Here is a 115,343-nt window from a genome sequence, read left to right as displayed (position 1 = left end):
GATGGCATTGCCGGGGTTTACCTCGATAGACGTGGACGCATCCGGCACGGCCAAAGTGTCCCAGTTTCCTGCGTCGAACCAGTCGTCGTTCCCCGAAGCTCCGGTCCAGGCGGTCTGCGCCAATACTGGGTGTGCGGTGCCAGCCATTAGGCAACCAAGCAACACAGCGCTTGAAAGCAACAAATTATGCCGTCTGGCGGCTGGATTGACCGCGGGTCGCACAAGCCTCGATGAGGACGAGAACGGTGTGCCAGCCTCCCAGACCGGCGATGGATGAAAAGCAACTCCGCGAGTTGGGGCAACTAGGGTTAGCTTTGGGCTTCTTCTCGATCCCGGCAATTTGCGCATCGTCCTTGTCCGTATAAGAAGGCTAAAAAGGACGCAAAACTAAACCTCGCTTAAAGAGAGCATTTTGTGGTTAATTATCAGTGAATAGAAGGTGCTGTTGCAGCAGCCTAACCGCTGGCTGCGTTCCGGTATCGAACGGTCACTTTGACCCAAAACACGGCCTCGGGAGTGTACGTGCAAAAGCCCGATCACCGAAAAAGGGCGTTCTCTACTTTTTTGCCAATCGGAGACGACATCATTTGAGTGCCCGAGGCACCTCGCTGGCTAAGCGCGTCTTCAGCCTAGATCGAATGCGGCGGAGCCTTGAACCAACCGGAAAGAGGATTTACTGCTCCATTGAGGCCAGTTTTGCGGTGGGGAACACCCGGAAACTATCAATGCAGCATTGAACGGGCCGACGGGCGTCGGGGTAAAAATAGGCTCGGGTCGAGTGACCTTGAGCCGAGCAAAAGCCTTAACCGAGATCGGTTTCCGCTCTTGATGGGATGCGAACTTGCGGCCCGCTGCTACAAAACGCGATCGAACTCAAGATTCTCGTAGCGGATCCAATGGCCGACTAAGCGCTTCTGCGATAGCTGACCTTGCCGCCACAAATCGTGAGCGGAGGAGCCACCTCTTGCAGAACATCCGCCTGCATCTCCTCGATATCGTGAAACAGCACGACGATATCGGCGAGATAGCCGCATTTCAGGCGGCCCTTGCGGTGTTCCATAAATTGGGCATAGGGCCCCTTCGACCGTATAGGCCGCGATCGCCCATCAGCGTGCAATCCTGGGCGGGATAGCCCTGAGCGAAAGGCTTGCGGCGGATAGCGGCCTGGATGCCGAGGATCGGTGAGACGGGCCAGTCGGGGCGAACGGAATGTGGGCGCCGGCTTCGCGCAAGGTACGTGAGGCCCAGGCATACGCTCCGCCTGCCTTGCCAAATTGGTTGGCTCCGCCGCAGCCTTTGCAGCGCGATAGGCGTTCAGGAGCGCAGTCTTTGCATCCGCCGCTACCGCGCGGCGGTCGGAGAATTCATTGTTTCTGGCGTTCTTCAAGCGTTTGTCCTTGGATGGTGTTGCGACAGAGGTCAGCGGATTTTTGTTCGTCTGGCGAGCAGGGAGGCGGTTGCTGTCGCGCGGTCGTGCACTTCTTTTGCCAGCCGTGCTTCGCGAAGCCGCAGGGTCCTTTCCTCGCGGGAGCGGACGATAGAATCGAGTTCATCGACAGCGCTGTTGCGGGCAAAGAACTGCGATTGCGCGTTGCCGAAGGCAATCTCCGCCTGCTGACGAGATTTGCTGTGTGTCTGTGACATGGGGGTTCCGGTTCAGACCGCCAGATGCGGCGGCAACAAAAAAGGCCAGGCAGTTTGCCTGACCTTGGTGGGTATCATGCTCTCGACAGTGCCAGTACATCCGTGGTCAACGGAAAGCAGATACCCGGTTGGGGTTAGGCAGCCTGCAGATTGCAAGCCGACATCTTGCCCGACTTGTTGTCGCGTTCCATTTCGAAGCCGATCTTCTGGCCTTCGATGAGTTCGCGCATGCCGGCGCGCTCGACGGCAGAAATGTGGACGAACGCATCGGCGCCGCCATTGTCAGGCTGGATGAAGCCGAAGCCCTTGGTGGAATTGAACCATTTAACTGTGCCAGTGGTCATCATGAACCCTTTCAAGCATAGAGTGAGTAACTGCGGAGCAGATGCCACGCAGACGAAAACCGACTATTTTTGAAAGAGAAGTTCGCTTAGAACGCGGTGCCAATCGCGCGGTAGACAAGCTCGGCAAGCAAAAGATCGATAACGTATCTATACGGGTTCTAGGGTCACTCGTCAACGCTTAGTTTTCGAATCCTCTCGATGCACTTACAGGGTGTATTTTTCTGTGCGGTTGCGACCGCTCTCTGAGCTGTTGCGTGCCACGGGAGTTTGTGAGCACACATCGTCACCATCACCACCAACACAGCGTGGGCGACTGACCATCCATTACAACAGTCGCGACCAAAAAGGTGCCGGATGCATTGCTGCATCACGGCCCGACCCGTTGGTTACAGCAGGAAGTCGCCTGCCCTCAGCGTGAGAGCAGCATCGATGTGCAGTACGAAATCAGCTTTTCCGTCACCATTGATATCACCATAGACGTAGGTGTCAGCCTTTGCCTTTTCATAGCGGAGTTCGCCGGCGGTGTTTGAGAATTCGCCCGTGCCGATGAAGGTGAAGGCTTGATCTCCTGCCTTTTTCAGGCTCGCATCGATCGCAGTGACGTCGATCAAATCCTTCTCCTTCTGTGAGAAATCGAAGATCGTGTCCGTTGCCGTTTTCGATGTTCCGAGTTCCTTCGCCGACCGGAAGAGGAAGCGGTCGCTGCCCGCGCCGCCGTAGAGGTCGTCGAAACCTGCACCACCGATGAGCCAGTCATTTCCCGCGCCGCCAGAAAGCACGTCGTCGCCGGCATCACCATCGATGATGTTGGCCTTGGCATCGCCAATGAGACGATCGGCATAGGAGGAGCCGGCGAGGTTCTCGATGGACGAATAGGTGTCACCTTTGGCGTCGCCGGTGTTGACGGAGGATTTCAACAGGTTTGCCACGACCCACGCCTTCGCGCCGGCATAAGATGCCGTGTCGCTTCCGGTGCCACCGATGAGACGATCTGCACCGATGCCACCGATCAACACATCGTCTCCGTCGCCGCCTTCGAGCACATCGTCCCCTGCGGCGCCATTGAGCACGTTCGTCTTGCCGTCGCCGATCAGTCTGTCGGCATAGGACGAGCCGCTAAGATTCTCGACCGATGAATAGGTGTCGCCCTTGGCATCACCGGTGTTGGCCGAAGGGTTAGCGAGACTTGCACTGACACCCGTTGCTGCACCCGCATAGGACGCGGTGTCAATTCCGTTTCCGCCAAGGAGCCGGTCCGCGCCGGCCCCACCAAACAGCACGTCATTGCCGTCGCCGCCTTCCAGAAGATCGTTTCCGCCATATCCGTAGAGCGCGTCATTGCCGGCAAAGCCCACGATGCGGTCCATGCCGATACCACCCTTGAGCACCTCGCCTTTCGCCGTGCCGGTGATGGTTTCCAGGATATCACTGATGGTGATCGTGAACACCTTCGTCACCTTGTTCACGCCATCAAAGACCTCGATTGTCACCGTGTCTTTCTGCGCCTTCTCGTAATCGATCGCTTTAGCCGTCATGAGCTTGGAGCCCGAGAGCTTGAAGAGGCCACCTGCCGTATCGAGAAGCTTGTAGCTCAGCACCTTGCCTTCAGGATCCTTTGACGCAAAGGTTCCCACAAGAGTTCCGGTCGCGACGTTCTCCTTGACGACGGTGCCTGAGAGAGTGGGCGCGGAAGGGACCTCGTTGACATCTTTCACGCTCACCGTGAGCGCCTGTGTATCGATCAGCTTTCCGTCGCTGACCTGCACGATGACGTCATAGGCGTTGTTCTTTCCTCCGTCCTTTGGCGTCTCGTAGTCGGGGGTGGCCTTGAAAACGAGCGCGCCGGTCTGGGCATTGATGGTGAAGAGCGCTTTGTCCGCACCGCCAACGATAGAATAGGTGAGCGTTGCCGCTTCTTTGTCAGTGGCCTTGAGGGTGGTGACGGCCTTCGTGTTCTCGGCGATGGTGACTGCAGCGGTCGCGCCACCGCCATCGGAGGAAATGACGGGGTTGTAATTCGCCGTATGGGTAGTGAGATCGTAGGTGAGGTTGGAGAAGGCGACACGCGTCAGCCCGGTGATGCCATCGACACCCGCGGCAACGAAAGCGTTCAACTCGGTATAGGTCAGTGCCTTTAGTTCGCTTGCCGTCATATCGATGTCGATACGATCCACACCGGCGTCATGCAGTGCGCTGCCCATTGTCTTAGTAAGCGTTTTTGCTTCGGCATAACCTATCTTTACCGTGACGGCATCGGCGCCCGTGAACCCGATGCCGGCGCCCAAATAGGTCTGGGCTGCGGCAAGTGTCAGGGTAAGCTTGTTGTCGGAGGCATCGATCAGGTCGATATGAATGGCCGCCAATCCTATAAGATCGAGCGTGTCCGGGTCGCTCCAGGTTGCCGAAGAAGCGGTAACGACGACGATATCCGCCGCGTTGAAGACGATTTCCGAAGCCGCAAACTGGTTTGCCTGCGCGAGGCTCAGCGTCACGGCGCCATTGGTCACATCGACTTCGCCGACGTTCCTGCCCGCGAGATTGGCGATGTTGGCAAGTGACAGACCAGAGATGGCGCTGCCACTATCGACCAGCCTGAGAACATCGACCCCCATCTCGCGATAGTTGGCAACGTCTTGAAAACTGACCGTTAGAAGATTTGCGGCCGTATCGGTGATGCGGGCTGTAAAATCCGAATCAAGCGACAAGCCTGCGTTTTTGACCGTTCTGGCTGTTGCGACGGAGAGATCCAGACTGGACTCCGCCGTGGTAATCGCGGCAATCCCGAAGGCCTTCGCCTGGGCTAGATCGTCGCCGCTCATCTCCGCAAGCGATGCGGCCGATACGCCCATGACGATCCGGTCGCCGTCGGCGAAATGAGCATTTACAGCCGAAAGAGCCTTGATCGCGGCCAGCGAAAGCACGGCCTTGTCGTCCGTCACGTCGAGCGTCGTGATGCCGAGAACCGAAAGGTCAGCGATCCCGTCGATGGCTAGTGCGGCGAAATTGGCTCCACTGTCGTGCACCGTAACCTTGCCGTTAACGGATTCTATGCCGACACCGTGCTGAGCAAAGGCGGCGAACTGCGAAACAGTGAGCGCCAGAGCCTGGTCAGCGACCACCTTCGAAACACCGACCGTCGCGAGATCGGCGACGTCGGAGGCGCTGAGGCTCGACAAGGCCGTTGCGCTGTCGGAAAGATGAACCAACTCGTCCGCGGCGAAACTGATCCCACCGGCGGCGAAAGCCTTCACCTGCGCCAATGAGAAAACGGCCGGTTCGGTCTCAGCGACATTCGTGTCGATTTTCGTTACGCCCCACTCGGCCAGTTCAGCGATCTGCGCTACCGTCAGATTGACAATGTTGAATTTGTAGTCGGTGAGCGTCAGGACATCTGAGGCCGCAAAGCGCACGCCAATGCTGTCGAGATATCGGTATCCAACCAGGCCAAGCGCGATCTCGTTCTCTGCGAGGTCGACGGTGTTCATGCCGAAGTTGGCGAGCGCGGCAAGTTTGCTGTCCAACGCGACCATCTGTAGAAATGTCATCTTGACCGTCGCCGCATCGCCGCTGGCCAAGGTGATCCCGGCGTCGAGATAGGCTGTCGCCTGGTCGAGGGCCAGGGTGATCTTGTTGTCGCTGACGTCCAGACCGTTCACACCAAGCGTCTTGAGGTGAGCGATATCGGTCGCCGAAAAGTCGTCGAGTACGGTGCCCGTGCCGCCGACCACAATGCCGCCGGCGCCGGTGATGCGGAAACCGGAAATATCTATGAGAGCGGTCGCGACCGCCTTTGAAAGCGTGACGCTGCCGCCGTCAGAAATCGTTACGGCGTCGATATCCAGTTCACGAAGGTTCGCAACCCCCGGAACGGTGAGCGCGGAGATCGCCGAGGCCGTATCGCTCACGGTCGCCTGTTCGGTGTCGTTCTGAAAGGTCCGCGTGTAGTATTTGCCATCGCTCGCGTCGAGCCATGTTACGGCGAAACCGCCGCCCGCCAGCGCCGTTATTTTCTGAAGCCGCTGGGCATTGGCTTCATTGACGTTGATGTCCAGCTCATTGCCGATCTTGATGCCATCGGCACTGAAAACCTGTGCGTTGATTTCGAAGGAGGCGCTGCTGGTGTTGAGGTAGTCGGTCCAGACGACTACATAGCCGCCTCCGGCAAGCCCGACGACCTGCGGGTCAAACTGATCCCCGACGACTGTCGTGTTGACGACCGAGACCGGGCCGATCTTCGTGCCGTCGGAGTCGAGGATCTGCGCGTAGATGCCAATATGCTGGCCGGGCGCTGAGTTCGGATCGTCCTGACCGCCCCATGCCCAAGTGACGACGTAACGACCGTTTTCCAGTGCGGTGATCTTCGGAGGATCCTGCGCATAGAGGCTGGAATTGATGGTTACTTCGGAACCGACCTTGTTGCCTTGATCATCAAAGAGCTGGACAACGATCGCATTTTCAAGGGTATAGCTGATCCAGGTAACGGCAAAGCGCCCGTCCGAAAGCGAGGCGACTGAAGGCGTCTCATGAGCGGCGTCCGTCGGGGCGTTGACGAAGAAGGCGTCTCCTACTTTCGAGCCAGAGGCGTCGATGATCTGCGCGGCCAGTGCCCTTTCGTCACTCCCCCCTACCCCCCAGATGATCATGACCCGACCATCGGCCATTTCCACGGTGTCGGTGATCTTGGCGCCCTCATCACTGATCGAAATGGTCAGATCAACCGCAGGACTCAGAGCCTGACGGCTGCCAACCGGCTGGCCATTGGCGTCATAACGCTGAAAGGTCAGACCGGCGTCTGACCCGGCATTCTGATAGATGGTGACCAGGTAACCGCCATCCGACAGGCCGGTCACACCGGGCATGTATTTGCGCGGCCCGTCAGTAGTAAGTTGGGCTGGGCCGCCCACGGCATCGCCCTCCGCATCGAACCTTTGCGCGTAAACGGCGCTGGAGGAGGAGCCGCCGTTGTGCGACCAGACGACGACATACCCGCCATCCGCCAATGCCGCTGCCGTTGACTGCGATTCACTCGTCAGCGCCGCCCCACTGACCTGCGTCACGGCTCCCAGCGGGTTTCCGGATGCGTCATAATGCTGGGTGTAGATGCTGCTTCCGGCACCTGCGACTGGGGCGCCCCGGTAGATGACCGCATAGGACCCGTCGCCCAGCGCCACGATGGATTGGCCGATGCCCGATCCGAGCGGGCGACCGACCGGCACATCTTGGCCCGTCGCGGCGCTCATCGTTTCGTGCTGCACGCCTGTGGTGATGCCGTTTGTGGCAAGGGCGTTGATCTGGTCGAGGCCGAGGGAAAGGTTGCCATCCGTTGCCAGAATTTGCGATACGCCCAGCGATTTCAGCGCGGCGATGCGCGAAGCGCTCAGCCCCTCGATTGTGTCTGTTAGGTCCTTGATCGAGATCACGTCGTTACTAGCAAATACCACGCCCTGCGAAACGAGAAGCTTCGCCTGCGCTACGGTAAGGCTCGCCCTGTTGTCGCCCAGGTTGACTTCCTGCGAAGGCAAGTCGGGCTGGATCTTGGACTGGATTTCGGCAAACGTGCTCATATCGGCGCTTCCTGATTTTCGTTTCGAGTGTGTGGCACGAATGTTTTCAAACCACGCGCCGTCAAAGGCCGGTTTTGTTGTTGCGCGGCCGTCTGTAGAGCGGGGCTTTCTCTCTCTGCAGAAATGCTCCTGCGCCCCCGCCTTGGAATTTAGAACCTCATGTCGATGGTCGCTGCGATTGTGTGGCTGACGGCGTCGCTGTTTAGGCTGGCGCGGTAGCTCAGCTTGCCTTCCAGCGCCGAGGTCGAGTGGGCGAACAGCAAGTCCGTCTCCAGGGCCACACGGTTTTTATCCGGATCGATCTTGCTGACTATCGGAGACCCCATGAGCTCGAGCTTGCGCTTGAAGTCGCCGAAGCTGCGGCCGTAGGCGATGTTCAAGGAGGGCGTCACGTCGAGGCCGCTCAACGCGACGGGTGCCGTGCTGACTTTCATGCCGACGCCGACTTCGCCGGTCGTCGCGGTTGCGCTGGCCGCGCTCAGCACGAGAACGCTGGTCCCGGTTTCATTCACGCCACCCAGATGCTGGCGCACCATCCGGCTGAAGACATAGGGGGAGACCTTCAGGTCATCGAACGCAAAATGGCTGCCGATCCGCGTGGTCGCCCACAAAGCCCGGTCGCTCTGATCGCCGGCGACGTCGAGACCCGCAAGACCGAGGATCGTATCGTCCATGCCCGGCGCCCGTACACGGCGCGTCTTGCCGGAGAAGAAGCTGGCACCGAGTGTGGCATTGGCAAAGAACGTGTCGTCGTCAAAGGCGATGTAGGGTGCCGCATGATAGGACGTATCTTCGGCGTGGTTGCCATTATCGGCGGCGAACCGGTTCTGGCTGAAGCCGACGGCTGCACCCACCGTCCAGCGATCGTCGAGCGCATAGTCGATACCGCCGATCAGGCCGCCGGTCGTGTAATCGCCGGAGAGGCCGGCGTTTCCAAGCGAAAGGCTTGACCGGCTGGCAAACGGGGTGAGCCAGAGGCCGTAGCCATTCGTTCCGGCTTGCGCCGAATGGCTTTCAATCACATCGGCAATCCGGTTCACGGTCGTTGCATGAGACCAGGCCGCCTGCGTATAGATCACGCCGGCTTCGGCCTCGTTGGTCGTCACCAGGTTGCCGACATTGAGCAGGCCCCAGCCGTAGATGTCATCCAGACCGGCGTCACCGATATCGGTGGCCGTCTGGAACACCAGCTGGGCAAGCTCTTGTTCGCTGGCATTGGGATAAAGCTGCTTGGCAATGGCGAGCGCACCTGTCACGTGCGGTGCGGCCATGGACGTGCCCTGCTCGCCGAGATACGTTTCGTCGAGCCAAGTTGAGTTGATCAGGCCCTCTTCACCGTAGAAATGGTCTCCGCCTGGTGCGGAAATGCAGAAATATTTTGCGCCACCGCCACAGCGTTGTGAATACCAGGCGAGTTCTCCTGCGGGATCGACAGCGGCGACAGTCATCCAGCCGCGTTGCAATTCGGGAAAGAACATCGGCAGGGCGCCTGGAACGCTTGGCACCGACCAGCTGTCGTTGCCTGCGGCCACCACCATCACACCGCCCGCATTGACGACTTCGCGATAGGCATTGAGTTCCTTGGCAGCGAAAGACTCGATCATGTCCGGGCTGTAGTCGGTGAACGGGCCGGGATAGCCATAGGACGCGTTGAAAATGCGCACACCCTGCTTGAGGGCATAGCGGTAGGCGCTTTCTGCTGCGACCTGCTGTTCTTCGAGAGAAGCATCATCCAGCAGGACTCTCAAGGCGACAATCTCGGAGCCCGAGGCAACGCCCATCATGCCTTTGCCGTCCCGGTTGGCGGCGATGATACCCGCCACATGGGTTCCATGACCATTGTCATCGTCGAGGCTGCCGCCAAAGCCATCGGTGCCGAGGCCGCGGTAGCGGCCGACCAGTTCAGGGTGCAGCTTGTCGCCGATCTGCAGGCCCGTATCGGCCACACCTACCCGAACGCCCTTGCCGTCGAGGCCCTTTTTGAGCGCCTTGTCGACGCCGATCATGCGCAGGCCCCATTGGCTGTTGAACTCGGCCTGGAAATCCTGTGCGCTGGCGGCAGACGACATGAGCAATGCGATGGCGCAGCACGCCCGCAGACGATAAGAAATCGATTTCATAGTGTTCCCCAGATCGGCACGAGCACTCATAGCGAGAGGGAGAACGTGGGATCAATCGAAGAAGCGGGTGTTACCCCAGTGCACCCAAAATTGAGTCACCCGACGGGCGCCGTGACATGCCGACGTGACGTTGCGCTGGTAGGAAGGTGGAAACGCATGCCATAAACGGCAGCTATGAAACGCGATCCGCAGATACGAAAAGTGATTTCAGCCAGATGAAATGGAATGGCGATTCGACATTTTTTGCCGTCTTGCGCGATGCGGCGGAACAGTTGCTTGCTATGCACGACACCGCGCCGCGCGTGGTCCGGTATGTCGCCAGCATGCAGAAATGGCTGATCACCCAGGCTATTGTCGCCTTGCATTTCGAGCGGAAGCACGATGATACACGGCCGCCGCTCACCGCCGGATCGCTGATCGATTTCTTCGCCGAACGCCAACCCTTCAGCAAGAACACGTTGACAGCGCATCTTGCGGAAATGCGTGCCTACGGACTGCTCGTACCGCTGGAAAGCCGGGACAAGCGCGTCAAGCCGCTGCAACTCAGCCCATACGGCGAGGCGCTGGTCGGCCAGTGGCTGGAAAGCCATCTTTCGGCCCTCGACCGGATGGATGGTGGCGACCGCCTCGCGACGCTTGGCGGGAATCCGCACCTGCTGGCCAGCATCCACCCGCTGGCCATTCGCGCTCTGGTCTTCGATCCGGCCTGGGCGGAGCCGCCGGCAAGCGTGGACCTGTTCGTGCGCACGGAATCAGGGAGCAACATCCTTCACGAACTCATCTGCCACTTGCCCGCCGACATCGCGAGCATGGCCGAGCCGATCCGTCTCGGCCCGCTCCGCGCAAGTGAGGTCTCAACCCGGCACACCTTGTCGCGAGGTCATGTCCAGAGAGTGTTTTCGCGGGCGCGGGCGGAAGGATTGCTGGTCTGGAGCCTGCCGGGCAATCAGGGAGATCTCTCGGTCTCACCAACTCTGCTATTGGACTATGCAAAATGGCAAGGTGTCAAGTTTCGAGCCATAGCGATTGCTTGCGGTTGTTTGCAGGAAGGGCCTTTGAACGACATCGAAAAATCTCGCCTCGTTCAAAGCTCTTGATGGGAGTCGAACCGCTGACCCGAACTCTGACACCCACTCGCCGCAAGCGCGGGCTCCCGTCACTTCAATACTTTTCGAACCCGAGTCGATTGACGAGACCGTCCCTAGCGACGGCTGCCGCCTTGAGCATATCAAAAGAGCTTGTCGAGCTCTACGGCGGCGCATTGCGATGGAGCTGATGATGCCGAGTCTGAGAGTTGACGTTGCGCCGCCAATCCAATCGAAGCTCACAGGCCAATCCGACTGGAGCTTTTTCATCTGATCAGACTCGTGGGAGTTGCTTCGCTTAGGTACCTTACAGCCGGCATCACGAGCAATGGCTGGTAGGTGATCCAAATGAGGTCTGAACCGCTAGATGGGGAGGTGGGCTTGGCAAACGAGCTCGCCCTTGAGACGCGCCGTCTCCAGACCCAGCTCGATGAAACAGTGGGCGTGGCGGGCGAGTGCAATGTTGTCGTCCCAGAGATTGCGCCAGATCGCCGTCTTCAGCGACAGGTCCTTGTCGACGATCGTCGTGGAAAAAGATTCGAAGGTGACATAGTCGTCCCAGCCGATCGCCACTAGTGCATCGAAGATCGCGGCAAAATCGATGGTGCCAGTGCCGAGGTAACCACGGTGGCTTTCACCGATATGGATATAGCCGATCTTGTCGGCGGCGTGACGGATGGCGAGGCCGACATCGGCCTCCTCGATGTTCATGTGGAAGGTATCGAGATGCAGCAGCACGTTCGATGCGCCCGTATCGAGGATATAGGCCATGCCCTGCGCCGCGGTGTTCAACATATTGCTTTCGAAGCGGTTGACGATCTCCAGATTGAGCGTGACGCCGGCGGCCCTGGCTCTGTCCGCCACCTTGGAGAGTGCCGAGACGCTGGTGTCCCAGCTTTTGCGGGTCAGCGCATGTTCCTGCTTGCCGTGTGCGGAACTCAAGATGCCGGCGAGCTTCGTGCCGCCGAGATCGCGCACGAGCGCCACCGCCCTGTCGAGAATATCCGTGCCGTTGGCGACCACCGAGGCGTCATCGCTCGAAATATCGCCTTCCGGCGGAAGCCCCATGCTGATCGCCACGTCGAGGCCGAGTTCCCGAATGCGGCTGGCAAGCCATTTCACATCGACCTGCTGCGGATCGAGATAGGAGAATTCGATGAGCTTGTAGCCAAGCCTGTGCGTGTTCTCGAGCGCCTTTTCAAGCTCGCCGCGCGAGGAGCCAGCGCTCCAGACGAAGGAATGGACCCCGATTTTCGACATATCTCGGCTGCTTTCTGAAATCGATTGAAGAAGGTCGGCCGGGCACGCCGCTTTCGCCTGCGTGCCCGGCCGTCTGGGAGGAAGGGTTAGCGGGCTGCGGTCCAGCCCTTGTAATCCTTGACGTTATCAGCCGTGATCAGCTGCGGATCGAGCAGAACGACCGGCTCAGCCGGCTTGGTGCCGTTCAGAACCTCGACGCCGAGCTTCAGTGCCTGGCCGGCCATGACATAGGGATCCTGCGATGCCGATGCCTTGATCATCGAATTGCCGCTGGCAAGCGACGTTTCGATATCCGGCGCGCCATCCACGGCGGTGAAGAAGAATTCGCTGCGGTTCAGCTGCTTGGCGGCGAGTTCGGCGCCGATCGCGGTCGGATCGTTGATCGCGAAGACGGCGTCGATCTTGTCGAAGCGGGTGAGCAGGCCCTGCATCACGGCAAGGCCGCCGTCGCGCGAGCCCTGGCCGTTCTGGTCGTCGGAGAGTATCTTTATGTCGGCATGTTTGCCGAGCGCATCCTTGCAGCCCTGAACGCGTTCGAGGATCGAGGAGGAGGCCGGGCCGTTGATGATGACGACGTCACCCTTGTTGCCAAGCTTGTCGGCGATGTAGTTGCAGGCTTCTTCGCCGGCCTTGACGTTGTTGGTCATGACGGTGACGTCGGCGCCGGGGGCGGAGACGTCGAAGGCGGCGACCACGATGCCGGCGGCCTGCGCCTTCTTCACGGCGGGCGTAATGGCCTTTGCATCGACGGCATTCAGCATGATGATGTCGACACCGGCGGCAATGAAGTTATCGACCTGCGAGACCTGCTTGTTGAGGTCGTAGTCGGCCGAGACCGAGATGACTTCGACATTCGGATTGATTTCCTTGGCGCGGTCCTCGATGCCCTTGATGGTGGCGACGAAGAACGGGTTGCCGAGAAGACCGACCGAAATGCCGATCTTGTTGAGGTCCTTGGCGGCTGCGGGCATGGCGAGCGCGGCAGCCATGGCGGTGCCGACGAGCAACGTGGACATAAGACGCATGTTTTCCTCCTTTGGTGGCGCTTGTCGCGCCGTTGTCTCCGGTTGCGACCGGTTCGTTCAGCCAGACCTCACGTCCGGCCAAGCCCTTTGAGCCTGTAGCGATCGAGGCCGACGGCGACGATGATGACGAGGCCCTTGATGATGTACTGCCAGATGTCCGAAACCCCGACGAGGATGAGGCCGTTGGAGAGGACGGCGATGATCAGCGCGCCGATGAGCGTGCCCCAGATGGAACCGACACCGCCGACGAAGCTGGTGCCGCCGAGGATGACCGCGGCGATCGCGTCGAGTTCGTAGGCCTGTCCGAGCTGGAGGCCGTTGGCCGCATAGAGGCGGGCTGCCGACATGGCGCCGCCAAGGCCGGAAAGCAGGCCCGACATCGAGTAGACGAAGAGCAGCACCAGAGGCACCTTGATGCCGGTGAGGCGTGCCGCCTCGGAGTTGCCGCCGACGGCATAGATCCAGGTGCCCAGCACCGTGCGCTTCAGAATGAACCAGGACGCGATAATCGTTGCGATCGCGATCACCGCGAGCCACGGCACGCCGAACAGCGAGCCGTTGCCGATGAAGTCGAACGGCAGGTCCGGGTTGAAGACGGTCGTATCATCACCGAGCAGGCGCGCCACGCCGCGAATGGCGGTCAGCGAGCCGAGCGTCACGATGAAGGGCGGCAGTTTCAGCCAGGCGATGATCGCGCCGTTGAGGAAGCCGCAGGCAAGGCCGGCCGCGATCGCTGCGGGAATGCCGAGCATGCCGAGATCCGGCACCAGCGAAACCATGACCGCGACCATGGCCGAGGCCGCGAGAATCGAGCCGACGGAAAGGTCGATGCCGCCCGTCAGAATGACGAAGGTCATGCCGGCCGCCAGCACCGTGTTGATCGATGCCTGCTGCATGACGATCGACAGGTTGTTGACGGAGAGGAACCGGCCGCTGAGCAGATGGAAGCCAATGGCCAGAAGCACGAGGACCGGCAGCATGCCGAGCGCCGTCAGCGTCGAGCGCAGTTTCAGCTTTTCCATCCGGCCCTGTTCGGTTTCGCTTGCACTCATGGTTTCGTCCCGTCTTCTTCGTTTCTGTCTTCGCAATCAGGCCGCATGGCCGGCTGAGCCGGTCGCAAGCGCCATGATCGCTTCCTGCTCGATCGGCGCTTCCGCCGAACCTGTCACTTCACCGGCGATCCGCCCCTCGCGCATGACCAGCACCCGGTCGGCAATGCCGAGGATTTCCGGCAGATCGCTGGAGATGACGACGATGGCGATGCCGTTCTGGGCGAGTTCGTCGATGATCCGGTAGATTTCCGACTTGGCGCCGACATCGACGCCGCGTGTCGGTTCGTCGAGAATGATGGCCTTGGGCTTCGTCTCGAGCAGACGCGCAAGCAGCACTTTCTGCTGGTTTCCCCCGGACAGAGCACCGACATTGATTTGCGTGCCTGCGGTGCGGATCGAGAGCGACTTCACCGAATGCGACGCCCGCTCTTGCGCTCGCGCGAAGTTGCGCACACCGGCCGCCTTCGCATCATCGGCGATCACGCCGATATTGATGTTGTCGCTGATCGACATGTCGAGGAACAGGCCGAGCGCCTTGCGATCCTCGGTGAGGTAGGCGATACCCGCGTCCAGCGCGTCACGTGGCGAGCTGATTGCAAGCGCCCTGCCGTTCAGCATCACGTCACCGGAGGTCCGGTTATCGGCGCCGTAGACGAGGCGTGCCAGTTCCGTGCGCCCCGAGCCGACGAGACCGGCAATGCCGAGCACTTCGCCGGCGCGCACCTCGAACGAGCAATCGTGCACCTTGATACCGTCGCCGATCTTTTCGACCGAAAGCACCGCCGCGCGTTCGCCTGCGGCCTGCCGGTGCTCCTTCTTGTAGAAGGACGAGAGATCCCGGCCGACCATCATCGAGACGAGCTTGCTGGCGGAAAGATCCGCGCGGTCGAGGGTGCCGACATAGGCGCCGTCGCGCAGCACGCTCACCCGGTCGGAGAGCTGATAGACCTCCTCCATGCGGTGGCTGATATAGATGATGGCGATGCCATCGGCCTTGAGACGGGCAATGACGTCGAACAGCCTGTCGGTCTCGCGGCTCGTCAGCGACGTCGTCGGCTCGTCCATGACGATGATGCGGGCGTTGGTGGTCAGCGCCCGGGCGATCTCCACCATCTGCCGCTCGCCCAGCGACAGTTCCGCAACACGGCGGGAGGCGTCGAAACCGATGCCGAGCTGCTTGAGAATAGGTTCTGCCCGGCGGCGCATTTCCGCGCGATCGGCAACGCCGAAACGCGACGGCTCGTTTCCGAGAAACATGTTCTGCGCCACCGTCAGGTTCGGCGCGAGCGAAAGTTCCTGATAGATGACCGCAATGCCATAGGCCTTGGCCTTCAACGGGTCGCCGAGCGTCACTGTCTCGCCGTCGATCAGCACCGAGCCGCCCGGATCGGCCGTGTAGGCGCCCGACAGGATCTTCATCAGCGTCGACTTGCCCGCGCCGTTCTCGCCCATCAACGCGTGCACTTCGCCGGAATGGACCGCAAGGCTCACCTGCGACAACGCTTTCGACACACCGAAGGTCTTGCTGATATTCCGCATCTCCAGGAGCGCGCGCTGCCCGTTCATGGTTGCCGTCATGCGCGCTTCTCCCTTCGCGAGGTCGGTTCACCCGATGTCATGGCATCGACATGGTGCCGCCATTCCCGCCGGTATTCGTCGAGGCCGGACATCAGTGCAGGTTCGGCGATCACGCAATCGTTGACGAAGGGATTGCGACCAATCGCGTCGAAGACGAGTGCAGCGGCACCAAAGGCGCTACCCTCCGGATTGGCGCTCGTGTGCACGGTTTGCTGCGAGCGAAGCGTCGCCAGAACGGAGGCATAAAGTCCCGTCTTCACAAGGCCGCCATCGATGACGATCGCATTGGCCGAGCCGATGAGGTCGAGAGACAGATCCGTCATCAGCGCGACATAGAGCATGGCGACAGCCGCCTGTTCCTCGCCTTCGACCGTCGGGCCGACGAAACGCCCTTCATGGCCCGGCATCGGCCCGCCGAGCGCGAAGGATGGCAGGGCAAAAGCACGCTTGGCGATCACTGCCGCCACTGCCTCCGGAGAAACCGGCTGTGTCCAGCCCCCGCTCGCAACATCATATTCCCGACCGCCCATGAAGCGGATGGTCGCAACCGGCTGATGGTCGACCGTGACATTGGCCAGCATGTCGCGCGCGGCGTCGAGCTTTTCAAGCGGACTTGCCGGATTGAAGATGATGACCCAGGTGCCGGTCGATACCAGCGTAAAATCCGAGAACCCGAGCGAGCGGTAGAAGTGGAGCGCGGCATTGCTGTCATGCACGCCGTTATGCACCGCGACCTTCGTGCTGCGCCCGTCGTCGAGCGTCACCGTATGCGCGCCAATGACGCTGCCGGCGCGCGAGAATTCCGGCATCTGGCCGCGCCAGCCCATGCGATCGACGAGGCTGCTGAAATCGTCCTGCAGCGGCGCCCAAAGATTGGAATGACAGCCGAGATAGGAAACCTCCGAGACAAGCCGGCCGGAAAACTTCCAGGTCCAGAACTGCGGATAGGCGAGGATGGCATCAGCCTTGGCGATGAGGCCCGGGTAGCGCTCGTTCAGCCACAGCAGATGCCGTCCATAGTTGAACCCCAGCGGCAGCGGCGGCGAATAGGTTTCGTTGAACTCGGGCGCCATCACGTCAATACGGCTGGCGATGTCAGCGGGTGGCTCCTGCTCATAATCCAGGATTGCGTGAACGAGCGCATCGCCCGCAACAAGCGCAAAGGTGCAGCCATGCCCCGAGAAGATCATGCGATCGACCCCGTGCGTCGCAACGGCCCGCGCCAGCTCGTCCTCCATCCAGCGAAAGAGAGCGGCATCATCCAGAACGCGCAGATCCGCGTGCTCGCGCCAGACGGGGCGGGTCCGCGCCTCGTCGATCACCCGGCCCTCGGCTGAAACGACGAACAGCTTGGAGTTTGTCTTGCCGAGATCAAAGACGGCGATGGGGGACTGGCTCAATTTGCCCCCCCGGTGGTTGCGATCGCGATGCTGACGCCGGCATCTTCCATCATCTTGGCGGCGGCATCGGTCAGGCCGTCATCCGTGATGATCGTTCCGATGCGCGACAGAGGCAGGGCAACGTTGCGCGGCTGGATCGAGAACTTACGGCTGTCGGCCAGCAGAACGATCTCATCCGCGCAGGCCGCAAGTTCGCCGATGACCTTGACGAGCAACGGATGGGACTCGAGCAGCCCCTTGCTGCTGATGCCCTGCGTGCCGACAAAGAACCGCGAGGCGAAGAAGCCCGGGGATCCCGCCGAAGGGTCGTGGATAATGCCCGGCTCACGGTAGAGCTCGCCGCCGGCGACCGACAGCTGGCAAGTGCCATGCTCGCCAAGATGAGCGGCAAGCGGCATCGAATTGGTCCAGACACGAAGATTGCGCCGCGCCAGGAGAGTGCCCAGTTGATAGCAGGTCGAGCCGGCATGCACGATGATGGAGTCGCCGTCGCGCACGAGATCCGCAGCGGCGGCGGCGATTGCCCGCTTTGCCTCGACCGCGATGTCGCGGTTCTCGTCGTAGGGCCTTGCGGAAAGGCGACCACTGTCGCCCGCCTCGCTGGCGGAAATCCCGCCATAGACCTTCCGGGCCCGGCCCAATTCATGAAGCTTGTCGATGTCGCGACGGATCGTGGCGGGCGATGCGCCGAGACGCTCCTGAAGATCGCGCACCGAAGCAAAGGGCGTTTCCCGCAAAAGGTCGATGATAGCCTTGTGGCGCTCGGTGTCGTTCACGGGTGCTCCTCTCCGGCGTCTCCCTCGCCGATGAACGAAGATAATCACACTAATACGATGCGATCAAGATATGTGACGTATTTTCTTCACTGTTGACGACATTCGATCATATCAATACGATCTACAGAAAAGTTTGCTCATCATAGTGCGAATTGCCGACGATGGCTGACAGGATTTTCTAGAGGAGGAGGCCAGCATGGCTTCGGGCATTCGGGCGGAAGACATTCCCGCCTTCGACGCATTTCTCGGTCTTTCGAGGGAAATCGGCAGTGACGTTCTGAAGACGCAAGGTGCTGGCGGCAACACCTCGTTCAAGCGCGATGGCATGATGTGGGTAAAGGCGTCCGGCACCTGGCTTGCCCATGCCGGTGAGCGCGACATCATGGTGCCCGTAACCGTGGCGCCATTGGTGGCGGCGCTCCGGGCCGGCGACCCAAGCGCCGAAAAGGCAACCGACTTCATTGTTTCGGCACTGAATGCCTCCGGTCTGCGTCCGTCGATCGAGACCAGTTTTCACGCCGCCCTGCCACAGGCGGTCGTTGCCCACTATCACTGCGTCAACGCGATTGCGCTCTCGGTGCTCGAAAACCGCGAAGCCGTCATTGCCGGACATATGGCGAAACTTCCCGACCTGACCTGGGCGACCATCCCATACCGTCGTCCGGGTACGCCACTCGCCTACGAGATCGACCGCGTTGCCGATAATCGACCGGACGTGCTGATCCTCTACAACCACGGCATCATCGTAGCGGGCGAGACCGTGGAGGAGGTGCGTGAGCGCATCGCCCGCGTTACCGCCGCCCTGTCCGTCGACGAGCGCGCGGCCGCGCAGGCCGATCTGGTTGCGCTGCAAGCTCTGGCGGACGGTTCGGACTTCCACGTGGCCGAGGATGCCGGCAGCCACAAAACGGCGCTCAGCCAGGCCAACGTGACGGTGGCGACGCGCGGTTCACTCTATCCGGATCATGTCATCTTCCTTGGCACCGAGATCGGTGTGCTCGACGACGGAGAGACGGCAAATGCCTATGGGGAGGCCCGCCGCTCGCGCGATCTTCCAGTCCCGAAGATATTGCTTGCACCCGGCCGCGGCGTGCTGCTGGCCAACGAACTGACTGCGGGCGGCCGTGTTATGGCGCGCTGCCTCGCAGAGGTTGTCTCCCGCATTCCAGATGGCGCATCGGTGGCTTATCTCAGCCCCGATCAGGAGCATGAACTGACCCACTGGGAGGCTGAACAATACCGTCAGGCGCTCGACCGCAAGGCAAGCAAACAGGCATGAGCACCGACAGAAAGCCCGCCGTCGCACTTGGCATCGACCTTGGCACTTCCGGCGTGCGCGCCGCCTTGCTGTCCGACGACGGCAACCTGATCGATATCGCTGCCTGCCCATTCCCGAACGCCGCAGCCGCACGATTGCCATCGACCTGGTGGAGCGGCGTCAAGTCTTGCCTTGCCGAACTCGCCTCGCGCAACGCCTTCGCGTCACTCGAAGGCGTCGCCGTTGACGGCACGTCCGGAACGGTCGTCGCGATCGATGCCCGCGGAATGCCTGTGGGCGAGGCAATGTTGTACAACGATCCCTGCCCCGATCGCACCATTGTCGAGCGCATCGACACCGAGGCGCCCCCGGACAGTCCGGCGCGAGGGGCGACCTCCGCGCTCGCTCGCGCGATCCACCTGTCCCGCCGACCTGGCGTGCAGGCAATCGTGCACCAGGCCGACTGGATCGTGATGAATCTCGGTCTCGCCAGCGCGACGAGTGACGAGAACAATGCACTCAAGACCGGCTACGATCTTGCTGCCGAACGTTGGCCCGACTGGCTGGAAGCGTGCGGAATGGACATTGCCCTGCTGCCTGCGGTCAAACGGGCCGGCTCACCCTTGTCGACGATCACAGCAGGGGGGCTCGCCCTCGGCCTGCCACCGGAATGCCGCTATTTCGCGGGGACGACGGACGGCTGCGCCTCCTTCCTGGCTACGGGCGCTTCCACAGTCGGCGACGGCGTCACCGCGCTCGGCTCCACGCTGGTTGTAAAACTTGCATGCGCGCGGCCGATAAATGCGGCCAACTTTGGAATTTACTCGCACCGCATCCTCGATTTCTGGCTTGCCGGCGGCGCGTCGAACGCGGGCGGTGCGGTCATCCGGAAATTCTTCGATGATGACCAACTGAAATCCATGACACCGCAACTGCAGCCGGACGTTTCGACCGGCTTCACCTACTACCCGCTGGCAACAGCAGGCGAGCGTTTTCCTGTCAACGACCCCACCTACCCGCCCCGGCTGAGCCCGCGCCCGGCCGATGACGTCACCTTCTTCCAGGCAATTCTCGAGGGAATAACCACCATCGAAAAATCGGGCTATGACCGGCTGGCAGAACTGGGTGGTCCAAAACTGTTGTCTGTGCGCACGGTCGGCGGCGGCGCGGCCAATCCGGCCTGGACGCGAATGCGGGAAAATACGCTCGCGGTTCCCTTTCTTTCGGCGCGCTCGGCCGAAGCATCCGTCGGTACCGCTTCCCTTGTTCTTGCCGGAAAGGATCGCTGGCCTTGAGGACTGCACAGCACATCACTCTTGCCGCCTTGGCGGCGCGCTACGACGCCTTCTTCATTGACCAGTTCGGCGTGCTGCGCGACGACGAAGGCGCATATCCCGGCGCCAATGCGGCACTGCATCATCTGAAGGCACTCGGAAAAACCGTTGTCATCCTTTCAAACTCCGGCCGCAGCGGCGAATACAACGCCGAGCGCTTGATCAAACTCGGCTTTGACCGGGCAGGTTTCGACCATTTCCTGACCTCCGGCGACGTCGCCTATAGCATTCTCGCCCATGAGACCGGTGGGAACGCCGGTGTCACGCGATGCCTGACGATTTCGAGCGGGGGCGATCGCAACCTTGCCGAACGGCTCGGCTTTGAAATCACAGAGGATGCAACGCGCGCCGATATCGTTATCATATCGGGAAGTGAAGCGGAGAGGGTTCCGCTTTCAGCTTATCGGCATCATTTGAGGAACGCTGCGGAACGCAGGGTGTCCTGCTATTGCACCAATCCCGACCGGCACAAACTTGTGAAGGGCGGCGGCACGGCGCCAGGCGCTGGCAGCATCGCGCTCGTATACGAAGAGCTCGGTGGTCCGGTCCGGTGGTTCGGAAAACCCTATCCCGCGATATACCAACAGGCCCAATGCTTTGTCCCCAACATTGCCGCTGATCGCATTCTCTGCATCGGCGACAGCATCGAACACGATATTGCAGGCGCCGCTGGCGCGGGCCTCGCCTCCTGCCTTGTTCGCACTGGTATCCTTGCCACCAAATCTGAAAGCGATCTCGCTTTGATCTGCGATACGCATGGAGCGCGTCCCGATTTTCTGATGCCAGGCTTCAGGGTTTGAAGAATCACCAACCCGCATTTTATCGGAATAGGCGACCTTGATGTTGATAGGAATCGAATCACGAACCCATCGCCAGACAACTAACCACCGGGAGCGGGCCGGCCGCATTATCCTGTATATGCCGCGGGGGAGCCGCCTCCTGCCGAAACCAACAGCCACTACTCCAAACGGAGCTTCACCCGGGCTCCGTTCTTTTTCGATGAGGCGACGCATGCTTCGACGAATGCGACGCCCATCACACCATCGTCGAAGGTCGGGTGGATGACATCGTCTCCGACCGTGACGCCCTTCCTCTTCGCGTTGATGGCACGGGCCGCTTCCGCGTAGATCGTTACGAATTCTTGGAGATAACCTTCCGGATGGCCGGAGGGGATGCGGTTGACACGGAACGCGGCCAGTCCACTCCCCGCACCGGCCCGGGTCAGCTGGCGTTTCGGCTCGTTGAACGGTATGAACCAGAGATAGTTCGGATCCGCCTGCACCCATTCGATATCCCCTTGTCGCCGTAGACACGGATCCTAAGACCATTTTCATGACCCGGTGGAATTTGGCTGCACCAGAGCATCCCCTTTGCACCGCCTTCGAAGCGCAGCAGGACACGGGCATTGCCATCCAATTGCCGGCCTTCGACAAAGGAAACGAGATCGGCTGCAATGCTTTCCAACGTCAGGCTGGTAACGAAGGTGACAAGATTATAGGCGTGTGAGCCGATATCGTCGGCCGAGCCCCCCACTCCCGACCGGGACGGATCGGTCCGCCATACGGCCTGCTTGGCGCCGGTCAGCTCGACGGGCTCGGTCAGCGATCCCTTCGGATACCCTACGATCGGCGAGCATTATTGAGGGCCTCTAAAGCGGAGCATTGCTCAGGATTGATTGCTGGCCCATTAGACGTCTTCACCCTTCCTTCGAAGCCAGATAGCGCACGGCGATCTCATGCAGCCGATCCTTACCAAACATCACTCCGTGACCGCCGTGGACGATGTCAACGTCAAGCTCCGACAGGCGCGTCATGGTGACTTTGTAGGCTTCGATGCTGCATCCAGGCAAATCATCCACGAGGCCACCCTCGTATATGGCGTCCCCGCTGAAGAATTCTCCCGTCCTCTGGTCGAGCAGGCCTATGGAGCCGGGAGAGTGGCCTGGCAGATGCAGGACCGTGTAGCAGGCATCACCGATATCGATGAAGTCGTTCTCCGCGAGGATCGTGGTGAGCGGTGCGGTTGAAATCGTGTATGCTTCCGGCGTCAGGCCGGTGGGCGGCACCCCGGTCAGGGCGTCCGGCTGGGTGCGAAAATAGTCGGCGAGCGTATCCGCATCCGGCATGAGCGCGAAGGCCTCGGCTTCGGCTTTGTGGCCCAGGCGGATCTCGAATTCGTGGAACGAGCCGACATGATCGACGTGAACGTGGGTCGCCACCGCCAGCACGGGTTTGCCCGAGGGTATATCCAATGCGCACCCGAGATCGGCGAGACCCATGCCGAAATCGATAACTAGGTCGGCATCCTTGCCGACGACGTGGAACATGTTGGCACGGAAAAAGGAATGGACATGCGGCTCGCAAATCCGGGTCAGCCGGTCCGAGATCGCTTCCTTCGAAAACCAGTTCTCGTTGTTCAAGATGACCTCCTTCAATGCAAGAGCTTGCCGAGGAAGCGCTTCGTGCGTTCGTGCGTCGGCGCGGAAAACAGGATGTCGGGCTTGTTGCGCTCGATGATCTGACCGCCATCCATGAAGACCACTTCGCTGGCAACCTCGCGCGCAAAATTCATCTCATGGGTGACGCACACCATCGTCATGCCGTCGGCGGCAAGCGAGATCATCGTGTCTAGGACCTCCTTGACCATTTCGGGATCAAGCGCCGAGGTCGGCTCGTCGAACAGCATGATGCTCGGGTTCATGCAAAGCGCGCGCGCGATGGCGACGCGCTGCTGCTGGCCGCCGGAAAGCTGGCCCGGATACTTGTCGGCCTTTTCCGGAATGTGCACACGTTCGAGGTATTTCATGGCGATCTCGGTCGCCTGCTTCTTCGACAGCTTGCGCACCCAGCGCTGGGCGACCGTGCAGTTTTCCAGAACAGTCAGGTGCGGGAACAGGTTGAAGTGCTGGAAGACCATGCCCACGTCGCTCCGCACGCGATCGATGCGCTTCAGCTGGTTGGTGAGTTCGACGCCGTTGACGGCAATCGTGCCTTCCTGATGCACTTCCAGACGGTTCATGCAGCGGATCAGCGTCGATTTTCCCGAGCCCGACGGGCCGCAGATGACGATGCGTTCCCCCTTGTTCACCGTGAGATCGATGCCCTTAAGGACCTGGAAGGCGCCGTACCATTTGTTGACGCCGGCAGCCTGAATTGCGGTTTGCGTGTTCATATCCAACCCGTGGGTTTGCGGCGATCAGCGATAGCCGCGCGAAAGCACATGTTCGATGCGGTTCTGGGCGAGCGTCAGCAGCGAAACGATGACGAGGTAGTAGACAAGGGCCGCGCCATACCATTCGAGGAACCGGAAGCTGGTTGCGATGGCGAACTGCGAGACGGTCATCAGCTCCTTCAGCGAGATCACGGTCGCAAGCGATGTGGTCTTCAACAGCGAGATGAACTCGTTCATCAGCGCGGGAACCGCGATCCTGAGCGCCTGCGGCATGGTGATGACCAGAAAGATCTGCCAGCGATGCATGCCGAGCGCCGCCGCACCCTCCTGCTGCCCGCGGCCGACTGCGGCGAAGGCGCTTCGGAGGATCTCCGCCAGATAGGCGATCTGGATTAGCGACAGCGCCAGGAACGCCGCGACGAAGGGCGTGAACCAGCCGGCACGAAAGATTTCGGAGATCTGCGGCAAACCGTTCCACACGAACAGCAGCACGAGCAGTGCAGGCGCTCCGCGGAACAGCCAGACATAGAGCGTCACCAGCCACCGGACGGAGCGACGCGGCGAGCCGGCCAAGGAACCAAGCCCCATGCCGAGCGCGAGAGACACGGCCATGACACAGAGCGAGAGGCCGATCGTCAGGAGTGCCCCCTTGAAAAGGGGGACACTGAAGATCGCCTGCAGGAAGAGATCGAGCTGGAACAACGGAGACCGCCTATCGTCAGTTTACGTCGTGGGAAACGTCGGTCGAGGTTTCCGGCAGGTTCCACTTCTTGAGGAACTCCTTCATCTCGCCACTCGCCTGCAGGGTCTCGATCGCGTCCTCTAGCATCTGACGGTCGCCATCGCTTTTGCGCAGATAGATGCCGTAGTTCTCGCTTTCCTCGTAGGTGTAGGGAATGGCCAGTCGGCCCGGCACCTGAAGCATGCGATAGGCAGCTGTCGTATCCTGCGTGATCGTCGCAGTCGCGCGACCGACCAGGATCTGCTCGATGACGCCGGATGCGGACGGATAGGTCTGCGCCTGGATCGGCGCCTTTCCGGCGGCTTCGAGTTCGGCGTTCAGATCGGCAACCGTCTTTTCATAGGTCGTGCCGGCTTCGATCGCCATGATCTTGCCGCTGACATCGGCCGGGACTTTCGTTTCCGTGTCGCTCGCCGCGGTGACCATGACGACATGCGAGCCGAAATACGGGATGCCGTCGTATCTTTCGAGACGAGCCGGCGTGATCATGATGCCGCTCGCGACAAGGTCGCAGCGCTTGGAATCGAGCGACGGCAGCAGGCCCTTGAAGTCGCCGACGACATACTCCGCCTTTGCGCCCCATCCTTTGGCGATCGCGTCCATGACATCGATCTCGAAGCCGACAAGGTCCTTGTCGCCCGGATTTTCATAATATTCCATCGGCGGGAATTCACCGCTGGTGCAGACCTTCAAGACGCCGCCCGATACGAAATCGGGCTTCTGGTCGGCCGAAAGAGCCGTGCCCGCGCCGAGCATTGCGGCAAGCACGGTGCCTGCCAGAAGAGACGGTTTCATTCCCAGTGTTGCTTTCGTCATAGTCGTGTTCCCTTGTTTTGGCTTCTTGCATTGACGCTTTGTGAAGTCGTATACGAAGGTAAATTGGAGACAAGCTAAATGTTTTCGCTGCATTTAAGCAGAAAAACTAAACTTTCTACCTAGCCCACGGCATTGAGAATCTGGCCGTATGTCTCGGTATCGAATGCGGGGAGAATGAGCGGCTCGACATGTCCGTCCCGGCGCGCCGTGAGCACGTATTGCATCATCGCTTCATTGCTTGGCATCTCGAAAACCTGCATGAAATCATAGGTTCCAAGCAGGGCGTAAAAGGCGATCGACCGCCCGCCGAGTGCTGCCACACGATCCTCGCTGACCTTTCGGCGCTTCGCGCTATCGGTCAGTTCGACGAGCCCCTTCTGCGTGAGGCGCATCAGGGAAACATATTTCTGGACTTCACTCATTTCGTGGGTTTTCCAAGCTTTTCCAGACCTTCCAGCACCGCTTCGGTATCCGTCAGCGCACCAAAAATGCCGTTCTCGACGGTGACCATGTGCAGGGCGGCCTCGTGGGCATATTGGTCGCCGCTGGCGCAGGCGTCGGAGATCGTCAGGCACTGGAAATTGCGGTCGCAGGCTTCGCGCAGCGTCGTGTGAACGCAGACGTCGGTGGTGCAGCCGGTAAACAGCAGATGCGTGATGCCCTGCGCACGCAGGACATGTTCGAAATCGGTGTAGGTGAAGGCGCTGTTGCAGGTCTTGTCGACAATGATGTCCTGCGGGCGCACGTCGAGTTCGGGAACGATCTGGAAGCCGGGGCTGGACCGCAACAGCGCAGTCGTACCCTCGAGGCCCGACCGCTGCCGGCGCCATTTTTCGTAAGGGGTCATGTCCGCGAGGTCTTCGCGATACCCCTGCCGCGTGTGAATGATCTGGATGCCCGCGTCGCGGCAGGCGGCAATGAGCTGATTCACTGCGGGAAGGATCGCGCGAAGCGGTGCGGGGTCATACCCCTGCCGGGCGAAATAGCCCGTGGTGGAGAGGAAATCCTCTTGCAAGTCGACGACGATAAGCGCCGTCTTGCGCGCATCGAGATTGCCGTCATAGGGATAGTTGAATGGTTTCGCCGAGATCATGAACAAACTCCTCTTTGTCGCTGGATAGCACCCTTAACAATTTGAAAAAATCAATTTAAAATCACCAATATCGTTCTATAAAGCTAAACGATTACTGAGTATCCAGATGAGCCGTCTTCCGCCCTACCTGCAATATCTTCCGGCATTCGAAGCGACCGCGCGTCTCGGCGGCGTGCGGCATGCGGCGGAGGAATTGAACCTCAGCCCAAGCGCGATTTCGTTGCAACTCAAGAAGCTGAGCGATGCGACAGGCATTGTCCTGTTCCAGAAGTCGGGCCGAAATGTCGCCCTTACCCAAGCGGGCAGGAATTTCTCGCAGACCGTCGCCCTATCCCTCGGACAACTCGATACGGCGACGCGGGCGTCGCGGAAATTAACCTCCGGCGACCAGCCCGCATCGCTGTCGGTTTCCGTGCCGACTGCGCTCGGGATCGCCTGGCTGACCGCAACGATCGTCGATTTCGCGCAATCGCACGGCCTTTCCAACCTCACCATCAATGAGGCGATTACCGCCGCGGAGGTGGATTGGGACGACAACGACCTGGCAATCGTCTACGACAATCCGCCCTTCAGCGGAAAATACTGGCGGTCGCTCAGCGAAGTCCGGCTCTGTGCCGTGTGCTCGCCGACGCTCTTCCCGCGGCTCGACCTGCGCAATCGCGACAGAAAGCTGAGCTCGGTCACGCTGCTGCATGAAGACGACGGCGGAGAATGGGCAAAATGGTCCATTGCCGCTCGCATCGGCCTTGAAGGCAATACCCGAGTCCGGGTGAATTCGGTGGCCCAGGCGATCGCCTCCGCCGTTCAGGGCCGCGGCGTGGCGCTGGTCTCGGATGTGCTGACGAGAAACTATCTGAGCGAAGGGCGGCTCATCCAACCGTTTTCAACCACGATCAATGCGGCGCGGGAATATTACATCGTCTGCCCGGTCGATCGCGCAAACGACCCCGTTCTGCGCTCCCTGGCCGATCGGGTGATCGAGCAGCTGCGCCCGGGACGCGACCAGAATGCCTGATCCATTGAACGTCAATTGAGGGAAGAGATCGATGGCGCTACCACCCCTTCATGCTTTTCGAGTCTTCGAAAGTGTCGCGCGGCTTGGCAATGTCAGTGCGGCGGCGGCGGAACTGCATGTGACGCCAGGGGCCATCAGCCAGCAGATTCGCACGCTTCAGGTGACGCTCGGCGTCGACCTCTTTCAAAAACGCGGCCGGCAACTGGCTTTGACTCCAAGCGGAAGCCAGCTCCAGCGCTCGGTGGCAAGCGCCATGGAAGCGATTCACACCGGCGTGCGCCAACTCTCGGCGCACAAACATGGCACTGCAATGCAGGCCCTGACCATTTCCATCCCGCAGGTGCACGGCGTCGCTTGGCTTGCCACCCGGCTCTTCACCTTCATGGCGGAAAGTCCGAATTTCCAGTTGAAGGTACTCACCTCCAGCCATTTCCACGGTGTCGACTGGCGCAAGACGGATGTAGCTATCGTCTATGGCGTGCCACCGTGGCCAGGCTTCTGGTGGCGCCTGCTGCACGGCATCCATATGACGCCGGTCTGCAGTCCGCAGCTCCTGCGGGGGCCGAACGCCATCCGCCACCCCTCCGACCTCGCCTATCACCGGCTGCTTCACGAGGATGACGGCTCGCAGTGGCGCCGCTGGCAGGCCGAAGCCGGCATTCCCTATGCGGGTGAGTCCGACGTGCACTTCGACGACTTCGGCATCGTGCTCCAAGCCGCCCGGGATGGCTTTGGTGTGGCCCTCAGCGATGAAGTCGTTTCCGCGCGCGATCTAGACGAAGGTCGGCTGGTGCAGCCGTTGCGCCTAAGTGTGCCCGCAGTCCACAATTACTATTGCATCTGCCCCGATGCGAAACGCGAAACCGCTTCGGTCAGCTCCTTCATCAACTGGCTCATAGAACAAGCGGCATCTCCGGTAGGACCACACGCTGAGCCACACAATAGTGGCTGAGCTCTTGAAAGGATATAAACCGCGGTCCTGCACCTTGGATATACTAAGGCATTGAAAGTGCTATGACTCGATGTACGGCTACGCATAAGGGCGCCCTTTCAGGGCGCCCTGGCCTCGGTCCGATTGATGATCTTTACTTCGCGGCGGTCTCCAGCGTGCCCGCTGCGGGCGCCGCCTTCCTCGCGTTCCATTTCTTGAACAGGAAGAAGTAGAGCTTGATGTACTGTCCGATCAGGATGGCGTTGATGATCGTGCCCTCGCGGATGAACTTGATCTCGGCCAGGAAGGCCAGACCGACCAGGGCGGAGGTGACCAGCAGCGTGCAGTCGAAGCCAGTCTTGATGTTGCCCCACTTCCAGCCGGTGCGCTTGAAGATCGTGTTGACAAACATGTCGATCGGCATCAGCACGAGGTTGGCGCGGATCATCAGGAAGAGACCGAAGGCAAGCGCCGCATCGGCGAAGACCAGCAAGGCGACCCGTAGCGAATATTCCTCCAGCACGATGAACTCGGTGAGCTTGAGGTTGAAATCCAGGAACACCGCCAGCACGAAGGCCGGGATCAGCGACGCGAAGTTCTTGAATTTGAAGTCCTTCGGCAGCACCAGATAGGTCAGGAACAGCATGATCAGTTCGAGGATGAAATTGTACGTCCCCTGGCTGAGCGGCGTGTAGACCAGCGTCATGGTGCGCGTCAGGCTGCTCTGCGGCGAAATACCGACGCCCGCACGGATCGCCAGGCTGACGCCGAAGGTCAGGATGTAGATTCCCAGTACATAGATGATCCAGCGCCGGGTAAGGCTGCCGGTATCGACGATTTCGGCTTCCGCCGCAGTGTGTGCCATGGTTTCCTCCCGAGGTGTTGCACGGGGCCTCCCGTTATCCCGGCCTTCCGCGCTAAATTTTCGTTTCCGCGGATGTCGGGGAACTCCACCTTCCCGTCAATCCGCGACTTTCGTGCCCGGCAGGCACCGAAGCGCCTGCCGGGTGTTCTCGTCAGCGCATCAATCGGAACCGGTGCAGCGAGATGAACAGGCTAAGCAGCTTGTTGACGACCGGCTCGCCCTCATTGCGATTGCCCAAGTCTTCCAGGGCGGCATCGATGGCGCTGGCGGCAGTCATCAGCTCGGAGACGGTCATGTTCGCCATGACGCCATAGATATCGAGCGGCATCACCGCCTTCTCCGTCCTGTTCTCCGTGACGATGCAGGCGCCGGCATAGGTGTCCACCTGCTTGACGCAATGGCACATTTCCGCGCTGTCTTCCCCAACCACGACGAAGTAAGGTTTCGGCGCCGGCCAGAAGGTCGCGACCGCGCCCCGATCGATCGAGACACCCTTGAACAGGCCGTTCACCACATGGCGCGTGCCATCGGCGTAGCGCTGGATAACCGAGAGGCGGCTGTACTTGACGCCATCCCATTCCGGCACGACCTTGCCGTCCTTCAGCGGCACCCAGACCTCCTGGTAGAACTTCGCGTGGCCGCGACCGTAGACGTCGAAGAGATAGACCTTGGCCTTGCTGCCATCCTCGGAGATTTCCAGCGGCACGATGTCGAGCTGCTTGGCCGTGAGGTCGGCAAGGCCGGGAACGCCCTTCTTGCACATGCCGGAATAGTCGATCTCGGCATTCTTCAGTAGCTTGCGGTCCTTCGCGACCAGCTCGCCATCCTTGAAGACATAGAGCGGATTGATCTTCGACAGGCTGTCGGTCAGCACGATATCGGCGAAGCGGCCGGGCGTCAGCGAGCCGATCTTGTCTTCCATGTGGAAGGAGCGCGCCGTGTTATACGTCGCCATCTTGATGGCATGGATCGGGTTGATGCCCATCTCGGCGCACAGCGAGATGATCCAGTCCATGTGGCCCATGGTCAGCAGGCGCTCGACGGAGATGTTGTCCGTGCAGAGCATGAAGTTGTCGGTCGGCCATTTGCGATCCACGATGGCGCGCAGCAGCACCTTGATCACTTCCGCACTGCCGACACCGAACTTGATATGCGTCGGGAAGCCGTAGCGGATGCTCTTCTCGATGTCCTTCTCGTTCCAGACGTCGTGGTTGTTGGAGCAGCCGATGGCCGGCAGGTAGTTGAGGATCATGTCGGACAGCGCGGTGACGCCCCAATGGCCGTTCATGAAGCCGCCCTTGGCGCGCAGCCAGGCCGCCTTCCGGAAATCGTCGTCATTGCCGGAGGAATAGGTGAAGTGTTCGAACTCACCGAGACCGATCACCGGCTCCATCTTCAGCACCGCTTCGGTGACGGACGCCGCCGTCTTCTTGCCGGGCGCGAAGGCGTAGAGACGATAGGGCAGCCTCTCGTATTCCTTGAACAGGCTTTCCGCTGCCTGCACGCCCTCCTCTCCCGCCGCGCTCAAAAGATCGAGGCATTCGGAATAGATCGTCGTCGTGCCGCAAGGCACCATCGCTTCGGCGAGCGCCGTGGGGTGGGCAAGCTGGGATTCGAAGTGGATATGGGCGTCGATCAGGCCAGGAATGGCATAAAGGCCCTTGCCGTCGAAAACCTCCTTCACCTTCAGCACGCTCTCGTCCGGATTGAGCGCAATGATGCGTTTGTCGTAGACGAGGATCGAACCCTGATACACGGTCTCGCCGTGAACATCGAGGATGTTTAGGTTCTTCAAGAGAAGATCGGCTTCGCCCTCGCCGTTCAGGATGGCGAAGATCGCGCGCACCTTGTCGTAGTGAGCGGCTTCCACTGTATTCACGGCATTCCTCCACGTCAGTCTCGCTGGCTTTCTGCCCCGCGTTTTCCGAGGTCATAAGACGGGATTGCACCGCTTCCGAAAAGCGGTATTTTCTGCGCATAGTGTACGCTTTTCGAGAGCGCCTGAGGGGGGTAAATGTTGCATTCACGCGTATTGCGCTACATCGACGAGGTCGCGCGCTCGGGCTCGATCCGCGCTGCCGGCGAGCGGCTGCACGTGGCGCCGTCGGCCATCAACAAGCATGTGTTGCAACTGGAGGAGGCGATCGGCGAGCCGCTGTTCGAGCGTCTGCCGCGCGGCCTGCGCCTGACACCGGCCGGTGAGATCCTCGTCACCCATGTCCGCCGCACGATCAAGGAATACAGCCAGGTCGAGGCTGATATTCGCGATATCAAGACCTTGCAGAGCGGTGAGGTGATCATCGCCACCATGAACGGCCTTGCCGGCGGCATCGTGCCGAAGGCGGCGGCGAGTTTCTGCGCCCGACACCCACGGCTGAAGATTTCCATCCGGGTTATGTTCGTGCGCGACATCGTGCAGGCGGTGCTCGACGGCGAGGCCGACCTTGGCCTTGCCTTCAACCTGCCGGCAACACCCCAACTCGAAACGCTGTGGAAAATGGACACGCGCCTTGGCGCCGTCGTCTCGCCCGAGCATCCGCTCGCGGGCATGGACACGCTGCCGCTGTCGTTCTGCGAACCCTACCCGCTGATCTTCGCGGAAAAATCTATGCTGATCCACAGCATCGTCGCCGATGCGTTCGTCGAGGCGGGCCTTTCGGTGGAACCCGCCTTCCTTACGAACTCCATCGAGGCGATGAAATGCCTTGCCGCCGCTGGCGACGGCATTGCCTTCCTAAGCAAGTTCGATGTCGCTGAGGAGCAGCGCAACGGTGTGCTGACCTACGTGCCGATACGCGATCGCACCTTCGGTAAAAATACCCTCTCCCTTGTTCAACGCGAAAAAAGAAGCCGAGGTCTCGCCGCTACGATGTTCGCCGAGGAGCTTGTCCGTACGGTCCGAGCCGTCGTTGAATAGAAAAACGGCGGACTGTTATGTACGTCGGCCTGTCATGTGATTGAACAGTGAAGTTTGACCACTTTCTGCGCGGAAAGATGACTCCGCTCTGGGGAGATTAACATGCCGATCAATTCGTTGTTTCACCGGTGTGGCTGGTGGTACCTAACGACCAGATCGACGACCGCCACCTTGTTCCCAGGAGTAAGGGTGGCAAGATCAAAATGCCTTTGCAACGGATATGCCACAGCCACATACATGCAGCCTTCACGGACACCCAGTTGGCAAAGAAGTTCTCCACGATCTCAGCTATTCTCGAGGTCCCCGCAATTCAGAAGATCGTCAGTTGGGTAAAAACAAAACCACCTGGCTTCGGTGATGAAGCAGAGGAGCATGGACGACGTCACTGAGAATTGGCTACGAGACTATGCGCGTTAGGCTTGATTTGAGATCGCCAGCAATTTGTCCGCCCGATTGAATGCGTTGACCCTCTCTCCTAGTAAAGCATCGATGCGGCATACTTCGCCTTGAACGGAAGCGAACCTGCGGCCTCGGACAAGTACGACTGGTTATCGTGCAATTTCAATTACTTCCTGTAATTTGACCATCTCGAAGCGGAAACGTCAACCGGCCCTGCGCGGCCCGGCGTACCCGTTGAGATAGCGACGCATGCAATAGAGCAGCGTTCCATCCTCCTCGTTCTCGCGGACATTGATCGCGCGCCCGAAGAGAACCCGATGGGTTGCCTCGTCAACTTCATTGGTCAACTCGCATTCGAAGCTGACCGAGGCGTTCACCAGGATTGGAACACCCGTTAAGTCTTCTCTCCATTCGCCAAGCGTGAATCGATCCTCCGTCGGTGTCTTTCCGCCAAAGACATTCGAAATGTCCTCCTGGCCCGGCATCAGCGTGTTGACGCAGAAATGGCGCGTGTTCTCAAAGGCATGAAAACACGAGCTCACACGGTTGATGCAGACGAGAAGCGTTGCCGGCGTGTCGCTGACGCTGCAGACGGCCGAAGCGGTGAAGCCATAACGCTCGCCGCCGTATCTGGTGGTGACGACGTTTACCGCAGAGCCGAGACGCGACATGCAGTTGCGAAACGTGGCCTTCTCCACGATGTCAAAGCCGTGCCTCACCATGTTCATGTCGGCCTCCTCTGCTCAGCCAGCATTAGGCCAATAGTTCTTTTCGGACGATTTCCGCGCCTGCGGCCAAAGCATTCAGCTTGCCTCTTGCCACCCGGCTAGACAGGGGTGCCATCCCGCAGTTTGTGCAGGGGCAAAGCTTGTCGGCGTCGACAAACTGCAGTGCCTTTCGCAGGGTAGCGGCCACCTCCTCCGGGGTTTCAATGGTATTGCTTGCCACGTCGATGGCCCCGACCATCACCTTCTTGCCGCGAACAAGCTCGATGAGATCCATCGGAACATGCGAGTTATGGCATTCCAGAGAAATCATGCCGATGCTGGATTTCTGCAGTTTGGGGAACGATTCCTCATATTGCCGCCACTCGGCCCCCAGGGTCTTTTTCCAATCCGTATTGGCCTTGATACCGTAGCCGTAGCAGATATGGACAGCGGTCTCGCATTTGAGGCCCTCGATCGCTTTCTCCAGCGTTGCGACGCCCCAGTCATTCACGTCATCAAAGAAGACGTTGAAAGCGGGCTCATCGAACTGGATGATATCTACGCCGGCAGCTTCCAGCTCTCTCGCCTCTTCATTGAGGATCTTAGCGAATTCCCAGGCCAGTTTTTCGCGGCTCTTGTAGTGGCTGTCAAAGAGCGTATCGATCATTGTCATGGGGCCCGGCAGTGCCCACTTGATGGGCTGCTTGGTCTGCCGACGTAGGAATTTGGCGTCTTCGACAAAAACCGGCTTCTGTCGAGACACAGCGCCGACGACGGTGGGGACGCTCGCATCGTAACGATCCCGGATTCTGACGGTCTCGCGTTTTTCAAAATCGACCCCGTCGAGGTGTTCGATGAACGTCGTGACGAAATGCTGGCGCGTTTGCTCGCCATCGCTGACGATATCGATGCCCGCCTGCCGCTGATCATCCAACGACAAACGCAAAGCATCCTGCTTTCCCTCGATCAGTGCCTCGTCCTGCAGCTTCCACGGCGACCAAAGCTTTTCAGGCTCTGCAAGCCACGAGGGTTTGGGCAGGCTGCCGGCGGTTGACGTGGGCAACAGTGTTTTCATGATAGGCGACCTCGTGTTTCCGGTTCGTCAGAGAACGTGATTGGCAGACCATTGCTCAAGAATGGCCCCGTACGGTTTGATGAAGTGCTCCTCGGCGAACTTCCCCTGCTCAATCGCCAGCCGGCTACGTTCTGCTCGGTCGTAGACAATCCGGGTCAACGAGTAGTCCTGGTGCTTCAGGCTCGGCTGATAGCAGGCGCCCGCCGCGGCATCACCGTTCCAAAGCCCAGGAACTTGCGCCGTGGCGGGTGATAGTAGCCCTGGGCATAGCTCTAGCCGGTGGTCGCCCAATCTCCCCGCCCGTCATTCACCTTTACCGTCGTCACCGTCGGAAGCGCGAACGGCATGTAGGGGTTGTCCCAGGTCGTCGACGGCTTGTAATCGACGGAAACCTCAGCACCCTCCGGCGTCTTGATCGTATCAAGAAGGTTTGCCATGCTCGTTGTGATTCGGCGTCACAGACAGAATCACAGCAGATTCACACGGCGCAATAGCCGGCAGACGAAGTGGTTAATTGAAAGCGAAGCCGGATAGGTACCAACTCCGTTCTATCCAATGATGTCGAAATCCGCTGCTGTGACGACCAATCCCTTGTCCAGTAGTGCAAACTGGATTGCGCCGCCCTTCCCTGAACCGTCTGCATCGTACCAGAGCTTGCCGGTCTTCTTGTCGAAAATGACGCGGTCGGATTCATCATGCGCCCGGGCGCCAACATAGAAGGCATCAACTGCCAGGTCGCCAACTTTGCCGGCCTTACTGAAGATGTCGTCATCGAGCCAGATCGAATCGTCCTTAACGATGAAATCACCAATGGTGTCGATGTCGGTTGAGCGGAGTGCAGTGTCGAAAACGAACGTATCTTGGCCGGAACCGCCGATCAGCATGTCCTTGCCCAACCCGCCGTTCAGCGTATCATTGCCTGCCCCACCATTCAGAACGTTGTTTCCGCTATTGCCGAGAAGAGCATTGTTGCCTGCATTGCCAGTCCCCTTGATGCTGCCGGTTCCGGTCAAGATCAGACTTTCGACGGTGCCAAGCAATGTTTTAGAGGAGACCAGGCTATAGCTGATGGAGGAGCGCACGGTGTCCGTTCCTGTCGAACCGCTCGCGCCTTCATCAACGACGTCTCCGGCGTTGTCCACGTAGTAGGTGTCGTTACCCGCACCGCCGCGCATCGTGTCCACACCGGCTCCGCCGTTCAGGGCGTCGTTGCCGGCTCCGCCATCAAGCAGATCATTGCCAGCGCCGGTCTGGATGGTGTCATTGCCGCCAAGACCAAAAACGACATCATTCCTCGAAGCACCGCCTTCGCCGTCCGTGCTGCGACCGATTATGGCGTCGTTATGGTCCGTCGCCTCGAAACCCTCCACGCCAACGCCGGAATCGTCCTTCACAACGGTGCTGCTTGACGTCCACTTTTCTAGATTGAGCGTAATGGCGCTTGTCAGGTCGCGATAGCTCATGACGTCGAAGCCGAAGGCGCCATAGGCAAAGTCTGCGCCCTCTCCGACGACGAGGATGTCATTGCCCCCGTGCCCCCACAGAACGTTACTTTTGGCGTCCCCGTAGAGAACGTCGCCGAATGCCGATCCTTCGAGCCCTCGTATGTTGACGTATTTGTCTCCCGCGGCTTCGCCCGTATTGATTTTTGGGTTACTGAGTGATGCAACAACCGCCTTGCCGGCCCTGAAATACGACGCAAGATCGTAAGTATCAGCGGAAGCATTCACACCGCCGTCCAAAACGTCGGCGCCCGGGCCGCCTTCAAGAGAGTTGCGATAGTGATTTCCGATCAATCTGTCATTGTATCTGGAGCCAACCAGATTCACGATTCCGGAGAAAGTATCTCCTGCTGCATGGCCACCCGATGCGGTACTTTCTTTCAGGTTGATGGTGACCGCTGCATTGGAGGCGGCATAACCGGCCGTATCCCAATCCAGATCGTAGTCACCACCGATCAGCCTGTCCGCACCCGCTCCACCTTCGAGATAGTCGAGGTCCATGCCGCCTTTAAGGGTATCATTTCCGTCGCCGCCCAAAAGCGTATCGGCCTCGCTGCCACCGTCGAGCATGTCGTTGCCCTTGCCACCGATGAGGAAGTCCCACCCTTCCGCGCCGGACAAACGGTCAGCCCCAACGCCGCCGACCACGATATCGTCGCTACTGATCACTTCTCCTTTGTGAACAGATATGATGCGCGTACCACTATCCTGGAACACGTAGCTGGCGGTACCGGGTGCAAACCAGATGTCACGCCCTTTGCTTTCCCCGGTTACGGCGGTCAGAGCATCCGAGGGAGCAGATGTGCCGGTCACGAGTTTATAGCCCGCATTCTTCATAAAGCTGTCGAAGGTCAGCCGCAGCGTTTTGCCACCGGATGTATCGAGAACCTGAACCGTGTCGGCAAACACATCGATGGCGCCGGGAACATCAATGCCGGCATCCAGTCTGATGTCGATCGTCACCGTTTTCGTCTTGGTATTCTGCGCAAGAGAGACATCAGAAGCATCCACACTGACGCCGGCATGAGCCAGCGAGGCAAGGAAGCCGGACAGCCCGCCGTGGAAGTCTGACATGCTCGTCTTGGCGAGATTCAGCGCACCGGCCTGTGCGAGACTGATCGCCCATCCAGCAGCAAAGACCGTATTTGGCGCGCCGGTTATAAGCGCATTGATGACGTCCCGCTCGTTCAGATATTCTGCGTATTGTTCGGCAACAGCCATATCGCCGGAGAGCGTTGGTGTGTCCCTAGCGGAAGAGGTGGCGGCAGCGCGCTTGAGAAGCAGATCACCTCCGATCACCTGCGTGTCTTTTATGAAACCGGCAATCGCGCCGTCCACCATTTCCTCGGCGTTCGAAACCTGCTTGTCGTTGACGAAGAACGTCATCTTGTTCTTTCCATCGACGTCGATCCGCATTTGCTGCAGGACGCGAACGAGTGCGCCGCTATGAAGCCCGTACTTATCGACAACGGCGTCCGAGATATTCAGGCCACTGATGAGCGCATTCGCCAGATCGAAACCGCCGACCGTCTGAAGATAGGTCAAGCTGGCCTTATGAACGGCATCAGCCCAGGCGATGGTTGCCTTGTGCGGGAAGCCGTCCACGGACTCATACTGGGTTATGAGCTCAAGAAGCCCGCCCCGGTCGCCTGACAGCCCCGTTGTGAAGAAGAGGTCGATGGCGGCGTGGGGATCCGGCTTGTCTCCGAAGAGATTTCCAAGAAATGTGCCGATCAGTGTCCCGAAGAATGCGCCGACACCGGGCAGTAGAAAATTGCCAAACAACCCGAGCGACTGGCCCAGCGCACCAACGAGGGCGGAGGAGCCAAGTGCCGACCCCGCGATCGAGCCCAGGGAGCCGCCAACAGACCCTTCGATGGATTCAGCGGGGAGAATTTTGCCGGCCAATGAGGACCCGAAGAATGTGCCGATGGCCCCGGGCAGCACGCTCAGCGCATTGCTAAAGTCCGCGCCTGAGAGAATCGCCTTGTTCGCCGCGATATTGACAGCTGCCGTGTTCAGCACGCTTCCAGCATAAGCGCCAGCCGTGACGTTGAAGAGGTCCGCACCAAAGCCCTTGAGCCCGAGGGACTCCCCGAGTTCCGCCAGAAGGAACGATGACACGGTCCCCGCCGCCGCCGTTGCCAGATCGATTTTGACATCATCCAGCTGCCGAACAGCGGTACTGAGCGATTTGCCGAAATCGAGCTGCTCGCCGGTGAATCCATGAAAGCCGGCGTCCATGATCACTTCAGCAAGATTGCGCGTGACGACACCAAGTGCCGTGCCTGCTGCAAGCTGCGCAAATTGGCTTTTATCAGCGCTCAGCATCAAGCCGAGCTGAGTGCCGAATGCCTGCCCCATCGCGCCGACAGTGTCTATATAGAACTGACTGTCATTGTGCACGCGCCATCCGTTGGCAACATAGGTGTGATAGACTTCAACTTCGAAATTATACGTCAGCCATCCGCTTTTGATTTCAGGCGAGCAGGCGAAATTGCCAGCCGCTGGTTTCCAAGCGGCTTCAGCCACCTCGAACATGTGAGCGGTTTCTTCCGAATAGGTCAGCCGCTCGGCCTTTACGCACGCCATGTCCCCGCTCTCGGAAACGATCATGCCGCCGCGCTTGACGACACTTTCAATTGCTTCAAATCGTCCTTGCTCATTCAGGAATTCATGTCCGGGAGTGACGTACACCGCATTTCTATCAACGAAGTTATCACGGCAGGCTGGAATAAGCCGAAAGGCTGAATCAGCGTCCGCGGAGCTGGCTGGCCATGTCGTGAGTTTTAGCCACTCCTGCGTGACATTGCGGAAAAGACGCGAGACACAGGAAGGACTCAAATTGCCGGGGAAGCCAGAAGAGGCGCCCGTGAAGGCCATGACCTCATCCCCAGGCGATATCTGCTCAATGTTTTTTTCACTTCTATCAGCAAGCAGAATTTTTGTACCTGCTGGAAAGCAGAACTGAGGCGGCAGATTTCTGGGTTCTTGCCGGGCATCCCGCTGCCAACTGACATGTTCCTCACTAAACGTACCAGGGTGCCCCGTAAATTCCTTTGGCGGGCGAACCTCTCTGTCGCCCAAATATAGCTTGCCATTTCGATGAACAATAGTTTCACCGCCGTTGACGGCGCCAACAACTAGACGCTCGAAATCCATGGAAGATGAATCTATGCCATTTTCCCGAGCGTATTTTGCTATTTTTACGCCAACTGCGTTGTTATAAAGATCAGCGTATGTTGAATCCAGGCTTCCACCAAATACAATCTCCCGCGCGTTACCGAGAAGTTTCGCCCTTAATCCCCCAAACTCCGCAGCCAGCGCGGCCGATGTCATTGTATGGGCGTAGGAATTGGCGGTAGCTCCATGCCATGAGTACACCTTCTCCAACTGTAACGTTCTGTCAGAAACTCCCAGCGCCATGATTTGCGCCATCACTATATCATAGTATATTGATTCAGCCATTTTGGCACTTACCTTACAGTTGAGCAGCGCTCGCTTTCGTCAATATCCCCCTCAAAGGGGATCTCGGCCCCAACTTCCAGCAAGCCAATTACCTTGTATTCACGGCGCACGACGGTTTGCCATGCAGGAAAAAATGTTTGCCTAAAGCTGAAATACAATGATGCAAATCTACCGTTATGATGTTCACTTACAGAATAGAACGAATTTGTTATCTGGTAACAAATCCGATCTCCACTTCTATAATGTTTCCTCATACATGAAGAATTCCGGCAAATAGCGTTTTCTCCAATTAATATAATTGCAAAAAGCGACACAAGAAAAAATAATACAACGTGCCTTGCGGTTAATTGTGAGAAATATTTATTCATCTTGACTCGACCGCCGCAAGTCTATGGAAAGAACCACTCTCTTGACCAGGCCGGTTCGCCATTCCGCCACGGTCGAGGGAACGTCGTTTTTCATCTCAGGTACATTTTTCGTCCCCTCTTCTTTCGATACCATTGCGAAAAGCTCCACCGCGATCGGTTGAAGCGTGATGTCTGGCTTGCCGGCAGATCGTGATGACTCTTCCGGCGCGGGCTTTTCGGCGGGTGAATGCGCGTACGTGATATGGAACTGCCGAAGCATGATCGGCGGCATTACAAGCCGCTCGAGATCCTTAAGAGGAATTTCCCTGGTCGATCTGTTCTGTGTCATCAACCATACGATCTCCCCAAAAATTTCAGCCACCGTCTTGCTGGCGACCGGATCGTGCGTAAAGTCTCCGTCATTTCGTTCGCGATCGCTCATTCTCAGCTCCCGGTAGCGTCAGGTAGTTTGAATGGCTCCAAGCTCATCGGGTAATACATCAAGTTGTTGCCTATTCGGACGGAGAACGCATGGACCACGATTCTGTCAAGAACCTAATTCCGACCACTCTCAAAGTATGGAGTTACCGTGCGCCCCGCGATAGCGCCACCCATTTTCTCTGTAAACGGGATCGGGAGTGCATGGGTGAGCGCGTCCAGGGCTGAACTGGCAAATTTTTCACGGTCATCCGAGCCGACGCCCGTCGCATGGATCCACGCCAAGCGCGGAGGAGCGATCAACGTGCCATCACGTTTTAATCGGAACCTCAACATCACGCGCATGTGTCCAAGGCTCGCGGGCGGCCGCCAGCACGCGTATATCGCGGAGAACATCTCGTCGAGAGTGGCCACTTGGCTAGCTCCTCGACAAACATCCTGCCCAGCGTACAGCGGATCAGCGGTCGCCATATGCAACAGAACGGAGGCGATACCCAAAGAGAGTGGTTTCATAAAGCTCAGCCCACGTGACGGTGACGATGGGCGATTACGTCGCATATCATTTGCGACAAGAAAATAAGCACATATACCTAATCTGCGAGTTTCAGCAGCGTTTGATCCATTTTTCATTTCGCGGTGACACACAAAATCCAGCGCGGCAAATTGTTCGCAAACAACTTTTCGCGGTCTAATACGCCTCCTCGCTGATCAAAACCCATTGGCCCATTCTCTGCGTCCGATGGACATGATGCGCCATGGCTGGCTTTCGAGCTTTCGCCAGGCATCGCAGCAATGATCGACAATGTCGTCGTAGGATTTAAAGACTCGGTTCGAGAGCCAGTTGTCCCGCATAAAGTGCCAGAGGTTTTCGACCGGGTTCAACTCGGGCGATTTCGGCGGCAACGGCAAGATTGTGATGTTGCCGGGCACGACGAGATTGTTGGACATGTGCCAGCCTGCCTGATCCATGATGAGGATGGCGTGTGCGTCCTGATCGACATGGCGTGCGATTTCGGCCAGATGCTGGGTCATTGCGTGGGTGTCACACCATGGCATGACCAGCGCCGCCGCCTTGCCGAGCTTCGGGCAGATTGCGCCGATGATGTATGCTGATCTTGTGCGCTGATCGTGCGGCGCGGACGGCCGCGTTCCGCGCTTGGCCCAACGGCGCGTGATCTTGTTCTTTTGGCCGATACGGGCCTCATCCTCGAACCAAATCTCTATCCGTTTTCCTTGGGCGGCTCCGGCGGCAATCTCTGCCACTGCGGCGGGGAAGCTTTTTTAAAATCCTCAATGGCTTGAGGGTCTTGCGCGTGATGTTTGGGCCGGGCAGCCAGCTTGCGATAGCCCATGGCCCGGACTTCACGGCTCAGCGTTTGCTCGCTCACCGAAACGCGAAACTCTTCCCAAAGCCATTGCGCCAGATCGCACAGACGCCAACGAACAACGCCGTCGAGATAGGGCGTCGGCCCACGCTCGATGGCCTGTGCCAGGGCCGCACGCTGTGATCGTTTAACCGCGACCGCTGACCGGCAGCCTTGCCATTGATCAGGCCCTGGGGACCGCGTTCGTTGAACCGCATGACCCAGTCCCGAACGATCTGGAGCGTGACATTGCCGAGACGGGCGGCATCGGAACGCGAGCCTCCATCGTAGATCGAGGCGAGTGCCAACAACCGTCGTACCTGGGCTGCATCCTTCGTCTGCCGCGCCAGCCGCCGCAGACCTTCTCCATAAAAATCGTCACGTAATGAAATCCCTGATCGCATCGCAAACCTCCGGCTTGCGCCAGAGATTCAGATTCATTGCGTTTTGGGAAGGCCAATGAGTCGAGGTTAGCGAGGCGGCGTATTAATCGCCTATTTCTTCGAACCGGTAGTAAAGGCACTACAAGATAGCTTCTGCGAACGGTAAGGGTTCGGTGAAGATAAAGACTTTTGAAGGCAAAGTTCATTGCAGCGCTTCGACGAGGTGCGCGCGATGTTGCAATGTCTCTTTTACGGAGAAGAGACGCCCCGTAGTAGGTAATAGTCCCAATTGCGCGACCAACTAAATCTGATTCCACGGCATACATAGCGATTTGCTGGCCCACAATCCAACCTATCGTCAATTCATCGACGGGATAGCGCGTACGGACGATTGAGAATCGGGCGGGGCGAGCGTCCATCGCGTATCCGAAACGCGATGGACATTCGGTCTCAAAACTCGGGCGGCAAGTGATCTCGAACCGGTCGACATGTTTAACTTTTGGATCTCCCCTATTTTGATCGTCGGTTAGAGGCCTTTGGAACGCCTCGCGATCTCGAGACCGATGGCATTGCCAAGTTATTTAAGCCGATCATTTGGATTGCGGTTCGGCATGAAGATGCCTTGCTCATTACCTCGGCTGAAGGGGTTTCGCTTTCCGCGTGAGATCGTCGCCTATGCGGTCTGGGCCTACCGCCGTTTTGCCCTGAACACTGCGGATGTTGAGGATCTGCTCGCGGAGCGCGGGGTCATCGTCAGTCGGGAGACTGTTCAGCTCTGGGTCAACCGCTTTGGTCGTCATTTTGCCGATTGCATCCGTAGGGATCGACCAAACCCTAGTGACAAGTAGCACATGGATGAGGCCGCCATCACGATTGGCGGCAAGAAGTTCTGGCTCTGGCGCGCCATTAATGCCAATGGCGATGTTCTCGATATCCTGGTTCAGGCTCGCCGCGACAGCAGGGCTGCCTGACGCTTCTTCTCCAGACTGGTCAGGCAGTTTGGTCAGCCGCGCGTGGTCGTGACGGACAAACTGGGCAGCTACATGGGCCGATCCAGGCCATCGCTCCGGATGCCGATCATCGGGAGCACAAGGGGCTGAACAACCGAATTGAAAACTCCCACCGGCAGACCCGAAAACGCGAGAAGATCATGGGTCGGTTCAAGTCGACGCGACAGGCACAGCGCTTTCTGTCGGCCCACGATCAAATCAACAGGATCTTCCGCCCCCGCCGCTACACTCTGACCGCCATCGCACACCGCCACGCGCGGGCTGATGCCATCAGCCTGTGGGCTGAGTATGCCGCTGAAATGACAGTCTGAAACTGGCGACACGGCGTCGATCGCACCCAAGGCTAAACAACTTGGCAATGTCCCATTGGCACCAGCAGCCGATTGGCAAACACCGCCGCTGGTCTGCCCCAGTTCGTCCGCACAACCCGCTTGGGTGAGCGCGATTGCCAGACGTCATTGCCACAGTCACTCTCCCTGCTGGATACTCAGCGGGTAACGTTTTGGATGATGGATGGAGGTGGAGATGTTGATCGGGCGGTTGGCGGTGTTGAAGGCGATCTGGTCGAGCGTGAGCACTGCCGTGTTTGGCTCCATCTTCAACAACTCCTCTTCTTCCCGATCCGGGTAACGTGCGCTGATGGTCGTCTGGCCGCGCGTCGGACGCTGATCGTAACGCTCACGCAGCTCAGCATACAAAGAGCGGTTGCCGTTCGACCAGTCCAGATCAAGCATGCCTGGGCAGATCGCCGGCTGCAGCCAATCGTACTGGATAACCACCGGAACGCCATCGAGCGTTCGCAGCCGCTTGAGCAAAATCACGTCGGCGGAGGCCGGCAAATAGAGGGCGCGAGTGACTTCTGGGGGCGCTGCGTAAATCTTTGCTTCCAGCGTGCGGCTTCCCGGCACCATGCCCTTTGCGATCGCGTTGGCCGTGAAACTCGTCAGCAGGTGGAGTTCGAAGCCCTCCTGCCGCTCCGTAACATAAAAGCCCTTGCCGGGTTGGCTCTGCAGGTGACCCTCCTGAACGAGTTCGAGCAGCGCCTGACGAATTGTAATACGGCTGACATCATAGACCGCGACCAATTCGCGCTCGGAGGGCAGCTTCGCGTTCGGTGCGATCACGCCATCCTGAACAAGATCGAGGATCGCCTGCTTCACCTGACGATAAAGCGGCTGGTGATCGCCGCGGTCCAGCGGTCTGAGACGCACCCGGTCCATGAGCGCCTCGTCAACAGTCATTCTACCTGCAGCCATCGTTCCCACCAGCTTGTGATGTTGCTACTGCTGCACCAAACGATGTTCAAAAGCAATGCGCCATCTTGACATGTCTGGATATGACCAGTTAGCATTCTCCGACTTGAAATGTATGAGGTGACGGATGAAGCTCACTCTTATCGGCGGTGGCGGCGTCAGGGCGCCGCTTTTTGTAGCCTCGGCGCTGCGCAGGGCAGAACGTACCGGCCTAACAGAAATCTGCCTGCATGATGTCGAGCAGACGAAGCTGGATATATTCGGCGGCCTGGCGCGCGAGATCGGTATGCGCATGCAGTCACCTGTCAGGATTACCGCCACCACTGAAGCCGAAAGGGCGCTGGAAGGCGCACGTTACGTCGTGACCACGGTGCGGCCCGGCGGCGAGGATGGCCGCGTCAAGGATGAACGCATCGCCCTTTCCCATGGCGTTCTGGGCCAAGAGACGACAGGCCCAGGCGGCTTCGCCATGGCGCTGCGCTCCATTCCGGTCATCACGGATTATGCATGCCTGCTCAAAAAGGTAAGCCCCGATGCATGGCTCTTCAACTTCACCAACCCCGCCGGCCTCGTGGCGCAGGCACTTTCGGATGCCGGCTTCGACCGCGTCGTTGGCATCTGCGACGGCGCCAACGCCGCCCAGGAAGCGGTCGCCCAGAAGCTCGGCGTCGCGGTTCGCGAGGTCCAGACCGAGGTCTTCGGCCTTAACCATCTTTCCTATACCCGCGCCGCTAGGGTCGGCGGAACGGAAGTGCTGCAGGGGCTTCTTGACGACGACGTCTTCTTGGCCGAAACGGCGCAGCGCATCTTCGATCCGGCGCTCATCCGCCGCCACCGGCTGTGGCTGAACGAATATCTCTATTATTTTTACTATGCGGAAAAGGCGCTCGGCGACATCCAGGCCGACGCCCGCACCCGCGGCGAGGAGGTGCGAGACCTCAACCGGGCGCTCATCGAACAGCTATCCGGGATCGGCGTCGGTCGCGACCCCGACGCGGCGCTCGCCGCCTACTTTGCCTATGAGCAGCGCCGCGAGGCGACCTACATGCACTATGCCCGACCGGAAGCGCCAAGTATGGAGGATGCCGACAAGGCGATCCGCTCCGTCACCGCCCATGCGGCCGATGGCGTGGGCGAGGGCTATGCCGGCGTCGCACTCAACATCATCGACGCGATGGAATCGGGCGCTGAGTGCCATATTGGCCTCAATGTCCGCAACGGCGAGGCTATCGACGGTCTGCGGCCGGACGACGTGGTCGAGGTGAGCTGCGTTGTCGACGCCAAAGGCATCCGGCCGAAGAAGATCGGCACGATGCCCGACAGTCCGGCCCAACTCGTCCACAATATCAAGCGCTACGAACGGCTGGCCGTCACTGCCATTTCCGAGCGGCGCAAGGACCTTGCAGTCGAGGCGCTGATCGCCCATCCGCTCGTCCTGTCCTATTCGCGGGCCGAACCGCTGGTGGACGAATATATCGCTGCGCACAGCGCATTTGCGGGGGAATGGCGATAATGCTTGCCCGACAGGAAAGAGCCTTCCCCTATGACGTCGTTCTGGCGGGGGAATATTACTTCGACCTGATATTCTCGGGCCTCGGCGAAATGCCGCGGCTTGGGGCGGATGTATGGTCGGAAGGCTTCGATGCCATCCCGGGCGCCAATTTTACGACGGCGCGCGCGCTGTCACTACTCAACACGCGCACGGGCTGGTGGTGCGAGACCGGCAGCGACCTCTTTAGTAGCCTGATGATCGGCGCTGCGGAGAAGGAAGGCATGGACACGTCCCTCTTCCAGCGCCGCGACGAAAACCGCATCCGCGTCAGCGCCGCCTTTTCCATGGCCGGCGATCGCGGCTTCATTAGCCGCTTCGACGGCGACGAGACGCTGCCTGCGCCGGAGATGCTGGAGCGCCTGCGGCCCCGTGTTCTGCTCATCCAGGGCCTGACCTGCCGCAGGGAGCTAGCCGCGCTTTTCGCCTTTGCCCGCGCGCAAGGCATCTATTGCTGCTTCGATTGCCAGCATGTCGACGAGGCGCTCGATGAGGCAAACCTTGTCGATATCCTGACCAGCACTGACTGCTTCCTGCTTAATGACACGGAAGCCGCGCGGCTGACGGGTCGTACCGGCTTCGAAGCGCTCGACGTCCTTGGAAGGTTCGCCCCCCTCGTGGTCCTGAAGCGGGGCGCACAGGGTGCCGCCCTTCTCCACCGGGGCGAAGGTGTTCTGGAACGGCCGGCGCCGGTCGTCGAGGTCATCGACACCACCGGCGCCGGCGACAGCTTCAACGCCGGCTTCGTTTACGGTCTGCTGCAGGGCTGGACGCTCGAAAAGATACTCGATGCCGCAATTCATTGCGGCTCAGCCGCAGTCACGGACCATGGCGGCAAGGCCTTGCCGGACGAAGCGGACCTGCTGCGCCGGGTGCAAGGCGACGAGAGGCAACACGACATCCTCAATCGCAAACCGGGAGATATGCAATGAAACGTCGTGAATTTCTTGGCGCGGGAGCTGCGGCCATCGGCGCCATCGGCCTCGCCCCCCGCTTCGCCTTCGCCGATGACGGCACGGTGGAAGTCATCGTCGGCAGCGACCAGAACCTTGCCGACTTCTGGTCGAACATCGTCGTTCCCGCCCTTCAGCAGGAACTGCCAGACCTCGCCGTCAACGTCACGGTGTCCGACGGCAATTCCGGCATGATGGCGCTTGCCGACCGCGCGCTCGCGGCGCTGAAGACTGACAGCGATCCGCAGGTCGACGTTATGGAAGCCTTCAACCCGCGCAACACAGTGGGCGGCATCGAGGCGGGCCTCTGGCTCGATTTCTCCAAGGCCGGTCTTTCCAATTTCGACAAGCTGAGCAAGCTTGCAGTCGATACGCCCTTCGGCCTGCCCTATCGCGGCTCGCAGGTGGTTATGGCCTACGATTCCAACAAGATCGCCACTCCGCCGAAGACCTGGGAAGAACTGACCGCCTGGATCAAGGCCAATCCCGGCCAGTTCATCTACAATCGTCCCGACAAGGGGGGCTCGGGCGGCAATTTCGTGCGCCGCGCCATCCACGAGGCGAACGGCCGCGACCCCTCGCTGTTCACCACTGAGAACTTCTCTAAGGAGCTGGCAGACAAGATGCTTCCGGGCGCATGGGAGATCCTGACGGATCTGGCGCCCTCGCTCTATCAGGGAGGCTCCTACACGGCCGGCAACACACCTTCGCTCCAGCTCCTGATGTCCGGCGTCGTCTCGATGGTGCCGACCTGGTCGGACCAGGCGCTTTCCGGCCTAAAATCCGGCGAACTGCCGCCGCATATCAAGCTGGCGCAGTTGCAGGATCTGGCTTTCGTCGGCGGTTTTGCCTATTGCACCATCCCGAGCAACGCCACGCACCGGGAATCGGCGACAAAACTTGCCAACGTGCTGATCTCCCCCGCCGTGCAGGAGCAGATCGTCGAGCAGGTCGCCGGCTTCCCCTCGATCGAGTGGAGCCACCTTTCGGAGGAAATCCGCAAGGCCAATGCCGATATCATCCCGACGTCGATCCCGGCCTTCCCGGACGGCGCATGGGAAGCAGCCGTCAACGACGGCTGGTATCGCAACGTCGCGCCGACCGTGGCACGCGACTAATTACGGAGCGCCGGCTGTGGGACGCGAAAGCGCATTTGCTCGAAACCTTCGGGGCCTGATGCTGATCGGGCCTCCCCTGGTGGTCATGGCCTGCCTGCTGCTCTACCCTGCCGGCGTTTCCATCGTGCGGACGTTCCAGGAGGTGGGAGCGGACGGCTCTGTCTCCTGGACGCTTTCCCGCTACCATCGGTTCTTCACCGATCCTTACAGTCTCGCCAACTACCTGCGCACCGTCTGGACGACGGCCGTGACGCTGGCGGTGCTGGTCGTGATCTGCCTGCCGATCGCGATCTACCTGCATTTCACCCGCAGCCGGCTCGCCGCCGTCGTGCAGGCTCTGGCGCTGTTTCCGATGTTCGTGCCAGGCATCATCGTCGCCTATGCGCTGATCCGCTACATCGGTCCGAACGGGCTGCTGCAGACGATGCTGGAAACCGTGGGCCTCACATTCTACAGGTCGCCCTACCTGACGCCTTGGGGGCCGGTCATCGGCCTCGTCTGGGATCATATGCCGCTGACCCTGCTAATCCTCACCGCCGGCATGGCCAAGGTCTCACAGGAAGCCATCGAGGCGGCGCGCGACGTGGGCGCGGGATATGTGACGATCTTCCTGCACATCGTCCTGCCGCTGGTGAAGGATTCGCTCCTGGTCGTCGTTGCACTCAACGTCATCAGCCTGTTCGGCTCCTTCGTCATCCCGTACATGCTAGGCCCGGCCTCGCCGGAAATGATGGGGCCCTACATGCTCAGGACATTCGCCGAGGTGCGCGAACCCGATTTCGCCGCCGCCCAGGCCGTCGTGACGTTCCTGACCTGCTCGGTCTTCGGCATTCTTTATGTCGCCATGCTGACGAAACGCGAGGACGTGTGACATGCGCGCCAGCTCGATCTTCGGAACTCTCATTCTGATCGCCCTCATCGCCTATGTGGTAATGCCGATCGCAACCGTGTTTCTCTGGGCTTTCGCCGAGCAATGGTATTATCCGGCGCTGTTGCCGACGGACTGGGGCATGCGCTATTGGCATACGACGCTGGCGCGTGCGGATGTCCTGTCCGCCCTGCGGCTGTCGCTGGCGCTCTCCGTCACCGTCACGCTCCTGTCGGCGGTGATCTGCCTTCCGGCGGCCTATGCCTTCGCCCGCATGGAATTTGTCGGGCGCCGCACCTTCATGATGTCGTTCCTCGCCATCAACGCCTTTCCGCGTTTCGGCCTTATCGTCATGATCGCCACGCTCTTCCTCAGCCTGCGGCTGGTGGGCACTTTCTGGGGTATCGTGCTCGTGCAGTTGCTCAACACGATGCTGATCATGATCTGGCTTCCCTCGGCCGCCTTCCGCGGCATCGATCGGCGGTTGGAGGAGGCGGCGCGGGATGTTGGCGCCGGGCCGGTCAGGACCTTCATCCGCATTACGATTCCCCAGGCGGCGCCGGCCATCGGCGCAGCGATGCTGCTGACTTTCGTTTCCACATTCTACGAGACGGAGGGCGCCTGGCTCGTGGGCGCGCCGAAACTGCGCACCATGCCGATGGTCATGCTGCAGATGATCACCGGGCAGATCGTCGTCCAGTACGGGGCGGTGCTGTCGGTGCTGTTGTGGGTGCCCTCGTTCATCGCCCTGCTCTTTGCCCGCCGGGTGCTGGCTTCCAACCAGTTCGCCAAGGGCTTCGGGGCATGACAAAATCGAAATCCTCGCTTTCGGGATCGCATTGATATGGCAAAACTGCAATTGACGAGCATAGAGAAGCGTTTCGGCGAGATGACGGCGCTGAGCGACGTTTCTCTGGACATCGCCTCGGGTGAACTCGTGTGCCTGCTCGGCCCCTCAGGCTCGGGAAAATCAACGCTCCTGCGCATCATGGGCGGCTTCGAGAAGCCGACGGCGGGCCGCGTGCTGATCGACGGTATCGACGTCACCGCCGCCGCGCCCGAGCGCCGTCCCACCGCCATGGTCTTCCAGAGCCATGCGCTGTGGTCGCACATGAATGTCCACGACAACATCGCCTTTGGCCTGAAGCTGCGCAAGCTCGGCCGTGCCGAGATCGACCGCAAGGTCGACGCGGCGCTGGATTTGGTCGGGCTGTCCGGCTTCGGCAAGCGCAGCCCCGTGCGCCTTTCCGGCGGCCAGCAGCAGCGTGTGGCCATCGCCCGCTGCATCGTGCTGGAACCGAAGATCCTGCTGATGGACGAGCCCTTCGCCAGCCTCGACCAGCACCTGCGTGAGCGCTTGCGCGAAGAGGTCCGTAACATCCAGCGCGAACTCGGCATAACCACCGTCTTCGTCACCCACGGGCAGGACGAGGCGCTCGCCATCGCCGACCGCATCGTCGTCATGTCGGTCGGCCGGATCAACCAGATCGGCGGTCCCGCCGAGATCTACGCCACTCCGAGCGACAAGTTCGTCGCCGGCTTCATCGGAGCTATGAACATGATCGAGGGCACCATCCGCGACGGTCGGATCGCGGCCGCCGGCCTCGCCCTCGATGCGGCCCTGCCCGATGGCTCGGCCACGCTCGCGGTGCGCCCGGAAAAGCTGCGGGTCCATTTCGACGCCGCGCAGGGCCGCGCGCCCGCCACCGTCACCCGGATCGTCCATTTCGGCGCCTACCGCACCGTCGAGGCGACCACCGACGGGCAGAACCGGTTCAAAGTACACATGGACACGGAAACGCCGCTCGAACCGGGTCAGGCCATCTTCCTCGGCGCATGCCACTACTGCGTTTTCAAGGACGGCCACGACGCCGTACGCTCGCCCGCGTCATGAGCCCGGTCTTCAAGTGGCATCGGCTGCGCCGGCGGCGCAGCGATGTCGTTTTCGACCGCGACAACCTCATCTCTGGCGCATGCCTCGGCGCGTCGATGGAGATCGACCTGCGCGCACTCCGCGACGGTGATTTCCTCTGCCTGCACGACGCCACGCTCGACCGTGAGACGACCGGTGCAGGTCCTGTGACTAGCACGACGGCGACGGCCACAAGGCATCTTTCGATGCGCGGTGAGGATGGTCGGATCGCCGCTCACCCGCCTTTGCTGTTCAGCGAACTTGCCGCGGCGATGCGCCTTGCCCCTGCCGGTTCGGGTGCGCTGATGCAACTCGATTTCAAGGACGATATCGCCAGCCTTTCCCAAGACCATTTCGACAGCTTCGGGTTCTTGTTGGCCGACTGTGCCGACCGTTTCATCCTCAGCGGCGGCGATGCGGCCGAGCTGCGCCGGCTTGCGGACGGCCTACCGGCCCTGCGGATCGGCTATGACCCCTGCACCGACGACACGCTACTGTCGCTGCGGCGCTCAAGGACCTTCGGGCGATTTGCTCGGGAAGCCATAACTGCGGCCCCCTACGCTGCCTATGTCTACATCGAATACCCGATCATCCTGGCTGGCTTGGAAGAAGGCTTCGATCTGGTGGCGGCTTTTCAGGCCGCCGGTATGAAGGTGGATGCCTACACGCTGAACAGCGACCATCCCGATGTCCAGACCACACTGCGGCGGTTGACAGACGCCGGCGTCGACCAGATCACGACCGACGAGCCGGACGTGCTTGCGCCGCTTCTGGAGCGCATCATCCGGCAAACTGCCTGACCAGCCAGTCGTGAAGGCCAGGGACCCCGGCAAGAACCGCGCCGTCCCCATTCTGCTCAACACCGTGAAAATCAGTAACGAGCCCGCCGCATTCACGCACCATCAAGGCGGAGGCGAGATAATCCAGCACATCGAGCCCATCCTCAAAGCAGGCATGATGCCGCCCCGCCGCGACATAGGCGACGGCGAGTGCCGCCGATCCCAGCCTGCGGGTCACGGCCGCGGTCTCGCACACCGCCGAGAGCGCGGCCTGATACTGCTCCGCCGAAACGTTGCGTACCTGCCCCGGGATCGGCAATCCGACGCCGATCACCGAGCGATCAGGCGACACCGCGGCCAGCGGCGGCAGGCGATTGCCGTTAAGATAGGCGCCGCGGCCTTTTTCCGCGACGAACATCTCATTGCGCACCGGATCGTAGACAATGCCGGATACGATGCCGCCTGCCTCGATGTAGGAAATCACCTGCGCGAAGAAGGGGATGCGGAAGGCGAAATTGGACGTCCCGTCGATCGGATCGATGATGAAACGGCCGCTGCCGGTTCCCGCCCGTTCGCTCGTTCCCTCCTCGCCAGAAATCCCCGCCTCGGGGCAAAACCTGGCCAGGACCGCCGCGATGGCTCGTTCGGTAGCGACATCGGCGGCAAGTTGGTAGTCGCGCGGGGCCTTCTCAACCATTTCCAGTGGCCCCTTCGCGGTGAAGTACCCCATCGCGACAGCCGCCCCGGCCCGCGCAGCCTCGATCATGACGGAGGTTGTTTCGTTCGGTGCGAATCGCAAGGCGTCACCTCTCCTTAAAGACAGGCAATCATACTGGTTATGATAGGTAATTACCAGATGTCGAGGCGTGGCATCAAGATGCGGAACAAGAGCAGTTCAAAAACCTGCGTAAGGTCGAACATAGCTGAAACGGGAAACTTTTCCCAAAGCCATTGGGCCATATCGCACAGACGCCAGCGAACAACACCGTCGAGATAGGGTGTCGTCCCACGCTCGATAGCCTGCGCCAGGGCCGCACGCTGCTGATCATTCAGCCGCGACCGCGGGCCGGGAGCTTTGCCATTGATCAGGCCTTGAGGACCGCATTCATCGAACCGCATGACCCGGTCCCGAACGATCTGGAGCGTGACATTGCCGAGTCGGGCGGCATCAGAACGCGAGCCTCCTTCGTAGATCGACGCGAGCGCCAACAGACGTCGTGCCTGGGCTGCATCCTTCGTCTGCCGCGCCAGCCGTCGTTGAACTTCTCCATCACAATCGTCACGTAATGGTATCCCTGATCGCATCGTAGACCTCCGGTTTGCGCCAGAGATTCGGATTCACCGCGTCTTGCGAAGGCCAAAGAGTCGGGATCAGCGAGGCGGCGTATTACGCTTCTTTCGGTAATACAACACCATACACCCTCCAAAAAAAATTGCGGTGAAGGCGAAGAAGGCGATAACGGACCAAAATTCAAGCGGCTCATCAACCATAGAAAAAGCATAGTCGTGGCCACGGTAACTGAAATGAGCTTCGCCTTCCCAAATACAGTATGAAGCCCAGATGGCCGAGAAAAGCGTTAGTGAAACGCCAAAGACCAGCGCATTGCGAGGTAGAGTTGGCATCGAGGCTTCTGCAGCCGAGGTGGCGCGCCCTGTGTCGTTATCCTGTTTCATTGATCCTCAAATCTTCGCTACAATTGAACAAGGAAGTGAGTATTTCAAGACCATCCTCACCGGTGACCGGTGTCCTATACGGCGGTGATTCTGATGTAACTGGCCACGCTTGCCAGTCCCATAGCCAATATTAGGCCGTGGATCCGTTATGGCGGAGAGTGAGGCGAACACAGGCAGCTTAGTCATGGCGAGGAAACTCGTGCCAAACTTCTCATACGGGTCGCGATCCGTCGATAACATTTGAGCTTACTAAAGAACCGCTCAATGAGATTTCGCTTCCTGTAAAGCCAAGAGCTGAAGACGATTGGCCTCTTTCGGTTGGATTTTGCCGGAATGTTCGCCCATGATCGATTTATTATGAATTCCGCACGGAGCCAATCGGCATCATAGGCTTTGTCTGCAAGAACCATACCGCCTGGGGTTAAATCAGTAAGCAGCTCTTTCGCCGCAGTTAGGTCGTGAGGGTGACCGGGCGTGATAGCAATCTTGATCGGTAGCCCTATGCCATCGGTGACGGCATGAATTTTGGTCGTGAGACCACCCCGACTTCGCCCGAGGACGATCCGGGTGTTCGGTCATTAGCGTGGCCGCCAGAGGATGGACGCGAACAGAAGTGCCGTCAATCATGGCGATGCCATCATTCGAAGGGCTCGTGACAGCTTCCATCAGCCTGTCCCAAATTCCAGCCATAGTCCAATGCCTGAAGCGATTGTAGCAAGTCGTGTATGGTCCCGTTCAGGGACATCACGCCAAGGGGCACCGGATCGTAGAACCCAAAAGATGCCGTTCAGCACCCGTCGGTCATCGACGCGAGGCACGCCTCGCGGCTTGTTAGGTAGGAGCGGCGCAATTACGCGCCATTCAAAGTCGGTCAGATCATAGCGCCTCATCCCTGAATCTAAATCAGGTGGTGCAAGGACAGGAAAGTCCCAGCGCCGAACGAGCGCTGATTTAGGCCGTCAGGTCGGGGATGAACGACCATTCTTCGGCCATGAACTCCAGCGTTTCATCGCGAAAATAATATAGGAAATGCCGAGAGCTGACTGTGTCTGCCCCGATCTTTTCCCAAGAGACGGCATCGCGGTCGGGGTCGAGACCGATTAGCTCATAGAACTCGCCCCAACGAGGGGCCACACCGCTGTAGCGACCATGGCCGTCTACCTTATACCATTCATGATCATTGGTGCTGTCCCAGCGCCAGCGGCTGCAACCAACAAATCTCAAAGTGCCCCATGTCTCATCAAACTTCGGACTGGCCTTCGAAAACACGCTCAACGCCCTGAGAATACCTGTCGGCTTTTTGTAGCGCACGGGCCTATACGAGCGGAAACGGACGTTGACGGAGGAGCCCTCAACTGAAACCTGGGGCTCTGGCGCATTTGGTTCGGCCTCCCAACCTTGGCCGAGTTGTAGTTTAACAAACTTGAGCATGGACTACGACTAGCCTACCTGCATGACCGATTCCACTCAATTTATGAGTTCACGGCCTAGCACTACTTTGGCAGATTCGGGCAAGGCTGGTTTGAGATGATTTGTGCTCTCTTCGTTGGGGGCGCGATATGGCAGATTGGGATACGGAGCTTTCGACCTTTTTGCAGCCATTTCTGGACAAGCTCGGACACAAGAAGCGGCGACAGATGTGCCCTCTTTACGTCTCCGGGCTCATTGGTCCCGGTGACCGCAAGAGTATCGAGCCGATGGCGGAACGGTTTGCTCCAGGCCAGTACGACCGCCTGCACCATTTCATTTCCGATGGCCTTTGGAATGCTGTTCCTCTTGAGACCGAGCTTGCGCTGCAGGCGGACAGGATCGTTGGCGCGTTAGATGCGTTTCTGGTGATCGATGATACCGGCCTTCCCAAGAAAGGCGACCAATCGGTCGGGGTCGCGCCGCAATACGCTTCGATGCTGGGCAAGAGGGCAAATTGCCAGACGCTGGTGTCGGTGACGCTTGCGCGAGACGAGGTTCCCGTTCCGGTTGGCTTGCGTCTGTTTTTGCCCGAGAGCTGGACCAGCGACACGGAGCGGATGGCCAAGGCCGGGGTTCCCGATGCCATGCGGACATCTCGCACGAAGCCGGAGATCGCTCTTAACGAGATCGATCGGTTGATCGCGGCTGGTGTCCGGTTTGGCACAGTGCTGGCTGACGCAGGCTACGGCCTGTCGGCGACCTTCCGCCAGGGGCTAAGTGGACGTGGCCTCACCTGGGCGGTCGGCATCCCCAAGCATCAAAAGGTCTATCCCCATGATGTCGAATTGATCTTTCCCATCTCCGGTCATGGTCGCCCACGCAAGCATCCGATCCCCGACATTCTGTCGGTTGCGGCCGAAACGGTGTTAGCACCTGCAAATTGGAAAAAGGTCAGTTGGCGCCGTGGCACGAAAGGCCGCCTCGCGGCACGCTTTGCCGCATTGCGCATCCGGATCGCCGACGGCACGCCCCAGCGCATTCTCGACAAGGGACAGCAACACATGCCGGGCGAGGAAGCCTGGCTGGTTGGCGAGTGGCGATCAAACGATGAGCGCAAATACTACCTGTCCAACTTGCCGGCTAACGCCACGTTGAAAGCGCTGGCGGCCGCCATCAAGGCGAGATGGGTTTGTGAGCAAGCGCATCAGCAGATGAAAGAGGAACTCGGCCTCGACCACTTCGAAGGCCGATCATGGCAAGGACTACATCGGCACGCTCTGATGACGATGATCGCCTATGCTTTCCTCCAGCACCAGAGACTGCAGACTGCAAAGCGGGAAAAAAAAGAAGCGACAAGTACGCAAGGGGCCGCCTGAGCCCACCTTGCCTGCTATCCGTCGAGCCGTCATCAGCGCACTCGCCAGACCCATGACGACAATCCGGTGTCCCCACTGCAAAGGGCAAATTAGAACCGCAGAATCAGTTCTGCCAAAGTAGTGCTAGATACCAACAACAAAATCACCTCGGAAAACAATTGAACTAATAACGCAATTCAAGCTTCTCTCATATCTTCCGGGGAATTCTTAGGATTTTTATTGTATCATTACTTGGACTACTACTTCAGTTCAGATATTCGGCCGCGGTCTCAGCGTAGTCGTAACCGCCCGAACGTCCTCCGAGACGCTTCGCGAGGAAGTCCTCTATCACTCGAGCACGCTTGACTTTAGTTTGCCAGCGATCATAGCCGTGACCCTCGCCCTCGAAATAAATAGCTGTCACGTCTTTGCCGAGCGTCCTCAACGCGCGTTCGAATTCCTCGGTTTCCTCGAACCCGATGGTGCTATCCTCTTTACCGGCGGTGAGCAAAATGGCACCTTCAACGTTTTTGACATGGGTGATCGGGGAACGCTCTCGCATTTCCGCGAGATCGTTGGCATTGTATGGGTTACCGAAATAACGCCTCGACTCGTCGAGATGTAACCCCCATCTGTGCGGCTCATTCTGCATGTTGTAGACAATGTCCGTCACCGCATATTCGGCAATCGCAACTTTGAAGAGGCCTGGGTCTCGCGTCATTGCTAGAGCGGCAGAATAGCCGCCGTAGCTTCCCCCCATGACTGCCATGTTGGCTTTATCGGCGATACCTTGTGAAACGAGCCAGTTTGCCGCGTCAACGATGTCGTCCTGCATCGCTTTACCGACCTGTCCATAGCCAGACGCGCGGAAAGATTTGCCGTAGCCGGTCGAGCCTCTGAAGTTGACAGACAGAATAGCGTAGCCGCGATTGGCCAGAAACTGGTTGTCGTGGTCATATTCCCAGATTTGCTGAGCGGCAGGCCCACCATGAACGGCAACGATCGTCGGCAACATCTTTGGCTCGACGCCTCGTGGAAGTGTGAGAAAGGCAGGAATTTCCATGCCGTCGCGTGCCTTGAACCATACGGGCTTGGTTTCTGCCAAGGCATCTTTGTGCCCGCGAAAGTGAAAATCAGCGATCTTCGTGGCCTTCACGTCCTTCAGATCATACAGAAAATACTCCCACGACTGCTCTCGCCAAGAGCGGGCGACGGTAACGAACCGACCACTCGAGGAAACTCCCAGTATATTGAAGTCCACCGGATTTTGGCCGTCCAGCATAAGCTTCAGAAAGGCTTCGCCCGCGCGCGTGAAGGCCTGATAGCGCGTATAGCCGCTCTCGAATGTGATGAAGTCCGGCGCCGAAGCACGCTGTCCGAAGGTAAAGACCTTTTTTACGTCAACCTTCGCGTCTTCGGCGACCACTATCTCCTGTCCGGAGCGGGGATCCACTATAACCAAGGCGCGGCGGTCACGGCCGCGGTCTGACAGGGCATAGATCGGTTTACCCACTTGGGGCGTAAAGGCGATACTGAACTGATCACGGGCCGCAGCCTCGGTGAGAACGCGCCACGGATCGTTGGCGTTATCGCGGATGAAGAAGCGTGTTGCGTTATTCTCGACCCGGTCGGCACGTAGCAGCGGCACGTTACTTTTATCAAGCCACCAATCAATCGTATTTCCATCATTCAGCGCCAACAACTGCTTCCCGCCGCCATCTTGCCTTACGGTATAGAGATCTGGTTCAGCATCATCGCGATCGTTAGAGACGACAGCCAGGTGATCTTCTGGTTTGAAGGCAGTTGAAACAACCCGCCAATTGTTCAAGCCGCGCGGTGTGATGTCGACCCACTGCTCACGCGCCGGCTCACGGAGATTGATCTGCCACAAGCGACCTTCGGCAAAAACGATGACCTCATCAAGGTAATCATGCCAACGGAAGCTACCGAACTCTGCGCCGGATAGGGTGAGAAACGGCTGACTTTCCCCGACGCGCCTGATTCGGATTACTGTCGTCAATTTCCAGTCGATGGCGTACCAGGCGATCATGCTGCCGTCGTGGGAAGGTTGGAAGCCCCATTCGGCAGCCGCACTGGCATAAAAGTCGCGCACGGGAATGAGCCGCGGCAGTGAGCCAGTAGAGAGCGAAGGATGGACTGGTTCAAGATCGCGCGTCATCACCACGAAAGCGGCGATCCCAGTCAACGCCGGAACGGCGATGAGGGTAAGAGCAAACTTCCGCCAAAGATATCTTGAACACGACCATCTGCTCACTGCACCATCCTTCGGCCTAGTATGAATTATCGCGACACATCCAGTTCATAGGCGCGGGCACCTCCGTCGCTGTCCTTCCAGGTCACACGCTTCAGTCACAAGGGCGCGTTCTAATCATCAGACCAATGCCGATGTGAGCAGCTCAACGAGCTACTCAACAGTCAACGTGTCGACAATAATTCTGACTGCACAAGAATGTTGCTTGTTCGACGTGGCTCGGGACCTCGCTTCGTGTCGCCAATAATGATCATATGACTAAGCTATGAAACTAACTCACGCTGAGCAATCGGTAGATGTACTTAAAGCCCTGGGCTATGTGATCTCAATCAAGGAGACGGACGGAATGAAGCGTGCACGGTTTACGGACGAGCAGATTATCGGAATGCTGAGCGAGCAGGAGAGCGGTCAAAGGACGGCCGATGTCTGCCGCAAGCATGGAGTATCCGAGGCGACCTTCTATAAAAAGCCACCGCGTATTTCGCCAAGGATGCAAAGTGAGATACGCGTTTGTTGCCAAGCACCGCCAGCAGTTCACGGTGCGGGCGACGTGCCGCTGCCCGCGTATCCGGCCCGGCTTCTATGCCTGGCTGAAGAACCCGCTGAGCAAACGGGCTCGGGAAGATGTCCGTCAGACCGAGCCTCTCAGCAAAGCCTGGAAGGAAAGCGGCAGGGTCTACGGCTATCGCAAGCTGCATGATGACCTCCTCGATCAGGGAGAGACCAGTTGCGCCAACCGCATCGCTCGCCTCGCGAGACTGGCCGGGTTCAAGGCGCAGATCGGCTACAAGCGTCGGCCCGGCTCCTACGGCGGCAAGCCGTCGGTCGTGGTCGACAACACCCTTGCCCGGCAGTTCGATGTCGATGCGCCGGACAGGGCGTGGGTGACAGACATCACCTACATCCGGACCCAGGAGGGCTTTGCCTATCTGGCCGTGGTGATCGACCTGTTTTCGCGCCGCGTCATCGGCTGGTCGCTGCGGAGCAGGCAGACCACCGATGTCGTGCTGCAGGCGTTGCTCATGGCGGTGTGGCGTCGAAAGCCGAAGAGCAGGGTTCTGGTCCATTCCGATCAGGGCTCGCAGTTCACCCGCATGGACTGGGCGGCGTTCTTGAAGCACCACAATCTTGAACACTCGATGAGCCGTCGCGGCAACTGTCATGACAATGCCGTGGCGGAGAGCTTCTTCAATCTCCTCAAACGCGAGAGAATACGGCGCAGGACATACCGGACACGCGAGGAGGCAAGGAAGGACGTGTCGACTACATCGAGACGCTCTACAACCCCAAGCGTAAGCACGTCAGGAACGGGATGCTGTCACCCATCGAGTTCGAACGGCAGCAGGAGATGTAACCCGAGGGCGTTCACGAAACTTGGGGCTATTCAAACCGCTCGACGAACGGCTGCAAAAACAACGAAAGCCCTGCTTCCAAATCTGTTATCGGCACCTCCAATCAAAAGGGGCAGACAGCATCTGAAGGCAACCTTGCTTCAATCTGCTAAAGTATTGCTAGCAAACGTAGCAACGCTTTTAAGGAGGGCAACCAATTCGCCTTGGTGGCCTGTCTTAGTCTTCTGGTAAATGCGTAGCAAGTAAGAGCGCGCTGTGCCATACCCTATTGAAAGCTGTGCGGCACATTGATGGAGCGTCGCTCCGGTGGACATCAGTGCCGCCAGACGCGCTTCCGATGGGGTCAAGTTGAACAGACCCCTAACCAGATCGGCCGTCAATACTGCAGTCGTGGCGCCAACTGATGCAAGGATCACTAGGACGTCGCCATTCTCAAAAATATCCCGAGCTTTTCGTATGAGCGGTATCATGTGCAGAACAAAGGCGCGGGACGAATGGGTGGCAGGGATAGGAATGGAAAGCGGAGTTCGAGAAGCATGCGCTTTCGAATATACTCCTTGAGTTGTCAGGTTGCTAAAATGCAAATGGTCATCGCGAATATTCTCGGCGAGAGCTTTGTCAAATAGGCTGTTGGTTGCAACGATACGACCCCTTGTGTTCAAAATTGCTGCAGGCAGGCCAAGCGTGCGAAGCGTTTCCGCGGTATCGCGTGCCCGCTCAAACTGTAGGCGTGATGCAATCCGGGCGGCACGTGTCACGTCTGGTAGAAGCGCATTTAAGACCGCGACGTGAGACTGGGCGAACCCCAACGCCCCTACTCTTCGCTCGAAGAGAAACATTAGTTTTTCATCGTTCTCGAGAACGATGGTCGCACCAGCCTGAGCCTCTATGCCAAGGGATTTGATGTACGTTAAGCGCCGATGATATGAAGGGAGGCCTTTCAAAAATTCATCGCAACTAAGGGCAAAGCCTTCAATAGCATGAAGCCGCTGATGCTCAATCACTTCTGATGCCGGGAACGGTGAATTCCAAGCCTCATGTCCCGGCTTTCGGATCGTCTGCGTGCCCGTTAGACCACGAGCACTGGAAGAACCGTAGTGCGCAATCAAAGCACCCCCATCAGCACCGATTTCTGCACACACTACATCAATGATCCTACTCCACTGCTCAGGGATGAAGATTGCCTCGTAAATAGAATCCTTGACGGACAGTTGGTGTAAAAGATTCATATCGACATGCTACCAAACCACTTCCGCTTATGATACGTTATAACATTTGACGCGGCAAGGCCTATATACTCGGAACCGATCACGGGTCGGTTGTGGGAGGATTGCCGGCGTCGATAACGCTTGGCCTACTATAGGTGACACGCACACAAACGGGGTTCCCAAGCGTTTGAGTTTCTGCTTCCCTTTCTGCGATCAGCAGGAGGCGGTCATGGCGCGTTTCGGTCTGACGGATTTCGAGTGGTCGGTAATCGACCCTTTGCTTTCCGCGAACGTCCGTGGAGGGGGCTACCCCCTCCACTTTAGTCTTCGATGATTTCGCTCTGTTTGCTGGTATCACGCATGAATAGATAGACGATGAGCGAGACGCCGATCATGGCGGTGACGTACCAGTAGAAGCCCTGCTCCCAGCCAGCGCTCTTGAAGCGCAGCGCGACGAACTCCGCCGTGCCGCCGAAGAGCGTGTTGGCGAGCGCATAGGGGAGGGCAACGCCGAGTGCGCGGATATGGGCGGGGAAGAGCTCTGCTTTCACCACGGCGTTGATCGAGGTGTATCCCGTCACGATCACGAGTGCGGCCATGACCAGCAGTCCGGCGGTCAGCGGATCCTTCGCATGCTCGAGAGCCGAGAAGATCGGATAGGTGAAGAGCACTCCCAGCACACCAAATGTGACCATCAGAGGCTTACGGCCAATCTTGTCGGAAAGTCCGCCCGCGATTGGCTGAAGCAGCATGAAGAGGAAGAGCGTGACGGCATTGATTTCGCTGGCCACCTCACGGGAAAAGCCTGAGGTGTTGACCAGAAATTTCTGCATGTAAATGGAGTAGGCGTAGAAGGCCAAGGTACCGCCTGCGGTCAGCAGCATGACGAGCGCGGTCTCTTTCGGATGCTTGGTGAGGAGCTGCCAGAAGCCAGACTTCGGCTTGCCTTCAGCCTTTGCGTTCGTGAAGCTTTCGGTTTCAGCAAGACCACGACGCAGCCAGAAGACCACGACGGCAAGTGCCGCACCAACGAAGAACGGAATGCGCCAGCCCCAAGCATTGAGATCTTCCGGGCTCATGACATTCTGCAGAATGATGAGGACGGCAATAGCCAGAAGCTGACCCGAGATAAGGGTCACGTACTGGAAGGAGGAGAAAAAGCCGCGGCGTTCCTTGCCCGCCATTTCCGAGAGATAGGTGGCAGATGCGCCGTATTCGCCGCCGACAGAGAGTCCCTGCAGCAAGCGGGCGATGACGAGAAGCGTCGGCGCGGCCACGCCGATTGTCTGGTAGTCCGGTGTCAGAGCGATGATCAGGGAGCCAAGACACATGAGGGTCACTGAAAGCGCCAGTCCGGACTTCCGGCCATGACGGTCGGCATAAAGTCCCATGATCCATGCGCCGACGGGGCGCATCACGAAGCCCACCGCGAAGACGGCTGCGGAATTTAGGAGTTGTGCGGTTTGATCGCCTGCGGGAAAGAAGTGCGGCGCGAAATAAAGCGCAAATGCGGCGTAGACGTACCAATCGAACCACTCGACAAGATTGCCAGTCGAACCGCCGATAATCGACTTCAGGCGCTGCTTGCGGTTTGGCGACTGATGGGCAGCCTGATCTACTGCTCCATGGGCAAAAGTATTTCCGGTCTCGATCAACACACTCAGACCCTCCCTTGGTCAAGTTTTACAACGACGCCCAAAGCCTTCTGCAGGCAGGGCAAAGATCGAGACGCGCGGCGTGAGCTTGGGCTCTCCTCCCGGCGGCGCGTCCTCTCCACGCAATCTGCGGGACGGCGGGTCGCCGTGCGAAGGATTCATTGAATTTCGATTAAACGTTTGAAATTAATGCATTTAATTTATTTCTCCAAAAAGCCTGAAGCAAAATCTGTGCTGATTTTTGCATGGCGTTTGGATTGATTGTGCCATATCCTGCACAGGTGACTCCGAAACCTCGCCTACAGATCTCACTGCTGGTGCTGCTCGTTCTGGCCGCTATCGCTCTCGTCTGGAGCGGAGCGTACTTTTGGTCGCGTCGGCAGGCGGCGGAGCAGTTGGCCGAGGAGGCTGATTTGCTAGTTCGCCAGCACAGCCTGTTGATCGACAGCGAGCTTGCTCGTTTTCGGCTGATGCCGATCGTCCTTGGCGAATACGGCGATCTGGTCAATGTCCTTTCGACCAAGAACCCGCATACGGCAGTGCGTCTCAGTGAGAAATTCGGCTCTCTCGTGCGAGAGACCGGAGCCTCCTATATCTATCTAATCAACCGTGATGGCGTTGCCGTGGCGGCCTCCAATGCCCTCGATGACAGGAGCTTCGTCGGGCAGGATTTCGGCTTCCGGCCCTATTTCACCGGTGCGATGCTCGACGGGAAGGCGGAGTACTATGGGGCGGGTTTGCTGACCCGCCAGGCGGGCTTGTTTCTGGCGCGTCGCGTCGGCCAAAGCGATGCTGCGTCCGGCGTTGTCGTCGTTAAATATGAGTTCGGCGCGCTTTCCGCCATTTGGGCCGATGATCCGGGGCGCACGCTGATCGTCGATGCCAATAACATCATTCTGGCGGCTCCGAACACGGACCAGATTCTGACGACGCTTGCCCCCCTGCCCCCTGCCGTTCGTCAGCGGATCGATGCGATCAGCCAGTATGGCGATGCAAAGCTGGAGCCCGGCGATTATCGCTTTGCGGGACCGGATCGGATCGAAACGGCGCAGGGTGCGGAGATGGTCTATGCGGCGCTTCCGATTGCCGGAACGGACCTTCGCATTCTGCATCTTCTCGACACGCGGCCGGCGCGCGTTGCTGCCGACCGGCGGGCGACGTTCGCCACGTTTTCCATCCTACCGCTTCTGCTTCTCGCCGGTTTCGGCGTCTGGCGGCAGGCCAATCGCAAGGCACGGCGGGCTGCCGAGAGACGCAGCCTTGAAGCGGCGGTTGCTCAACGAACGGCGCAGCTTCGTGAAGAAATGGGATATCGGGCGGTTGCCGATCAGCGTTACCGAGAAGCGCGCGAGGAATTGGCGCAGGCCAATCGGCTCGCCTCCGTAGGCTCCATTACCGCTGGCCTCATGCATGAAATCAATCAACCGGTAGCCACCATCCGCACTCTTTCGGAAAATGCGCTTCACCATCTTGCAGCCAGTCGCAGCGAGCGTGTTCGCGACAGTCTTGGCACTATGATTGCGATGACAGAGCGGATCGGCGCGTTGACGCAGGAAATGCGCGGCTTCTCCCGCAAGGGAGAAGGGCAGATTGGTGGGGAACCGTTGGACGGTATTCTCGCGGGCGCGATGTTATTGATGGAAGATCGGCTACGGAAGGCGGGCATTCGCCTGACGCTGCCGCCAAGCGGTCAACCAAGTGTGCTTGGCAAGCGCGTGCCGCTCGAACAAGTTCTGGTCAATCTGCTGCAGAACGCCATGGACGCACTGGAGGGGCACCCCGGTCCGGAGATCGCGATGACAGTGAAGCGTGAGGTGGACATGATTTGCCTAACGGTTGCGGATAACGGCCCGGGGATCGATCCCAAACTCGGCAAAGAGGTCTTCCAGCCCTTCGTCACTGGCAAGCCCAGTGGCCTTGGGCTTGGTCTCGGCATTGCCCAAGATATCATGGGAGATCTCGGCGGCTCTCTCACCATTACGGCTTCGGTGCTTGGAGGCGCGGCCTTTACAATTATCATGAGGGCGGCATGACGCAGAATGCACCGGAGAAGATTTTGCTCGTCGACGACAATCTGGCGTTTCGGACAGCCTTGGCGGACAGTTTCGCGATCGCCGACTTGGAGGTGGAGGTGCATGACGACGGGAAATCCGCGCTCGCCAGCCTCTCCACCACGCTGCCGGGTGTCGTCGTTACCGATCTTCGCATGCCGCGCCTCGATGGCAACGACCTGTTCGATGCAATCCTTGCCCGTGACCGGGAACTGCCGGTCATCCTCATGACCGGGCATGGCGATATCGCAATGGCAGTGGCCGCCTTGAAGCGTGGCGCCTTCGACTTCGTGGCAAAGCCTTTCATTACGGACCACATGATCGCCTCCGTCCGGCGCGCGCTGGAAACCCGCCGCCTCGTGGTGGACAACCGGCGTCTGCGCCAGGCGGCACTGGCGGCGGAGCTGACATCGCCGCTGCTCGGCCAGACGCAGGCGATGATCCAGTTGCGGGATTTGATCGAACGGGTCGCCCCGACTGATGTCAATGTTCTGATCGAAGGCGAGAGCGGAACGGGCAAGGAACTAATCGCTAGGCTATTGCACCAAGGAAGCCCGCGGCGCGCGCGGCCCTTCATCCGCGTCGACTGTGCGTCGATCTCCGATGCGATGGTTGACGAGACACTATTCGGCACGCGCCTACGGCGCGGCCTGGTTGCTGAGGCCCTGCGCGGAACGCTGTTCCTGGATGGGGCGGAAACCATGTCTCCCGTAATGCAAGGGCGAATGCTGGGTGTGGCGGAAAGCCGGGAAATGCCCAATCCGAGCGGCGGGACGATGCCCGTCGATGTCAGGATCATTACCACCTTAACGAGGAAACATCTCGCCGGTGATGACGAAAGGACAGGCTTCCGTAAGGATCTGCTTTATCACCTCGAGACCATGCGCCTCGGTGTGCCGCCACTGCGCCAACGTCAGGGGGACATTGCCATCCTGTTCCATGTGTTTCTGGAAGATGCAGCGCGCCGGCATGGGCTCCCTAGTCCGCAGATCAATGCCGAGATCGAGGCGTTTCTTTTGAGCAATGAATGGCCCGGCAATGTCCGCGAATTGCGCAACTATGCAACGCGGGTCGCGCTTGGTCTTGCCTCACTGCACCGCCAAGCATCAACGAGGTTGGGTTTGGTGGAACAGATGGATGCATTTGAGGCCAGCGTTTTGACCCAAGCACTCCAAAGCCATGGCGGTGACGCAACGGCCGTTGCAGAAGCGCTAAAGATTCCCCGGCGAAGCCTCTATGCACGGTTGCGGCGCTTGGGAATTCACCCCGCCTTCTTCCGAAAGTCGCGTTGAGGCATTGCCTCGGAAGCTGTGCTGTCTTCCGTTTGCCCAGATGGATCGAGCCATTTTGTCGGCGAGGACGATCGTAACGAGCATGCGAGGTTCGCGCGCCAGCATTCGTGCCAACCACGAGTTCTCGGGTGCTGCTTCAACACCGTTACGATCTGCTCGACTGGTCTGCGCCCCTGAAAAGCGCTCCTTTTGAAGGGCAAATTCTCCTTTCAACCAAGAGGAAAATACGCCAAACACCAACAGCAAAATCGGACCAGTTTCGTCTTGTCTCGTCAACGTTCCAGTTTGATCCTATCGGTGACGGCCGTGGCCCTCGAGTTTCCCCACCCCTGTGTAAACAGCATATTCGGTGATCGGCTCGGGACGTCCGATCAAGTATCCCTGAACCTTATCGCAAGCTTCACGTGCCAGAAACGCAAGTTGTTTTGGTGTCTCCACCCCCTCGGCAACAACCGGCAGGCGCATTCCTCTCCCGAGGTTAATGATAGCACGGACAATTGCTGCTGATTGCGACCGCCCAATATTCGTTACAAACGACCGGTCAATTTTCAGTTTGTCAAACGGAAGCGATTGTAGATAGGAAAGCGACGAGTAACCTGTACCAAAATCATCCATAACGATGCGAACACCAATCGACTTGAGATCCCTCAAGACTCTCTTCGCTCGTTTGAAATCATCGACGAATACGCCTTCAGTAATCTCCAGTTCCAATCGATGTGGCGAGAGCCCGGTTTCCGTAAGAATTCTTTTCACAAGCTGCGGCAAGCCTGGAGAGCGGAACTGCACCGGAGAGAGGTTCACGGCGATCTGCAGCTTCTCGGGCCAGCCTGCCGCCACATGGCACGCTTCCCGCAGAGCCCACGCACCTATCTCATTGATGATACCGGACTCTTCGGCAAGGGGGACGAAACCTGCAGGCGACAGGTTTCCCCGAGTCGGGTGTTCCCAACGCAATAAAGCTTCGAACCCTAAAACCTCGCCATTTATCGATGCTTGCGGCTGAAAATGAAGTGCAAACTGGTGCGTATGAACAGCGTTCTGCATATCTCTTTGCAACGCGCGCCTCTCGCGAGTACGCTTTTCCGACTGGGCCTCAAAAAAGCGCGTAACGCCTCGTCCTTCAGCTTTTGCACGAAAGAGCGCAGCACTGGCTTTTGCAAGGAGCGTGGACGCGTCGGTACCGTCAGTCGGAAAAAATGAAGCACCGATGCTGGTCGACACTCGGACCTCGATCCCATCTATCTCATACGCTTTAGCAAGCTCAGCTAGTTCATCCGCAAACTTCAATGCCTGCGAAGTGCCTGCCGATGCCACGACCGAAAATTCATCTCCACCGAGACGCGCTATGAACGCGCCCGAGGTAAACGCCCGTAGGCGATCTGCGAAACCACAAAGCACGGCGTCGCCGACGTCCGTTCCATAATCATCGTTGACCTCTTGGAATTTGTCAAAGCCCAAAGAAAATACCACGAAACGCGATTTCTTCTTGCTGTGCTGTCGAATGAACCCGTCAATCTCTCGTATTACGGCAGCGCGATTCGGGAGGTCAGTGAGAGGATCATGCGACGCCAAATGCGTTACTTTACCCTCTAAGTTCCGACTAATGGTCACATCTTCGTGTGTTGATACCCAACCACCATCTGGGGTTCGTTGATGATGTACGCGAACGACCTTTCCACACTTCAATTCCGCGTACCAACTTTTAGGAGCGGTATCGCCCTTGATGGATTCGCAGAATGCTAGGTATTCGTCCTGCGGGACAGTTGGACAAGCGTCCAATGCATAACGAAGGTCTGAGATTTCGCTTAAAGTCATGCCAGGGCGGATCGCATCTATTGGCAGTCCATAGACTTCCGCATAGCGTCGATTGGAGAGTATCAGCTTTTGTCGCGCATCGAAAAAGCACACGCCTTGTCCAATATTGTCGAGGGTCGTCGCGAACTGCATATCGAGTTTGATAAGCCGTGCCTTAGCCAATTCGAGCTCAACATACATTTTAAGACGCGCGCCTAGCTCATTAGCGAAAACGGGCTTATAGATGCAGTCTACCGCACCAGAACGGAATGCCCTTACGCGGCTCTCCTCGTCCGGCTCAATGAGTTGGATTACCGGAATTTTCCGGAGTTTGGCATTACTTAAAACGTCTATCAAGCAAACGTGGCTGACGAGTGAATCAAGAACGATTACGACTGGGCTCGTATTTTGTGTTGCCGCTGCAAGGGCGGCGTAGTCTACGGAATGGACAAAAGCCAAACCACATTCGACAGCAACTTTCCCTACAGCCTGTGCATTCGCCGAATTGTCCGAGACAATCGCAACCAAAGTAGTTGACGCTGATGGGATAGTACTAAAAATCGTCAATACAGATCTTACCATCTTTGATTAAGAAAATCCTTTAGACAACACATCAGCAGCTACCGCCATTTCTGGTAATGCTTGAGGCGTGGGGGAAAGGCGACGCTCAGTCGATATGAGCGGTCAATGTTATCATGTCGGGACATTTGTCACACTGCAAGCACTTGAAAGGACGCGCCAGTACCGCACGGGCTGAATAGCTATGCATCTGGAAACTCAATGCGGGCATCTCTGGAGATTCACAATTCGCAAAGAACGCTTTCCCCATCGTTGAAATCGTACAGTCCGTCCCATGCGCGCTATCTCCATCCACTTTTTCGCAGGAGCTCTTCGACTGGGTAAACAAGGCAATTGTGTATTAGTGTAGCGGAAAGCTAGGCTTAAAGAACCTGCCATTTGGCAGGGAGTATTGCACTTCTTCGCTCGCGTGCGAGGAATTCGCGGCGTTCGCGTATTCCCAACTCCTCACCGCGATTTGGTGCGGCTCCTGTCTAGGGGGCGTATAAATCTCGAACACAATCTCCGGCTTGTTAAGTGTGAGGCACTGGCGCGGGCCGCGGTTAACGAGTTGGCGCGGTGACGAAACGGGTGCGCGCCCTGTGAACGTATCGTTATCGGGCCGTCGATGGATTCGGCAAACAATCGATTTCTATCTGCCCTTAACCCGTAGGGCCGAAGCCGCAGAAACTCTTCTCGGCAAGGCGTTGATAGGACATCCGACCGCCACCACTGCGGGCTTCGAGCAAAAGCCATGGTGCTCTGATCCCCAAAAACCGTTCATAGGTGGAGTTTTCCGGTAAGGGGATGCGGACGAAAACTTGGACCACCAGGAGGTCGTTCATGTATTCCTACGCAGACAGAATTCGAGCGGTTGAACTGTATATAAAGCTTGGCAAGCGCGTTAAGGCGACCATTCGTCAGCTAGGTTATCCCACCAAGAATGCATTGAAGGCTTGGTGCCGAGAGTACGAGCAGCATCGTGACTTGCGTGCACGTTGTGCGGCTAAAACTCCAAAGTATTCTGAGGCTCAGAAGCAGGCGGCTGTTGAGCATTACCTTTGTCACGATCGCTGTATCGCTTCGACGATGAGGGACTTGGGTTATCCCGGTCGCGGAACCTTGACCGCATGGATCCGGGAAGCATTTCCGGAAGCCAGAACGTCGATAGTCGGTCGCTCTTGGCGGCCGGCATATCCTGAGGCGTTGAAACAGGCCGGTGTCATCGGGCTTTGCAGTGGAGAGGAAAGTGCTCAAGATGTAGCGGACCGGCTGGGCGTATGCAGACCGACCTTGTACAACTGGAAGAACCAGCTACTCGGTCATGAGGCTCCCTCATCTATGAAACGCCGCAATACGTCTCCGCCGGCGCCAGACCGCGAGGAACTCGAGCGACAGCTTGAAGCCCTCCAACGCGATGTCCGCCAATTGCAGCTCGAACATGATCTCTTGAAGAAGGCCAATGAACTCTTAAAAAAAGGCCTGGGCGTCGATCTGCCACTCCTGAGCAACCGGGAGAAGACGAGGCTGGTTGACGCCCTCAAGGATCTCTATCGACTACCAGAGCTGCTTGCCCAGTTGAGGCTGCCACGAAGCTCATACTTCTACCATCGCGCCCGTGCGAGCTTGGCGGACAAGTATGTCGCCATCCGTCGTAGCATCATCGAAATCTTCGAAACCAACCATCGCTGCTACGGCTATAGAAGACTGCAGGCGTCGTTGGCGCGAGAGCGTGTGATGATCTCGGAAAAGGTTGTGCAGCGGCTGATGAAACAGGAAAGCTTGATCGTCCCCAGGCCAAAGCGCCGCCGCTTCGGTTCTTATCTGGGAGAGATTAGTCCGGCGCCTGAGAACCTGATCAATCGTGACTTCCAGGCCGAGGCGCCGAACCAAAAGTGGCTGACGGACATCACCGAGTTCCAGATCCCAGCGGGTAAGGTGTACCTCTCGCCGATCATCGACTGCTTCGACGGCATGGTCATAAGCTGGTCCATTGGAACGCAGCCGGATGCGGGGCTGGTCAATACCATGCTGGAAGCCGCGATCGAAACCGTGGCCGATGTTGATGCACGGCCTATCGTTCATTCTGATCGCGGAGCCCACTATCGCTGGCCGGGGTGGCTCACCAGGATAGGCAATGCAAAGTTGGTCCGCTCAATGTCCCGCAAGGGCTGTTCGCAAGACAACGCGGCCTGCGAAGGCTTCTTCGGTCGGCTGAAAACAGAACTCTTCTATCCTAGAGACTGGAGGGCGACCACGATCGAGCAGTTCGTCAGAGAGGTGGACGCCTACATCCATTGGTACAACGAAAAGCGCATCAAATTGTCACTTGGCGCCCTCAGTCCCATCGAATATCGAAACAGCCTTGGGCTTAACGCATAACCAGTCCAACTTTTTATCCGCATCCCCCATTTTTTCATTTCACGATAATCCACTTAGACCGCGAAAAGTCGTTTGCGAACAATCTTCTGCGCCGGATTTTGTGGATCCCAGCGAAACGGAAAAATGGATCAAGCGCGGCTGAAACTCGACAGCAATGGCGCTATCTGCACCGAGCTGATCCGCTGCGAAAACAAATGAGCTCGACGAGATCAACACTACTGCCGAGATCGTCAGCGACTTTAGCCAAAATCCTGCCATCGTCGAATCTCCAACCTCGGCACCTTCACCAAAATTCGATGCGGGTATGGAGCCGACTTCGGCCAGCACGTTCAATTGATAGTCATACCTATGCTTGTTTTTGGCCTTCAAGTTCCGCATATCTCATCGCGGCAAGCCCAATACGCTGGTAGTCCGAGGCATGCCATCAAAGGAATTCGCTAACCTCCAGCAAGCAAACGCAGCTGCACAAACTCCGCTACCGATGTGGTCTTCAGTTTTGACGCAATATTAGCTCTATGTGCGTCAACGGTTCGGATAGAGATCCCCATTGCATAAGCGATATTTTTTGATGTGTAACCAGCGCAAACATAAGCCAATACCTCACTTTCTCTTTCCGTCAGCATTCCGATGCAGGAAATAGCCTCTTGCTTTTCGAGTATTTTATCAAGACGCCGCGACGCGGCACTCAGGGATGCTGAGATCTCGTCCATGTCCGCGGGCTTGGTCAAAAAATCTACGGCTCCAGATCGAAACGAGTCTTGGCAGTTACCAACCGTCGCGCATCCAGTTAGAACAATGAAGGGCCAAAGAATCCCTCTTGCTCGCATGGTATTGCAGACGTCGAGACCCGTAATTAGAGGCATGTCCATGTCGATGAGCACACACCCTGCGCGCAACTCACCCACGTCTGCCAGGAACCTTTGAGGGCAGTTATACTTCGAATAAATGTATCCCTTGAAATCCAGAAGCAATGCAATGCTCTCGAGCATCCCTTCGTCGTCATCAACAATGTAGACCGGATGCGCTAGCATTCAAAAGTACCATTTCGATAGTTGTTGGGTGAAGCGACAGATTGCCGGTTTCGTGTGTCCATCCATTCGACGATGAGCCCACACGCGATCAGGGATGTCTCCTGCCACCAGACATCAAACAAAGGCCGGTTCTAGCGCGTACTATGACCGTTTTGCAAGCGTACCGGCCTAGGTAGAACTACGAATGGCGTGTCCTCCCAAGCTATGACCATGGTCGACCAAGTCGATAGAATCCGCCCGTTGCCTCGTCGCAGGTCACGCATTGTATTTGCGATTAGGATGCTTATAGATTCCGGCTCTATGCTGCCCTCGTTTGGAGAGGAAGCGGGGCAATGCGTACCGGATTTGCGCGAGATCGGTGCACGCCTTATCCGTATACCGTAAGATGAGTTGCTGAGCCTTTTGTTGAATAAGATGATTAAGCTCCTGATCGGCGCGATTGTAAGCTGGTTGTTTGTCAGTTTGGTCGTCCTTCTGATCTATGCCGACCAGTCATATCGGGAAATATCAGGTAGATTTGCGCACGAAGCCACGGCGATCGAAGCTGCTTTCAGAGAGATTTGTGTCCGGGTCCACGCGCAGATGAACTCCTTTGCTGCCCTATCCAGGCTGCGCTTTGAGGTTAGACGCGAAGCCTTCGAGCACGTCGCGGAGGCATACATGCTGAATGAGCCAGCAGTTCTGCATGTCTTGTCATACGATGTTGATAGGTCAAGACGCGGGGTCAGCCTGTCGCCCGTCAGTTCAATACCGACAAGCGTTAGTTCTGTGCAGCGAGCGGAGATAGAGAACGCCGCATCTGGTCTCGTGGCAAGTGGATTGAGGACGATTCCATCCAGACTGATGGGAGGCATCGTCTACACTTTAATCAGAGCCAACGATGACAATGGCGCGTTCGTTTATGTTGTCGTCCACAACATGAGAAAATACTTTGAACGAGAGGAATTTAAGAATTATATTTCTGTTGAATTGCAGATTAAGGGGGTTTCTGTTTTCCGAATGCAGGAGCATACTCACAAACCATCGGGAACAATATTGAACCTGTTCCATCGGGATTTATATCACGACTTCGATGTTAATAAGCACAAAGGCTATTTCGAGGTCCACCTAGACAGGGATCTAGCTTTTTCGGATTTGCTGCCGCAAGGTGTCGTCATCCGCATCATGTCGCTAGTCGCGCTGTTCTTAAGCCTGGGCGTCTTTATTGGAAAAATCACACTAAACGCGCATGCGCTAAAGAAGGCCAAGCATTTGGCCGATCTACGCAACAGCGCACTAGAAAGAAGTGCGATGGTGGTGAAAGCGACGCGGATAAGCGAAATCGGCGAGATGGCAGCGAGCATTGTGCACGAGCTCACGCAACCGATCTCAGCCATTTTGCTCCAGGCGCAGGTTTCCGAGCAAATTCTGAGTTCCTCGCCCACAAACCATCACCAACTTCGGAAGGTTCTCGCCAAGACGGTTTCTGATGCAAAGCGGACCAAGGCCATTTTCCAGCGCATTAACAACTATATCACGCGTACAGCACTGGAGGATGAAACCCTTGAGATCAATGAATTCCTCCAAGGCGTTTGTCCCTATCTTGAGATTGACGTGGTCCAAGCAGGAGCAACTATTTCGATGGAAACCCATCGAAGGCCCATCTTTGTTCGGGCAAGCAGTATTGAGCTCGAACACGTTTTGCGAAACCTCGTTCTAAATGCGAAACAAGCGATGAACGGACTCACCGTATCGGAAAAAAAGATATGGATATCTGTGGCGCTTAACGATTCATCGGCAGAAATATCAGTTGTCGACGCCGGTATAGGACTAGACAAAAACGTACTTCTGAATCTTTTTAGCCCTCTCTTTACAACTAAAAGCGCTGGTACCGGGCTAGGGCTGTCGCTTAGTAAGAGGATGCTTACCCGGATTGGAGGGAACATCCGGGCGGCCAACCGAGAAAATGCAAAGGGGGCAATCTTCACCGTGGTCCTCCCTCTTGCTGTGTGCAACGAGACGATATCCCGATGAGTGAACGCAGCAAGGTTTTGGTGCTGGGTGCCACGGGATTCATTGGCTCCGTCATCGCCCAGAGGCTTCACGACGAGGACTGTGTCGTCACCGGACTTGGGCGGAAGCTCGATCACGTTGCGAACCGGCATCCCGGTATCCGGTGGTTGAGGGCCGACCTCGGCGATCTCGGCCGCGCGAATGATTGGTTCCCGGTTCTCCACGGCCAGGATATCATCGTCAATTGCGCCGGTGCCCTGCAGGACAGCCTCTATGATGATCTTGCCGCGACGCAGGAGCGCGCAATGTTGGCGCTCTACGCGGCTGCGGAGCAGACGGGTATTCGCCTCATCGTCCAGATTTCCGCCAACACGGCGGATGCCGGCGCCGAAACGGCGTTCCTCGGCACCAAGCGGGCGGCGGATCGCGCGCTCACCGAAAGCGGCGTGCCGTATGTCATCCTGCGCCCTGCCGTCGTCATCGGCCGCAATGCCTTCGGCGGCACGGCGCTACTGCGATCGCTTGCGGCACTGCCGGGACCGATCCCCCTCGCTTACGCCGACAATCCCGTCGCCACCGTTTCGGTCGACGATGTTGCGACCTTTGTCGCGAGCGCCGTTGCCGGCGTGATCCCCGCCAATGGCGACTATGATCTCGCAGCGCCTGAAATCATGCGTTTTCGCGATCTGGTGATACTGCATCGCACGTGGCTGGGGCTTGCGCCGGCCCGCATTCTGCCGCTTCCCGGCTTTCTTGCCGGACCAGTCAGCGCGCTCGCTGATCTCGCGGGCAGGCTGGGCTGGCGGTCCCCACTGCGTTCTACAGCGATGGCCGTCATGGCCGGCGGTGTCTCGGCCGGGCGTCAGGGCGCCTTACCAGGCGATATGGTCTTGATGAACGCGACAGAAACCCTCAAGCGCCATCCGGCGGGCGTGCAGGACCTCTGGTTCGCGCGGCTCTACCTGCTCAAACCGCTGATCGTCGTCATCCTGTCGGCGTTCTGGGTACTGTCGGGGCTGATACCGCTCCTCGATCCCGCTCGCGCGGCCTCACACCTCCTGCCCTTCATGCCGACGGCAGCCGCCTCGCTCGCAACTTTTCTCACCTGCGCCGTCGATATCGTGCTGGGCATCGCCGTTCTGTACCGGCCGTGGGCGCGTCGTGCGCTGGCCGGCATGCTGGCCCTCTCGGTGGCTTATCTGACGAGCGGAACGATCCTAACACCAGATCTCTGGCTCGATCCGCTCGGCCCCTTCGTCAAGGTGCTACCGTCGATGATGCTCGCAGGCATCGCCATTGCAATACTGGAGGAGCGCTGATGCCAGTATGGCTGGACGTATTGCGGCTGCTGCATGTCGCGGGTGTAGCGGTCCTGTTCGGCACCGGCGCGGGCATCGCCTTCTTCATGGTCATCGCGCACCGGACACGCAATCCCGTCCTGATCGCCCATGTCGCGGGAACAGTCGTAATCGCAGATACCCTCTTCACCGCCACCGCTGTTGTCCTTCAGCCGATTACGGGATACCTGCTCGCCCGCGAGATTGGATGGTCGCTTTCTGAAGGCTGGATCGTCATATCGCTCCTTCTCTATGTCCTGACCGGTTTGTTCTGGCTGCCGGTCGTAGCCATCCAGATCAGCCTCAGGAACCTTGCCCGCGCGGCGGCGGCCGGAAACGAAACACTTCCCCCGGCGTATTTTCTCCTCTACCGCATCTGGTTCGCCTGCGGCTTTCCGGCCTTCTTCGCGGTAATCGGTATTCTCTGGCTGATGCTCGCAAAGCCCTCTTTCGATCTGTTCTAGATCGCCCGAAGTGGGCGTTGTTGGACCGGCTATACCCTGTAGAGATTTCTATAGCCGTGCCGCCTTTATGAGGGTTACCCTCAATCTGTGACGTCGTCGCTGACAGCTACGCGTCGTTTCGGCGGAGGCATGGCCGTGCTGCTTCTCCGCGTGGTGTTCGCCATCGCTCGCCATGTTGCCGTTGGTATCGTAGCCCATCGCCAGCGTGCCGATAGTTGGCGGTATGTGTGGTACGATAAAACCCGAAAATCGTTCTCCGCATTTTTTTTAATGGCCGCCGCAAATTTATGGCTGCCATCGTTCTTCAACTAGACCTAGAGCACGTCCGGGGATCCATGAATCGATTGTGATGTGACGCGCTGGCTGATTTCTGATTCAACATCCGCTTTGACGGAGGTTGGTTATGGCCGGAGCGCTGAGCAGGGATTTGCGGTTGCGTGTCTTGAAAGCTGCGGATGAAGGGGCATCGGCCCGGCAGGCGGCAGCCCGGTTCGGTGTTGGAATATCGAGCGCGATCCGCTGGATCGCACGGGCGAAGATCGGCGAACGGACACCGCGCCCTCAAGGGCGACGGCGCGGCTCGCGCCTCGACGGATATTCAGACTTCATCGTCGGGATGATCGAGGAGCCACGGGTGGACATTCAAAAAAAGTCCGCACATGCACTGGAGCAGGATCGCCCCGATATCCTGAAGCGCCGTCGCGCCTGGTTCGACAGCCAGCCTGATCTCGATCCGGCCAAGCTGGTCTTCATCGATGAGACCGGCCTGTCGACCAAGATGGCGCGCCTGCGCGGACGTGCGCCCTGCGGCGAGCGCTGCCAGGCCGGTGTGCCGCACGGCCATTGGAAAACCACGACCTCCACCGGCGCGCTCCGGCTGACCGGCATGACCGCTCCCTTCGTCTACGACGGAGCCATGAACGGCAACGTGTTCCGCGCCTATGTCGAGCAGGTGCTGGTTCCCACGCTCGCCGCAGGCGATGTTGTCATCATGAACAACTTGCCCGCCCACAAGGCCGCCGGTGTGCGCGACGCCATCGAAGCGGCGGGCGCGAGCCTGTTCTACCTGCCGCCCTACAGACCCGACTTCAACCCCATCGAAAACGCATTCGCAAAGCTCAAAGCGTTGATGCGGGCAAGGGCCGAACGAACCATTTCGGCTCTTTGGAACGCCGCCAGTTCCATCATCGACCTGTTTACCCCCGCCGAATGCGCCAACTACTTCAGGGCTGCCGGATATGAACCGGATTAAACCGGACGTGCTCTAGCACTACATTGGCAGATTAATTTTGTGGCCTCGGATTTGGTTCTGACAATCAGACATCGGATTTGAGGCCAGTTGGAAAAGCGTACTCGCGAGAGCCGCGCGTTGCAAAGAGATCTGCCTGCCTACAGTTTGAGCGGGCACGCGATACCGGGGAAACGGTTCGCACACTTGGCCTGCCCGCAGATGGATCACTCCGTCGCCCCCGTCGCTCTCCGCGTTGGGGGAAGGTTCACAGGGCTCAATTCTCGGCGTTGATGGCCTGAAGGACTAGCACTACTTTGGCAGAACTGATTCTGCGGTTCTAATTTGCCCTTTGCAGTGGGGACACCGGATTGTCGTCATGGGTCTGGCGAGTGCGCTGATGACGGCTCGACGGATAGCAGGCAAGGTGGGCTCAGGCGGCCCCTTGCGTACTTGTCGCTTCTTTTTTTTCCCGCTTTGCAGTCTGCAGTCTCTGGTGCTGGAGGAAAGCATAGGCGATCATCGTCATCAGAGCGTGCCGATGTAGTCCTTGCCATGATCGGCCTTCGAAGTGGTCGAGGCCGAGTTCCTCTTTCATCTGCTGATGCGCTTGCTCACAAACCCATCTCGCCTTGATGGCGGCCGCCAGCGCTTTCAACGTGGCGTTAGCCGGCAAGTTGGACAGGTAGTATTTGCGCTCATCGTTTGATCGCCACTCGCCAACCAGCCAGGCTTCCTCGCCCGGCATGTGTTGCTGTCCCTTGTCGAGAATGCGCTGGGGCGTGCCGTCGGCGATCCGGATGCGCAATGCGGCAAAGCGTGCCGCGAGGCGGCCTTTCGTGCCACGGCGCCAACTGACCTTTTTCCAATTTGCAGGTGCTAACACCGTTTCGGCCGCAACCGACAGAATGTCGGGGATCGGATGCTTGCGTGGGCGACCATGACCGGAGATGGGAAAGATCAATTCGACATCATGGGGATAGACCTTTTGATGCTTGGGGATGCCGACCGCCCAGGTGAGGCCACGTCCACTTAGCCCCTGGCGGAAGGTCGCCGACAGGCCGTAGCCTGCGTCAGCCAGCACTGTGCCAAACCGGACACCAGCCGCGATCAACCGATCGATCTCGTTAAGAGCGATCTCCGGCTTCGTGCGAGATGTCCGCATGGCATCGGGAACCCCGGCCTTGGCCATCCGCTCCGTGTCGCTGGTCCAGCTCTCGGGCAAAAACAGACGCAAGCCAACCGGAACGGGAACCTCGTCTCGCGCAAGCGTCACCGACACCAGCGTCTGGCAATTTGCCCTCTTGCCCAGCATCGAAGCGTATTGCGGCGCGACCCCGACCGATTGGTCGCCTTTCTTGGGAAGGCCGGTATCATCGATCACCAGAAACGCATCTAACGCGCCAACGATCCTGTCCGCCTGCAGCGCAAGCTCGGTCTCAAGAGGAACAGCATTCCAAAGGCCATCGGAAATGAAATGGTGCAGGCGGTCGTACTGGCCTGGAGCAAACCGTTCCGCCATCGGCTCGATACTCTTGCGGTCACCGGGACCAATGAGCCCGGAGACGTAAAGAGGGCACATCTGTCGCCGCTTCTTGTGTCCGAGCTTGTCCAGAAATGGCTGCAAAAAGGTCGAAAGCTCCGTATCCCAATCTGCCATATCGCGCCCCCAACGAAGAGAGCACAAATCATCTCAAACCAGCCTTGCCCGAATCTGCCAAAGTAGTGTTAGGTAGGGGACTCATTTAAGCCACTGCGTTGCAAGAGCAACAAGGGCAATGGCGGCGAGATAGTGGACAGCGAGGCGGTCGTATCGCGTTGCGATGCGCTTCCAGTTCTTGAGTCTGCCAAACATGCGCTCAATGATGTTGCGACGCCTGTAGGCAGCCCGATTGAGCGGGTAAGTTACGTCACGACTCGCCCGCCCGGGGATGACGGCCTCGATCCCTCGTTGGTCGAGCCAAAGCCGCAGCCGATCGGCATCGTAGGCCTTGTCGGCGATCAGGCGGCGGGTCGGTGAGATAACTTCCAGCATGGGCTGGGCCATGGAGATGTCCGCGATGTTTCCTGGCGTCAGGGCGACGGCAACGATCCGGCCGCAAGTATCGGCCATACAATGGATTTTCGTTGTTCTCCCGCCACGCGAGACCCCGACCGCTTGCGTCCACTCCCCCCTTTTCCGCCGGATGCAGAGCGGTGGGCTTTCACATGAGAGCTGTCGAGCATCAGTTCATCAGGGATCGATCCGGCAGCGGCTACCTTGGCGAAGATGCGCTGCCAGATACCGCGCCGCGCCCATCGGGCATACCGGTTATAGATCGTTTTCGCCGGACCGTATTGCGGTGGCACGTCCCGCCAGCGCACACCCGTTTTCAGGATGTGCAGGATGCCACTGATGACACGTCGGTCATCCACCCGGGGTTTGCCCGGCTGGTTCTTCGGCAAGTGCGGCTCCAATGCCGCCCAGGCTTCATCCGATAGCCAGAAGAGATCGCGCATGGTTTCCTCCATGCCCCAAGACCCATTCCGAAACAGAATCATCCAATCTTGACAAGAATTTGAATAAGTCCCCTACCTAGCTCACCGACTCATAACTCCGCAACCTGATGCGGATTGAGACGAGTTGAATAGATGCGAGGAATTTGTCGTCGCGCTTGCAGTGCCGCAAGTCCGCACCGACTGCTCGCCTACCCGTGTGATGTCTTTGCGCTCGTCGATCAGGCCGACGATGAAAGTCTCATATGCATCGAGACTGGACGTGCATCGACCGCCCGGCTGGCGTGGCGTCAATTCGGCGGTCTTCGCCCGCGCGATCCAAGCCATGGAGATTGCTGCTCGCCGACACCAAGAACGATAAACGATCCGTGCACCAACGCCCTCAATTGCTGTAGTCGTTGCGTAGTTTCAGCTCGACAGAGCCACTACCCGCCAAGCAAACAACAACTGGCAGCACTGCTAATTGCGCAAGCGCTGCTGCAGAAACCGCCGGGCGAGGCGTCCGTAGGCAAAATGATAAGTCCGCAATATAATAAAAAGTGCTAACAGGGTAGTCGTTGTAAATAGGATCCAGAAAGTGGGACTGCCGATTGGTCCAGACGTGAAAAATGCTTGCCAGAGGTCCGCAATAGCCTGTCCGTAGACAGAAAGTGGGGCGAGGCCAAGGGCGGAAAACAAAGCCCCGCAAATCAGGAGTACTGTGGCGATAAGCGAGGTAAGGATGGCCAAGAGCAAGCTCGCGCCGGCCAGCTTAGAACGCTCCCTATCGGAGGGAACCCGGCCTTGGTCTGCAACAAACCGAGATGCGACAAATACAGCAGGAGTCACTATGAGCCCAATATTAATGCCCGTTGCAACCGTTCCAGAAACCTGGCCGACCCAGAACTCATAGCTCATACATACCGCAAACGCTGCAATAATGACGACAGCGTTTGTCACTGCAAAGATGAGATAGTACCGGCCTAAATGAATAGGATCATTCATTTGAAGCATTCGTAGCCTCGCGTCTTGTGTCATTCAACAATACTTGGTTGAACGTATCAAGCGTGCTCAGAGTGTGCAATTGGTACGGATACCTACAGCGAAGCACTAGGCGACACACCCATAAGCGAGGTTTCCAAGTGTGTGAGTTCGTGATCCCTTTCTGCGATCAGCAGGAGGCGGTGATGGCGGGTTTCGATCTGAGGGATTTCGAGTGGTCGGTGGTCAAGGCTTTGCTTTCCACGAAGGGCCGTGGGGTTAAGCAGGTAGACCACCGAACGGTGCTGAATGGCATCTTCTGGCGGTTGCGCACGGGTACGCCCTGGGCTGACAGTCCGGCGCGCTACGGCCCGCACACGACCTGTGTCAACCACTTCAACAGGGCCGGCCAGTAGGCTCGAATTCTCGAAGCCGTTTCAGCGGCTTACGACGGTGACGTACAGATGATCGACTCGTCTTCGATCCGCGTTCACCAGCACGCCGCCAATGGCCAGAAAAGACGAGCGACCCAACTGCATGGCTTGTTCGCGCGGCGGCCTGATCACCAAAGTCCACGCGCTTGTCGACGTCGAAGGCCGGCCGATCCGCCTCGAGATAACCGAGGGCCTCGCGTATGACGGACGACTCGGCCGTCGACATGTTCGATACGGTTGAAGTCGGGCACATTCTGCTCGCCGACCGCGCCTATGACAGCGATACTCTGCGCGCAGCAATGGCTGAGCGCAGAGCGTGGGGCAACATTCGCACCATGCCCCACCTTGTCAAAACCTTACCGTTCAGCCGATGGATATGCCGCCAGCGAAACGCGGTCGAGCGTTCTTCAATAAACTGAAGCACTTTAGAGCTGTCGCCACCCGATATGACAAGAGCGACCACAACTTCCTCGCATCCGTTCAACTTGTCCGAGCGACTGGATGTCATCCCGGCTCAGTTCAGAGTCATCGTCACTCGTCGCACCAAGTATGCCTGCCGCGTCTGCACCGGCCGCGTATCACAGGCTCCAGCACCTGCACGACTGATCCATGCTGGACCACCAAGAGAGGCGACCATCGGGCATGTGCTGGTGTCAAAGTGCGCGATCATCTGCCGCTCTATCGACAGGTACAGATCATGAGCCGACAGGGCATCAATCTTGATCGACCCACTCTTGCCGATTGGGTCGGTCGCGCGCATTCGAGCTTCGCCCGGTCTTCGACGCACTGATCGCAGACCTGAAGCGGTCGACGAAGCTGTTCATGGACGAGACCCGAGCACCGGCTCTCGATCCCGGTTCCCGCAAGACCAAAACCTGGTACTTCTGGGCGCTGGCTCGTCATGACCGACCGTGGAGCGAGCTGCGCCACCAAGTATGGCCTTCGCCTATGCTACATTCTGCATTTCAGAAGTGGTCGGTACGCGTCGGGGAGGCTGACGAGCTGCTTTCTGACCGCAATGCGGCACAATACATTGCGCCATTGTCACGCGCCCCTAACCAAGACTCGTCACGCGTGTCGAAATCCTGTCGGCCAGATCGCGGTCATGCGTGACGAACAGGACAGCCAGTCCAGTCTCCGCAACAATCTCCATGAGAAACGCCACTACATCCTTCTGGCTGACCGGATCGAGCCGCGACGTCGCTTCGTCGGCGAACAGGAAAGCCGGATCGAGCAGCAGGGCCCGCAGCAACGCAAAGCGCTGCAATTCGCCGCCGGATATCTCGTTCGGCAGGCGATCGAGGAGCGCATGCGTCAGGCGAAGGCGACTGGCCAGCGCCTCGACCGTCGACCAGTCCTTGCCGTGCAGGCGCACGAGATCCGTCAATCCCTTGCGGATCGTGTGGTGCGACGCAAAGGCTGCCGGCGGATCCTGGTAGAGTTTCTGGAACCGCAGCGGGGACAGCCCAGACTGTCGTTCAACGGTCCCCGCATCAGGTGCAGTCAGACCCAGGAGGATGTTGCCGACAGTCGTCTTGCCGCATCCGCTCGGCCCAAAGATCGATACGATTTCGCCGGCCGAGATCGCGATGTCGAGACCGGAAAATAGAACCTTCTCGCCGTACTTTTTCTCCAGGCCGCGGCCGGTGACGACCACGGATCCCGTGCCTCTCCGTGCATGGTCCCCCCATTGCGATGGCTCGGCGGCAAGAAGGGCTTTCGTATAGGCATGTTCGGGCGCCGGCAGCAGTCTTTTCGCCGGCCCATGTTCGATCAGTCTTCCATCGAGCATGATGCCGATCGTTCCACCGAGCGCTCTGGCGACGGCAACGTCATGGGTGATGGTCAACAGCAGTTTGCCGCCGTCCACCTCCTGCTTAAGCCGCGCCGTGACCGAATCCCGGAGGCCAGCGTCGAGCCCTTTGGTAGGCTCATCGGCAATCAGCAGTTCGGCATTGGTTGCATGGGCGATTGCGATCGCGACGCGCTGTCCCATACCGCCGGAAATCTGGAACGGATAGAGGCCGGCAGCGGCAGCAAGGGAGACATCGGCGAGATTGTCCTCGGCGGCCTTGTCGCTTTCTGGCGCAGCCCTCCCCTTCACGTAGCGATGCACCTCAGCCACCTGCGGCGACACGCGCATCGTCGGGTCGAGCGCCAGCCAAGGCTCCTGAGGCAGGAGGCTGATGCTGCGTCCCCATCGGCGACGGCGATCCGCATGGCTCTCAGACAGAAGATCCGCGCCCTTGAAGACCACCTGCCCCCTTGCCGCAAGCCCGACGGGCAGGTTTCCCATGATCGCCTGGGCGACGAGGGATTTTCCCGAGCCGCTTTCCCCGAGCAACGTCAGCGGGCGGCCCCGCCACAGCGAGAACGATATGCCCGAAACGATCTCGCCCTGCGGCGCAAAGATCGACAGGTTGGAAACCGAAAGATCGGCATTCATGTGAACGTTCATGCCCGATCTCCCTGGGCGAGCAGTTGAAGGGCGAGAACGAGCAGGAAAATCAACCCTGCAGGCAGCAAGACGTGCAGTGGAGCCTCGGTGTAATAGGGCATGAGTTCGACGATCAAACTGCCGAGTTCCGGCGTTGGCGGCTGGAGGCCGACACTGATCGCGCTCAGCGTCGAGACGGCGATGATGGCCGTCGCCATGGCGAAAGCCGCAAGCGTCGCAATCATCGGTCCGATAGCCGGCAGCACGTAATTGAGCAGAATGTAGCGCGAGCCAAAGCCCAGCATTTTCGCCGCCTCGATATGCGGCTGTGACAGTATGGTTCTCGTCGTCGCCTTGGTCACGCGGTAGAACTCGACCCACAAGGTGAGCGAGAGACCGAGGAACAACGGCCCGTAATTGCCCGGTGAGAAGGCCAGGAACAGCAGCACGAGCATAAGGCCGGGCAAGGCCAGGACGACCGTTGCGGCGAACTCCAGCGCACGCTCTTTCCAGGCGGCAAGAAGGCCGAGCAGGACACCGGGGATGGCGGCCGCCACCATGGTCAGGAACGCCAGGCCGAAGGACAGGCGCGCGCCGTGCGCCAGCCGTGCCAGGAGGCTGCGACCGTAGTGGTCGGCGCCCAGCAGGTAATCGTCGCCGATGGGTGCGAGGCTCGCGGCGAAATCCTGCTCGGCAGGATCGGCCGCAATGACCAGGGGGCCGATAATGGCGAAGCCGCCAAGCAGGATCAGCAGGGCCGCACCCACAAGACGAGTCTTGCTGATCCCGGCCTTCGGCGGTACATGGGCGATGTCGTTCAGGGTGCTCATGCGGTCCTCCCGGCGCGCGGATCGAGCCAAAGGCTGAGAAGGTCAACGATCGCTCCGATGACCACGAACATCAGTCCCATGGCCAAGGCGGTGCCCTGGACCATAGGAATGTCCCGTTCGACAATGGCATGCACCAAAGCGTGACCAATCCCCGGATAGGCGAACAGCGATTCAACGACCACGACGCCCTCGATCAGATAGATTGCCTGCAGGCCGAGATAGGAAACGATGGGAATCGCGGCGTTTCGCAGCCCATGGCGACGCACCACCACGGATTCGGGAAGCCCCTTGTAGCGGGCGAAGGCGAAATAGGGCGCACGGGCCACGGTGGCCACGGCATTGCGTGTCACCCGGCTCGACATGGCCGCGAGGCCGAGCGCGAGCGTCAGTGCCGGCAGCAGGATTTCCCGGGGCGAACCGAAGCCGGCCGGCGGGAGCCAACCGAGTTGCTTGGAGAAGACCAGCATGAGGATCAGGCCTAGAACGAAAGGCGGAATGGCACGGAATACCACCGCGCTAAGGAGACCGGCGCGATCGGCGGCACCACCCGGCTTGAGTCCCGCGAACAGGCCGGCGATCGGGCCGATCAGCAGGGACAGCAGGAGGGCAGCAAGCGCAAGCCAGACGGTGGCGCCGAGCTGAACCTGTAGCTCATGGGTGACTGCAACGCCCGTGACGAGGGAATGCCCGAGATCGAAGCGCAGGAGGTTGCCGAGCCATTCGAGCAACTGGACGAACCAGGGCCGATCGAGCCCCAGTTCCAGCCGCCCCTTCTCGGCGGCCTCGGCGATCCGCGCGTCCGGCCCGTAACGGCCGGCCGCGATCCGCATGGCCGCGTCGCCCGGCAGCACGCGCATGAGAATGAAGCACAAGGCTCCGACCACGATCGCTACGACGCCGGCCTGGAGCAAGCGCGCGAGGAGAAAGGTCTTCACCGCCCTGCCCGTCATTGCGCCCAACGGATCGACGAAAGACCGTAGTTCACTTCGAGCGGATCGATCGCGACGCCGGTAATCCGCTTGCTGGAGACGATCGCGAGTTCAGACCAGGTGACCGGTATGCTCGGCAGTTCCTGTTGCAGGATCTCGACGGCGCGGGTCTGCAGCAGCGCACGGGTGTTCGGATCACTCGTCGCCGCGAGCTTTTCGACAATGCTCTGCATTTCCGGGTTGTCCCATCCCATCGAGCCCCAGTCGCTGCCACCCTTGCCGTAGTCCTGCAACAGGGTGCCGACCGGATCGGGTACGATCGAAAAGAGGCGGGAGATCAGCCCCATTTCCAGCGTGCCGTCCTTGTGGCGGGCGGGAATTTCCGAGCTGTTGGCGACGGAGACCTTCGCCTCGATCCCGACCTGGCGAAGCTGGGCTTGCAACGCGGTCGCGATCGGCGGCAGCTCAGGCCAGCTCGCATAGGTCAGCATGGTCACGCTGAACCGTTTGCCGTCCTTTTCCAGAATGCCGTCGCTGCCCGGCGTCCAGCCGGCCGCCGCCAGGAGCGCCTTGGCCTTTTCCACATCCCGCTCAAGCGGCTCAACGCCGGAGACGTTCCAGCCCTTCATCGCCGGTGGAAAGAGTTGCGTCGCAGCAAGATCGGGATTGCGCAGGATGACCTTGGTGACGCCCACGCGGTCGATCGCCGCGCTGATCGCCTGCCGCTCCTCGATCTGGTCGAAGAAGGGCGAGGCGGCGTTCACCTTGAGGATGCGGGTGCGCGGAATGGTGGCGATCTGAACGTCGAGCTTGGCATTCTGCTTCAGACGGTCGACGGAAACCGGCAGCATGGAGAAGACCAGATCAGCCTCCCCGCTCTCGGCCATCAGCGCACGGGTTTCGCCTTGCCCGACGGCAAGGTAGTTCACTTCCTCGATGCCGGGCTTGCCGCCCCACCAGGCGCCGGAAGCGGCAAGTTCAAGCCGCGCCGGCGGCGTCAGGGCCTTAACCTTGTAAGGACCGGACCCGACGATCTGCACGACCTTGCCCGCTGCATCGAAGGACGAGGGAGCCAGAACAATCGTGCTGAAATGCACGAGATAAGCGGGCAAGGCGGAAAACGGCTTGCTCAGCGTGATCCGGACGGTATCGCCCTCGCTTGCGATCTCGGCAATCGGCGCCTGCGAGAGCACACCGACCCCGGCGAGCGACCGCTTGAGGCTTGCAGCGGCCGTTTCCGCGGTGACGGGCGTTCCGTCGTGAAAAACAGCATTGCCGCGAAGCGTGAAGGTCCAGATCAGGCCGTCGTCCGAAACGCTCCATTTTTCAGCGAGGCCAGGGACGAGCACGCCCTCTTTATCGGTCGTGACGAGTGTTTCTGCGACTTGCAGCCGGCTGAAGACGTAGCCCGTCTGCGCCGGCTCGATGCCGGTGACTTCCCATGGCCCAGCGACCTTCAGCGCCTCGGCACTGGCGTGGCCCGCAGGAATGGCAACTCCGAGTGCCAGCGTGAACAGAAGCGCCTTCATGATACGCATCGTACTCTCCCCTTTCGAGTGGATAAGCTTTGTATGGGTCAATCCAAGCCCGCAGCCGGGACGGAAAGGACCAGCTCGACGTCATCTTTGGTGACATCGAGCATGGTCTTGTGGATGGAAACCTGATGGGTCTTGCCGCCGTGCATGACGAGGATGACGGTCTCCCTCGGCGGGCAACCGGGCAGCGTGCAGGAAAGCTCGCTGACGGAAACGACCGCGTCGTCCGGAAGGGCGCCAATCGCCCGCGTCCATTCCTTGATCGCGCGCGCCTTGGCGACGACGCCGGACGCGCCGCGCGCCAGCGGGTTTGCGGATGCCCCAGTCATGCCCACCTCGACTTCCGTTTCGAGCCATGCGGCGCGAGCACCTCGAAAAGCTCGCGAATTTGTTCCAGCGGCATGTTCTGGCCGATGAGGACGACACGGCTTGACCGGTCGCCGTCCGGCCACGCGCCAAGGCGCGCGGTCGGGTAGAGCCGATGCTGCACGGCGTGCGCGACAACAGGATGGTCGAGGTCATCGGTGACCGCGAAGAGCCCCTTCAACCTGAGAAGGCCTGAGTGGATGTTCGACGTGACGATGTGCAGGAAGGTTTGCAGCGCCTGCGGATCGAGCGGCACGTCATGGGTCAGCGAAACGGCCACGACCCGATCGTTGTGGCGGTTGGGGTCGTGACGATGCTGCGGATGCGACCGCAAGGCCTCCATGGCAAGCCAGCCGGGCACATCCTCGGCCTTGCCCTGGATGGAATAGGCGCCAGCGCCGATCAGAGCGGGGAGATCGAAACCGGATGCGTGGCGATCGTGGACGACCGCGGCGGGATTGAGGTCGAGCAGATCCTCCGCTGACAGCGTCTGCTCTTGCGCGATATCCGTCTTGGTCAGGACAATCTTTTCCGCGAAGGCAAGCTGTTTCCAGCACTCCATGTGGGCGTTTAGGGTCGAGCGGCCGGCAATGGCGTCGAAGGTCGCAATCACGTCGGACAGGTAGAATTGTCGCGCAACGATATGGTCGCGCAAGCCCATTGCCGGCGCGCCGCCCGGAATGAGGCTGTTGATGATCGGGGCGGGATCGGCAAGCCCCGTCGTCTCGATCACCACACGCGAGACCGGCGGGATTTCGCCGGTAAGGCGCGCCTCGTGCAATTCGTAGAGCGAAACGCGGATGTCGCTCGTCGCCGTGCAGCAGATGCAGCCGGTTGTCGTTCGAAAATAGGCCTCGCGCCCGGTTCGCACGAGGCCATGGTCGATCGCAACCGCCCCGAATTCGTTGACGATCACGGCCGTGCCCGTCATGCGCGGATCGCCGAGAATATCGTTGAGCAATGTAGTCTTGCCCGAGCCGAGAAAGCCGGTCAGCAGAGTTACGGGCACGGGATCATAGATCCTCTTCATATCGCTCCCTGCGACGATGCGCTCAGGCCGGCGCTTTTTGAAGACGCTGCCAAACATGTCCTGGTCGCTCCGTCTGAGGTCCAATTGCGTGAAGAGTGGCCTGCCCGACCGATGGCCGGGCAGGCATGAAGGGTCAGCTTCCGAGGATCGCCGACTTCATGGTCTCGACGTTGTATTTGAACATGTCGATATAGGTGGATGCCGGGCCGTCCGGGCCGGACAGGGCATCGGAATAGAGCGTGCCGCCGACTTTCAATCCGGTCTCCGTGGCAATCTGCTCGACGAGGCGCGGATTGGTGATGTTCTCGACGAAGATCGCCGAGGCCTTGTCTTCCTTGACCTGGTCGACGAGCTTGGCGACATCCGCTGCGGAAGCATCGGCTTCCGTCGAGACACCCTCGGGCGCCAGGAACTTCAGGCCGTATTCGTGCTCGAAGTAGCCGAACGCATCATGCGACGTGATGATCGTGCGCTTGTCCGCAGGAATGGTGTCGATCGTCGACTTGACCTCGGTCTCGAGATCGGCGAGTTGATTGAGATAGGCTTCGGCATTGGCCGTGTACGTGGCGCAGCCGGCCTTGTCCGCCTCGCAGAAGGCGTCCGCTATGTTCTTCACATAGATCTCGGCATTGTGGATCGACTGCCAGGCGTGCGGGTCGAACTCACCGTGATGATGGTGGCCCTCATGGCCATCATCGTGGTCATGGCTGCCTTTTGCGTGCTTTGCCTTTTCATGATCGTGATTGTGGCCCGCTTCTTCTTTTTCTTCACCGCCGTGATGGTGCTCGTGCCCCTCTTCCTCGTTCTTGAGGGGTTCGATACCCTTGCTCACCTCCACGATCGACGCCTTCGTGCCGCTCGTCTCGATGAGGCGGGACATGAAGCCCTCGAATTGCAGACCGTTGACGAGAACAACGTTCGCGCCTTCGAGTGACGCGGCATCTGCTGGACGGGGCTCATAGACATGGGCATCGCCATCCGGACCAACGAGGGTAGAAATCTCGACACGATCCCCGCCAACATTTTTGGCGAGATCCGCGATGATCGAGAAGCTCGCGACGGCCTTGAGCTCGGCCGCGGATGCGCCTGTGAGGCCACCAAGGACCAGAAGGCTCGTGCAGGTGGCAATACGTAGGGTCCTGAACATGGAAGGGCTCCTTGTGTTGATCAGGCTGATTTATGGCGGCCGGAGACGAGGATGTTCGTCAGAATTCCGCGGCGACCCACCAGGGCGGAGACAGTGTAGAAAGCGCCGGCGACGAAGATGATCGCCGGACCTGATGGCAGTGAGGCGTGGTAGGAGAGGAGAAGTCCGCCGATGGACGACGCCACCGCGATCGCGATTGCGATGAGGCAAAGACTGCGGACATCGTTCGACCAGAAGCGAGCCCCAACCGCCGGCAGCATCATCAATCCGACGGACAGAAGCGTGCCGAGCGCCTGGAAGCCGCCGACGAGATTGAGCACGACGAGAACGAGGAACAAGAGATAGACCGGGCCGCCGATCCGGCTCACCGAGCGCAGAAACAACGGATCGAGGCACTCGGCGATCAGCGCCCGCCAAAAGATGGCAAGGGCGCCGAGGGTGAAGATCGCAATGCCGCCGATGAGCGACAGCGCCTCGTCGTTCAAGGCCAGTACGGAGCCGAACAGCACGTGCATGAGGTCGACGCTCGACCCGCGCCACGAGACCAGCAGAACCCCGACCGCAAGCGAGATCAGATAGAAGGCCGCCATAGAGGCGTCCTCCTTCTGGATCGTCATGCGCGACACAAGGCCAGACCCAAGGGCCACGAGCAGGCCGACGACAAGGCCGCCGATGGTCATCGGCAGGATGTCGAGACCGAAGAGCAGGAATCCGAGCGCCGCACCTGGCAGGATCGCATGCGCCATGGCATCGCCGGTCAGACTCATGCGCCGCAGCATCAGAAACACGCCGACGGGCGCGCAGCTGATCGACAGGACGATCGAGCCGAACAGCGCACGCTGCATGAAGCCGTATTGCAGAAAGGGCGAGAACAGCCACTCAACCATGGGCCGCCCTTCTCTGGTGGTCCGCATGATCGTGGTCATGATCATGGACGCTCGCGACATCGCACCAGCCGGCCTCGTCATCCCAGGCCTCGTGGAAATCGCGGGCACGGGAGAGGTTGTCCGGGCTGAGAACCTCCGGCGTCGACCCCAATCCGACAAGCCGGCGGGCGATCAGCAACGTCTGCGGGAAATGCGCGCGCACCAGCGCATGGTCGTGAAGAACGCAGAGCACCGTCCGGCCTTCGGCGGCCCATGCCTTGATCAGAGCGGTTAGATCCCGGATCGTCCGCTCGTCGACGGCGTTGAACGGTTCGTCAAGCAGGATCAAGTCCGCGTCCTGGAGCATGGTGCGGGCAAACAGGGCCCTTTGCATCTGCCCCCCGGACAGGCTGTCGAGAGGACGCGCCTCGAAACCCGACAAGCCGACAGCGTCGAGGCAGCGCGTGAGATCGGCCCTGTCCTCTCGCTTCGTGCGCCCTAGCAGGCCGCGCCTTTGCCACAGGCCCATCGAGACAAGATCGATCACCCGCGCCGGGAAACTGCGGTCGAGCTCCGACTGCTGCGGAAGGTAAGCGAGCCGTCCGGCAGTCGACCGGCACTGGCCACCAATCGGCTTCAAGATACCCGCGATACCCTTCATGAGCGTCGACTTGCCGGACCCGTTGGCGCCAACGACTGCCGTAAGAGAGCCGCGTTTCACCATACCGGAGAGGTGGTGAACGGCCGCACGGCCGTGATAGCCGAGGGTCAGATTGTCGAAGCGCAGGCAGGTATCGGTCATGGCCACTCCGGGGTTGACACCGACTGGATAGGTAATGTTATTACGTTCGTCAAATGGAAAGTAATGTAATAACGTTTTTCATTGAGTGAGGCGTCTTTCCAACCGGAACAGGGAAAGAGAGCGCCGCCCGATTGTTATGTTAGCGCGTTTCGACACCCGGAAAGGATCCCAGATGGGCTTGAACCAAACCCGTAGTCGCCTGATGGCTGCCGCAGCCCTTACGCTCGCCTTGGCTGCGCCTCATGCGTTTGCCGACGATCACGAGACGAAGGAAGCGTGGCGGCTGTTCGTCGCCGACCACACACAACCCGTCGTGCGCGCAATCGGTCTGGAAAGCGGCAAGGAACTCGGACGCTATGATCTCAAGGGCTATGCGGCGCTGACGACAAGCGCCTCAGGTCGCACTATTTTCGCCGCACAGGGCGAGGCGGGCGTCATCCACGCGATCAGCACCGGCATCGATTTCTCCGACCACGGCGATCACCGCGACCTGGAAGTCTCGGACCCCACGCTTCTGCCCATAACCTTCGAGGGCGAACGGCCTGCCCATGTCGTTTCACATGGCGGCGAAGTGGCGCTGTTCTATGACCGGGGTGGCAAGGCCGAGATCGTTCAGGAAGACGCGCTTCTCGAAGGCAAAGCGGACATCCGCACGGTCGACACGACTGCGCCGCATCACGGAGTGGCTGTGACGATGGGCCGATATGTCCTCGTCTCCGTTCCCGACACGAAGGCGGAGGTGAAGCCCGACGCGCTGCCGCCCCGCATAGGCCTGAGGGTTCTCGACGAAAACGGCCAGCAGGTGGGCGAGGTCGCCACCTGCACCGACCTGCACGGCGAGGCGACCTCGGCGAGGCTCGTCGCCTTCGGCTGCAAGGAAGGCGTGCTCGTCGCCCGGCCGGGCGGCCTCGACGGTCCAAAACTCGAGATGCTGGCCTATTCCGAGAGCCTGCCCGAGGGGTATACCGGCACCCTTCTCGGCGGCAAGGCCATGCAGTTCTTCCTCGGCAACTACGGTGAGGACAAGGTCGTGCTGATCGATCCCGACAGCAAGGAGCCTTACCGCCTCGTAGAGCTTCCGACCCGGCGTGTGGACTTCGCGCTCGACCCGGCCAATCCACGCAATGCATACATCCTCACCGAGGACGGATTCCTGAGTGTTCTGGATGTGGTCAACGGCGAAATAGACCGCCATTCAAGAGTGACGGTACCCTACAGCAAGGACGGCCATTGGCGTGACCCCCGCCCGCGCCTTGCCGTTGCCGACGGCCAGATCGCGATCACGGACCCCCGGCATTCACTCGTCCGCATCATCGACCCGGAAACGTTGAAGGAAGAACGCACCATTCCTGTTGGAGGCCAGCCTTTCTCGATCGTCGCCGTTGGCGGCTCTGGCGCATCGCACTAAAGGTTGAAGCGGTGGCCCGGCCCAAATCCAGGGGTCCGGACCACCCACCTGTTCTCGGAGATGGCAATGTCGCAGATGGCTCAACCGCACGAACTGAAGCTGACGAAGAACCAGGGCCTCGTCCTCTCTGTACTGGAATCGTCCGGACAGCCGCTCAGCGCCTACACCATTCTCGATCGCTTGCGCGGCCAAGGCCTGAAAGCGCCGTTGCAAGTCTACCGCGCCCTCGAAAAGCTCCTGGAACATGGGCGGGTGCATCGCCTGGAAAGCATGAATGCCTTCGTCGTCTGTTGCCATTCCCGGCAGGGGCAGATTCATCCCCGCATCACGGCGTTCGAGATCTGCGAGGCCTGCGGCAAAGTCAATGAGTTCCATGATCGAAAGGTCGAGGATGCATTGGTTAAGTACGCCAGAAGCAGCGGCTTCAAAATCCGGGCCACCACAATAGAAGTTCACGGACTATGCGCTAACTGCCACTGATCCGGATATAAAACGCAGTATAGACGTTTTTCACAGCAAAATGTTATGTTATATCATAAAAGGGAAACTGAATGGCAAAAAAACTCCCCGTCACCGTCCTCTCCGGCTTCCTCGGCGCCGGCAAGACGACGCTGCTCAACCACATCCTCGCCAATCGCGACGGACTGCGCGTTGCGCTCATCGTCAACGACATGAGCGAGGTCAACATCGATGCCGCGCTGGTGCGTGATGGCGGCGCCAATCTTTCGCGCACGCAGGAACAACTTGTCGAGATGACCAATGGCTGCATCTGTTGCACGCTCCGTGACGACCTGCTGACGGAGGTGCGGGCGCTCGCAGAGCAGGACCGCTTCGACTATCTGCTCATCGAATCGACCGGCATTGCCGAACCGCTTCCCGTTGCCGCCACATTCGATTTCCGCGACGAGAACGGGATGAGCCTCTCCGACGTCGCCAGGCTCGACACGATGGTGACGGTGGTCGATGCCGCCAATCTCCTGAAGGATTACAGCTCGGCCGATTTCCTCCGTGATCGCGGCGAGACTGCCGGCGATGGCGACGATCGGACGTTGGTCGACCTGCTGGTAGAGCAGATCGAGTTCGCCGATGTCGTAGTGCTGAACAAGATCGGGATAGCCACACCCGACGAGCGGGACGCCGCGTGCAAGATCATCGTTTCGCTCAATCCGGACGCCAGGCTCATCGAAGCCGACTTCGGCAAGGTCGACCTGAAAGATGTGCTCGGAACAGGTCGCTTCGACTTCGAGAAGGCCGAGCAGCATCCGCTGTGGTTCAAGGAACTTCACGGTTTCAAGGACCATGTCCCCGAAACAGAGGAATACGGCATCCGCTCCTTCGTCTACCGCGCGAAACGGCCATTCGACCCCATGCGGTTCCAGAGCTTCATCGACCGCTCCTGGCCCGGCGTCGTTCGGGCAAAGGGCTTCTTCTGGCTGGCGACACGGCCGCATTACGTGGGCGAGATCAGCCAGGCGGGAGCACTCGTGCGCACCGGAAAAATGGGGCTGTGGTGGTCATCCGTACCGAAGGAGCAATGGCCGAGCGATTCCGGCTTTACCCGGATGATGCAACCCTATCTAGACCCCGTCTGGGGGGATCGCCGGCAGGAGATCGTCTTCATCGGCGCCGACCCCATGGACGAAGCGAAAATTCGCGCGGAACTCGACGCCTGCCTGATCGACGGCGATACGTTCAAGCCGGAATTGTGGCGCAATCTCGCGGATCCGTTTTCAAGCTGGGATCGGCGGGCCGCGTGAGGCCGCCGCTTGACAGGCATTCCGATCGGCCCCTATCTGGGGGCCGACGGTTCCCGAGGCAAAGCCGGAGGGATAAATAGGGAACACGGTGAGGACGACCCGAACGGGGCCGAAACCGTGGCTGCCCCCGCAACTGTAAGCGGTGAGGTCTTGTCATATCTGCCACTGGTCCAACGACCGGGAAGGCCGGCAAGCCCTTCGACCCGCGAGCCAGGAGACCTGCCGTCATCCGACACAGCAACCGGACGGGGTGTGCCGGGGAGCGTTGTGACGCCTTCCCGCTTCATCGCGCGATGGCCGATCATCCTTCTCCAGCGCCCTTTCGCCGAAGGATGACATGACCGAAACGCCTGCCGCCTACGCCATCGTCGTGTGCAGCCTCTGCCGGGCCGGCGCAGCCGCGTCGGACCGTACGGCCCGTCTTGCGCTCCATGCGACCGCCGGCGGCTTTCGCGTCGATACCGTGGCCTGCCTTGCGGGTTGCGAGCGGCCGCTCGCTGTCGCCTTCACCGCCGCCTCAAAGGCCACATTCCTCTTCGGCGACATCGATCCGGCAAGGGACGTGGACGCCCAGCTGGCCCTCGGGCGCCAGTACCGCGACCTTCCGGACGGTTGGTGCAACGAGGGCCAGCGGCCGGCCGGACTGCGCGGCAAGACGCTCGCCCGCATCCCGCATATCGGAGGGCTCGCCGGATGAGCGGCTGCGTCCTTTCCGCGCAAGGGCTAACCTACGAGATCCGCTCCGGCGACCGCCTTCTCGGCGGCGTGTCGCTCGACGTCAAAGCGTGCGACCGCCTCGCCATCATCGGCCCGAACGGCGCGGGCAAGACCACGCTGCTGCGCATGCTCGCCGGCACGCTGAAACCCACCACCGGGACCGTGAACCTGTTCGGCACACCGCTTGACGCAATGCGTCCCGCCGAACGCGCCCGCGTGGTCGCCGTGGTCGGGCAGGCGGACCAGCCCGACCATCGCATATGCGTGCGCGACTATGTGGCCCTCAGCCGCATACCGCACGCGGCACGCCGACCGGGCCCGGAGGAGGCCGCCATCATCCGGAACGCGCTCGAGCGAACGGAATTGCTTTCCCTTGCCGGTCGCGAAATGGGATCGCTTTCGGGCGGTGAGCGGCAGCGGGCGCAGATCGCACGCGCGCTTGCCCAGGAGCCGCGCATCCTCTTCCTCGACGAGCCGACGAACCATCTTGATCCCCGCGCCCGCGGCGCGCTTCTCGCGCTGGTGGCAGACCTCGGCCTCACTATCGTTGCGGTTCTGCACGACCTTCACCTTGTGTCAGGCTTTGCCACGCGGATCGCGGTGCTGAAGCAGGGCGCGCTTGTCGCCTGCGGGCCGGTGGAGGAGACGCTCGACCGGCATGTCGTGCGCGATGTCTTCGGCATCGATCTCTTGCGCCTGCCCCATCCGCACGAGGACCGCCAGCTTACCATCTTCGACATCCCTCTCACCCGCAGCACCGGAGCCTCTCCATGAAACGCCTGATCCTCGCCTCCCTCTTCTCGCTGGCGGCCTCTGCCGCCCTCGCCTTCCCCGTCACGGTCGATAGCTGCGGCACGCCGGTGACCTTCGACGCCGCACCGAAGCGAGCGGTGATCCACGACATCAACATGGCCAAGATGGCCTTCGCGCTCGGCCTTCAGCCTTCCATCGTCGGCGTGACCGGCATCACCGGCTGGTACAAGACCGACGACGCGTACAAAAAGGAGCAGGGCTCGATCCCCGAACTCGCCCCCAAATATCCAACGATGGAGAACCTCGTCGCCGCAGATCCGGACTTCTTCTTCGCCGGCTGGTATTAGGGCATGAAGCCTGGCGGCGAGGTGACGCCCGACACGCTCGCCGGCAACGACATCAAGACGCTGGTTCTCACCGAAAGCTGCGTCCATCTGCAAAAAGATCGGGCGGCAGCCTCGATGGACCTGCTCTACGCCGACATGGAAAAGCTCGGCAAGATCTTCGGCAAGGAGGCCGAGGCGAACGCGCTCGTCGAAGGCTGGAAGGCGCAGCTCGTCGATGTCGAGAAGAAGGTCGGCGACAGGAGTGGCACCCGCGTGTTCCTCTACGATTCCGGGAGCGACAAGCCGTTCACCGCGGGCAAATACGCCATCACCACGGCGATGATCACGGCGGCCGGCGGCAAGAACATCATGGAGGACATGGAGACGAGCTGGGGCAATACGGACTGGGAAACCGTCGCCGCCCGCAATCCCGAGTTCCTCGTCCTGCTCGATTACCAGGACGGCAGCGGCTACGCAAAGCTCCTCGACTTCCTGAAGGCACACCCCGCCATGAAGGAGACGAACGCCGTGAAGAACGAGCGCTTCGTAGCGTTGCGCTACGAAGAACTGACGCCCGGCCCCGACAATATCACGGCCATAGACAAGATCGCCAAGGCGCTCCACCCGGAAGCCTTCTGATCGTGCCGCATCGTTTCGTCATCGGCGCCGCGGCGGCCCTTCTCGCCATCGCGGCGCTGGCTGCGGCCTCGGTCGTCTACGGGTCGACCGTCATCCCGTTTGCCGATGTCGTCACATCGCTCGCCCGCGCGCTGGGATTTGCTTCCGGCGATGCGGGGCCGATCGACCGGATCGTGGTAGGCCTTCGCCTGCCGCGCGCGATCCTCGCGATCGCGGTTGGCGCGGGGCTCGGCGTGATCGGCCTCCTGCTCCAGACCGTCACGCGCAACGACCTCGCCGACCCCTTCCTCTTCGGCCTCTCGGCCGGGGCGGCAGCGGGCGCGGTCGCGGTCATCACGCGGATCGGCGACCGCATCGGCGTCTTCACCCTGCCGCTTGCCGCCTTCGTCGGCGGCATGTGCGCAACCGCCGTCGTCCTCATCCTCATCCGCCGAACGCAAGGCTATGGGCCGGAGCGCCTCATCCTCGCGGGCCTTGCCGTATCGTTCCTGTTGTAGTCCTTGCCATGATCGGCCTTCGAAGTGGTCGAGGCCGAGTTCCTCTTTCATCTGCTGATGCGCTTGCTCACAAACCCATCTCGCCTTGATGGCGGCCGCCAGCGCTTTCAACGTGGCGTTAGCCGGCAAGTTGGACAGGTAGTATTTGCGCTCATCGTTTGATCGCCACTCGCCAACCAGCCAGGCTTCCTCGCCCGGCATGTGTTGCTGTCCCTTGTCGAGAATGCGCTGGGGCGTGCCGTCGGCGATCCGGATGCGCAATGCGGCAAAGCGTGCCGCGAGGCGGCCTTTCGTGCCACGGCGCCAACTGACCTTTTTCCAATTTGCAGGTGCTAACACCGTTTCGGCCGCAACCGACAGAATGTCGGGGATCGGATGCTTGCGTGGGCGACCATGACCGGAGATGGGAAAGATCAATTCGACATCATGGGGATAGACCTTTTGATGCTTGGGGATGCCGACCGCCCAGGTGAGGCCACGTCCACTTAGCCCCTGGCGGAAGGTCGCCGACAGGCCGTAGCCTGCGTCAGCCAGCACTGTGCCAAACCGGACACCAGCCGCGATCAACCGATCGATCTCGTTAAGAGCGATCTCCGGCTTCGTGCGAGATGTCCGCATGGCATCGGGAACCCCGGCCTTGGCCATCCGCTCCGTGTCGCTGGTCCAGCTCTCGGGCAAAAACAGACGCAAGCCAACCGGAACGGGAACCTCGTCTCGCGCAAGCGTCACCGACACCAGCGTCTGGCAATTTGCCCTCTTGCCCAGCATCGAAGCGTATTGCGGCGCGACCCCGACCGATTGGTCGCCTTTCTTGGGAAGGCCGGTATCATCGATCACCAGAAACGCATCTAACGCGCCAACGATCCTGTCCGCCTGCAGCGCAAGCTCGGTCTCAAGAGGAACAGCATTCCAAAGGCCATCGGAAATGAAATGGTGCAGGCGGTCGTACTGGCCTGGAGCAAACCGTTCCGCCATCGGCTCGATACTCTTGCGGTCACCGGGACCAATGAGCCCGGAGACGTAAAGAGGGCACATCTGTCGCCGCTTCTTGTGTCCGAGCTTGTCCAGAAATGGCTGCAAAAAGGTCGAAAGCTCCGTATCCCAATCTGCCATATCGCGCCCCCAACGAAGAGAGCACAAATCATCTCAAACCAGCCTTGCCCGAATCTGCCAAAGTAGTGCTAGTGAAATTCATTGCTTTGGCAGCAGATTTATTTCTGCAACGACAGCGAGTAACGGGTATGCCGACGTTCACCCGTACGCATGAGGACACCAATCTCCACGAGCTGCTGTAGGTCGCGTGTCGCTGTTGCGCGTGATGTGTTTGTGATCGAGATGTAGTTTTCTGCACTTAGGCCGCCCTTGAAGCCTGCTGTACCTTCCTTGAAGATGCGCGCGACCACCTTTTCCTGCCGCTCGTTCAGGCGATCTCTAAAACGGTCGTAGAATTTTGCTTTCTGAACGAAGAAATCTATGCGCTCAAGCGTTGCGCGTTGAGCATCCAGGATCGTCTCTGAAAAGAAAATAACCCAATCGGTGATATCAAGCGTGCGTTGGTGCCGCTCAAGCTCGGAATAGTAGGACTTCCGGCTCTTCTCGATCGTAAAGGCGAGGGAAATGAGGCTTGGTTGCCCAATGTTTTGTGCCAGGGATTTTTCGGCGAGCGCGCGCCCAATTCGACCGTTGCCATCCTCGAACGGATGGATGCTTTCAAAGTAAAGATGGCCTACCGCTGCACGCGTCAAAGCTTGAAGTGGCGTCTGTCCACTTGGCCTGGATTGATTGAACCATGTGATGAAGGTCTCCATCTCAATGGCAGCCTGACGAGACGGAGGAGCCTCGAAATGGATTGTGGGCTTATCCAATCGACCTGACACGATCTGCATGGCGTCTTCATGCTTGCGGTAAGCACCAATCGTTTCAATGTATCGATTTCCGGCCATCAACATTGAGTGCCAGTGGAACAATCCCTCATGCCGCAGCGGCACCTGCCAGTTTCGATAGACATCCGCCATCATCTCGGCGATCCCCCGCTCTTGGGGACGAACCTGTCTATCATCGGCGTTGAGCCCGAACTGCCGGCGGAGTGATGACTGGACACTTACGCGGTCCAGAAACTCACCCTCGATCTCTGAGGTCTTAACCGCCTCGTCGCTTAGCAACTCAATGCGAAGTTGGTTGCTGTCATCCTCGTTGAAATGCCGAACGGCACCAATGACCTCGCCGGCGGACTGCAGGAATTTTTGCTCCAACGGTACCAGACTTGCAGCGTCGTACCTGAAATTTGGCCAGTCGGCATTCTGCCAGTTCCATTTCATGAGCTATAGCCAGCCTTTCTATAGCTCATGGATATTGCCATAAATGAGCTATTGCAAGTCCATCTATCGCTCAGCACCGCATCTGTATCTTTTGGTCTAAGCAGCAGCGATCAAAAGACCGCCAACCTACCTTGAACATATTTTGTTAAAGCTCGCCTCATATTCCCGCTCGCCCTCGGCATTGGCGCCGAGAGAAACGGAATGAGCATGACCAAAAACGTAAGCGGCAAGCTGAGGCCGTTCAGGCTCCATAGTTCCACGGCATGAGTGCCTCGAGATCGCTGCTGGGCCAGCCGTTGGCGATGCGCTGGAGGGTCTGGGTGAGCCAGGCCTGCGGATCGACGTTGTTCATCTTCGCCGTCTGAAGGAGCGTGGCGATTGTCGTCCAGGTCCTTCCGCCGCCGTCGCTGCCAGCGAAGAGACTGTTCTTTCGCGTAATTGTCTGGGGCCTGATGGCGCGCTCAACGATGTTGGAGTCGAGCTCGATACGGCCGTCGGTGAGGAAGCGCTCGAAGATGGCGCGACGCGAGGTTGCATAGCGGATCGCCTCGGCGAGCTTCGACTTGCCGGAGATCCGCGGCAGGGTCTTCTGCCAGAGGGCGAAGAGCTCTGTGACAACCACAGAAGATGTCGCCTGACGTGCCGCGACGCGCGCGTCAGGGCTGTGGCCCCGGGCCGATTCTTCCACCTGCCAGAGCTTCGCCATCAGCTCCACCGTCTCGGTGGCGATCCTAGAGCTGTCCGAAGCGTGTAGCTCGTAGAACTTGCGCCTGCTGTGGGACCAGCAGCCGGCCAGTGTTACGCCGTCATTGCCGCCGTCAGATCGCGCGAGCTTGTTGTAAGCGGCATACCCGTCGACCTGCAGAATACCGGGCGATGTCACGGTAACGCCTTGTGATGAGCGGCTGCGATAGATGCCCGTTCATGAACACCTCGCCAGTCAGCTATAAGCGCCATCGCTTCCCACCCCAGATCATCGCCCATACGGTCTGGCTCTACTTTCGGTTTCCGCTGAGCCTGCGCCTTGTCGAGGAATTGCTGCTGGAGCGCGGCATTGCCGTCTCCCATGAAACGATCCGCCGCTGGGGAATGAAGTTCGGCCCGGATTATGCGCGTCGCCTTCGCCGAAAGAAGCCCAGCGGGAACGATGTGTGGCATCTGGACGAGGTCGTCATCACCATTGCCGGCAGGAAAAACTGGCTATGGCGGGCCGTCGATCAGGACGGGTATGTGCTTGACGAAATCGTCCAGAACCGCCGCAACACCAAGGCCGCCAGGCGATTGCTGATCCGTCTGCTGAAGAAGCAGGGTATCGCACCGAAGCGGATGATCACTGACAAGTTGCGCTCTTATGGAGCAGCCCAACGACAGATCATGCCGCATGTCGAACACCGATCCCACAAGGGTCTGAATAACCGGGCCGAGAATTCTCATGTGCCGCTGCGAAAACGGGAGCGGATAATGCAAGGCTTCCGATCACCGGGAGGCCTTCAGCGCTTCGTCTCTGTTTTCTCCGCTGTCCGTAACCTCTTCGTCCCACCCCGCTCACAACGCTCCGCATTCCAAACCCGGGCTCACCACATCCTCGCGCTCGTAGAATGGAAAGCTGCGGCCGGAGCCATGGCCTGAGAACAATCCCCAAGGCACAGCGTCTCCTATGCATCCGAAGTCAGGTTAAGGTGACATCGCCATGGCGGCCGCCAGCGCTTTCAACGTGGCGTTAGCCGGCAAGTTGGACAGGTAGTATTTGCGCTCATCGTTTGATCGCCACTCGCCAACCAGCCAGGCTTCCTCGCCCGGCATGTGTTGCTGTCCCTTGTCGAGAATGCGCTGGGGCGTGCCGTCGGCGATCCGGATGCGCAATGCGGCAAAGCGTGCCGCGAGGCGGCCTTTCGTGCCACGGCGCCAACTGACCTTTTTCCAATTTGCAGGTGCTAACACCGTTTCGGCCGCAACCGACAGAATGTCGGGGATCGGATGCTTGCGTGGGCGACCATGACCGGAGATGGGAAAGATCAATTCGACATCATGGGGATAGACCTTTTGATGCTTGGGGATGCCGACCGCCCAGGTGAGGCCACGTCCACTTAGCCCCTGGCGGAAGGTCGCCGACAGGCCGTAGCCTGCGTCAGCCAGCACTGTGCCAAACCGGACACCAGCCGCGATCAACCGATCGATCTCGTTAAGAGCGATCTCCGGCTTCGTGCGAGATGTCCGCATGGCATCGGGAACCCCGGCCTTGGCCATCCGCTCCGTGTCGCTGGTCCAGCTCTCGGGCAAAAACAGACGCAAGCCAACCGGAACGGGAACCTCGTCTCGCGCAAGCGTCACCGACACCAGCGTCTGGCAATTTGCCCTCTTGCCCAGCATCGAAGCGTATTGCGGCGCGACCCCGACCGATTGGTCGCCTTTCTTGGGAAGGCCGGTATCATCGATCACCAGAAACGCATCTAACGCGCCAACGATCCTGTCCGCCTGCAGCGCAAGCTCGGTCTCAAGAGGAACAGCATTCCAAAGGCCATCGGAAATGAAATGGTGCAGGCGGTCGTACTGGCCTGGAGCAAACCGTTCCGCCATCGGCTCGATACTCTTGCGGTCACCGGGACCAATGAGCCCGGAGACGTAAAGAGGGCACATCTGTCGCCGCTTCTTGTGTCCGAGCTTGTCCAGAAATGGCTGCAAAAAGGTCGAAAGCTCCGTATCCCAATCTGCCATATCGCGCCCCCAACGAAGAGAGCACAAATCATCTCAAACCAGCCTTGCCCGAATCTGCCAAAGTAGTGTTAGGTTCTGGACTCATAAGCTCTGAGCCACCATCGTGTTGAAGCGACAAGGACTGCGGCGAGGAAATCTCTCGCCAGCTTGTCGTCGCGCGTTGCGATACGATGGAAGTGTTTGAGCTTGCAGAAGTATCGCTTGATGAGATTGCGCTTGCGATAGAGGTCACGATCGACAGTGCGTTGGACCTTGTGGTCCCGCTGGGTCGGGATGTGGGCTTCACCGCCCCGGTTGCGGACGAGATCGACGAGGGCCTGAGCGTCGTAGCCTCGATCTGCAATCAGGGCTCTGGCCGCAGGCAATCCTTCGAGCAGGCTTCGACCGCGGCCTTGTTGGAAGCTTGGCCAGGTGAAAGAATGATGCACAACGGCAAGCCGCCTTGATCGGCGAGCGCATTGATCTCAGTGCTCAATCCTCCACGAGAACGGCCGATGGGCGGCGTGGTGTGATGGGCACGGATGGTAAGGGCTGAGGGGAAGATGCCGCCAACGCTTCGAAGATACGCAGCCAAATACCAGCTTTCGCCCATCGGGTATATCGTCTGTAGACAGTTGTGTATGGCCCAGGTCGGATCGGCAGGCCTCGCCAGGGAGAACCGGTACGTAAAAACATAGAAGATGCCGTTGATAACCCGCCGGTCATCAACACGCGCCACCCCACACACCTTGTTCGGCAGCAGCGGCTCGATCAGCCGCCATTCCGTTTCGGCCAGGTCATATCGCGCTACTCAAAGCTCCTGCTATCGAAGCTTTGAAGCATCTCACTACCACTCTCCCAATATTTATGAGTTCAACACCTAGTGCGTCGCGGAACGTGGACTGCGCCCAGAAAGCGTGGCCAACGCGATGCTCGCTGAGGATCAGCAAGGATCTCCTTCTCCCCCCAATACGCCAGTTTTCTTCGGCGCTTTGGCATTTCTCAGCACAAAGACAGCCGGCGGTCGGCGCCGGTGGAGAACGCGTCAAAACAACGGGAGAGAAAGGCCACGGACCCTTGGGGTCACGAAGCGCCATCAAATGCGTAAAACATTCTGGCTGAGGCTTCGACGATCGACCGGTGTTTGCGTGCATCGTAGGCACCGGCTGGAAACGTCTCGAAGAGATGTTTCGCGAAGCTCTCTCTCGCCTCGCCCCGACGGCTCGAACCAGAGTTGCGATGTCATATCGTCAAAAATTTGTTTGAGAGCGCGGAGTTCACTTGGCTCAAACGCGCTCTTGGAAAAGTGATTGCCCATCTCGACCTCCCCACAGCTTTGGACTCGAAATTTAGTAAGGCCCGCCCGGGCATTCAAGGCGTGTCGAAGCTGCATTTTCGCTGTCGAACAGAGAAGCTACGTGGATTTCGATGCCCGCGCCCTCAAGCTCAGAGCAAGAACGGGCCACGGCCGCTGGAATGCCGATACCGGGACTCCGTAAGCATTTGTGCAAGAATGCCCGTACTCTTCTCGCTCACAATGCCATCGCGCTTCCGCGCGCGCTGCGCCGAATTGTCTGGGGCGGCTGTCCGAGCGCCCGCAGGAAAGCCCGGCGCATGCGATCGCTATCGGCAAAGCCTGTTTCCCCCGCGATGGCCTCCATGGAGTGGCGGCCTTGTTCCATCATCAGCCGTGCCGCTTCCACGCGCAGGTTTTCCACGGCCTTGGCAGGCGATTGCCCTGTCTCTGACCGAAAAGCCCGGCTGAACTGGCGTGGGCTCAAGCCCGCGACATCGGCCAACTCCTCGACCGACAGGACGCTGCGCAGGTTGGCCTTGGCGTAGTCGACGGATTTCTGGATCCGGTCCGACTTCGGGTCCAGTTCGAGCAGTGCCGAGAACTGCGACTGGCCGCCGGCCCTGCGGTGGTACACTACGAGCTTGCGGGCGATCGAGCGTGCGACATCCTGACCGTGGTCCTTTTCGACCATGGCAAGGGCTAGGTCGATCCCCGCCGTCATGCCCGCCGACGTCCATACCGAGCCGTCGACGATGAAGATGCGATCCTCCTCGACCCTGACAAACGGGAAGCGATCCCGGAGCTGGCGTGCAAAAAACCAGTGCGTCGTCGCACGAAGACCATCCAGCAATCCGGACTCTGCAAGGATGAAGGCGCCCGTACAGGGGGCGGCCAGCCGTCGTGCGGTTTGCAGCGAGTGACGCGCGAATTCGATTAGCCCGGCGGTCACTGGCTCGATAGTCGTGCCGGCTCCGAGTATCACGGTGTCGTAAACTGTGTGGTGATCGAAGGCTTTCGTGTTGACCCCAAAGCCGGCAGACGACTTGATCTCGCCGCCGGCTTCGGAGAGCAACTCGATCTGATAGACCGGCTCGCCAAGCTGAAGATTGGTCATCTCGAAGGCAGTTATCGCCGCAAAACCCAGGAGCTGGAAGCCTGGGAAGACGACGTAGCCGATTTTGTGCATGACGTTTCGCCTTTGTCTGAAAAGGACGCATGTATCATATTTGCGCCACGGCGAAAACCCCGGCTTCCTCATCCGAAGCGTTCGTCTCTCAGGTCGACAGGGCAAAGTCCCGTTGTTTGATACCGCCGACATAAGATTGATTGAGAATTCAGGGCAGCATTCCAGTGACGGCGTTCCATTCCGCCATGGTATTTAAACGTGAATGCAAGTGCCGAGTGTTTGGAACGTGGCGGGACGGACAGAATTCTGAGCGTAGAGAAGATATTGCTGAAGCGCTGCAGACTGCACGCCGATCGGAAGCCTTGCATCATTTTCTCTCGTTTTAGCAGAGGAACACGAGAGTTTTCAGCGCGGTTGTTGAGACCTTATGCGACCGATGCTCGACCTGCGGGATGAACTGGCGCTTTGCAGCACCATATGATCGCAGTTTGATGCGGGGTTCGTCGGGAGTGAGCCAGACGGTATTGCCGTGGGCGACGGGGAAGTCGCCGCCGGCGCACACCGTCACCAGGCCGATGCCCTCGACATTGACATGCAGGAAGGTGTCGGAGCCGAGGTGCTCGGCGACGCCGACGCGGCCCTTCCACGTGCCGCTCTCCTTTGAGAGCTTGATGTGTTCCGGGCGGATGCCGACGAGCGGCGCGTTGTACGGCTTGGCCGCGAAGCACTCTGATGCTCGCGGAGCAATCCCTCATCACATCGGCCGGCGCCAGACCATGAACAGATTGTCGCGCGACTATCCCTCGCTGAGCCTGCAATGGGCCGCTGCCAACTGCGAGCACCCGCAACCTCACGGGCGGTCGATGCGACCGAAACCATGCAAGCTTGCGTTTGTGCGCGACTTCTTTAACACTTCGGCGTCGGCTAATGTGCGAGGGCGAAGTATCCCTCGAGCCTCTCGGGAGTCTGCTGCTCGTGAAGTTCGTGTTCTTTTCTCCGCATTTTCCTGCCAACAGTACCGAATTCTGCGACCGCCTCCATATGGCCGGTGCCATGGTTCTGGGTGTTGGCGATACCGCCTACGACCATCTCCCTCCTAGACTGAAAAATGCCCTGAGCGAGTATTACCGCATCGCCGACATGGAGGATGCCGATCAGGTGCTGCGCGCCATGGGCCATTTCATCCATCGCTGGGGCCGCATCGATCGTTTCGAATCCCTCAACGAACATTGGCTGGAACAGGACGCCGCGATCCGCACCGATTTCAACATTCCGGGCATTCGCAGCGATTTCGTCAAGAATCTAAAGCACAAGTCGAAAATGAGCGCCTTCTTCAAGAAGGCAGGCGTCGAAACGATCCGGCAGCACAAATATATCGACCGGGCGGGTGTGGAGGCTTTCATTGCCGAGGTCGGCTATCCCATCGTGATCAAGCCGGATCAGGGCTCGGGCGCCAGCAACACGGTAAAGCTGAGCAATGACGCGGGTCTCGACGCTTTCGAGACGGCGAAGCTACCGGGTGTCAGCTATGTCGCCGAAGAGTTCATCGACGGCATCGTGCTGACCTATGACGGCCTGGTGGATCGCGATGGCCGGGTGGTGTTTGCCGCCAGCCATCGTTTCGAGCAGAGCATCATGGAGGTGGTGAACACCAATTCGCACCTCAACTACTATTGCCTGCCCTTCGTCGACCCCGCGGTGGAAAAGGCCGGACGCGCCGCCGTGAAGGCTTTCGGCATCCGCGAAAAATTCTTCCATATCGAATTCTTCGAGACCCGGGCCGACAAGCGCATCGTGGCGCTCGAAATCAACATGCGCCCGCCGGGAGCGTGGATGACCGACGCCATCAACTATTCGTACGACATGGATGTCTATCGCGAATGGGCTGAGATGATCGTCAACAACAAGGTTGGCGGACCGTTCACGGGGCGCTACTACACCGGCTATGCCAGCCGCAAGAACCATATTCGCTATGTCAACGACCATCGGGCCATTCTCGCTACCCATGGCGACAGGATCGTGCATTTCGCACCGATCGAGGACGTGTTCAGCCGGGCTATGGGCAACGCCGCCTATCAGTTCCGTTCAGAGGATTTCGAAGAGGTGAAAGCCATCGTGCGCTTCATCCAGGACGTGGAGCGTTAGCCGTTGCAGATCGAATACCACAAGCGCTTCAGCGATCATCTCGGGCGAGAGATGGAGTTCAAGACCTACGGCCATGCCGGCCGTCCTGTCCTGGTCTTCCCCACCTCCAACGGGCGCTTCTACCAATACGAGGATTCCGGCGGCATAGGGGCGCTCGCTGATCGCATCGAAGCGGGAGAATTGCGGGTGTGGACCGTCGATGGCATCGACGGCGAGAGCTTCTTTTCCAATGGCCATGACCTGCCGGCCCGGATCGCCCGGCACGAATCCTATTTCCGCTATGTAAACGAGGAACTGCTGCCGGAGATTCTCGCCATCGGCGGACGCGCACCGGTCCTGTCGGGTTGCTCCATGGGCGCCTTTCACGCCAGCAATTTCCTGTTCCGCTTTCCCGACCGGGTTGCCGGCGTGATCGCGCTGAGCGGCGTCTACTCCACCCGGCATTTTTTCGGCGATACGCTGGACGGCCAGATCTACTTCAACTCGCCGGTCAATTACCTGGCGGGACTGAACGACCGAGGCCTGCTCGATCGCATAGGCTCGCGCCGCCTGTTCTTCTGCTGTGGCCAGGGGGCCTGGGAAGACGCGATGCTCGAGGATACGCACCGTCTGGAGGCCGTGCTACGCGACAAGAACATTCCGGCCTGGGTCGATTTCTGGGGCCTCGACGCAAGCCATGACTGGCCCTGGTGGCACAAGCAGATCGCCTACTTCTTCAACAGGTGGCTTGAGGGCGACCGGTTCAGGCCGCTGTAGCCTTTCACAACCAACCGTTCTTGCGGAACCGCCAGTACAGGAACGAACAGGTCGCAATGATTGCGCTGAGCACCATCGGATAGCCGTATTGCATCCGCAACTCCGGCATGTCGCTGAAATTCATGCCGTAGATGCCGGCAAGCGCGGTCGGCACGGCGAGGATCGCCGCCCACGAGGCGAGCTTTTTGGAAATCGCCGTTTCCTGGCTCTGGCCGACCAGAAGGCTCGCCTCGAAGGCGAAAGCCAGCACCTCGCGCAGGCTGTCGATCTTTTCCTGCACCGTGCGGATGTGATCGGACACGTCCCGAAACAGCGGATGCATCGCCGCCTGGATTTGCGGCAGATCGGAACTGGTCAGCCGCCGGCAGACCTCGACCAGCGGAAGTGCCGCATTGCGCAGCCGCAGGAGATCACGGCGCATCATGTAGAGCCGCTCGATCTCGCTGCCGGTCATCGGCTTGACCAGAACCTTGTCCTCGATCTCCTCGACCTCGTATTCGAGTTGTTCGAGCACGGGCATGTAATTGTCGATGATGAAGTCCAGAATGGCGTAGAGGACGAAATCCTCACCTTTGGCCAGCGAATGCGGACAGCTTTCCCAATGCTCGCGAACGGTAGCGTAGGAGGTCGACGGCCCATGCCGCACGCTGACGATGTAGCCCTTGCCAACAAAAAGATGCGTTTCGCCGAAGGTGACGCGGCGCTCTATCAGTTGCGCGGTGCGTGCGACGATGAACAGCGCCTCGCCATATTGCTCCAGCTTGGGGCGCTGATGCGGGTGCTCGGCATCCTCGATCGCGAGGTCATGCAGGTTGAACTGTGCCTGGACACGCAGGAGAAGCTCGCGGCTCGGCTCCAGAAGCCCGATCCAGACGACGTGACCGTCCTTGCCAGCCCACTGGCCGGCCTCTTCGATGGGAATATCGGCGATGCGCCTGCCAGCCGAGTAAACGCTCGAGGCAACGATCCCGTCCTCTGCAGTGACTGGCGCGAACTTGCGGACATGGTCCATCACCACCTCCCGACTGCGGTGCCATCACTGTGTGATGAAATCGCTGGCCGGTCAATCTAGCGGAATTTCGGCAAACGTGCACAGCGCGGAATCGAACGCTTGTTTGGGCGCAGCCGGGCGCGGAGCACTACCGGTGCCCCTGGCAGCAAGGTTTGGGGACAGCACCGGCTTCGATCTGAAAACCGACGCGTCAGGCCCTTAAGAGGTTGGTTTTATAGTCATGCGACCATAGGCAACGAGACCGAAGCCGACGGCGTACATCAGCAATCCGAACAGCGCGGGCGGTACGGCTATTTCCGGCGAATTCATCATGGTGATTGCCAGCAACATGCCGACAGCCGCGTTTCGAATGCTGATCGACGTTGTCACCGCCATCGCCTCGGCGGGCGACAGGCGAAGCAGGCGCGAGCCGAGAAAGCCGATTGCCACGCCACAGAAGACCAGCACAAGGACGGCAGGCCCGGCGCTGACAAGGATTTCTGCCCATCGGCCGTAGACCGAGATACCGATGCCGACGATCAAGACCACCAGCACCACAAGGCCAAAGGCGCCAACCATCTTTTCGGCGCGGGCGGCAAGGGCCGGCACCTTGTGCCGGACCCACATGCCGAGAATGACAGGAAGCAGGATGATGACCAGCATCATGCCGATCGTGCGCAGCACGGGCAGGTAGACACGAACATCGCCATCGCTGAAGCGCTCGATCGCGAAATTCGCAAACAGCGGCAGCGTTGCAATTGCAACGAGGCAGCCGAGAGCGCTCAAAGCGATCGACAGCGCCAGGTCACCCCGCCCCAGATAGGAAAACAGGCTGGATGTCGTGCCGATCGGGCAGGCGGCAACGATGACCAGGCCGATCGCAATCTCGGACGGCAGGCCCATAACCACCGCAATCGATATGCTCGCCAGGGGAAGAAGCAGAAGCGCTGCCACGATGCCCCAGATCAGGGCTTTCGGCCGCATGACAACACGTTGGAAATCGGAAGGGGCGAGCGTCAGGCCTATACCGGCCATGATGATGAAGACAGCGGCCGGCAAACCGATTTCGATCAGGGCGGACTGCTCCATCCTTCTTCCTTTTCTTTTCGAGGCCGCTGATCGGCCGTTCGGGATCGTAGCATTGTCCCACCATCCCGCCAGATGCAATCGTGCTGTCACCCGCAATCCGGCGGAGATGGTTATCCGTCCCTATCCCAGATGAGACATTGCCCGTGAAAAAACCTGGACCTACAACCATCGAGTCACATTGCCGAAGGCCATAGTCGTGCTCGTGGCGGTGACACAAACCCGTGCGGGAGGGCACTGATGAAGGTTGTCGAAGCTTCGATTGGTACGTTGCGCGCAGCACTCGAGTCGGGCGAGACGTCCAGCGTCGCTCTGGTCGCAGCCTATCTGAACCGCATTGCACGCTACGACCGCCACGGCATCACCCTCAACGCCGTGCCCGTGCTCAATCCCGATATGTTCGCCGAAGCGCAGGCTTCGGACCTGCGGCGGGCGGGCGGTGAAAGCCTCGGTCCGCTCGACGGCATCCCCTATACCGCCAAGGACAGCTACAAGGTGAAAGGGCTGAGCGTCGCCTCCGGTTCACCGGCCTTTGCCGACCTGATCGCGACTGAGGATGCCTTCGCGATTTCCCGGCTGCGGGCCGCGGGTGCCGTGTTGATCGGGCTGACGAACATGCCGCCGATGGCCAACGGCGGCATGCAGCGCGGGGTCTACGGGCGCGCGGAATCCCCCTACAATGCCGACTGGCTGACCGCGGCCTTCGGGTCGGGCTCGTCCAACGGATCCGGGACGGCAACGGCGGCGAGTTTTGCGGCCTTCGGGCTTGGCGAGGAAACCTGGTCCAGCGGGCGCGCGCCTGCGGCCAACAATGGGCTCTGCGCCTACACGCCAAGCCGCGGCGTGATCTCCGTGCGCGGCAACTGGCCGCTTGTGCCGACCATGGACGTCGTGGTGCCGCACAGCCGTTTGATGGCGGACATGCTGGAACTGCTTGATATCATCGTCGCTGACGATCCCGACAGCCGCGGCGATCTGTGGCGGCGCCAGACCTGGGTATCGATCCCGAAAGCCTCCGAAATCCGACCGCAGTCCTATGCCGGGCTTGCCCGGACGGCGAGCCTTGCGGGCAAGCGCTTCGGCCTACCGGCAATGTATATCAACGCCGACCCGGAAGCGGGAACCGGCGAGACGGTGGGTATCGGTGGCGCGACTGGCCGGCGGATCGAAACGCGTGCCTCGATGCTGGCACTCTGTGTGGCGGCACGGGCAGCGCTCGAGGCAGCCGGCGCCGAGGTCGTGGTCACCGATTTCCCGGTCATCAGCAACTACGAGGGAGACCGGCCGGGTGCGCCGACCATTTTGACGCGCGGCCTTGTCAGCCCCGACTACCTGCACCGCGAGATCGTCGATCTGTCGGCTTGGGCCTGGAACGATTTCCTCGCGGCCAATGCCGACCCCAACCTGTCGCGACTGACCGATGTCGATAGCGCCCACATCTTCCCTGCGCCGAAAGGCAGCCTGCCCGACCAGTACTACGGTTTCGACGACAGTATTTCAGGCTACGCCGCCCATCTGCGCAACCATCCCGTCGCCTCTTTCACCGAGATTCCCGATCTGGCCGAAGGCTTCAGGGGGCTCGAGGAAACCCGGCGTGTCGATTTTGAAGCCTGGATGGACAGGCTGGGGCTTGATGCGGTGATCTTCCCGGCTGTTGCCGACATCGGTCCGGCGGATGCCGATGTGAACCCTGCTTCGGCGGATCTCGCCTGGCGGAACGGCACCTGGGTCGCCAACGGCAATCTCGCGATCCGCCATCTGGGTATTCCAACGGTGACCGTTCCGATGGGAATGCTGGCCGATATCGCAATGCCGGCCGGGCTGACCTTTGCCGGCCGGGCCTGGGACGACACGGCATTGCTGGGCTATGCCTGCGCCTTCGAGCAGACCGGCACCTATCGCGAAACGCCGGCGCGAACGCCCGAGCTTTTGGAGGCGCCCAACTCTGCTTCAACGAACGTGTCGGAAACGTCGGGCCTCAGCCTCGACGCCTCCGTCGTGCCCGATGGCCCCGGACGCCAACGGCTGTCAATACGGGCGCAAAGCCAGACCCCGCTGCTCTGGTTGACGGTGAACGGCCAGCCAGTCGCGTTCCGGCAGGACGGTATTGAGGTGAGCGCGAGCCTCGATCTGGAGCAGAACACCCATATCCACAGCGAGTGGCGCGAACCCTATGGGCATATCGTGATCGCCTGTGCGAGCGACGGCACCGCCGCTTTCACCATAGCTGGCGGCACTGCCTGATCGAGGGTGGTACCGCCGGCCGACCAAGGCTGGTCGGGGTGTGGCGACGGGGATGCCGGGAACGACATGGACAGGAATGTTTTCGCGGCCAAGGTGCGCCATCACCTCGCCGGCACCGCTGAACATCATCGGATCGCCGGGCGTCAAACAGACGACGCGCTTTCCCGCCTTGGCGAGCTTGGCCAGCATGTCGCCAACGTCCGCCGGCCGGTAGCGTGCCCCTCTGTTTTGCCTGCCCATCCGCATGCGCGTCGCCTCGCGCCGGGCGAGTTCCAGAACCTCCGCCGACACAAGATCATCAAAGAGGATGACATCGGCGGCCTGCAAGGCGCGCACGGCCTTGATGGTCAGAAGCTCGGCATCGCCCGGGCCGGCGCCGACCAGCGTGACGGAGCCGATGGCGGGGGCTTCCGCGAGCCTTTCGGCATCAGCAAGAAGCACCCCGCCTACGCCCTCCTCCGGCGTATCCGTCGTTGCGAAAGCAAGATCGGAAAAGCGCTCCCAGAAGGCGCGGCGCTGTTGACCGGTTGCAAGACGCCGGTTGACGGCGTCCCGTAGCGACTGCGCCAGTGTCGCCCAGCTTTTCAGGCTGCGCGGCAACAGCGCCTCGATCTTGCGGCGGATGGTCTGTGCCAGGATCGGGGCTGCGCCATCCGTCGAGATCGCGATGACGACCGGCGAGCGGTTGACGATGGAGCCGAACTGGAACTGACAGAATTCCGGCTTGTCGATCACGTTGGCCGGCACGCCAGCTGCGCGTGCGGCATCGGAGAAGGCCCGCGCATCTGCTTCATCCTCGCAGTCGGCGATAGCGAGCGAGGCGCCGCCAAGATCATCCGGCGCCCAACGACGCCGATGCGTTGTAAATTTTGCTGCAGGGTGTTCTGGTTCGCGGGAGAGCAGAATTTCGAACGCCTCGTCGAACGCTTCCGCATAGACATCGACATGCGCGCCGCTGGCGGCGAGCAGTTCCGCTTTCCAGGCGGCGGCATCCGAACCGCCGGCAACGACGACGCGCTTTCCTTCCAGCGCCCAGAACACCGGGAGCTTGGCGAGCGGCTCCATGCGCGGCGGTCCATCATTCCGCGGCTGCGGCAAGACATCCATCGATGATCCCCTTGATTTCGGCGCGGCAGGAGCCGCAATTGGTTCCGGCATTGAGTTGCTTGCCGACGGTTTCGACACTGTGGCTGCCGCCGCGCACAGCGGCGACAATCTGGTTGACCCCGACGCCAAAGCAGGCGCAGACGGTCGCGCCGGGATCCGGCTTGTCGGCGCCAGGCCGGCCGGCGACCAGGGCAAAGCGCTTGCGCAGGTTGGTGTGCTCGGCCATCACTTGCGCGATCGCCCAGTTTCGGGCGACGGCGACCGGTTCGCGGGCGAGAAAAAGGGCGGCGCGCAGGTGCGGCCCGTCAAAGAAGGCAAGCCGGAGATCGCCGGTCTGCCGATCGACGTAACCGAGCGGCTCGACGCCACCCGACACCACGAAGGTGCGGCGGCACCAGGCGCTCCAATCCTCGACCGGTCGATCAAAGGCAAGCTCCACCCGCCAGCTGCCCTCCGCCTTCGCCAATGCCCAATAGCTGGCATCAAGCCCCTTCGGCTTGGCCTGCGAGACGGCGAAGCCATAGTGCGCCGCCTTGAACCGGCGCGCTGCCACGGCGACGTTTTTCGACGCCGGCTGGCCGGAGATGCTGTCCACGATAGGCGGCACCAGCACGTCGATGCGGGCCTGCGCCGAAAACTGGTCGTTCCAGTGCATCGGCACGAAGATGCTGCCGCGTGCCTGGCGCTCCGTGATCAGCGCGCGCACGATCACCTTGCCCCGGGGGCTCTCGATTTCGACGAGACCGGCATTGCCAACACCAATCTCCATTGCATCGCGTGGATGCAGTTCGGCAAAGGGTTCGGCGATATGGGTAGAGAGACGCGCGCTTTTTCCCGTGCGGGTCATCGTATGCCACTGGTCGCGGATGCGGCCCGTGTTCAGCGTGAAGGGGTAGGCCGTATCGGTGCGATCGCAGGCAACCGGCTCGATGGCAATGAACCGGGCCTTGCCGTCCGCATGATAGAAACCGCCATCGGCGAAAAAGCGGTGCTCTGCGGGCTCGCTGCCGGCGGGTTGCGGCCATTGGAAAGGGGGAAGCGTATCGTAAGCCTGGCCCTCCAATTCGCTGCAGGCGCCGATATCGAAGTCGCGTTGGCCGGCATTCTCGAAAGCCGAAAGTGCCGCGTGCTCCCGGAAGATCCGTGTGGGCGAACCGTAGTCAAAGGCATCCTTGAAACCGAGGCGCCGGCCAACCTCGGCAAGCTGCCACCAGTCTGCCCTCGCCTCACCCGGCGCATCGAGGAAATTGCGCTGGCGGGAGATGCGCCGTTCCGAATTGGTGACCGTGCCGTCTTTCTCCCCCCAGCCAAGCGAAGGAAGCAGCACATCGGCGTGACGGGTCGTATCCGTGTCCTTCAGGATGTCGGAGACGACGACGAAGGGACAGGCCTTGAGCGCCGCTTCGACGGCATCGGCATCCGGCATCGAGACGACAGGGTTCGTCGCCATGATCCAGAGCGCCTTGATGCGCCCCTCCGCCACGGCCTGAAACAAATCCACCGCCTTCAGCCCCGGCTTGTCGGCAATCGTCGGCGATTGCCAGAAGCGCTGGACGCGGTCGCGATCCGTTGCACTTTCAATCGCCATATGGGCGGCAAGCATATTGGCAAGCCCGCCGACCTCGCGCCCGCCCATGGCGTTCGGCTGGCCGGTTAGCGAAAACGGCCCCATGCCCGGCCGGCCGATGCGGCCGGTGGCGAGATGGCAGTTGAGAATGGTGTTGACCTTGTCGGTGCCAGAGGACGACTGGTTGACGCCCTGGCTGTAGCAGGTCACGACCTTTTCCGTCGTCGTGAAAAGGCGATAGAACTCGCGGAGTTGCATGGCCGGAAGACCGGTCTGCTCCAGCACGTCGGCAAAAGACACGTTCGAAGCGGCGGCAAAGGTTTCGGCAAAACCCGTCGTATGCGCGGCGACATAGTTCTGATCGACAGCATTGTTTGCCACCAGATGCGTAAAAAGGCCGACGAAGAGCGCCACATCCGTATCGGGGCGAAGGGCCAGATGCAGGTCGGCGAGATCGGCCGTCATGGTGCGGCGCGGATCGATGACGACCACCTTCATCCCCGGCCGCCTGGCCTTGGCTGCCGCCAGCCGCTGGTAAAGCACGGGATGGCACCAGGCGAGGTTCGAGCCGGTCAGGATGACCAGATCGGCAAGCTCCAGATCCTCGTAGGTTCCCGGCACCGTGTCCGAACCGAAGGCCCGGCGGTGGCCGGCGACGGAGGAGGACATGCAGAGCCGCGAATTGGTGTCGATATTCGCCGAGCCGATAAACCCCTTCATCAGCTTGTTGGCGACGTAATAGTCTTCGGTCAGCAACTGACCGGAGACGTAGAAGGCGACCGAATCCGGCCCGTGCTCGACAATGGCTTGCGAGAATTTTTTGGCGACAAGGTCGAGCGCCTCGTTCCACCCGGCACGCCAGCCATCGATCTGCGGATGCAGCAGGCGGCCATCGAGGTCGATCGTCTCGGCCAGCGCCGCACCCTTCGAGCAGAGCCGGCCGTAATTCGAAGGATGGTCCGGATCGCCTTTGACGGAGACGGTACCGACTTCGTCAATCGTCGCGATGACCCCGCAGCCGACGCCGCAATAGGGGCAGGTTGTCTTGACCGGCTTTTCCATCCTATTCGGCCGCCATCATCAGGCTTTCGAGCGCGATGAACAGCGCGCCATCGTCGTTGCGCAGCGGAATGGTCTTCACCACCCCCTCGTCCGCACCAAGGGCCTTGCCGGTTTCGAGCGAAATCACCCAGTTGTGCAGCGGGCAGGTGACCGCCTTCGCGTGTACGATGCCCTGCGAGAGCGGCCCGCCTTTGTGCGGGCAATGATCCTCGATGGCGAACACCTCGTTTTCCGCGGTGCGGAAGACGGCGACCTTGCCTTGTGGTGTCTTCACGCAGCGGGCGCCGCGCAGCGGAATATCGGCGATGGTGCCGATGGCGATCCAGGTCCTGTCCATGTTTACTCCGCAGCCTGATTGTAGCCGACCGTCGCCATCGGCTTGAACTCGTGTTTGTCCTTGCCGGAGACACGCTCCGACCAGGGGTCGACCTGGGCGAACTTCTGGGAGAAGACGAAACGCTCGTAATAGGCCTTGCGCTTGTCCGCATCGCCGATGATCTGGCGGCGGATTTCCTCGAGACCGATGCGTTTTACCCATTTGTAGATACGCTCGAGATAACGCGCCTGCTCGCGATACATCTGTGTCAGTGCCACGATGTGCTCCATCGCCTCGTCCTCCGTTCTCACGAGGCCGAGCACCTCCGTGCCCTTGATGTCGAGGCCGGCGGCACCGGCAAAATGGATCTCGAAACCGCTGTCGACGCAGATGACGCCAATGTCCTTGCAGGTCGCCTCGGCGCAGTTGCGCGGACAGCCGGAGACCGCCAGCTTCAGCTTGGCCGGCGTCCACGAACCCCACATGAACTTCTCGATCTTGATGCCGAGGCCGGTGGAATCCTGCGTGCCGAAGC

87 protein-coding genes, 21 pseudogenes and 1 riboswitch (2 of these 109 only partly in view) are annotated in these 115,343 nt (G+C 59.6%); of the genes and pseudogenes, 39 read left to right on the top strand and 69 right to left on the bottom strand.

Annotated features, from left to right (window positions below; translation table 11 throughout):
* From BSY16_RS23795 to BSY16_RS23775, 7 genes and pseudogenes are all read right to left on the bottom strand, one after another.
* Window positions 1-147: the 5' portion of an autotransporter outer membrane beta-barrel domain-containing protein gene (locus BSY16_RS23795; RefSeq protein WP_286157333.1), read on the bottom strand. 6,534 nt of this gene lie to the left of the window's left edge; the window shows 147 of its 6,681 coding nt (coding positions 1-147); the start codon lies at window positions 145-147; its stop codon lies off the left edge, out of view.
* Window positions 148-904: 757 nt separating this feature from the next.
* The gene (locus tag BSY16_RS32920) at window positions 905-1,060 is read right to left on the bottom strand and encodes an amidohydrolase family protein (protein WP_286157348.1); all 156 of its coding nucleotides are present in this window, start codon (window positions 1,058-1,060) and stop codon (window positions 905-907) included.
* Between the two features lie 192 nt (window positions 1,061-1,252).
* Window positions 1,253-1,387 (bottom strand): annotated as a pseudogene (locus tag BSY16_RS32915) (DUF6481 family protein); the annotation flags it as partial.
* A gap of 32 nt (window positions 1,388-1,419) precedes the next feature.
* Window positions 1,420-1,644, bottom strand: a complete 225-nt coding sequence (locus BSY16_RS23790; RefSeq protein WP_069062302.1) for a hypothetical protein — start codon at window positions 1,642-1,644, stop codon at window positions 1,420-1,422.
* A 134-nt stretch (window positions 1,645-1,778) separates the two neighbouring features.
* Window positions 1,779-1,988, bottom strand: coding sequence for a cold-shock protein (locus tag BSY16_RS23785; protein ID WP_069063675.1), 210 nt, complete (start codon window positions 1,986-1,988; stop codon window positions 1,779-1,781).
* A 386-nt stretch (window positions 1,989-2,374) separates the two neighbouring features.
* The gene (locus BSY16_RS23780; protein ID WP_069062301.1) at window positions 2,375-7,552 is read right to left on the bottom strand and encodes a hypothetical protein; all 5,178 of its coding nucleotides are present in this window, start codon (window positions 7,550-7,552) and stop codon (window positions 2,375-2,377) included.
* Between the two features lie 149 nt (window positions 7,553-7,701).
* Window positions 7,702-9,672: a S8 family serine peptidase gene (locus BSY16_RS23775; RefSeq protein ID WP_069062300.1), complete on the bottom strand. Its 1,971-nt coding sequence runs from the start codon at window positions 9,670-9,672 to the stop codon at window positions 7,702-7,704.
* A 146-nt stretch (window positions 9,673-9,818) separates the two neighbouring features.
* Between BSY16_RS23775 and BSY16_RS23770 the strand changes: the two genes are divergently transcribed.
* On the top strand, window positions 9,819-10,769 hold the full coding sequence (locus BSY16_RS23770) for a hypothetical protein (RefSeq protein WP_150130125.1): 951 nt from the start codon (window positions 9,819-9,821) through the stop codon (window positions 10,767-10,769).
* Window positions 10,770-11,120: 351 nt separating this feature from the next.
* On the opposite strand, the gene BSY16_RS23765 is transcribed toward BSY16_RS23770, so the two are convergent.
* From BSY16_RS23765 to BSY16_RS23740, 6 genes are all read right to left on the bottom strand, one after another.
* Window positions 11,121-12,017: a sugar phosphate isomerase/epimerase family protein gene (locus BSY16_RS23765; RefSeq protein WP_069062298.1), complete on the bottom strand. Its 897-nt coding sequence runs from the start codon at window positions 12,015-12,017 to the stop codon at window positions 11,121-11,123.
* 86 nt (window positions 12,018-12,103) lie between these two features.
* Window positions 12,104-13,042: an ABC transporter substrate-binding protein gene (locus BSY16_RS23760; RefSeq protein WP_069062297.1), complete on the bottom strand. Its 939-nt coding sequence runs from the start codon at window positions 13,040-13,042 to the stop codon at window positions 12,104-12,106.
* A 68-nt stretch (window positions 13,043-13,110) separates the two neighbouring features.
* Window positions 13,111-14,094 (bottom strand): ABC transporter permease subunit, encoded by a 984-nt coding sequence (locus BSY16_RS23755; RefSeq protein ID WP_069062296.1) that lies wholly within the window; start codon window positions 14,092-14,094, stop codon window positions 13,111-13,113.
* A gap of 36 nt (window positions 14,095-14,130) precedes the next feature.
* Window positions 14,131-15,672 (bottom strand): sugar ABC transporter ATP-binding protein, encoded by a 1,542-nt coding sequence (locus BSY16_RS23750; protein ID WP_069062295.1) that lies wholly within the window; start codon window positions 15,670-15,672, stop codon window positions 14,131-14,133.
* A complete protein-coding gene (locus BSY16_RS23745; protein WP_069062294.1) occupies window positions 15,669-17,072 on the bottom strand; it encodes an FGGY-family carbohydrate kinase in 1,404 nt (467 codons plus the stop codon). The genes BSY16_RS23750 and BSY16_RS23745 overlap by 4 nt, the downstream gene beginning before the upstream one ends.
* Complete coding sequence (locus BSY16_RS23740) at window positions 17,069-17,848, bottom strand: DeoR/GlpR family DNA-binding transcription regulator (protein ID WP_069062293.1); 780 nt, start codon at window positions 17,846-17,848, stop codon at window positions 17,069-17,071. Before BSY16_RS23740 ends, BSY16_RS23745 begins: the two co-directional genes overlap by 4 nt.
* 196 nt (window positions 17,849-18,044) lie before the next feature.
* Here BSY16_RS23740 and BSY16_RS23735 point away from each other — a divergent pair, with 196 nt between their 5' ends.
* Genes BSY16_RS23735 through BSY16_RS23725 form a run of 3 tightly spaced genes read left to right on the top strand, consistent with a single transcriptional unit; the run spans window position 18,045 to window position 21,240 of the window.
* The gene (locus BSY16_RS23735) at window positions 18,045-19,127 is read left to right on the top strand and encodes a class II aldolase/adducin family protein (RefSeq protein ID WP_069062292.1); all 1,083 of its coding nucleotides are present in this window, start codon (window positions 18,045-18,047) and stop codon (window positions 19,125-19,127) included.
* Window positions 19,124-20,401 carry an FGGY-family carbohydrate kinase gene (locus BSY16_RS23730; RefSeq protein WP_069062291.1) on the top strand — a complete coding sequence of 426 codons (1,278 nt, stop codon included), beginning with the start codon at window positions 19,124-19,126 and terminating at the stop codon, window positions 20,399-20,401. Before BSY16_RS23735 ends, BSY16_RS23730 begins: the two co-directional genes overlap by 4 nt.
* A 29-nt stretch (window positions 20,402-20,430) precedes the next feature.
* Window positions 20,431-21,240 (top strand): TIGR01459 family HAD-type hydrolase, encoded by an 810-nt coding sequence (locus BSY16_RS23725; RefSeq protein ID WP_286157332.1) that lies wholly within the window; start codon window positions 20,431-20,433, stop codon window positions 21,238-21,240.
* 158 nt (window positions 21,241-21,398) lie between these two features.
* On the opposite strand, the pseudogene BSY16_RS23720 reads toward BSY16_RS23725, so the two are convergent.
* From BSY16_RS23720 to BSY16_RS23690, 7 genes and pseudogenes are all read right to left on the bottom strand, one after another.
* Window positions 21,399-22,057, bottom strand: a pseudogene (locus tag BSY16_RS23720) (Gfo/Idh/MocA family protein); the annotation flags it as partial.
* A 79-nt stretch (window positions 22,058-22,136) separates the two neighbouring features.
* Window positions 22,137-22,859, bottom strand: coding sequence for an MBL fold metallo-hydrolase (locus BSY16_RS23715; protein WP_069063673.1), 723 nt, complete (start codon window positions 22,857-22,859; stop codon window positions 22,137-22,139).
* Window positions 22,860-22,870: 11 nt separating this feature from the next.
* Window positions 22,871-23,611 carry an amino acid ABC transporter ATP-binding protein gene (locus BSY16_RS23710; protein WP_150130124.1) on the bottom strand — a complete coding sequence of 247 codons (741 nt, stop codon included), beginning with the start codon at window positions 23,609-23,611 and terminating at the stop codon, window positions 22,871-22,873.
* Window positions 23,612-23,635: 24 nt separating this feature from the next.
* Window positions 23,636-24,313, bottom strand: coding sequence for an amino acid ABC transporter permease (locus BSY16_RS23705; RefSeq protein WP_069062288.1), 678 nt, complete (start codon window positions 24,311-24,313; stop codon window positions 23,636-23,638).
* Window positions 24,314-24,329: 16 nt separating this feature from the next.
* Window positions 24,330-25,148, bottom strand: coding sequence for a transporter substrate-binding domain-containing protein (locus BSY16_RS23700; RefSeq protein ID WP_083243093.1), 819 nt, complete (start codon window positions 25,146-25,148; stop codon window positions 24,330-24,332).
* 140 nt (window positions 25,149-25,288) lie between these two features.
* Entirely contained in the window at window positions 25,289-25,591 is a 303-nt protein-coding gene (locus BSY16_RS23695; RefSeq protein ID WP_069062287.1) for a GYD domain-containing protein, read from the bottom strand.
* Entirely contained in the window at window positions 25,588-26,262 is a 675-nt protein-coding gene (locus BSY16_RS23690; RefSeq protein ID WP_069062286.1) for a cysteine hydrolase family protein, read from the bottom strand. Before BSY16_RS23690 ends, BSY16_RS23695 begins: the two co-directional genes overlap by 4 nt.
* Before the next feature lie 106 nt (window positions 26,263-26,368).
* On the opposite strand from BSY16_RS23690, the gene BSY16_RS23685 reads away from it, so the two are divergent.
* Window positions 26,369-27,277 carry a LysR substrate-binding domain-containing protein gene (locus BSY16_RS23685; RefSeq protein WP_069062285.1) on the top strand — a complete coding sequence of 303 codons (909 nt, stop codon included), beginning with the start codon at window positions 26,369-26,371 and terminating at the stop codon, window positions 27,275-27,277.
* A 31-nt stretch (window positions 27,278-27,308) separates the two neighbouring features.
* Entirely contained in the window at window positions 27,309-28,229 is a 921-nt protein-coding gene (locus tag BSY16_RS23680) for a LysR substrate-binding domain-containing protein (protein WP_069062284.1), read from the top strand.
* Window positions 28,230-28,362: 133 nt separating this feature from the next.
* On the opposite strand, the gene BSY16_RS23675 is transcribed toward BSY16_RS23680, so the two are convergent.
* Both BSY16_RS23675 and BSY16_RS23670 read right to left on the bottom strand, forming a co-directional pair.
* On the bottom strand, window positions 28,363-29,073 hold the full coding sequence (locus BSY16_RS23675; RefSeq protein WP_069062283.1) for a YczE/YyaS/YitT family protein: 711 nt from the start codon (window positions 29,071-29,073) through the stop codon (window positions 28,363-28,365).
* A gap of 151 nt (window positions 29,074-29,224) precedes the next feature.
* Window positions 29,225-30,952, bottom strand: a complete 1,728-nt coding sequence (locus tag BSY16_RS23670) for an amidohydrolase family protein (RefSeq protein WP_150130123.1) — start codon at window positions 30,950-30,952, stop codon at window positions 29,225-29,227.
* 135 nt (window positions 30,953-31,087) lie between these two features.
* On the opposite strand from BSY16_RS23670, the gene BSY16_RS23665 reads away from it, so the two are divergent.
* Window positions 31,088-31,990 (top strand): LysR family transcriptional regulator, encoded by a 903-nt coding sequence (locus tag BSY16_RS23665; protein ID WP_069062281.1) that lies wholly within the window; start codon window positions 31,088-31,090, stop codon window positions 31,988-31,990.
* 602 nt (window positions 31,991-32,592) lie between these two features.
* Here BSY16_RS23665 and BSY16_RS23655 read toward each other — a convergent pair.
* From BSY16_RS23655 to BSY16_RS31660, 9 genes and pseudogenes are all read right to left on the bottom strand, one after another.
* Window positions 32,593-33,117, bottom strand: coding sequence for a flavin reductase (locus BSY16_RS23655; RefSeq protein WP_069062279.1), 525 nt, complete (start codon window positions 33,115-33,117; stop codon window positions 32,593-32,595).
* Window positions 33,118-33,142: 25 nt separating this feature from the next.
* The gene (locus BSY16_RS23650) at window positions 33,143-34,171 is read right to left on the bottom strand and encodes a methionine synthase (RefSeq protein WP_069062278.1); all 1,029 of its coding nucleotides are present in this window, start codon (window positions 34,169-34,171) and stop codon (window positions 33,143-33,145) included.
* Between the two features lie 27 nt (window positions 34,172-34,198).
* Window positions 34,199-34,375 (bottom strand): annotated as a pseudogene (locus tag BSY16_RS23645) (putative oxygenase MesX); the annotation flags it as partial.
* Window positions 34,348-34,410 (bottom strand): annotated as a pseudogene (locus BSY16_RS33305) (hypothetical protein); the annotation flags it as partial. The pseudogenes BSY16_RS33305 and BSY16_RS23645, both read right to left, overlap by 28 nt.
* A gap of 33 nt (window positions 34,411-34,443) precedes the next feature.
* Window positions 34,444-34,608: a hypothetical protein gene (locus tag BSY16_RS31665; protein ID WP_083243092.1), complete on the bottom strand. Its 165-nt coding sequence runs from the start codon at window positions 34,606-34,608 to the stop codon at window positions 34,444-34,446.
* A 111-nt stretch (window positions 34,609-34,719) separates the two neighbouring features.
* A complete protein-coding gene (locus BSY16_RS23640) occupies window positions 34,720-39,111 on the bottom strand; it encodes a hypothetical protein (protein ID WP_171902477.1) in 4,392 nt (1,463 codons plus the stop codon).
* A gap of 390 nt (window positions 39,112-39,501) precedes the next feature.
* Complete coding sequence (locus BSY16_RS23635) at window positions 39,502-39,930, bottom strand: toxin-activating lysine-acyltransferase (protein ID WP_069062275.1); 429 nt, start codon at window positions 39,928-39,930, stop codon at window positions 39,502-39,504.
* 113 nt (window positions 39,931-40,043) lie between these two features.
* Window positions 40,044-40,322, bottom strand: a complete 279-nt coding sequence (locus tag BSY16_RS33300; protein ID WP_502696029.1) for a UCP034077 family protein — start codon at window positions 40,320-40,322, stop codon at window positions 40,044-40,046.
* A gap of 312 nt (window positions 40,323-40,634) precedes the next feature.
* A pseudogene (locus BSY16_RS31660) lies at window positions 40,635-41,694 on the bottom strand (IS630 family transposase).
* Window positions 41,695-42,284: 590 nt separating this feature from the next.
* Between BSY16_RS31660 and BSY16_RS23615 the strand changes: the two are divergent.
* Window positions 42,285-42,994: pseudogene (locus BSY16_RS23615) on the top strand (IS6 family transposase).
* A 156-nt stretch (window positions 42,995-43,150) separates the two neighbouring features.
* Here BSY16_RS23615 and BSY16_RS23610 read toward each other — a convergent pair.
* Window positions 43,151-43,924, bottom strand: a complete 774-nt coding sequence (locus BSY16_RS23610) for a GntR family transcriptional regulator (protein ID WP_353652397.1) — start codon at window positions 43,922-43,924, stop codon at window positions 43,151-43,153.
* A 139-nt stretch (window positions 43,925-44,063) separates the two neighbouring features.
* On the opposite strand from BSY16_RS23610, the gene BSY16_RS23605 reads away from it, so the two are divergent.
* The 7 genes from BSY16_RS23605 to BSY16_RS23575 all read left to right on the top strand — a co-directional run bounded on the left by BSY16_RS23605 (window position 44,064) and on the right by BSY16_RS23575 (window position 51,136).
* Window positions 44,064-45,449 (top strand): family 4 glycosyl hydrolase, encoded by a 1,386-nt coding sequence (locus BSY16_RS23605; protein ID WP_069062272.1) that lies wholly within the window; start codon window positions 44,064-44,066, stop codon window positions 45,447-45,449.
* Window positions 45,449-46,417, top strand: a complete 969-nt coding sequence (locus BSY16_RS23600) for a carbohydrate kinase family protein (protein WP_069062271.1) — start codon at window positions 45,449-45,451, stop codon at window positions 46,415-46,417. Before BSY16_RS23605 ends, BSY16_RS23600 begins: the two co-directional genes overlap by 1 nt.
* Entirely contained in the window at window positions 46,414-47,556 is a 1,143-nt protein-coding gene (locus BSY16_RS23595; RefSeq protein ID WP_069062270.1) for an extracellular solute-binding protein, read from the top strand. Before BSY16_RS23600 ends, BSY16_RS23595 begins: the two co-directional genes overlap by 4 nt.
* 58 nt (window positions 47,557-47,614) lie before the next feature.
* Window positions 47,615-48,427, top strand: coding sequence for an ABC transporter permease (locus BSY16_RS23590; protein ID WP_150130121.1), 813 nt, complete (start codon window positions 47,615-47,617; stop codon window positions 48,425-48,427).
* A 1-nt stretch (window position 48,428) separates the two neighbouring features.
* On the top strand, window positions 48,429-49,232 hold the full coding sequence (locus BSY16_RS23585; protein WP_069062269.1) for an ABC transporter permease: 804 nt from the start codon (window positions 48,429-48,431) through the stop codon (window positions 49,230-49,232).
* Window positions 49,233-49,268: 36 nt separating this feature from the next.
* The gene (locus tag BSY16_RS23580; RefSeq protein WP_069062268.1) at window positions 49,269-50,318 is read left to right on the top strand and encodes an ABC transporter ATP-binding protein; all 1,050 of its coding nucleotides are present in this window, start codon (window positions 49,269-49,271) and stop codon (window positions 50,316-50,318) included.
* Between the two features lie 95 nt (window positions 50,319-50,413).
* Complete coding sequence (locus tag BSY16_RS23575; protein ID WP_150130120.1) at window positions 50,414-51,136, top strand: glycerophosphodiester phosphodiesterase; 723 nt, start codon at window positions 50,414-50,416, stop codon at window positions 51,134-51,136.
* Here BSY16_RS23575 and BSY16_RS23570 read toward each other — a convergent pair.
* From BSY16_RS23570 to BSY16_RS23560, 5 genes and pseudogenes are all read right to left on the bottom strand, one after another.
* Window positions 51,117-51,881 carry an inositol monophosphatase family protein gene (locus BSY16_RS23570; protein WP_069063670.1) on the bottom strand — a complete coding sequence of 255 codons (765 nt, stop codon included), beginning with the start codon at window positions 51,879-51,881 and terminating at the stop codon, window positions 51,117-51,119. The genes BSY16_RS23575 and BSY16_RS23570 overlap by 20 nt on opposite strands.
* 83 nt (window positions 51,882-51,964) lie before the next feature.
* Window positions 51,965-52,420, bottom strand: coding sequence for a helix-turn-helix domain-containing protein (locus tag BSY16_RS23565; RefSeq protein ID WP_083243088.1), 456 nt, complete (start codon window positions 52,418-52,420; stop codon window positions 51,965-51,967).
* A 66-nt stretch (window positions 52,421-52,486) separates the two neighbouring features.
* A complete protein-coding gene (locus BSY16_RS32145) occupies window positions 52,487-52,789 on the bottom strand; it encodes a hypothetical protein (RefSeq protein WP_150130119.1) in 303 nt (100 codons plus the stop codon).
* A 174-nt stretch (window positions 52,790-52,963) separates the two neighbouring features.
* Window positions 52,964-53,679 (bottom strand): annotated as a pseudogene (locus BSY16_RS31655) (IS5 family transposase); the annotation flags it as partial.
* A 61-nt stretch (window positions 53,680-53,740) separates the two neighbouring features.
* Window positions 53,741-54,220 carry a hypothetical protein gene (locus tag BSY16_RS23560; protein WP_069062266.1) on the bottom strand — a complete coding sequence of 160 codons (480 nt, stop codon included), beginning with the start codon at window positions 54,218-54,220 and terminating at the stop codon, window positions 53,741-53,743.
* A 128-nt stretch (window positions 54,221-54,348) separates the two neighbouring features.
* Between BSY16_RS23560 and BSY16_RS23555 the strand changes: the two are divergent.
* Window positions 54,349-55,668: pseudogene (locus BSY16_RS23555) on the top strand (IS701 family transposase).
* A gap of 151 nt (window positions 55,669-55,819) precedes the next feature.
* Here the strand turns inward: BSY16_RS23555 and BSY16_RS23550 are convergent.
* A complete protein-coding gene (locus BSY16_RS23550) occupies window positions 55,820-57,829 on the bottom strand; it encodes an alpha/beta hydrolase family protein (protein WP_150130118.1) in 2,010 nt (669 codons plus the stop codon).
* A 343-nt stretch (window positions 57,830-58,172) separates the two neighbouring features.
* Between BSY16_RS23550 and BSY16_RS31650 the strand changes: the two are divergent.
* Window positions 58,173-58,289 (top strand): annotated as a pseudogene (locus BSY16_RS31650) (transposase); the annotation flags it as partial.
* Window positions 58,290-58,299: 10 nt separating this feature from the next.
* Window positions 58,300-59,180 (top strand): annotated as a pseudogene (locus BSY16_RS23545) (IS3 family transposase); the annotation flags it as partial.
* Window positions 59,181-59,318: 138 nt separating this feature from the next.
* On the opposite strand, the gene BSY16_RS23540 reads toward BSY16_RS23545, so the two are convergent.
* Both BSY16_RS23540 and BSY16_RS23535 read right to left on the bottom strand, forming a co-directional pair.
* Window positions 59,319-60,407, bottom strand: coding sequence for a helix-turn-helix transcriptional regulator (locus BSY16_RS23540; RefSeq protein ID WP_069062264.1), 1,089 nt, complete (start codon window positions 60,405-60,407; stop codon window positions 59,319-59,321).
* 299 nt (window positions 60,408-60,706) lie between these two features.
* A complete protein-coding gene (locus tag BSY16_RS23535) occupies window positions 60,707-62,038 on the bottom strand; it encodes an MFS transporter (protein WP_069063669.1) in 1,332 nt (443 codons plus the stop codon).
* A 248-nt stretch (window positions 62,039-62,286) separates the two neighbouring features.
* Between BSY16_RS23535 and BSY16_RS23530 the strand changes: the two genes are divergently transcribed.
* Together BSY16_RS23530 and BSY16_RS23525 are read left to right on the top strand one after the other, a co-directional pair.
* Entirely contained in the window at window positions 62,287-64,074 is a 1,788-nt protein-coding gene (locus BSY16_RS23530) for a sensor histidine kinase (protein WP_069062263.1), read from the top strand.
* Complete coding sequence (locus tag BSY16_RS23525; RefSeq protein WP_069062262.1) at window positions 64,071-65,384, top strand: sigma-54-dependent transcriptional regulator; 1,314 nt, start codon at window positions 64,071-64,073, stop codon at window positions 65,382-65,384. Before BSY16_RS23530 ends, BSY16_RS23525 begins: the two co-directional genes overlap by 4 nt.
* Before the next feature lie 291 nt (window positions 65,385-65,675).
* Here BSY16_RS23525 and BSY16_RS23520 read toward each other — a convergent pair whose 3' ends face one another.
* Window positions 65,676-67,379 carry an EAL domain-containing protein gene (locus tag BSY16_RS23520; protein WP_069063668.1) on the bottom strand — a complete coding sequence of 568 codons (1,704 nt, stop codon included), beginning with the start codon at window positions 67,377-67,379 and terminating at the stop codon, window positions 65,676-65,678.
* A 1,200-nt stretch (window positions 67,380-68,579) separates the two neighbouring features.
* Here BSY16_RS23520 and BSY16_RS23510 point away from each other — a divergent pair.
* The gene (locus tag BSY16_RS23510; protein WP_069061375.1) at window positions 68,580-70,118 is read left to right on the top strand and encodes an IS3 family transposase; all 1,539 of its coding nucleotides are present in this window, start codon (window positions 68,580-68,582) and stop codon (window positions 70,116-70,118) included.
* Between the two features lie 39 nt (window positions 70,119-70,157).
* On the opposite strand, the gene BSY16_RS32140 is transcribed toward BSY16_RS23510, so the two are convergent.
* Together BSY16_RS32140 and BSY16_RS23505 are read right to left on the bottom strand one after the other, a co-directional pair.
* The gene (locus BSY16_RS32140; protein WP_150130116.1) at window positions 70,158-70,487 is read right to left on the bottom strand and encodes a hypothetical protein; all 330 of its coding nucleotides are present in this window, start codon (window positions 70,485-70,487) and stop codon (window positions 70,158-70,160) included.
* A 68-nt stretch (window positions 70,488-70,555) separates the two neighbouring features.
* Window positions 70,556-71,149, bottom strand: coding sequence for a response regulator transcription factor (locus BSY16_RS23505; protein WP_069062260.1), 594 nt, complete (start codon window positions 71,147-71,149; stop codon window positions 70,556-70,558).
* 414 nt (window positions 71,150-71,563) lie between these two features.
* On the opposite strand from BSY16_RS23505, the gene BSY16_RS23500 reads away from it, so the two are divergent.
* The 5 genes from BSY16_RS23500 to BSY16_RS23485 all read left to right on the top strand — a co-directional run bounded on the left by BSY16_RS23500 (window position 71,564) and on the right by BSY16_RS23485 (window position 76,194).
* On the top strand, window positions 71,564-73,162 hold the full coding sequence (locus BSY16_RS23500; RefSeq protein WP_069062259.1) for a sensor histidine kinase: 1,599 nt from the start codon (window positions 71,564-71,566) through the stop codon (window positions 73,160-73,162).
* On the top strand, window positions 73,159-74,460 hold the full coding sequence (locus BSY16_RS23495; RefSeq protein ID WP_069062258.1) for an SDR family oxidoreductase: 1,302 nt from the start codon (window positions 73,159-73,161) through the stop codon (window positions 74,458-74,460). Before BSY16_RS23500 ends, BSY16_RS23495 begins: the two co-directional genes overlap by 4 nt.
* Window positions 74,460-74,942, top strand: a complete 483-nt coding sequence (locus BSY16_RS23490) for a DUF2269 family protein (protein WP_069062257.1) — start codon at window positions 74,460-74,462, stop codon at window positions 74,940-74,942. The genes BSY16_RS23495 and BSY16_RS23490 overlap by 1 nt, the downstream gene beginning before the upstream one ends.
* A 129-nt stretch (window positions 74,943-75,071) precedes the next feature.
* On the top strand, window positions 75,072-75,254 hold the full coding sequence (locus BSY16_RS32895) for a hypothetical protein (protein WP_286157383.1): 183 nt from the start codon (window positions 75,072-75,074) through the stop codon (window positions 75,252-75,254).
* 91 nt (window positions 75,255-75,345) lie between these two features.
* Complete coding sequence (locus tag BSY16_RS23485; protein WP_083243085.1) at window positions 75,346-76,194, top strand: IS630 family transposase; 849 nt, start codon at window positions 75,346-75,348, stop codon at window positions 76,192-76,194.
* 316 nt (window positions 76,195-76,510) lie between these two features.
* Here BSY16_RS23485 and BSY16_RS23480 read toward each other — a convergent pair.
* From BSY16_RS23480 to BSY16_RS23470, 3 genes and pseudogenes are all read right to left on the bottom strand, one after another.
* Window positions 76,511-77,830: pseudogene (locus BSY16_RS23480) on the bottom strand (IS701 family transposase).
* 81 nt (window positions 77,831-77,911) lie between these two features.
* Window positions 77,912-78,669, bottom strand: a protein-coding gene (locus BSY16_RS31640) for an IS5 family transposase (RefSeq protein ID WP_502696026.1) whose coding sequence is annotated in 2 segments (ribosomal slippage) — window positions 77,912-78,343 and window positions 78,346-78,669 — 756 coding nt in all. Because the reading frame shifts where the segments join, the coding sequence is not laid out codon by codon here.
* 456 nt (window positions 78,670-79,125) lie between these two features.
* Entirely contained in the window at window positions 79,126-79,659 is a 534-nt protein-coding gene (locus BSY16_RS23470) for an ABZJ_00895 family protein (RefSeq protein WP_069062256.1), read from the bottom strand.
* A gap of 173 nt (window positions 79,660-79,832) precedes the next feature.
* Between BSY16_RS23470 and BSY16_RS31635 the strand changes: the two are divergent.
* Both BSY16_RS31635 and BSY16_RS31630 read left to right on the top strand, forming a co-directional pair.
* Window positions 79,833-80,550: pseudogene (locus tag BSY16_RS31635) on the top strand (IS5 family transposase); the annotation flags it as partial.
* Window positions 80,543-81,013: pseudogene (locus BSY16_RS31630) on the top strand (transposase); the annotation flags it as partial. The pseudogenes BSY16_RS31635 and BSY16_RS31630, both read left to right, overlap by 8 nt.
* A 101-nt stretch (window positions 81,014-81,114) precedes the next feature.
* On the opposite strand, the gene BSY16_RS23450 reads toward BSY16_RS31630, so the two are convergent.
* The 9 genes from BSY16_RS23450 to aztA all read right to left on the bottom strand — a co-directional run bounded on the left by BSY16_RS23450 (window position 81,115) and on the right by aztA (window position 90,002).
* Window positions 81,115-82,518, bottom strand: a complete 1,404-nt coding sequence (locus BSY16_RS23450; RefSeq protein ID WP_150130113.1) for an ABC transporter ATP-binding protein — start codon at window positions 82,516-82,518, stop codon at window positions 81,115-81,117.
* Window positions 82,515-83,327, bottom strand: a complete 813-nt coding sequence (locus BSY16_RS23445) for an ABC transporter permease (protein ID WP_069062253.1) — start codon at window positions 83,325-83,327, stop codon at window positions 82,515-82,517. The genes BSY16_RS23450 and BSY16_RS23445 overlap by 4 nt, the downstream gene beginning before the upstream one ends.
* The gene (locus BSY16_RS23440; RefSeq protein WP_150130112.1) at window positions 83,324-84,262 is read right to left on the bottom strand and encodes an ABC transporter permease; all 939 of its coding nucleotides are present in this window, start codon (window positions 84,260-84,262) and stop codon (window positions 83,324-83,326) included. The genes BSY16_RS23445 and BSY16_RS23440 overlap by 4 nt, the downstream gene beginning before the upstream one ends.
* Before the next feature lie 11 nt (window positions 84,263-84,273).
* A complete protein-coding gene (locus BSY16_RS23435) occupies window positions 84,274-85,794 on the bottom strand; it encodes an ABC transporter substrate-binding protein (protein ID WP_069062251.1) in 1,521 nt (506 codons plus the stop codon).
* Between the two features lie 38 nt (window positions 85,795-85,832).
* The gene (locus BSY16_RS23430; RefSeq protein WP_069063664.1) at window positions 85,833-86,120 is read right to left on the bottom strand and encodes a hypothetical protein; all 288 of its coding nucleotides are present in this window, start codon (window positions 86,118-86,120) and stop codon (window positions 85,833-85,835) included.
* Window positions 86,117-87,187 (bottom strand): CobW family GTP-binding protein, encoded by a 1,071-nt coding sequence (locus tag BSY16_RS23425; protein ID WP_083243221.1) that lies wholly within the window; start codon window positions 87,185-87,187, stop codon window positions 86,117-86,119. The genes BSY16_RS23430 and BSY16_RS23425 overlap by 4 nt, the downstream gene beginning before the upstream one ends.
* A 133-nt stretch (window positions 87,188-87,320) precedes the next feature.
* Window positions 87,321-88,334 carry a zinc ABC transporter substrate-binding protein AztC gene (gene aztC / locus BSY16_RS23420; protein WP_069062249.1) on the bottom strand — a complete coding sequence of 338 codons (1,014 nt, stop codon included), beginning with the start codon at window positions 88,332-88,334 and terminating at the stop codon, window positions 87,321-87,323.
* Between the two features lie 20 nt (window positions 88,335-88,354).
* Window positions 88,355-89,221, bottom strand: coding sequence for a zinc ABC transporter permease AztB (gene aztB / locus BSY16_RS23415; RefSeq protein ID WP_069062248.1), 867 nt, complete (start codon window positions 89,219-89,221; stop codon window positions 88,355-88,357).
* Window positions 89,214-90,002, bottom strand: a complete 789-nt coding sequence (gene aztA, locus BSY16_RS23410) for a zinc ABC transporter ATP-binding protein AztA (RefSeq protein ID WP_069062247.1) — start codon at window positions 90,000-90,002, stop codon at window positions 89,214-89,216. The genes aztB and aztA overlap by 8 nt, the downstream gene beginning before the upstream one ends.
* A gap of 172 nt (window positions 90,003-90,174) precedes the next feature.
* On the opposite strand from aztA, the gene aztD reads away from it, so the two are divergent.
* The 7 genes and pseudogenes from aztD to BSY16_RS23375 all read left to right on the top strand — a co-directional run bounded on the left by aztD (window position 90,175) and on the right by BSY16_RS23375 (window position 96,099).
* Window positions 90,175-91,410, top strand: a complete 1,236-nt coding sequence (gene aztD / locus BSY16_RS23405; RefSeq protein ID WP_069062246.1) for a zinc metallochaperone AztD — start codon at window positions 90,175-90,177, stop codon at window positions 91,408-91,410.
* Between the two features lie 75 nt (window positions 91,411-91,485).
* Window positions 91,486-91,890 carry a Fur family transcriptional regulator gene (locus BSY16_RS23400; RefSeq protein ID WP_069063663.1) on the top strand — a complete coding sequence of 135 codons (405 nt, stop codon included), beginning with the start codon at window positions 91,486-91,488 and terminating at the stop codon, window positions 91,888-91,890.
* A gap of 71 nt (window positions 91,891-91,961) precedes the next feature.
* Complete coding sequence (gene zigA, locus BSY16_RS23395; RefSeq protein ID WP_069062245.1) at window positions 91,962-93,167, top strand: zinc metallochaperone GTPase ZigA; 1,206 nt, start codon at window positions 91,962-91,964, stop codon at window positions 93,165-93,167.
* Window positions 93,168-93,197: 30 nt separating this feature from the next.
* Window positions 93,198-93,408: riboswitch (cobalamin riboswitch) on the top strand.
* A gap of 96 nt (window positions 93,409-93,504) precedes the next feature.
* Complete coding sequence (locus BSY16_RS23390; protein ID WP_069062244.1) at window positions 93,505-93,864, top strand: DUF1636 family protein; 360 nt, start codon at window positions 93,505-93,507, stop codon at window positions 93,862-93,864.
* Window positions 93,861-94,658 carry an ABC transporter ATP-binding protein gene (locus BSY16_RS23385; RefSeq protein ID WP_069062243.1) on the top strand — a complete coding sequence of 266 codons (798 nt, stop codon included), beginning with the start codon at window positions 93,861-93,863 and terminating at the stop codon, window positions 94,656-94,658. The genes BSY16_RS23390 and BSY16_RS23385 overlap by 4 nt, the downstream gene beginning before the upstream one ends.
* Window positions 94,655-95,602, top strand: a pseudogene (locus BSY16_RS23380) (ABC transporter substrate-binding protein). Before BSY16_RS23385 ends, BSY16_RS23380 begins: the two are co-directional and overlap by 4 nt.
* Before the next feature lie 2 nt (window positions 95,603-95,604).
* The gene (locus BSY16_RS23375) at window positions 95,605-96,099 is read left to right on the top strand and encodes an iron chelate uptake ABC transporter family permease subunit (protein ID WP_353652402.1); all 495 of its coding nucleotides are present in this window, start codon (window positions 95,605-95,607) and stop codon (window positions 96,097-96,099) included.
* On the opposite strand, the pseudogene BSY16_RS31625 reads toward BSY16_RS23375, so the two are convergent.
* The 3 genes and pseudogenes from BSY16_RS31625 to tnpC all read right to left on the bottom strand — a co-directional run.
* A pseudogene (locus BSY16_RS31625) lies at window positions 96,091-97,212 on the bottom strand (IS701 family transposase); the annotation flags it as partial. The gene BSY16_RS23375 and the pseudogene BSY16_RS31625 overlap by 9 nt on opposite strands.
* 98 nt (window positions 97,213-97,310) lie before the next feature.
* On the bottom strand, window positions 97,311-98,417 hold the full coding sequence (locus BSY16_RS23370; protein WP_069062242.1) for a Fic family protein: 1,107 nt from the start codon (window positions 98,415-98,417) through the stop codon (window positions 97,311-97,313).
* Between the two features lie 241 nt (window positions 98,418-98,658).
* Window positions 98,659-99,288, bottom strand: a pseudogene (tnpC, locus tag BSY16_RS23365) (IS66 family transposase); the annotation flags it as partial.
* A 53-nt stretch (window positions 99,289-99,341) separates the two neighbouring features.
* Between tnpC and BSY16_RS23360 the strand changes: the two are divergent.
* Window positions 99,342-100,046, top strand: coding sequence for an IS6 family transposase (locus BSY16_RS23360; protein ID WP_069061916.1), 705 nt, complete (start codon window positions 99,342-99,344; stop codon window positions 100,044-100,046).
* A gap of 60 nt (window positions 100,047-100,106) precedes the next feature.
* Here the strand turns inward: BSY16_RS23360 and BSY16_RS23355 are convergent.
* The 5 genes and pseudogenes from BSY16_RS23355 to BSY16_RS33295 all read right to left on the bottom strand — a co-directional run.
* Window positions 100,107-101,132: pseudogene (locus tag BSY16_RS23355) on the bottom strand (IS701 family transposase); the annotation flags it as partial.
* A gap of 68 nt (window positions 101,133-101,200) precedes the next feature.
* A pseudogene (locus tag BSY16_RS32130) lies at window positions 101,201-101,907 on the bottom strand (IS5 family transposase).
* A gap of 736 nt (window positions 101,908-102,643) precedes the next feature.
* Window positions 102,644-103,594 carry a GlxA family transcriptional regulator gene (locus BSY16_RS23345; RefSeq protein ID WP_069062240.1) on the bottom strand — a complete coding sequence of 317 codons (951 nt, stop codon included), beginning with the start codon at window positions 103,592-103,594 and terminating at the stop codon, window positions 102,644-102,646.
* Window positions 103,595-103,742: 148 nt separating this feature from the next.
* Window positions 103,743-104,024, bottom strand: a pseudogene (locus tag BSY16_RS32885) (transposase family protein); the annotation flags it as partial.
* A gap of 57 nt (window positions 104,025-104,081) precedes the next feature.
* Window positions 104,082-104,207: pseudogene (locus BSY16_RS33295) on the bottom strand (TOBE domain-containing protein); the annotation flags it as partial.
* Window positions 104,208-104,509: 302 nt separating this feature from the next.
* Between BSY16_RS33295 and BSY16_RS23340 the strand changes: the two are divergent.
* A complete protein-coding gene (locus tag BSY16_RS23340) occupies window positions 104,510-105,679 on the top strand; it encodes an ATP-grasp domain-containing protein (RefSeq protein ID WP_069063662.1) in 1,170 nt (389 codons plus the stop codon).
* Window positions 105,680-105,682: 3 nt separating this feature from the next.
* Entirely contained in the window at window positions 105,683-106,435 is a 753-nt protein-coding gene (locus BSY16_RS23335) for an esterase family protein (protein ID WP_069062239.1), read from the top strand.
* 4 nt (window positions 106,436-106,439) lie between these two features.
* Here BSY16_RS23335 and BSY16_RS23330 read toward each other — a convergent pair whose 3' ends face one another.
* Together BSY16_RS23330 and BSY16_RS23325 are read right to left on the bottom strand one after the other, a co-directional pair.
* Window positions 106,440-107,447 carry a magnesium and cobalt transport protein CorA gene (locus BSY16_RS23330; protein ID WP_069062238.1) on the bottom strand — a complete coding sequence of 336 codons (1,008 nt, stop codon included), beginning with the start codon at window positions 107,445-107,447 and terminating at the stop codon, window positions 106,440-106,442.
* A 198-nt stretch (window positions 107,448-107,645) separates the two neighbouring features.
* A complete protein-coding gene (locus BSY16_RS23325) occupies window positions 107,646-108,515 on the bottom strand; it encodes a bile acid:sodium symporter family protein (RefSeq protein WP_069062237.1) in 870 nt (289 codons plus the stop codon).
* 237 nt (window positions 108,516-108,752) lie between these two features.
* Here BSY16_RS23325 and BSY16_RS23320 point away from each other — a divergent pair.
* Window positions 108,753-110,441, top strand: a pseudogene (locus BSY16_RS23320) (amidase); the annotation flags it as partial.
* Window positions 110,442-110,540: 99 nt separating this feature from the next.
* Here BSY16_RS23320 and BSY16_RS23315 read toward each other — a convergent pair.
* The 4 genes in view from BSY16_RS23315 to nirB are tightly spaced (at most 2 nt apart) and all read right to left on the bottom strand, a layout consistent with a single transcriptional unit that may run on beyond the window.
* Window positions 110,541-111,863, bottom strand: a complete 1,323-nt coding sequence (locus BSY16_RS23315) for a siroheme synthase family protein (protein WP_069062236.1) — start codon at window positions 111,861-111,863, stop codon at window positions 110,541-110,543.
* Window positions 111,835-114,492 carry a nitrate reductase gene (locus BSY16_RS23310; protein ID WP_069062235.1) on the bottom strand — a complete coding sequence of 886 codons (2,658 nt, stop codon included), beginning with the start codon at window positions 114,490-114,492 and terminating at the stop codon, window positions 111,835-111,837. Before BSY16_RS23310 ends, BSY16_RS23315 begins: the two co-directional genes overlap by 29 nt.
* Before the next feature lies 1 nt (window position 114,493).
* Window positions 114,494-114,829: a nitrite reductase small subunit NirD gene (gene nirD / locus BSY16_RS23305; protein ID WP_069062234.1), complete on the bottom strand. Its 336-nt coding sequence runs from the start codon at window positions 114,827-114,829 to the stop codon at window positions 114,494-114,496.
* Between the two features lie 2 nt (window positions 114,830-114,831).
* A protein-coding gene (gene nirB, locus BSY16_RS23300; protein WP_069062233.1) for a nitrite reductase large subunit NirB crosses the window boundary here: on the bottom strand, window positions 114,832-115,343 show its 3' end. The gene runs 1,939 nt beyond the window's last position; the window shows 512 of its 2,451 coding nt (coding positions 1,940-2,451); its start codon lies off the right edge, out of view; its stop codon occupies window positions 114,832-114,834.

The sequence above is a fragment of the Sinorhizobium sp. RAC02 genome (assembly GCF_001713395.1).
GTDB lineage: Bacteria > Pseudomonadota > Alphaproteobacteria > Rhizobiales > Rhizobiaceae > Shinella.
The sequence above is the reverse complement of the archived record's forward strand: the minus strand, read 5'-3'. Positions and strand labels throughout refer to the sequence as shown.

Bases quoted from the DNA above. Each gene is read 5' to 3' on its own strand.
- BSY16_RS32920 (WP_286157348.1), bottom strand. From the start codon at position 1,060: ATGGAACACCGCAAGGGCCGCCTGAAATGCGGCTATCTCGCCGATATC.
- BSY16_RS23790 (WP_069062302.1), bottom strand. From the start codon at position 1,644: ATGTCACAGACACACAGCAAATCTCGTCAGCAGGCGGAGATTGCCTTC.
- BSY16_RS23785 (WP_069063675.1), bottom strand. From the start codon at position 1,988: ATGACCACTGGCACAGTTAAATGGTTCAATTCCACCAAGGGCTTCGGC.
- BSY16_RS23780 (WP_069062301.1), bottom strand. From the start codon at position 7,552: ATGAGCACGTTTGCCGAAATCCAGTCCAAGATCCAGCCCGACTTGCCT.
- BSY16_RS23775 (WP_069062300.1), bottom strand. From the start codon at position 9,672: ATGAAATCGATTTCTTATCGTCTGCGGGCGTGCTGCGCCATCGCATTG.
- BSY16_RS23765 (WP_069062298.1), bottom strand. From the start codon at position 12,017: ATGTCGAAAATCGGGGTCCATTCCTTCGTCTGGAGCGCTGGCTCCTCG.
- BSY16_RS23760 (WP_069062297.1), bottom strand. From the start codon at position 13,042: ATGCGTCTTATGTCCACGTTGCTCGTCGGCACCGCCATGGCTGCCGCG.
- BSY16_RS23755 (WP_069062296.1), bottom strand. From the start codon at position 14,094: ATGAGTGCAAGCGAAACCGAACAGGGCCGGATGGAAAAGCTGAAACTG.
- BSY16_RS23750 (WP_069062295.1), bottom strand. From the start codon at position 15,672: ATGACGGCAACCATGAACGGGCAGCGCGCGCTCCTGGAGATGCGGAAT.
- BSY16_RS23735 (WP_069062292.1), top strand. From the start codon at position 18,045: ATGGCTTCGGGCATTCGGGCGGAAGACATTCCCGCCTTCGACGCATTT.
- BSY16_RS23730 (WP_069062291.1), top strand. From the start codon at position 19,124: ATGAGCACCGACAGAAAGCCCGCCGTCGCACTTGGCATCGACCTTGGC.
- BSY16_RS23710 (WP_150130124.1), bottom strand. From the start codon at position 23,611: ATGAACACGCAAACCGCAATTCAGGCTGCCGGCGTCAACAAATGGTAC.
- BSY16_RS23700 (WP_083243093.1), bottom strand. From the start codon at position 25,148: ATGAAACCGTCTCTTCTGGCAGGCACCGTGCTTGCCGCAATGCTCGGC.
- BSY16_RS23695 (WP_069062287.1), bottom strand. From the start codon at position 25,591: ATGAGTGAAGTCCAGAAATATGTTTCCCTGATGCGCCTCACGCAGAAG.
- BSY16_RS23690 (WP_069062286.1), bottom strand. From the start codon at position 26,262: ATGATCTCGGCGAAACCATTCAACTATCCCTATGACGGCAATCTCGAT.
- BSY16_RS23685 (WP_069062285.1), top strand. From the start codon at position 26,369: ATGAGCCGTCTTCCGCCCTACCTGCAATATCTTCCGGCATTCGAAGCG.
- BSY16_RS23680 (WP_069062284.1), top strand. From the start codon at position 27,309: ATGGCGCTACCACCCCTTCATGCTTTTCGAGTCTTCGAAAGTGTCGCG.
- BSY16_RS23675 (WP_069062283.1), bottom strand. From the start codon at position 29,073: ATGGCACACACTGCGGCGGAAGCCGAAATCGTCGATACCGGCAGCCTT.
- BSY16_RS23665 (WP_069062281.1), top strand. From the start codon at position 31,088: ATGTTGCATTCACGCGTATTGCGCTACATCGACGAGGTCGCGCGCTCG.
- BSY16_RS23655 (WP_069062279.1), bottom strand. From the start codon at position 33,117: ATGAACATGGTGAGGCACGGCTTTGACATCGTGGAGAAGGCCACGTTT.
- BSY16_RS23650 (WP_069062278.1), bottom strand. From the start codon at position 34,171: ATGAAAACACTGTTGCCCACGTCAACCGCCGGCAGCCTGCCCAAACCC.
- BSY16_RS31665 (WP_083243092.1), bottom strand. From the start codon at position 34,608: ATGGCAAACCTTCTTGATACGATCAAGACGCCGGAGGGTGCTGAGGTT.
- BSY16_RS23640 (WP_171902477.1), bottom strand. From the start codon at position 39,111: ATGGCGCAAATCATGGCGCTGGGAGTTTCTGACAGAACGTTACAGTTG.
- BSY16_RS23635 (WP_069062275.1), bottom strand. From the start codon at position 39,930: ATGAGCGATCGCGAACGAAATGACGGAGACTTTACGCACGATCCGGTC.
- BSY16_RS33300 (WP_502696029.1), bottom strand. From the start codon at position 40,322: ATGTTCTCCGCGATATACGCGTGCTGGCGGCCGCCCGCGAGCCTTGGA.
- BSY16_RS23610 (WP_353652397.1), bottom strand. From the start codon at position 43,924: ATGACTGTTGACGAGGCGCTCATGGACCGGGTGCGTCTCAGACCGCTG.
- BSY16_RS23605 (WP_069062272.1), top strand. From the start codon at position 44,064: ATGAAGCTCACTCTTATCGGCGGTGGCGGCGTCAGGGCGCCGCTTTTT.
- BSY16_RS23600 (WP_069062271.1), top strand. From the start codon at position 45,449: ATGCTTGCCCGACAGGAAAGAGCCTTCCCCTATGACGTCGTTCTGGCG.
- BSY16_RS23595 (WP_069062270.1), top strand. From the start codon at position 46,414: ATGAAACGTCGTGAATTTCTTGGCGCGGGAGCTGCGGCCATCGGCGCC.
- BSY16_RS23590 (WP_150130121.1), top strand. From the start codon at position 47,615: ATGCTGATCGGGCCTCCCCTGGTGGTCATGGCCTGCCTGCTGCTCTAC.
- BSY16_RS23585 (WP_069062269.1), top strand. From the start codon at position 48,429: ATGCGCGCCAGCTCGATCTTCGGAACTCTCATTCTGATCGCCCTCATC.
- BSY16_RS23580 (WP_069062268.1), top strand. From the start codon at position 49,269: ATGGCAAAACTGCAATTGACGAGCATAGAGAAGCGTTTCGGCGAGATG.
- BSY16_RS23575 (WP_150130120.1), top strand. From the start codon at position 50,414: ATGGAGATCGACCTGCGCGCACTCCGCGACGGTGATTTCCTCTGCCTG.
- BSY16_RS23570 (WP_069063670.1), bottom strand. From the start codon at position 51,881: ATGATCGAGGCTGCGCGGGCCGGGGCGGCTGTCGCGATGGGGTACTTC.
- BSY16_RS23565 (WP_083243088.1), bottom strand. From the start codon at position 52,420: ATGCGATCAGGGATACCATTACGTGACGATTGTGATGGAGAAGTTCAA.
- BSY16_RS32145 (WP_150130119.1), bottom strand. From the start codon at position 52,789: ATGAAACAGGATAACGACACAGGGCGCGCCACCTCGGCTGCAGAAGCC.
- BSY16_RS23560 (WP_069062266.1), bottom strand. From the start codon at position 54,220: ATGCTCAAGTTTGTTAAACTACAACTCGGCCAAGGTTGGGAGGCCGAA.
- BSY16_RS23540 (WP_069062264.1), bottom strand. From the start codon at position 60,407: ATGAATCTTTTACACCAACTGTCCGTCAAGGATTCTATTTACGAGGCA.
- BSY16_RS23530 (WP_069062263.1), top strand. From the start codon at position 62,287: ATGGCGTTTGGATTGATTGTGCCATATCCTGCACAGGTGACTCCGAAA.
- BSY16_RS23525 (WP_069062262.1), top strand. From the start codon at position 64,071: ATGACGCAGAATGCACCGGAGAAGATTTTGCTCGTCGACGACAATCTG.
- BSY16_RS23520 (WP_069063668.1), bottom strand. From the start codon at position 67,379: ATGTATGTTGAGCTCGAATTGGCTAAGGCACGGCTTATCAAACTCGAT.
- BSY16_RS23510 (WP_069061375.1), top strand. From the start codon at position 68,580: ATGTATTCCTACGCAGACAGAATTCGAGCGGTTGAACTGTATATAAAG.
- BSY16_RS23505 (WP_069062260.1), bottom strand. From the start codon at position 71,149: ATGCTAGCGCATCCGGTCTACATTGTTGATGACGACGAAGGGATGCTC.
- BSY16_RS23500 (WP_069062259.1), top strand. From the start codon at position 71,564: ATGATTAAGCTCCTGATCGGCGCGATTGTAAGCTGGTTGTTTGTCAGT.
- BSY16_RS23495 (WP_069062258.1), top strand. From the start codon at position 73,159: ATGAGTGAACGCAGCAAGGTTTTGGTGCTGGGTGCCACGGGATTCATT.
- BSY16_RS23490 (WP_069062257.1), top strand. From the start codon at position 74,460: ATGCCAGTATGGCTGGACGTATTGCGGCTGCTGCATGTCGCGGGTGTA.
- BSY16_RS32895 (WP_286157383.1), top strand. From the start codon at position 75,072: ATGGCCGTGCTGCTTCTCCGCGTGGTGTTCGCCATCGCTCGCCATGTT.
- BSY16_RS23485 (WP_083243085.1), top strand. From the start codon at position 75,346: ATGGCCGGAGCGCTGAGCAGGGATTTGCGGTTGCGTGTCTTGAAAGCT.
- BSY16_RS23470 (WP_069062256.1), bottom strand. From the start codon at position 79,659: ATGCTTCAAATGAATGATCCTATTCATTTAGGCCGGTACTATCTCATC.
- BSY16_RS23450 (WP_150130113.1), bottom strand. From the start codon at position 82,518: ATGAACGTTCACATGAATGCCGATCTTTCGGTTTCCAACCTGTCGATC.
- BSY16_RS23445 (WP_069062253.1), bottom strand. From the start codon at position 83,327: ATGAGCACCCTGAACGACATCGCCCATGTACCGCCGAAGGCCGGGATC.
- BSY16_RS23435 (WP_069062251.1), bottom strand. From the start codon at position 85,794: ATGCGTATCATGAAGGCGCTTCTGTTCACGCTGGCACTCGGAGTTGCC.
- BSY16_RS23430 (WP_069063664.1), bottom strand. From the start codon at position 86,120: ATGACTGGGGCATCCGCAAACCCGCTGGCGCGCGGCGCGTCCGGCGTC.
- BSY16_RS23425 (WP_083243221.1), bottom strand. From the start codon at position 87,187: ATGAAGAGGATCTATGATCCCGTGCCCGTAACTCTGCTGACCGGCTTT.
- aztC (WP_069062249.1), bottom strand. From the start codon at position 88,334: ATGTTCAGGACCCTACGTATTGCCACCTGCACGAGCCTTCTGGTCCTT.
- aztB (WP_069062248.1), bottom strand. From the start codon at position 89,221: ATGGTTGAGTGGCTGTTCTCGCCCTTTCTGCAATACGGCTTCATGCAG.
- aztA (WP_069062247.1), bottom strand. From the start codon at position 90,002: ATGACCGATACCTGCCTGCGCTTCGACAATCTGACCCTCGGCTATCAC.
- aztD (WP_069062246.1), top strand. From the start codon at position 90,175: ATGGGCTTGAACCAAACCCGTAGTCGCCTGATGGCTGCCGCAGCCCTT.
- BSY16_RS23400 (WP_069063663.1), top strand. From the start codon at position 91,486: ATGGCTCAACCGCACGAACTGAAGCTGACGAAGAACCAGGGCCTCGTC.
- zigA (WP_069062245.1), top strand. From the start codon at position 91,962: ATGGCAAAAAAACTCCCCGTCACCGTCCTCTCCGGCTTCCTCGGCGCC.
- BSY16_RS23390 (WP_069062244.1), top strand. From the start codon at position 93,505: ATGACCGAAACGCCTGCCGCCTACGCCATCGTCGTGTGCAGCCTCTGC.
- BSY16_RS23385 (WP_069062243.1), top strand. From the start codon at position 93,861: ATGAGCGGCTGCGTCCTTTCCGCGCAAGGGCTAACCTACGAGATCCGC.
- BSY16_RS23370 (WP_069062242.1), bottom strand. From the start codon at position 98,417: ATGAAATGGAACTGGCAGAATGCCGACTGGCCAAATTTCAGGTACGAC.
- BSY16_RS23360 (WP_069061916.1), top strand. From the start codon at position 99,342: ATGAACACCTCGCCAGTCAGCTATAAGCGCCATCGCTTCCCACCCCAG.
- BSY16_RS23345 (WP_069062240.1), bottom strand. From the start codon at position 103,594: ATGCACAAAATCGGCTACGTCGTCTTCCCAGGCTTCCAGCTCCTGGGT.
- BSY16_RS23330 (WP_069062238.1), bottom strand. From the start codon at position 107,447: ATGGACCATGTCCGCAAGTTCGCGCCAGTCACTGCAGAGGACGGGATC.
- BSY16_RS23325 (WP_069062237.1), bottom strand. From the start codon at position 108,515: ATGGAGCAGTCCGCCCTGATCGAAATCGGTTTGCCGGCCGCTGTCTTC.
- BSY16_RS23315 (WP_069062236.1), bottom strand. From the start codon at position 111,863: ATGGATGTCTTGCCGCAGCCGCGGAATGATGGACCGCCGCGCATGGAG.
- BSY16_RS23310 (WP_069062235.1), bottom strand. From the start codon at position 114,492: ATGGAAAAGCCGGTCAAGACAACCTGCCCCTATTGCGGCGTCGGCTGC.
- nirD (WP_069062234.1), bottom strand. From the start codon at position 114,829: ATGGACAGGACCTGGATCGCCATCGGCACCATCGCCGATATTCCGCTG.